We start from the raw sequence: 113,046 nt of genomic DNA, 5'->3' as shown, positions 1-113,046 counted from the left end.
TTCACGCCCAGCAGGTAGAAGCGCTCGCGCAGCTCCTGGGCCTCCTCGGGAGTCAGGTCCCCGGAGCTCCCAAGGTGCTCGTCCCGCCAGGCGATCGCCCGGGTGATGCTGGCGGACGCAGCGGCGGAGATGTTCAGGCTTTGGCTGAAGCCCTTCATGGGCACCCAGAAGGTGCCATCCACGCCGTTGAGCACGTCGTCGCTCACGCCATAGCGCTCGTTGCCGAACACCATGGCGAACTTCGTGTCGAAGCGCAGGCTGTAGAGGTTGGTGGCCCCCTCGCGCAGCGCCGACGCGTAGAGGCTGAAGCCCCGCCCCTTCAGGTGCTCGCGGCACTCCGCGAACGTCTTGTAGAGGTGCACGTCCAACCACTTGTCGCAGCCCTGGGCCACCCGCAGGTTGGGGATGAAGGGCGCTTCCGGGTTGACGACGACGTGCACCTCCTGCACGCCCATGGACTCACAGGTGCGCAGCACCGCGGCCATGTTGAAGTTGTCCTCCAGCCGGTCGAGCACCACCACGAAGTTGCGCGTGCGCTGACTGACGACGCGGTCGATCTTCTCCTTCCGCACGTCGAGCAGGAACTGCTCCGGCTCGACGGCGTCGCGCTCGAACTTCTCGTAGCGGGGGCCTCCACCAGCCATCGGCTCAGCGCCTCCCGCCGGACTTCTTCGCAGGAGCCTTCCGGGCGGCCTTCTTCGCCGGGGCCTTGCGCACCGCCTTCTTCGCCGGAGCCTTCTTCGCGGCGGCCTTCTTCGCCACGGGCTTGCGCGAGGACTTCTTCGCGGCGGCCTTCTTCGCCGGAGCCTTCTTCGCGGCGGCCTTCTTCACCGGGGCCTTCTTCGCCGGAGCCTTCTTCGCGGCGGACTTCTTCGCCGGGGCCTTCTTCGCCGGAGCCTTCTTCGCGGCGGACTTCTTCGCCGGGGCCCTGGCGGGCGTCTTCTTCGCCGGGGCCTCGACGTGGATCTTCCCGGTGCGGCCGGTGAAGAGCACCTCTGCCACCGCGTCCATCAGGGCCGGCATGCCCTCGCCCGTGGCGCAGGACACCGGGAACACGCGGATGCCCTTGCGGCGCAGCGCCTCCGTGAAGGGCCCCAGGCGCTCGCGGGCCTCCGTCAGGTCCAGCTTGTTGGCGGCCACGACCTGCGGCTTGCTGGCCAGCTCCGCGCTGTACTTCTTCAACTCCGCGTTGAGGATGTTGAAGTCGTCCAGCGGCTTGCGGCCCTCGCCCTCGGCGCCCATGTCGATGAGGTGCACCAGCACCTTGCAGCGCTCCACGTGGCGCAGGAACTGGTGGCCCAGGCCCACGCCCTCGCTGGCGCCCTCGATGATGCCGGGGATGTCCGCCATGACGAAGGACAGGTTGTCCTTGTACTGGACCATGCCCAGGTTCGGCACCAGCGTGGTGAACGGGTAGTCCGCCACCTTCGGCCGCGCCCGGCTCACCCGCGAGATGAACGTGCTCTTGCCCGCGTTGGGGAAGCCCAGCAGGCCCACGTCCGCCAGGAGCTTCAGCTCCAGCCGCAGGGTGACCTCCTCCCCCTTCCCGCCGTCCTGCGCGAAGCGCGGCGTCTGGCGCGTGGAGGTGGCGAAGTTCATGTTGCCCAGGCCGCCCCGGCCGCCCTTGGCCGCCACGTACTGCTGGCCCGGGTCGCTCAGGTCCACCAGCAGCTCACCCGTGTGCTCGTTGCGGATCAGCGTGCCCACCGGCACCTGGAGGATCATGTCCTCGGCCCCGTGACCGTTGCAGTCACTGCCCATGCCGTGCTCGCCGTTCTTGGCGCGGTGGTGCTGCTGGTAGCGGTAGTCCAGGAGCGTGGTCAGCTGCGGGTTCGCCACGAACACCACGGAGCCGCCGTTGCCGCCGTCCCCGCCGTTGGGGCCGCCGCGCTCGATGAACTTCTCCCGCCGGAAGGCCACGGCACCGTTCCCGCCGTCTCCCGCCTTCACGTAGATGCGTACTTCGTCGACGAACTTCATGGGGCCAGAGCCCTCCTGGAAAAACACAAAGCGGGCCGTCCTCGCATCCACCCGTCCCCAACGGGAACGGAAGGACCGGGAACGACCCGCTCGGTAAGCCATGCCCCGGGTCGCCCCGGAGCCACTGACTAGGCGCTCGCCTGCTCGGCGGCGGCCGGGTACACGGACACCTTCTTCTTGTCGCGGCCGAGGCGCTCGTACTTCACCACGCCGTCCACGGTCGAGAAGAGGGTGAAGTCGCGACCGAGCTTCACGTTCGTGCCCGGGTGGATGACCGTGCCGACCTGACGGACGAGGATGCTGCCCGCCGTGATGGTCTCACCGCCGTACACCTTGACGCCACGGTACTGCGGGTTGGAATCACGCCCGTTGCGCGAAGAACCCTGACCTTTTTTATGGGCCATGACACCTGCTCCTTGAAGTTCGTGTGGGGAATGACCGGAAAGGCGACTAGCCGGAGATCGAGGTGACCTTCACCTCGGTGTACGGCTGGCGGTGACCCCGACGGCGGGTCCAGCCTTCCTTCTCCTTGCGGAAGTGCAGGACGCGGCGGTGCTTGTCCTGCGCCAGCACCTTGCCCACGACCTTCGCGCCCGCCACCGTCGGCTGGCCCACCTTCGGGCTCTCAGAGCCGCCCAGCAGGAGGACCTCGGTGAACGAGACCTCGGCGCCGATGTCCCCGGCGATCTTCTCGATCCGGACAACGTCGCCCTCGGCGACGCGGTACTGCTTTCCGCCCGTGCGAATGACTGCGTACATCGTCGAACCCCTGTCAGCTTCGGGTTGGTTCAACCCATGGAATCCAACGCGCATTTCGGACGGCGGACCGCCCGGCGCGCTAAAAGACGGCGGGACTTACGGGAAACCCGGGGGGGAGTCAAGGCAGTTGGCGGATCAACCCGCCCCCAGGCTCCCTATTTGCTTTTGAATAGAATCCCCGGAATAAAGTCCACTGGACCGCAAACCGGCGCCCGGTAGGATGCGCGCCGTTTGCTTTCCACCTGTACCTCATCCCTGAGGGGGAGAACCATCATGAAGAAGATCCTGTTCGGTCTGGCGGCCATGGCCTCGCTCACGCTCACCGCTTGCGGCGGCGGCAGCATCTGCGACCAGCTCGAGGACGTCGCCAACAACACCAAGGACCAGGCCGAGGAGTGTGGCATCACGATCGATGGCGACGACGGTGAGATCACCGACGCCGAGCGCGAGCAGTGTGAGAAGAGCACCGAGTCCTGCTCCGACGACGACAAGAAGAAGTTCGAGGAGTTCGCGGACTGCGTGAACGACGTCAAGGGCTGCTCCGACAAGACCGAGGCCGAGCAGAGCGCCTACCAGCTGCGCGTCCTGTCCTGCTACGCCAAGCTGACCAGCATCAGCGCGGCGTGCGGCGCGGCCGCCGGTCAGTAATCGCCTCCCAGGCCGTACGGCCGTGAGTGGCGTCAGGGCCCGGTTCCCTCCCCAGGGAATCGGGCCCTTTCATTTCGGGCGCCGGCCAAGCGCGCGCCCAGCGCCCGGATCACCACCCGGCGGCGCTGCTGGTACTCCCACTCCAGGGGGTCCAGCTCCAGGCCCCGCTCGTAGGCCTCCAGGGCCCGCTGGAGCTGGCCGTCGCGCTCCAGCGCGTTGCCGGTGAGGAAATGCACGCGCGCGGTGCCCACCGCCCGGGGCTGCTCGGCCAGGAAGTCGCGACGCAGTGCGTCCGTCTGGGCCGCGGTGAGCCCCGCCTCCAGGCACCGCGCCACGCCCCGGACGTTGCCCAGCCGGGCGTCGTAGCGCGCCCGCCGCAGCGGCATGCCCAGGGTGTCACCGGCGTCCCGCACGCGGATCAGCATGGACTCCAGCCGCGAGCGCTGCCCGCGCGACAGGGGCCGCGGCCGGAGCGCGGACAGGGCGTTCCACAGCTCGCGCGCCCGCTCCCGCGCGGGCTCCAGCTCCACGTCCGGCGAAAGCCCCAGCACCGCGTAGTGGGTGCCCTCCCCGGCCAGCTGCCCCCGCCACATCGCCAGGACGTGCTCGGCCTCCGCGTCGTCCGGCGGCTCCCGGGGCGCGGGGGGCGGAGAGGCCGGAGCGCTGGCCAGGTGCTGCTCCACGCGGGCCTTCAGCGCGGCGGACGGCGCGACGAACTGCACGCCGAAGCCCGGACGCATGCTCCAGGCCTGGGCCTGTTCGGCGGAGACGTGGCGCACCACCTCGCACGTGACGGACAGCGGCCCCGAGGACAGGGGCAGCACCACCTGGACCTGGGCGAACAGCGGGGGCAGCTCCCCCGTCGCGTGCAGGAACACGCCGCCTCGCGACAGGTCGGACCCCGTGAAGGCCCGGGGCTGCGCGCCCGGCTGCAGCACCACCTGCACGGGCAACGGGAGCGTCTTGCCCCCGGACGCGCCCGGCGGGGCCAGCGGCGGCGTGCGCTGGGGGCCCGTGGACGGGGTCCGCGGGAGAGCACCTCCCTGCGCGGGACGGGGAGCCCCCACGGCCGCGCGCGGCGGGGTCCGCAGGGCGAGGGCCTGCTCCAGCGCGGCGCGCAGGGCGAGCGCGTTGGGGAAGCGCTCCTCCGGCGTCTTCGCCAGCGCGCGCAGCACCACCGCCTCCAGCGCGGCCGGCACCGTGGGGCAGATGGAGCGAGGGGCCGGCGGCTGCCGCGTCTGGTGCGCCACGAGCTGGGCGGTAAGCCCCTCGTCGGGAAAGGGCAGCCGCCCGGTGAGCAGCTGGTAGGCGATGACGCCCACCGCGTACAGGTCCGCGCGGCCGTCCAGGCGCCGGCTCAGGGACTGCTCCGGGGCCATGTACTCCGGCGTCCCCACGATGATGCCCGCCACCGTCTCCGGCATGCTCGCGTCCACCAGCTTCGCGATGCCGAAGTCGAGCACCTTCACGAACGGCATCCCCCGCCCGCGCTTCACCAGGAAGATGTTGTCCGGCTTCAGGTCGCGGTGGACGATGCCCCGCGCGTGCGCCGCATGCAGCGCGTCACACACCTGGGTGAGCATGGGCACCACCGCCCCGGCCGACAGCGGCGTCCCCACCCAGGCCGACAGCGGCGCGCCCTCCAGGAACTCCATGATGAGGTACGGGCGGGGCGCGGAGGCGTTGAGGTCGAAGATGCTGACGATGTTCTCGTGCCCGATGAGGTTCACCGCCCGGGCCTCGGCGTGGAAGCGCTGCACCAGCTCCGGGTAGCGCGTCAGGTGTTCGTGCAGCACCTTCACCGCCACGCGGCTGCCAATGGACACATGCTCCGCCAGGTAGACGGACCCCATCCCGCCCCGGCCCACCCGGCGCACCAGCCGGAAGCTGCCCATCTGGGTGCCCACCAGCGGATCCACCTCCTCCGCCGCGTTCAGGGGAACCGGTGCCTCCACGGCCTTGCCCGCGCCGCCTCCCGCCTGCCGGACGAGCGTGTCGCACGACGTCTCCTCGCCATGTCCCCGCCCGCACGCTGTGCACGTGCGCTCGTTCCTCGCGACTTCGGCCATACCGCGCCCCCCTGGCCAATACCCCGCCCAATCTGCACATCCAGGAAGCCCGGCATCCACTGCCGCCAAGGGTGGGTGTCGCAAAGTGAGGGGGGTCCCCAGCCCCTGGGCCGGGGTGACGGTTGGGCGGAGGACTGCGACGTGTCAGGAAGGTGTCACGCGGATAGGATGCGCGCATGTCCCGCTCGGCCCGACGCATCCCCACCGTGAACCTGTCCCACTACCGCTCCGGCACTCCCGAGGAGCGGGCCCGCTTCGTCCAGGTGTTTGGCGACGCGCTCAAGGAGTTCGGCTTCGTGACCGTCGAAGGTCACGGGGTCGACGACGCGCTCATCCGCCGCACGTACACGGACGTGGAGCGCTTCTTCCAGCTGCCGGAGTCCACCAAGACGCGCTACGCGGTGCCGGAGCGCCCGGGCCAGCGCGGCTTCATGGCGTTCGGCCAGGAGCACGCGAAGAACCGCAAGGTGGGGGACATGAAGGAGTTCTGGCACGTGGGCCGTGAGCTGCCCGTGGGCCACCCCTACCGCGACGACTATGGCGCCAACGTGTGGCCGGAAGAGGTGCCGTCCTTCCGCGACAACACGCTGACGCTCTACCGGGAGCTGGACGACGCGGCGACGGTGATGCTCCAGGCGCTGGCGGACTACCTGGGCATCGCGCGAAACACGTTCAGCGACATGACGGTGGATGGCAACTCCGTGCTGCGGCTCATCCACTACCCGCCCCTGAAGGACCGCTTCATCCCGGGCGGGGTGCGCGCCGCGGAGCACGAGGACATCAACTTCATCACGCTCTTGTGCGAGGGCACGTCCGGCGGCCTGGAGCTGCTCACGCGCGACGGCGAGTGGATCCCCGTGGACACGCTGCGCGGCCAGATTGTCGTGGACTCGGGCGACATGCTCAGCCGCGTGATGAACGGCGTCATTCCGTCCACGACGCACCGGGTGGTGAACCCGCCCAGCACGGAGCAGGACACCGTGCGCTACTCGATGCCCTTCTTCGTGCACCCGTTCAGCGACTGCGTGCTCAAGCCGCTGCCGCAGACGGAGACGCCGGACAACCCCGCGCGCCACCCGCCCATCACCGCGGACGCGTTCCTCAAGCAGCGCCTGCGCGAGCTGGGCTTCCTCAAGTAGCCGCCGGGACGGCGGGGGGCCGGAACCCGACGGTCCACCGCCGGGAGGCTCGCGCGACCCGGAGGCCGGTGCCATCCTCGCGGCACCGTGGCCACCTCCCTCGACCTGTTCGCCATCCAGCCGCGCGTCACGCTCGACGACTACGCCTCGCCGCAGACGTTCGCCGCGCACCACCGGGCGCTCGCCGCCCGCGTGGACGCGCTGCGCCCCCGGGATGCTTCGGGCCAGCCGTTGAACCCCGCGCTCGCGGTCTGGCCGGAGATGGTGGGCGCGGCGCTGGGGCTGATGGGGCACCTGTCGCGCGTGCGCCGCCGCAAGACGACGAACGGCGCGATGACGCGCGTGGCGCTCGCGGAGTGGCGGGGCATGCTCCGCACGTGGAGCGCCTTCCATCCGCCGACGCTGGAGGAGTGCCTCTACGCCACGGTGGCGCCCCGCGTGCACCGGGCCATGTACGAGACCTTCTCCGGCATCGCGCGGGACTTCGGCCTGTGGGTGGTGGCCGGCAGCGCGCTGCTGCCCACGAACCGCCTGGGCCCGGACACGCCCGAGTACGAACCCGCGGGCGCGCGCACCTTCAACACCAGCTACACGTTCTCACCGGACGGGCACTGCGTGGGCGTCACGCGCAAGGTGAACCTGGTGCCCACGCAGGAGGACGTGCTGCACCTGAGCCCGGGCCGCCCAGAGGACCTCCCCGTGCTGGACACCCCGTTCGGAAGGCTGGGCACGCTCGTCTGCTACGACGGCTTCCGCGAACCCCACACCTCTGGCGAGCCGTACTTCGTGCCGTGCGCGCAGTACCTGGATGCGCTGGGCGTGGACGTGCTCGCGCAGCCCTCCGCCAACGCCTGGAGCTGGGACGCGCCCTGGGCCTTCAACGCGCCCGGTGAGACGCAGCTGCGCCGCGAGCAGTGGTTCAACGAGGGCCTCTTCACGCAGCTGCGCACCCTCAAGCGCGTGCGCTACGCGGTGAACCCGCAGCTCACCGGGGGCTTCTTCGACAACACCTTCGAAGCGCCCTCGCTCATCCTGGAGCGCCGGGGGCCGGACGACGTGCACGTGCTCGCCCAGTCAGCGGATCCGCGCGGCGAGGACGTGCTCCACGTCACCGTGCCCCGTTAGTCCCCGAGCTTCTTCTTGAGCAGCTCGTTGACGAGACCGGGGTTGCCCTTGCCCTTCATGGCCTTCATCACCTGGCCCACGAAGAAGCCGTACACGCTCTTCTTGCCGGCCTTGTACTTCTCCACCTCGCCCGCGTTCTTCGCGAGGATGTCGTCCACCACCGCTTCGACGGCGCCCACGTCGCTCACCTGCGCGAGGCCCTTCTCCGCGATGATGTCCGCCGGCGCGCGGCCCGTGCGGAACATCTCCCCGAGCACGTCCTTCGCCGCGTTCGCGGACACCGTGCCCTTCTCCACCGTGGCCAGCAGCTCGCCCAGCTGCGCCGGGGTGAAGCGCAGCGCGGAGAGGGGCGTGCCCTCCTCCTTCAGCAGGCGGCTCAGCTCCCCCAGGAACCAGTTGGAGAGCTTCTTCGCGTCCGGGACGTGCTTCGCGCAGGCCTCGAAGAAGTCCGCCAACGGGCGCTCGGCGGTGAGGATGCGCGCGTCGTAGGCCGGCAGGCCGTACTCACCCATGAAGCGCGTGCGCTTCGCTCGCGGCAGCTCTGGCAGTGACTGCCGCTGCGAGTCCCGCAGCGCGTCCGACACGAGGAGCGGCGGAAGGTCCGGCTCCGGGAAGTAGCGGTAGTCGTGCGCGTCCTCCTTGGAGCGCATCGACCGGGTGACGCCCTTGTTCACGTCCCAGAGGCGCGTCTCCTGGTCCACCTTGCCGCCGGACTCGAGGACGTCCACCTGCCGCGCGGCCTCGTACTCGATGGCCTGCTTGAGGAAGCGGAACGAGTTGAGGTTCTTCAGCTCACAGCGCTGACCGTACGTGGTGGAGCCCTTCGGCATCACCGACACGTTGGCGTCGCAGCGGAAGCTGCCCTCCTCCAGGTTGCCGTCGTTGACGCCCAGGTACACCAGCACGTCGCGCAGCGCCTTGAGGTACTCCACCGCCTCGTCCGCGTCGCGCAGGTCCGGCTCGCTGACGATCTCCATCAGCGGCACGCCCGCGCGGTTCAGGTCCACCAGGCTCTGGCCCGCGGACGCGGAGGCGTCGTGCACGCTCTTGCCCGCATCCTCCTCCAGGTGGATGCGGCGCACGCGCACCGTCTTCTCACCCGAGGGCGTGTCGATGACCAGCTCGCCCCACTCGCAGATGGGCTGGTCGTACTGGGTGATTTGATAGCCCTTGGGCAGGTCCGGGTAGAAGTAGTTCTTCCGGCTCCACACGCTCGTGGACTTCACCGTGCACCCGAGCGCCAGGCCCGTGCGCACCGCGTACTCCACCACGCGCTGGTTGAGCACCGGCAGCACGCCGGGCATGCCCAGGCACACCGGACAGGTGTGGTGGTTGGGCTCGGCGCCAAACGCGGTGGAGCAGCCGCAGAAAATCTTGGACTGCGTGAGCAGCTGCGCGTGGACCTCGAGGCCGATGACCGTCTGGAAGTCGCTCAGGGGCATGGCGGTGTCACCCTTGTGTCGCGCCCGCTAGACGGGGGCGGCGCGGCGGAAGAAGTCGTGCTCGCGCTCGAAGGCGCGGGCGATGCGGAGCAGGCGGGCCTCGTCGAAGGGGCGCCCCAAGAGCTGCATGCCGATGGGCAGCCCCGCCTGCGTGAAGCCGCACGGCACGGACAGGCCCGGCAGGCCCGCCAGGTTGCACGGCAGCGTGTAGACGTCCATCAGGTACATGGACAGCGGGTCGTCCACCTTCGCGCCCAGCTTGAACGCCGGCACCGGCGACGTGGGCGACACGATGGCGTCCACCTGCTGGAACACCTTCGTGAAGTCCTCGCGGATGAGCGTGCGGACCTTCTGCGCGCGCAGGTAGTAGGCGTCGTAGTAGCCGGCGGACAGCGCGTAGGTGCCCAGCATGATGCGGCGCTTCACCTCCGCGCCGAAGCCCTGCCCTCGCGTCTGCGTGTACAGCTCCTTGAGCCCGCGCGCGTCCTTCGCCCGCTGCCCGTAGCGGATGCCGTCGTAGCGCGCCAGGTTGCTGGACGCTTCGGAGGAGGCCAGCAGGTAGTACGTCGCCAGCGCGTACTTCGTGTGCGGCAGCGACACGTCCACCAGCGTCGCGCCCAGCTTCTCCAGCTCCTCCAGCGACGCGCGCAGCGTGCCCGCGACCTCCGGGTCCATGCCCTCCGCGAAGTACTCGCGCGGCACGCCCAGCTTGAGGCCGCGCACGCCGTCCTCCAGCCCCGTGAGGCAGTCCGGCGTCTCCACGTCCGCGGAGGTGGAGTCGAGCGGATCATGCCGCGCGATGAGCTGGAACAGCGCCGCGGTGTCCCCCACCGTGCGCGCCATGGGGCCCGGCTGATCCAACGACGAGGCGAAGGCGATGACGCCGTAGCGAGACACCCGGCCATACGTGGGCTTGAGCCCCACGGTGTTGGTGAGCGCCGCGGGCTGGCGGATGGAGCCGCCCGTGTCGGTGCCCAGCGCGCCGAACACCTCGCGCGCCGCCACCGCCGCCGCCGAGCCACCGGACGAGCCGCCCGGCGTGCGCGTCAGGTCCCACGGGTTGTGGGTGGGGAAGTACGCGCTCGATTCGTTGGACGAGCCCATGGCGAACTCGTCCATGTTCAGCTTGCCCACGAGCGGCAGGCCTGCCTCCTTCAGCAGGCGCACCACGGTGGCGTCGTAGGGCGGGACGAAGCCCTCCAGGACGCGCGAGGCGCAGGTGGTCTCCACGCCTTCCGTGAGGAAGATGTCCTTGAGGCCCACGGGCACGCCGTCGAGCGCGCTCAGCGGACTGCCCGCCTCGCGACGCGCGTCGCTGGCCTCGGCGGCCTTGAGCGCCCCGGGCTCGTCCACGCGCAGGAAGGCGCGCACCTTCGGGTCCACCTGGGCGATGCGCTGGAGGCTCGCGCGGGTGGCCTCCACGGAGGACACCTCACGCGAAGCCAGCTTCGCCGCCAGCTCCAGCATCGACAGGTCGGTGAGCGACGACATGGCGGGCTACTCCAAAATCTTCGGGACCGCGAAGGCGGTGCCCACCTTCGCCGGCGCGTTGGCGAGCCCGGCTTCCGGGGACAGCGACGGACGCAGCACGTCCTCGCGCAACAGCGAGGACGCGAGCGTCGCGTGGGAGGTGGGCTCCACCTGGCTCACGTCGAGCGCTTCCAGCTCCGCCACCGCGTCCAGGACCGCGGACAGCTGGGTGGCGTAGCGCTCCTCCTCCTGCGGCGTCAGCGACAGCCGCGCCAGGGTGGCCACGTGCCGGACCTGCTCGAGCGTGAGGGCCATGGGAAGCCTCCTCCTCTGGACTCCGGTGCTACGGGGACGACACGGACGGCGTGCGCTTGAACAGGTTGAGGATGGCGCCCATCACCTTGCCGCTGCCCTCGTGGCCGTGCTGCTTGATGACCTGCTCCAGCTCGCCCGCGTCCAGCCAGACGCCGTGGCAGTTGAAGCAGCTCTCCAGCTCCACGTTGCCGTCCTTGAGCGTCTGCAGGTCCATGCCGCACTTGGGGCACTTCATGTAGTGCAGCTGCTTGAGCGACTCGCGCTGCTGCGCGGCCATCTCCTTGGACTGCTGGATGGCCAGCTTGCGCTTGGCTTCAATCTCCTCGCGCGCGAAGTAGTCGTCTTCGTTGTGGGAGGGCTTGTCGGGGCTCAGGTCGGACATGTTCTCGGGTTCTCCTTGGCGGCAGGCACCATACCCTCTCGCCGCGCGGACGCGCCCGAAATGTAGGCCCTGTCCCGCCCCCTCGGGGCCCCCCTGGACGCCTGCCGGAAAATTGACCCCGCTCCCTCCCTCCCTATTCTCGCCGGGCGGATTGCTACAGCTCGCTACGCGGCTGGAATCGGGCAGAGGGAACAGGGGTCCATGACAGCGGCAAAGAAGGGTGGCCGGGGGGAGAAGGCGGTGCTCTCCCGGCAGGAGATCGCGACGCGCCGCAAGGCGCTCAACAACAAGAAGATGAAGGCTCCGGGCGCGGCGAGCCCCGCCAAGCGGGCGCTCATCGGCGTCTTCATCCTGGCCGCCTCGTTGCTGGCCTTGCTGGCGGTCGCCACGTTCGACGCGCATGACCGGGTGGGGCCTGGCTTCCACAACGCGGTGGGCCCCATGGGCCACCTCATCGCGGAGGCCCTGCGCGGCGCGCTGGGCGTGTGCGCCTACCTCATCCCCGCGGGTGGCATCTACACCGCCGTGGTGCTCTTCGTGGGCAACCGCGAGCGGCGCCGCCTGCCGCAGATCATCTCCCTGGCGCTGCTCACCTGCAGCGTGTCCGTGCTCGCGCAGCTCATGTTCGCCAAGGACAAGGGCTGGGCCCACCCGCCCGGCGGCGCGCTGGGCGCCAGCCTGGGCGGCCTGATGGAGGGGATGTTCTCCACCGTCGGCACCATCATCCTCGTCACCGCCATCAGCGCGGCGGCGCTCATCGTCGGCACCCAGTACACGTTCTTCAAGCTGTGCTCGCTGGTGTGGGCCGGCCTCACCGTGCTGGGCCGCCGCGTCTCCGAGGCCGCGCACGTCTTCTGGGAGCAGCAGAAGGTCAACTACGCGGCCCGCCAGGAGCGGCTCGCGCAGGAGAAGGAAGAGGAGGCCGCGTTCCTCGCGGAGCTGGAGGCCGAGGAGGAGGAGCTCTCCGAGGCCGAGCGCCTGGCCGCCGAGGCCGAGGCCGCCGAGGCCGAGGCCCTGGCCGAGGAGGCCGTGCGCCTGGCCCGGCAGAACGAGAAGGAGCAGCTCGCCAACGCGAAGAAGGCGCTCAAGGAGCAGAAGGACCGCGAGAAGCTGGAGAAGAAGCTCACCCGCGACGAGCCGCCCGAGGAGCAGGACGACGCCTCCGACGAGCAGCCCGCGCTGCCGCCCGAGCGCGCCGAGCGCCGCTCCCCCGGGGCCGACCCCGCCTGGGCCGCGTCCTTCCTCGCCCCCCAGCCGCAGCTGCCCGCCAACGCGGACGCCGCCGAGCCGCCCCGCCGCGCACGCAAGACGCCGCAGATCGTCACCCCGCCCGCCGCCCCGTCCACGCCCCCGGTGCCCGCCGCGGAGCTCGAGCCCGTCGCCAAGCCCGTGGCCGCGGAGAAGCCCGCCGCCGCCGCGCCGGGCAACGCCCTCATCCCCGCGCCGCCCGCCGCGCTGGCGCGCATGCCGCTCATCGTGGAGCCCAAGGCGCCGCCCAAGCCCTCCGCCGTGAAGCGGCCGCAGGACCAGTTCGAGTTCGTGGGTGACCGCAAGAGCTTCTCCCTGCCGCCGCTGGACGTGCTGGAGGCGGACAAGAAGGAGCGCTCCGCGCTGGACAAGGACGCGTTCCTCGTCACGGCGGAGAAGCTGCGCGCGAAGCTGGCGGACTTCGGCATCGTGGGCGAGGTGGTGGAGATCCGCCCCGGCCCCGTCGTCACCATGTACGAGTTCCTGCCCGGGCCCGGCATCAAGGTCAGCAAGATCGCCGCGCTCCAGGACGACCTGGCCATGGCGATGGAGGCCATGCGCGTGCGCATCGTCGCCCCCATCCCCGGCAAGGGCGTGGTGGGCATCGAAGTCCCCAACCGCGACCGCGAGACGGTGTTCCTCAAGGAGATCGCCGAACAGGACACGTTCCAGAAGAGCAGCAGCAAGCTCACCATGTGCGTGGGCAAGGACATCGAAGGCATGCCGTACGTCTTCGACCTGGTGAAGGCTCCCCACCTGCTCATCGCGGGCACCACCGGCTCCGGCAAGTCCGTGGCGGTGAACTCGATGATCATGAGCATCCTCCTCAAGGCCACGCCCGAGGAGGTCCGCTTCATCATGGTGGACCCGAAGATGCTGGAGCTCTCCGTGTACGAGGGCATCCCGCACCTGCTGCTCCCCGTCGTCACCGACCCCAAGAAGGCCGCGCTCGCGCTGCGCTGGGCGGTGGAGGAGATGGAGCGCCGCTACCAGATGCTGTCCGAGGCGGGCGTGCGCAACATCGCCGGCTTCAACAAGCTGGTGGAGACGCAGGCGTCGGAGGAGAAGCCCGCCGCCGCGCCCGCCGCGAAGAAGAAGACGAAGCCCAAGAAGATGTTCGTCGTGGACGTGGAGGGCAGCACCGTGCCCGCCCCCGCTTCCGCCAGCGACGGGCTGGGCGTGGCCGCGCCGCGAGAGGACGACGAAGACCTGCGCGAGGCCATCGTCTCCGAGTCCGCTCCCAACCTGGAGGCCGACGGCGAGGAGGACGCGGAGTTCGAGGAGGACGGCGACGAGTCCACGCCGGTGGAGGCCGCCTCCCCGGAGAAGAAGGAGCTCAAGAAGCTGCCCTACATCGTGGTCATCATCGACGAGCTCGCGGACCTCATGATGGTCGCGAGCCGCGAGGTGGAGACCTACGTCGCACGCCTCGCGCAGATGGCGCGTGCGGCCGGCATCCACCTGATGGTCGCGACGCAGCGTCCGTCCACGGACGTCGTCACCGGCATCATCAAGGCCAACTTCCCCACGCGCATCAGCTTCATGCTGCGCTCGAAGCCGGACTCGATGACGATCCTCGGGACGGTGGGCGCGGAGGCCCTCCTGGGCATGGGCGACATGCTCATCATGCCGCCCACGAGCGCGCACCTGCAGCGCGTGCACGGCGCCTACGTCTCCGAGCAGGAAATCAAGAAGGCGGTGGACCACCTCAAGGCCCAGGGCAAGCCCGTCTTCGACGAGTCCATCCTCAAGCCGCGCGACGACGAGGGCGAGGGCGGCGGTGGCGAGGAGGACGAGCTGTCCGACGAGCTCTACGACCAGGCGCTCGCGGCGGTCAGCGAGATGCGCTCCGTCTCCATCTCCATGCTCCAGCGCAAGATGCGCATCGGCTACAACCGCGCGGCGCGCATGATCGAGCGCATGGAGCGCGACGGCGTGGTGGGCCCCGCGGACGGCGCCAAGCCCCGCGAGGTCCTGCTGCGCGGCCTGGGCGACATGCCCGGCGCCGGGGCGATGTAGCCCGCCGCCACCGCAAGCCCGGGGGAACGGACACCCGTCCCCCGGGGTTTCCCCTCGGTCATGATCGTCGCCATCACCCGCTTCCGCGCGTCCCCCGAAGAGGCCGACGGCTGGGTCCACCGGCTCCAGGAGCGCTCACGGCGCGTGGACGGCCACGCGGGCTTCCTGGGCCTGGAGGTGCTGCGGTCGTTCGAGCGCTCGCCTGAAATCCTGCTCGTCACGCGCTGGAAGGACCGGGACTCCATGCGGGCCTACTTCCAGTCGGAGGACTTCCAGCGGGCGAAGGGGGCCAGCGCGTCCCAGGAGGACGCCACCTTCACGATGTACGAGGTAGTGGCCACCTGAGCAGTTCCCAATCGGCCCGGGGTCGTCTAAGGGCGGTGCACCATGGCTGAACGTCTTGCCCTATTCGCCACCGCCGCGCGTGGCACCGAGGACCTGCTCGCCGAGGAGCTGAAGGAGCTTGGCGCGAAGCGCATCCGCCAGGACCGAGGCGGCGTGCGCTTCATGGCCGCGCTCGACGAGGCCCTCAACGTCTGCCTCTGGTCCCGCATCGCCATGCGCGTGCTCTACCCGCTGGGCGAGTTCGACGCGCACGGCGCCCAGGGGCTCTACGACGCCGTGGCCAGCGTGCCGTGGGAGGAGCACCTCACGACGAACGTGACGTTCGCGGTGGACGCGAACCTGAAGGACACCGAGCACGCGCACTCCGGCTTCGTGGCCCTGAAGGTGAAGGACGCCATCGTGGACCGCCTGCGCGAAAAGCTGGGCTCGCGGCCGGACGTGGACACGCGCAACCCGGACGTGTCCGTGGTGGCGCACCTGGTGAAGGAGAAGCTGTCCCTCTCCCTGGACCTGTGCGGTGACCCGCTGCACCGGCGCGGCTACCGCGTGCGCCCCACCCCCGCGCCCCTGAAGGAGAACCTGGCCGCGGCCCTCCTGCGCGCGGCGGGCTACACCGGCACGGAGGCGCTGGTGGACCCCATGTGCGGCTCGGGCACCATCGTCATCGAGGGCGGCCTCATCGCGCGCAAGCGGGCCCCCGGCATCAACCGGACCTTCGCGGTGGAGCGCTGGCCGCACCTGGGCACGCGCGCGAAGGAGCTGCTCGCGGACCTGCGCGCGGACGCGCGGCGCAACGAGCGCAAGGTGGAGGTCCCCATCCTCGGCTTCGACAAGAGCGATGAGGCCCTGGAGGCCGCGGATCGCAACGTGAAGGCGGCGCGGCTGGGAGAGGAGATCCAGCTCGCGGAGGGCGACGCGACGAAGCTTCCGCCCCTGCCGGAGGGTGGCGGGCTCATCCTCACCAACCCGCCCTATGGCGACCGGCTCGGCTCCGGCGGCCAGAAGGGCATGAAGACCTTCTACTTCAAGCTGGGTGACTCGCTGCGTGCGCTCCAGGGCTGGCGCGTCTGGGTGCTGTCCGGCAACCCCGCCTTCGAGAGCGCCTTCCACGCGCATCCCATGGCCCGGCGCGACGTGTGGAACGGCCCCATCCCCTGCACGCTCCTGGGCTACCGCGCCCCGACGCCGCGCCCCGGCTCAAAGCCGGTTCTCGGAGCGCCGGGCGAGTCGCTGGAGGTTGCTCCGGTGCGTCCAGAGCATCAGGACGAATAGCCCCGCGGTGAGCAGCACGTACTCGCGGGAGCGCGCGGTGAGGAACGCGGTGGCGATGGCGACCACCGCCGCGGACAGCGAGCCCACGGAGCTCACGCGCCACCGGGCCACCACCAGCCCGTAGATGATGGCCCCGGCGAGCGCCGCCTCGGGCACCAGCACCACCAGCACGCCCAGCGCGGTGGCCACACCCTTGCCGCCCTGGAGCTTGAGCCACACCGGGTACACGTGCCCCAGCACCGCGGCCAGGCCCACCAGCGCGTGCGCCCGCGCGTCCCCGGGCATGAAGTACACGGCCAGTCCTACGGGGAGCACGGCCTTGAGCGCGTCCAGCAGCAGCACCACCGCGCCCAGCTTCTTGCCGGCGACGCGCGTGACGTTGGTGGCGCCGATGTTGCCGCTGCCGCTGGCGCGCACGTCCACCCCGCGTAGCCACCGCGTCAGCAGCACGCCGAAGGGGACGGAGCCGCAGAGGTAGCCCAGCAGGAGGAAGGCGGAGAGCACGGAGGAAAACAGGGTCCTGCCCTCAGGACAGCAGGTGCGGGAAACGGGTGTGCACCACGACGTAGGCGTAATTGACCAGCAACACCAGCGGGAACGCGATGCGCACCCACCGCCACTCGCGCTCGTCCAGCTCCACCTCCGGGATGGGCAGCGCGAAGAGGAAGTGCAGGGCCGTCACCACCGCGGCCAGCGCGAACAGCAGCGCGCACACGGTGCCCAGGGGGTTGGCCTCCCAGGCGCCCGGGATGTTGAAGTGCGCGACGCGGTCCGCCACGCGGGTGAGCCCACAGCCCAGGCAGGGCCAGCCTGTGTGCTCGCGCAGCACACAGCCCCAGAACGGGATGATGCGGGCCACGGGGATGTAGCGGCCCACGAGCAGCCCCCCGAGTCCGACGATGCCGAGCCATTCGAATGTGCCCACCCGGCGGTTGGGAGCGGGAATGGTGACCTTCATGCGCACCTCGCGCCGAGTGTGCGGGACAAGTCGCGAGGATGGAAGGGGTGCCTTGCCGGGCCCCGGAAACCTGGGCTAAGCGAACGGGCATGCACATGCTCCGCACCGCCCTCGTGATGCTGGTCGCCGCTCCCCTCGTGGCCCTCGCGGCGGACAAGACGCCCGCGCCCGCCAAGGCCAAGGCCGAAGCCGCGTCGAGCGACTGCCACCACCCCGCCGACGCGAAGACGCCCGAGGCCGCCAAGGCCGCCAGCACCGGCTGGACGCTCACCCGCGGAGAGCCCCTCAAGGGCGAGCCCACGGTGAAGCTCGCGGAGCTGCTCGCGAAGCCCCAGGCCCACGACGGCAAGGTCGTGCGCGTGGAGGGCCAGGTGCGCAAGGCGTGTGAGAAGAAGGGCTGCTGGCTGGAGCTGGCCCAGGACGCCAAGAGCCCCGGCGTGCGCGTGACGTTCAAGGACTACGGCTTCTTCGTCCCGCTGGACTCCGCGGGCTCGCAGGCGCGCGTGGAGGGCGTGGTGAAGGTCGCGGAGCTGAGCGACGCCCACGCGAAGCACTACGAGGCGGAAGGCGCCATCGTCCCGCGCGGCACCGACGGCAAGCCCCGCGAGGTGCAGCTCGTGGCCTCCGGCGTCGAGCTGCGCCGCTAGTCGCGATGGGTGGACGCAGCTTCAGCATGCGGGGTGTGCAGGGCGCGGCCGACCGGGCCGTGCAGCACGCCCGCGCGTGGCTTCTGGAGACGGAGCCCGGCTCGCGCGTGCACGACGTGCAGTTGGATCCGCGCTTCCAGCACCGGGGCGTGGACCTGCTCTGGGAGCTGCCCTCCGGAGAGGTGCGCGGCATCGAGGTGAAGGGCGACCGGCAGGCCACCCGCCGCCGCTACTTCTTCGAGCTCATCTCCAACCTGGAGAAGGACACCCCGGGCTGCTTCCTCTACAGCGGCGCGGACCTGATGCTGTACGTGTTCCTCACGCAGGGCGAACTGCACGCGCTGCCCCTGCCCCGGGTTCGCGAGTGGTTCCTCCCCCGCGCGAAGGAGTACGCCCTCAAGCACGCCTTCACCCAGACGGGCGCCATCCGCTACACCACCGTGGGCGCCGTGGTGCCCGTGCGCGACGTGGCGGAAGGCGTGCCCGGCGTCATCACGGTGAAGCTCAAGCGCGCGGCGCCGGTGATGCCCGGCACGCCAGACGCGGAGGCCGCATCGACGGCCTCCACGGTCAGCGAGCCCCAGGCGCCCGAGGCCCCGGAATCCCAGGGCCCCCGGCGCACGGGGACCTGACGCTCCGGCCGATTAGCGGCGGCGCTGGGGCTGCGCGTGCTGGTGGCGGTGCGCCCGGTGACCCGGGTGCATCTTGTCGTGCAGGGCCTCCAGCCGCTCCTGCGTGCCCATCAGCTCCAGGAGCGCGGACCGGTCGTTCTGCTGCTTGAAGACGTGCTCCAGGCGGGGCACCAGGTCGAGCGCCAGGTGGATGTCGTTGGCCTTCTCCGCCTCCGCCAGCAGGCCGCGGCCTTCGACGTTCGCGTCGATCCACGCCTGCAGGTGGATGAGGCCGTCCACCGCCAGCAGGCGCGAGATGGGCGCGCGGGCCGTGTCGTGGATGAGGTTCTTGAGGTCCTGGATGGCCGGCTCGCGCTCGCCCTTCGCGGCGCGCACCACCGCCTGGGAGATGCCGCGCCGGTCGGGCAGCAGGAACTCCTCCACGTCGGCGAACGCCGTCGCGTCGTCCAGGTGCCCCTGGGCGGCCAGCGACTCCGCCAGGCTGTCGAACAGCTCCGCGTCCTTCTCCGAGAAGGGCGCCAGCGCCTCCTGGAGGAACGGCTGGGGCAGCGCACCCTTGTCATCCACCGTCAGCTTCGAGCGCAGGGACTTCACGTGCTCGAAGGCGGAGGCCACCGGGGCCTCCTTCGCGCCGTTGAGCTTGTGCACGAGCACCTGCATCAGCGTCGCCAGGCTCTGCGTGAAGTCCTGCGGGGACACGCGGTCCGGCATCCACCGGCGCCACAGCTCCACGGCCGCGGCCACGACGTAGTCCTTGAAGGGGCCGGTGCCCTTCCACTTCGCCGCCCACTGCTGGGCGATGCCGAGCGGATAGGCGGACTCCGCCAGCTTGCGGTAGTCCTCTTCGCCCACGGGGACCCCGTAGTGCCCCAGCGTGCCCAGCAGGGCCTCCGTCGAGTAGTCCTTGAGGCCCGTCTTCTGCCACGACTTTTCCACGCGCTGCGTGCTCACCAGATGCTCTCCGAGGCCATGCGAGTGCCGGCCATCGGCCCCGCTGCCCGTCTTCTAGCGAAAGCGGAGCCCGGCGAATACGGCCTTTGCGGGCCCCGTCAGGCGGCGGACGGCTGGGGCGGCGGGCGGCCCGGCACGACGGGCCACACCGTGGGCTGGCGCCGCCCGTCCTCCACGCGGCGGGCCAGGTACGGCTCGCACCCGCGCTCCTGGAAGGCCCGCTTCCACGCGGCGAAGCTGCCCCCCGCGCGCCAGGCGTCCATGGCGGCGAGCCCCGCCTCCGGGCCGCACTGGGCCAGCATGTACTCCACCCAGGCCCAGCGCGCGGACGTGGGCCGCACCTCCGCCCGCCCGCGAAGGCCCTTGCGCAGCCGCTCCAGCTTGTTCTCCACCTCGCGCAGCCCCGCGAAGGGCGCTCCGTCCAGCGGCGTGTTCCGCTTGGCCACGAAGGGAGCCACACCCAGCGCCACCGGCAGGATGCGCGACAGCTCCGTGGTGAAGCGGATCAGCTCGTCGATGTCCGCGTCGTCCTCATGCGGCAGGCCCACCACGTTGTAGACCTTGAGCTGCTTCATGCCCGCGGTGCGAGCGAACCGCGCTGCGCGGACGATCTGCTCCTCGGAGTGCTTGCGGTCCACCAGGTTCCGCATCTTCTGGGAAGCCCCGTCCGCGGCCACCGTGAGGTTCGTCGCCCCGCCCCGCCGGAGCTGATCCACCAGCTCCTGGGTGAGCCGGTCCGCGCGCAGCGAGGACACCCCCACCTCACGCCCCGAGTCCACGATGGTGCGCAGCAGCTCCACGATGCGCGGATGGTCCGTCACCGCCGCGCCCACCAGCCCCACGCGCTTCGCGTAGTCCGGGATGAGCGACAGCACCCGCTCCGGAGGCACCGTGCGCATGCCGCCATTCGTCGTGCGGCGCATGACGCAGTAGTGGCAGCCGCGCGAGCAGCCACGCTCCGGCTCGATGAGGAACATCGAGCGCAGCTCCGTGTGCGGCGTGATGATCTGCGTGCGCGCCGGCAGCCGGGCGTCCGTCGCCTTCGCCACGTGGTAGCGCGCTCCGCCCCGCCCGGGCACCCGGAAGCCGGGGACCTTCGCCAGGTAATCCAGCAGCGCCTCGCGCTCCATGGAGGCCGCGGCCTCCAGCAGCACGTGGATCAGATCCTCCGCCTCCCCCTGGACGAGCACGTCCACGAAGGGCTCCAGCGGATCCGGGTTGGAGAACGTCAGCGGGCCGCCCGCCACCACCAGCGGATGCCTTGCATCCCGCTCCGAGGCAAGAACCGGCAAACCAGACAACTCCAACATCGTGAACAAACCCGTGAGCTCCAATTCGTAAGCCACGGAGAATGCAAGCATTTCAAAGCCAGACACCGATGCCTGGGATTCCCAGGTAAACAATGGCGTCCGTGTTCTCTTGTATGTCTCGACATCATCGGGAAGGAAGACACGCTCCGCGGTCGCGCCCGCGTGCGCATGCACCTCCCGGTAGATGGCCTGGTAGCCCAGCGAGCTCATGCCCACGTGGTAGGGGCTCGGGTAGCAGAGCGCGACCCGGTAGGGCGCCTCCTTGCGGAGCGTCCCCACTTCGTCCGCGAGAAGCGAGCAGACGTGCTCGATGAGTTCGTATCGGCCCTCCATGGTCCTCCCGACAGTGGAATCCAGACACTAACAACAGCGCGGCCCCGGACCGCCACTCCCGCGTGGGGGAGGGGCTGCCGGGGCCGCGTTGGCCTTCAGGGTCGGTCGGTGCCGACTACTTGAACGACGGGATGGCCTTCGAAGGAACGCAGAACCCGAGCTCAGGGTCGCACGTCACCGCGAAGTCCGGGTTGATGCCAGAGCCCAGACCGCACGTGTCGACGAAGTTCTCCTCCACGTTCGGATCCAGCTCCGGGTCACAAGGCGTCACCGGCCACACCGCGCGCATGACGTACTGCGCGACGCAGCCGTTGCTCGTGTAGGTCACCTCGCCGGTCATCTGCGTGCCCGGCGCGCCAGGGTTCGAGTACACCCGGACGTTGTTGAACTGGTACGTCTTCTGGCTGGGCGAGACCGAGTAGTCCCGCTCGTTCGGCTTGCCCTCGTTGGCCTTGCCCGTGTTCGCGTTGACGCCGGCCGTGTTGAAGTCCGACGCCGCGCAGAAGTCCTCCGCGTCCGTCGTCGTGGACAGGTTGCCCGTCGCCTGAAGCCCGTCGAACGTGTTGGTCGCGTCGAACTGGCCCAGGCCCGCGAGCGTCAGGGGGCGGATCACGAGCTTGGCCGTGTTCGCCTTCGGGTCCGCGAACTTCCACACCCCGAGCTGCTCACCGGTGAGCGGCTCGAACCGGCTGCAGTCCGCGCCCGTGGGGGCGCCGACCGCATCGTACTTGGCGTACCAGTTCGCGAAGGACGCGTCCTGGACGATGCACCCGGCACTCGGCTGCTCGAAGTCGCAAGCGGTCAGGCTGCCCGCGGCTCCCAGCATCACCACCGTCGAAAGAATGCTCTTGCGCATGTTGCTGATCTTCCTCACGTGGTCAGGTGATTAGAACGTGTACCGGACACCGAAGCGGATCTGCCGCGGGGCCTGGTAGCGGTCCGGGTTCTTGTAGTTCTTGTTCACGTCCTCGAACGCCAGGTTGCCCGAGCCGTCCGCGAGCGGAACGCTGCCTTCGCTGTCCGCCGTCGGCAGGTCAGCCGCGGTGCCGGAGGTCTTGGTCTTCGGATCGTAGACCGGGAGGACCTGCGAGAACGTGTAGGAGTCGTCCACGCTCTCCACGCCCTGGAAGTTGAAGAGGTTGAACACGTCCAGGGTGAAGGACACCACGCTGTCCTTGCTCACGCGGTAGTTCACGCCCACGTTGGAGTCAACGCTGTTGATCCACGGGGTGCGACCGCCGGTGCCGCGCGGCAGGATGAACGTCTCATCCTGGCCGTAGCCCGGGTAGGCGCCGAGGTAGTTGATCGGCGTACCGGAGTTGCCGCGGTAGGACAGACCGATGCTCGCCGACAGCGCGTTGGAGATGTTGAACTCCTTGGCGCCGAACACCTTGATGGCGTGCGTGCGGTCGAAGGGCAGCAGACCCGTGCGGTTGTTCAGGAGGGCAATCAGGTCGAAGTCCGCGAGGATGTTCGGATCGAGCTGGTTGTTCTCCGGACGGAACAGACCGGGGTAGTTGCCGTACAGGCGGGACCACGTGTAGCTCGCCTGCGCCAGCCAGCCGTCCGTGAACGTGCGGTTCAGGTAGACGGTGACCGCGTCGTAGTCACGCTGCGGGGTCGGGAACTCCTTGGCGAAGCCGCTGCCGGGGTTGCCAAGGAAGTACGTGTTGCCGTCATCGCGGCTCATGTCCTCGATGACCTTGTTCATGTCGCGGTGCGTGTAGCTCGCGCCCAGGCGGGTGTTCGCCAGGAGCTCGTACTCGCCGCCGACCACGAACTCGTCGGAGGACTGGGGCTCGATGTCCGGATCCACCGGCTCGCTCTGCACCAGACCGCCGCTGTAGAGCTGGTTCGCGTTGGCCGTGTTCTCCGCGCGCGGCGCGATGAACGCGTCGGACGCGCAGTTGCCGCGCTGGCCTTCCAGGGTGGAAGGATCGCAGCCACCGGCCTGCCCCGGCTCCGCCAGGTAGCGACGCGCGCTGAAGCGACGCTCACCCGGGAAGGCGCGGTCCATCATGTTGAGCGGAACCTGCTCGTAGTAACGAGCGAAGTTCACGAACAGCTTCGCGCGGCCGTTGGCGAACGGGTCCAGCACGGCGCCGATACGGGGCGACCACTGGTTGCCGAGCTTCAGGGCCAGGTTGCCGTCGCCGCCGTACATGGACTGCACGTCGTAACGCACGCCCAGGTTCAGGGTGACGCGGTTCGCGATGGACCAGCTGTCCTGGAGGAAACCACCGATGGTGGTGCCGCTCGTGGAGGACTGCTGCAGGGTCTCGAACACCGGGGTGTCCGGAGCCGTCTGGTAGCCGTAGCGGCGGTTGTCCACCCAGATGCGGCGGCCGTTCACCGTACCGCTGCTCTCCTGCAGGAACACGCTACCGGAGTAGGCCTTCTTCTGATCGAAGGTCAGGAACTCCGTGTCCACGCCCGCCTTGAAGACGTGCGTACCGGCCGCGTTGAGCAGGTAGGTCGCCTTGGCGTTGATCTGGTAGCGATCCAGCGTGGCCTCGGACATGAAGCCGGGGCCGCCGACGAGGTAGTTCGTCGCCGGGCAGCGCAGGAGCTGCTCCGCCGTGGTCGTGCCGCAGTACTCTTCCGCGTTCGGGACGCTCTCGAACTGCGTCAGGGGACGCGTGCGGGTGTACTGCGCCAGCGCGTAGCCCGCCAGGCCGTTGGTCGCGCCGATGGCGCTGCCGTCCGCCGGAGGCGTGCCCGCGGTCTGGTGGAACCAACCGAGGTTGGCGTCGACCAGGACCTTCTTCTCCATGAACGCGCCCGCGTACTTGAGGGCGAGTGCCGTGGTGTTCGCGCGGTTCTCGGTCTGGCCGATGTCCTCCGGGCGCACGTTCTGCGCCGCGGGCAGACCACCCGAGCGGGGGCTGATCTGCAGCTTGCCCAGACCACCCGACACGGTCGGGGTGCCGTTCAGGGCGAACGACACGTTGTGGTCCTGGTTGATGAGGTACGTCAGCTTGCCCATGAACTGGATCGTGCGGGAGTCCGCGAAGTACGTCCGCTCGGAACCCGGGATCTGCTGGACGACGCTGAAGCCGTTCGCATCCTTCGCCACCGCGCCGTCATCATCCAGCGTGAAGGCGTTGAGGGCGCGGGTGTGCTCGTAGCGCTGGAACGACGGCGCGAAGCCGGCGAAGAACCAGAGCTTGTCCTTGAGGATGGGACCACCGAGGGTCGCGCCGAAGTCGCCCAGGTTGCTCAGGGCGTTCAGGCCGGTGACCGTCGTGCCGTCCTCGATGACCAGCTTCCGGTTGCCTTCCAGGGCGCCCGGCGTCCAGTTGGCGAACACGGAGCCGTGGAACTCGTTGGAGCCCGACCGGGTCACCGCGTTGATCACACCGCCCGTGGAGCGACCGAACTCCGGCATGTAACCGCCGGTGATGATGTTCACGTCCTGCACGAACTCGATGCTCAGCGGGCTGGCGTTCACGCCGAAGGCCGGGTCGTTCGTGGACAGACCGTCCACCACGTAACCGTTCTCGGGCGAGGTCGTGCCGTTGATGGACACGCCGTACTGGTCGGACTGGGCGCCCGGGGCGAGCTCGGCCAGGGACTCAAAGGAGCGCGTCGCGCCACCCTTGCCCACCGGACGGGCCACCGCGATGCGCTTGATGAACTCCTGATCAACGTTGACGCCCTGGTTCGTCGAACCGACGTCGATCGTCGGCGGCGCGCCAACGATGGTCTCCGTCGACGAGAAGCTCTCGGGGAGCAGCTCCACGTTCACGCGGATGGTGCGGTTGAGCAACAGCTGGATTTCAGGGCGGGCGAAAGGCTTGAACGACTCCTTCTCGAACCGCAACGTATACGTGCCCGGCGGGAGCTGGGGAATACGGTAGTTACCCTGAGCGTCGGTAACTACGGTCTGCTCGCCCTGCAGGTTGGGCGAGGTGGCGGTCACAACGACATCTGCAGCCGGCTTCTTGTCCTCAGTGTTGATGACAGTGCCGATGATGACGCTGGACTGCGCGAAAGCCGCGGATCCGTACAACAGACCCGCAGCAAGGACGACTCCGGTTTCCCGAAGTACTTGTTTCACTTGCATACCAAACCCCTCCAAGGTGGGCTGCAACCGAAAATGACTCCGGAAAATATCCGAGGTCAAGCAGTTGTCAATAGACCGTTGCTTTTTGGTGACCAGTGGGGCATTGGCGCGATCACGATTGCGGCGCCAAACACGGTTGCTTGAACCCGGAACCCTTTTCTGTATGGTGGCCGCCCTTCAATCCGGGCATGGCGGGGACGGGTAGTCCACTGGTGAAGAGGAGTTACGTGCATGTTCGATTCAGTCCTTGACCGCGGGCAAGGACCCAAGTCGCGCTTCGGCGTGGGTGCCGGCGTTTCCACGGTGCTCCACATCGGCCTGCTGGGTCTTGTGGCCTATCTCTCCACGCGCCCGCCTCCTGTGGAGGAGAAGGAGGTCGAGGTCACGCTGAAGGCCACCATGGCGCCTCCGCCTCCTCCGCCTCCTCCGCCTCCTCCGGCGTCGAAGCCGAAGACGGAGAAGAAGGTCACGCCCAAGAAGCCCAAGGACATGATCGTCCAGCCGAAGGAGATCCCGCAGCAGAAGCCGCAGGAGACGGAGACCGCGCCCGAGCCCGAGGAAGAGGCGAGCGAGTCCGAGGTCGAGGGTGGCGTCGAAGGCGGTGTCGCGGGCGGCGTGGTGGGTGGCGTGGTCGGCGGTGTGATTGGCGGCGTGGTGGGCGGTCAGTTGGGTGGAACGGGGACGGACGTGCTGGCGTTCGGCCAAGGCATGACGCGTCCCGAGAAGATCGCGGGTCCCGAAGTCAGCTATACGCGTGAGGCCCTCGAGGCGCGCGTGCAGGGTCTGATGATCGTGAAGTGCGTGATCACGACCGAGGGAAAGGTCGAGCGCTGCCGCACGATCAAGCCGCTCCCTCACATGGAACAGGCCGTGATGGACGTGCTTACCGCCTCACGCTACAAGCCGGTCACGTTCCAGGGCAGGCCGGTCGAAGTTCAGTACACGTTCAACTTCAACCTGAAGCTGCCGCGCTGATCCAGCCAGGCAGCCCCGCTTGAGCAGTCCGCCGAAAATAACCCCGCGCTCGTGAGGAGGAGCGCTCCACAGCCATGCAATTTACCCTTGCTGACATCTGGCACCACACGGGCCTCTTCGCCCGCTTGATCATCTTCACCCTCGCCATCATGTCGGTGGCGTCGCTGGTCGTCATGGCGGAGCGGATCATCGTCTTCCGCAAGACCCGCTCTGACAGCCGCAACTTCGCCGCCAAGATGGGCGCGATCCTGGCGAAGGGCGACCTGACCACCGCCGCGAACACCAACTTGGGCAAGGACGTGGGCCATCTGGGCCGCGTGATCAACTCCGGCCTGACGGCGTACCGGATCAGCCCCGGAAACAAGGACCTGGCGGTGGAGTCCGTGGCCCGCGCGCTGGAGCGCCAGGCGCAGCGCGAGGTGCAGAGCCTCAAGCGCGGCCTGGGCCTGCTGGCCACCGTCGGTTCGACGGCCCCGTTCGTCGGCCTGCTGGGCACCACGATGGGTATCGTGAACGCCTTCCAGCTGATGGCGGCCGCGGGTTCCGGCGGTCTGGCGACCATCTCCGCCGGTATCTCCGAGGCGCTCATCACCACGGCGTTCGGCCTGCTCGTGGCGATCCCCGCCGTGATGGCCTACAACTTCCTGCAGGGCTGGGTGGATGCCCGCTCCGTGGACATCTCCGAGTCCTCCAACGAGTTCCTGGACGTGGTGGCGCGGCACGTGGGCGGCGGTTCGCACGCGGCCTGAGTCGTAGCCCACACCCTGGGACCTCCCCACCCATGAGGGTGGCCCGGCTGAGAAGCCGCGCTGCCCCGGGGTGGGAATCCCTTCCCGGACACAGGTGCACGCATGGGAATGTCAGCAGGCCCCAAAGGGGGCATCAAGAGCGAGATCAACGTCACGCCCCTGGTGGACGTGGTGTTGGTGCTCCTCATCATCTTCATGGTCGTGACGCCCATGCTCCAGCGCGGCAAGTCCGTGGAGCTGCCCAAGGCCACGGAGATCGAAAAGGAAGGCAAGGAAGCCGACCCGCTGATCCTCTCCATCACCCCGGACAAGAAGATGTTCGTGGAGAACGATGAGGTCGACGAGAAGGGGCTCCAGGAGAAGATCGCCGCCGAGCTGGTGAAGGATCCAGGCAAGAAGATCCTCCTGAAGGGTGACAACGCCCTGAACGTGGGCGATGTGCGCAAGGTGCTGGACACGGCCCGCAAGGCGAAGGCGAAGCAGATCGCCCTGGGTGTCGAGGAGAAGAAGTAATGGCCCGAGGACACAAGCAGCGTCAGTGGGTCAAGCCCGCGTCCGCGCCGAACTCGGAGATCAACGTCACGCCCCTGGTGGACGTGGTGCTGGTGCTCCTCATCATCTTCATGGTGGTGACGCCGCTCCTGGAGAAGGACATCCTCGTCCGGGTCCCGGAGACGGAGGTGGAGGAGAACCAGCCGCCGCCCGAGCCCGATGATCAGCAGATCGTCGTGCAGGTGGACAAGGCCGGCGCCTACTCCATCAACACGGAGCAGATCCCCGCGTCCGACTACATCCCCCGCCTCAAGCGGATGTTGAACGCCAAGAAGCCGGACGAGAAGGTCGTCTTCTTCATGGCGGATGACGCGGCGAACTACGGCAAGCTCGTGGTGGCGCTCGACGGCGCCCGTGCCGCGGGAGCGAAGATCTTGGGCATGGCCACCGAGCTTCCCCAGAACGCGGTCATCCAGGGCACGGCGACCACGCCGGACGGCGCGGCGCCCGCGCCCGCCCCCACGCCGGCGCCCTGATCCACTTGCTCAGGCAGCACTGACGCGGGAAACCCCGTCACTGATTCCATCCGAAGCCCGCTGGCGTTCCGACGCCAGCGGGCTTCTTCTTTTTCCAGGCACCGCGTCCCCGAGCGGGACCCGACGTCTGGCGCGGTGGATGGCCGCGGCGGGCCATCCCAGGGGGCAGGGCCTCGGTACGTGCATTGCTCTCCCCTGCCCCGGTACGTGGGTGGGAAGGGGATGACGATGCTGGCGAGGGTGCGGTCAGGGGCGTTGATGGGCATCGACGCGGTGGTGGTGGAGTGCGAGGTCGACATGGCGCTCGGCCTGCCCTACTTCAACGTCGTGGGGTTGCCGGAGGGAGCAGCCCGGGAGTCTAAGGTCCGGGTGGTCTCCGCGCTGAAGAACGCCGGGTTCGACCTTCCGCAGAAGCGGATCACCGTCAACCTGGCTCCCGCGGAGATCCGCAAGGAGGGGGCGGCCTTCGAGCTGCCCATCGCCCTGGGCGTCCTTGCCGCGGCGAGGCTCATGGAGGAGGAGCCGCTGGGGCACTACCTCTTTGGCGGGGAGCTGTCGCTGGACGGCTCCATCAAGCCCATCAAGGGCGTGCTGCCCCTGGCCGTGGCGGCCCGGAATGGCGGCTATCGCGGGATCATGGTGCCGGCCGCGAACGCAGCGGAGGGGGCGCTGGTGGAGGGAATCCAGGTGCTGCCGGTGGCCCACCTGCGCGAGGCGGTAGGGCACCTCACGGGCGAGGCCCCCCTGACGCCGCTGACGCGCACGGGGACACCGCCAGAGTCTTGTCGCTCGGAGGTCGCGGACATGGCCGACGTGCGCGGGCAGCCGGAACTGAAGCTGGCGTTGGAGCTGGCGGCGGCCGGCGGTCACAACCTCTTGATGGCCGGGCCTCCGGGCTCAGGCAAGACGATGCTGGCTCGGCGGCTGCCAGGCATCCTGCCCGAGATGACGTTCGATGAAGCCCTGGAGGTGACGAAGGTCTACTCCATCCAGGGGCTGCTGGGAGACGAGCAGGCGCTGGTGCGGGAGCGGCCGTTCCGCTCGCCCCACCACACGCTGTCCGACGCGGGGCTCGTGGGTGGAGGTCCCATGGCGCGTCCGGGAGAGTTGTCCCTGGCGCACCATGGGGTGCTGTTCCTCGACGAGCTTCCGGAGTTCCGGAAGAACGTCCTGGAGGTGCTGCGACAGCCCCTGGAGGAAGGGGTCATCCACCTGGCGCGGGCAACCCAGCACATCACCTATCCGTGCCGCGTCATGCTGGTCGCGGCGATGAACCCCTGCCCCTGCGGCTACTTCAACGTCCCGGGGCACAAGTGCACCTGCCGCGAGCACCGCGTCTTCGACTATCACACGCGCATCAGCGGGCCGTTGATGGACCGCATCGACATCACCGTGCAGACGCGGCCAGTGGAGTACCACCAGCTCGCGGCGAAGACACCGGAGCTGCCGAGCCGGTACTACCGACAGCGCGTACAGGCCGCGCGTGAACGGCAGCGCGTCCGTTTCCAGGACACGCCAGGCGTGCACTGCAACGCACAGATGCCGTCGCATCTGCTGCGCCGCTTCTGCGCGCTGTCCCCAAAAGCAGAGATGGAATTGAAGAGAGCGGTTCAGCAACATGGTCTGTCCGCTCGAGCGCACGACCGCATCCTCAAGCTGGCGCGGACCCGCGCGGACCTGGAGGACCACGGACGTATCGAGGACGTGGACCTGCTGCTCGCCGTCGATTGCCGGATGCTGGACCGCCGGGGCTGGCTGCACACCAACACCCAGGGCGCAGCGGCATCACCCCTCCCCTCACCTGTCAGGCATCAGTCTTCCGACAACGGCGGGAGCCACGGCTTCCCGCCCTACAACAGCTGACCCTTCCCCGACGGGCAGGGGAGGCACGCCCCGCTCATCCAGGCGGGGAGCGGGGCCGGTGATGATGCGCGCCGACCTGCCGAACGTCAGGTACGAGTAGGCCCAGTTGAGCAGCACGGCCAGCTTGCTTCGGAAGCCGATGAGGAAGGTGATGTGGATGAAGAGCCAGGCCAGCCAGGCGACGAAGCCGGACTGCTTGACGCGGCGGAAGGCCACGCCCACGGCATGGCCTCTGCCAATGACCGCGTAGGTTCCCCGGTCCCAGTAGCGGAAGGGCTGCATGGGCTGGCCCGCGAGCTGACGGCGGAGGTTGAGCACCGCGTGCTTGCCCTCCTGCATCGCCGCGGGCGCCACTCCTGGGACCGCGCTCCCGTCGTCCTGCTTCACGAGCGCCAGGTCGCCCACGACGAAGATGTCGGGATGTCCGGGCACGGTGAGCTCGGGCGTCACCGGGACGCGGCCTGCCCTGTCCAGCGTCACGCCGAGCGAGCGGGCCACGGGCGAGGCCTCCACACCCGCGGCCCAGAGCACCGTACGGGCCGCCAGATGTTCAGGTCCCATGTCGACACCCGCCGTGTCGATGTTCGTCACCCGGGTGCCCGTGCGGACCTCGACGCCGTGCTTCTCCAGCACCCGGCGGGCCTCACCCGAGAGATTCTCGGGGTAGGTGGGAAGCACGCGGTCCATGCCCTCGATGAGGATGACGCGCGCATCCCGGGGGTCGATGTTCTGGAAGTCACCCGACAATGAATTGCGGCTGATCTCCGCCAGGGCTCCCGCCAGCTCCACGCCCGTGGGGCCCGCGCCAATGATGGCGAAGGTGAGCAGCGCGCGGCGGCGCTCGGGGTCCGGTTCGCGCTCGGCCTGCTCGAAGGCGAGCAGCACGCGGCGGCGGATCTCCAGGGCGTCCTCGACGGTCTTCAACCCCATCGAGTGCCGCGACCAGGCCTCGTTGCCGAAGTACGAGTGCGTCGCCCCGGTGGCCACGATGAGGAAGTCGTACGCCAGCTCGCCGTCCGCCAGGAGGACTCGCTTGCGCGCGGTGTCCACGCCGGTCACTTCCGCGAGCAGCACCTGGACGTGATTGCGTCCAAGCATGGCCCGCAGCGGCGCGGCGATGTCACTGGGGCTGAGCGTCGCGGTGGCCACCTGGTACAGCAGGGGCTGGAAGAGGTGGTGGTTGTGACGGTCCACCATCGTGACGCGAACCCCTGCCTTTCGCAGATACCGGGCCGCGTAGAGGCCGCCGAAGCCGCCTCCCAGGATGACCACATGGGGAAGGTTCTCACGGGTCGTATTCACGAGAGGAGATGTCACGCCCACGTGCTCGGGATTCAATGCAAAGCCTTCCATCCCACCAAGCTGGCCTGTCACATCCCCCCGTGTCTGCTTATGCGCGGACGCCCTCCCCTTGCGCCTTCTCAGCACCCGGGAGACAGCCCTGCCGCTCCGCCGCTTCGGACGGACCGGGCGGACCTGGACGCCCTTGCAGGCCCTTCTCCCCGGAAGCCTGCGCGGCATGACCGTTGCTCTGCCTGCCGTCGAGGCATCCAGCCCGCAGGGCGGCGAGGGAGTCAGACGAGATGAGCAGGCTGACGGAGAAGTTGAAGGCAGTGGCGGCGGCGGTGGCGTCCATCGAGAAGCAGTTCGGCCGGGGCGCGGTGATGACGCTCGGCGCGGACGCGCCGGAGCAGAAGGTGGCGGTCATCCCCACGGGCTCGGTGGGATTGGACCGGGCGCTGGGCGTGGGGGGTTATCCGCGAGGACGCGTGGTGGAGCTGTTCGGCAACGAGTCCTCCGGCAAGACGACGCTCACCCTGCATGCCATTGCCCAGGTGCAGGCCGTGGGAGGCGTGGCGGCCTTCATCGACGCGGAGCACGCGCTGGACCTGTCCTACGCGCGCAAGCTGGGGGTGCGCACGGAGGAACTGCTCGTGGCGCAACCGGACACCGGTGAGCAGGCGCTTGAGATCACCGAGCAGCTCGTGCGCTCGGGCGCCGTGGATCTCATCGTGGTGGATTCGGTGGCGGCGCTGGTGCCCCGCGCGGAGATCGAAGGGGAGATGGGGGACGCGCACATGGGCGTCCAGGCGCGGCTGATGAGCCAGGCCCTGCGGAAGCTCACCGGCGCCGTGAGCCGCTCCGGCACCTGCATCATCTTCATCAACCAGATCCGCATGAAGATTGGCGTGATGTTCGGCAACCCGGAGACGACGACGGGTGGCAATGCGCTGAAGTTCTACGCGTCGGTGCGGATGGAGATCCGCCGCACGGGCAACCTCAAGGACGGCGACGCGGTGGTGGGCTCGCGAGCACGCGTCAAGGTGGTGAAGAACAAGCTGGCGCCCCCGTTCCAGGAGGCGGAGTTCGACGTGCTCTACGGCACGGGCATCCACCGCGCCGCCGAGGTGCTGGACCTGGCCGTGAGCGCGGGCGTGGTGGAGAAGTCAGGCAGCCACTTCAGCCTGCGCGGTGAGCGTATCGGCCAGGGCCGCGAGCGGGCGTGCGAGTGGTTGCGAGAGCACCCGGACGTCCTGGAGGCCCTCGCCCGGGACCTGGTGGGAACCGCGGCGCCTTCCGTACCTGCCGCGTCCTCCGAGGCGGCCTAGGGCGCGGCCTGGAGCGCATCCAGCGAGAGGGGGACCTCCCATTGGCGTTGGCCCACGCGCAGCATCAGGTGCCCCTCAGGGCCCTCTTCCAGCAGCTCGCCGAACTGGTACTGCGCATCGCGAGAAAAGCGGGCCTTCGCCCTGCCCTGCTTCACGCGGCAGGTGAGGACTCCCTCCGGCGTGAGCTGGAGCGACCCCAGGTCCAGGGCCTCCGCCGTCCGGTCGCTCAGGCGCAGCGACACACGCTCGTCTGGCGTGACGTCCACGGTGCGCACTTCGTAGGCCGCGTCCTCGACCTGGACGTAGCACCAGTCCGGAGCGATGCGGAGCTGGTAGCGCCCGTCGTCGTCGAGGACCAGCGAGGCGTTGAAGAGCTCGATGATCTTCGGATGCTCGATGGGCTCGTCGTCGTGCCACCAGCGCAACGCCGCATCCAGGCGGATGCCGCTGTCCTCACGGGTGTGCCAACGCTTGCCAGGAGGGGGCTGACCGGTGGGAGGTTGCATGTCGCCCTTGATGTGCGGGTGGGGCCCGGCGGATTCAAGCCGCCGGGCCCTGGAGCCCTACCAGTTCCGCACGAACTCCGTGTAGCCACGAAAGGCCACGGCTCCCCAGAAGTTCACCAGCACGCCAAGCGCCAGCACGGCCACCACCGCGCGGTTGCGCAGCGACCATCCGCCAATGGCGAAGAGCAGCAACAGATAGGGCGTGTAGTCCAGACTGAACCGGAAGCCGAACTGCATGTAACCGGTGTTCTGGTAGAACAGGCCCGGCAGCGCGCACACCGCCACGGTCAGCCACAGGGGCCAGTGCAGTCGGGGACGCGTGCGGGGGACCAGCAGGAACACCAGCAGGGGCAGCGTGAGCAGCAGCGTCAGTCCATGCGGGTCGTACGACAGCCTCGGCGGAGACAGCGACACCTGGGGCAACTTGAGGAACGCGGCCTGGATGTTGCGCGACAGGTACTCGAGGTTGAAGAGCCCGAAGCGGTCGATGTCCGCGTTCACCCGGTTGTTGTAGAAGTACGAGTGGCCGAACTCCCCCGGCTTGCCGAAGCGGTAGACGTTGTAGGCGGCGGCGAGCAGCGCGAGGGGGGCGGCTCCCGCGCCGAAGAGCAAGAGCTTGCGGAAGGCGGGCTTCCACGCGGTCGGAAGGGCCTTGAGCTGGGCCAGCCGGTCCGGTCCGGGGCAGAGCGCCTCCAGGACGAAGAAGAGGCCCGCGAACACCAGCGGCGTGCGGGTGAGCACGGCCATGGAATAGAAGACGCCCGCGAGCACGGGGCGCCGGGCCTTGACGGCGTTGCGCACGTACAGACACGTGAGCGCCACGCCCATCACCTGCGCGCCGAACCAGACCTCGCCACGGATGGCGCAGTAGAAGAACAGCGTGCCGAAGGCGAGCACCAGCGACAGCACCACGTTGTCGTTGCGGTTGCGCTCCGTCTCACCCTCCTGCGCGAGGAAGCGCAGCAGCGAGTAGAAGAGCGCCACCGCGAGCGCGCCCACGAAGACGCCGAACGACGTGTCGTTGAACTGGTAGCCGTGCAGCGCGACGAAGGGGAGCATCACGACCGCGGGGAAGGACGGGAAGCTGACGAACCAGCGGTCATCGCGGAGCAGGCGCCCTTCGCACCGCACCTTGTGCCCATCCACCACCCGCACGCAGGCCCAGTCCTCCAGGTTGGGCAACACCCGCGGATCCACGTCGAGCCGCCCCTCCAGCCAGGACTGCGCCTGGTAGATGAAGTGCGGGGCAGCGCTCTGCCGGAAGAAGCGCTGCGAGCTGAAGCTGGACAGCACCGCGAACGCAATCAGGAACAGCATCACCTCCACCCGGTAGGCCGACAGCCACAGGCGCACCGCGCTGCGCACCGGATGCGCTCCGGCTGGAGGCGTGGGTGGCTGGGTGGATTCCGTCGCAGCCATGGGACTGGAGAGCGGCGCGGCGGACTCGGGCGTGGCCGGGACCGGCTCGCTCGCGGTGGCGGGGGCCGGGGGCACCGTGGACGGCGCTTCCACGGGAGAAGGACGGGGACGCTTTGATTTGGAGCGACTCATGGCGACACGGGGGCGGCGGCGAGCAGGTGCAACCTCAACATCTCCAGCACGTGGGACGCGGCGAACAGGCGGACCCGGTCCCGGTCACCCGCGAGCGAGATCCGCTCGCAGCGCGGCGCCATGCCGGGACCGGCCAGCCCGCAGTACACGGTGCCCACGGGGTCCTCGGGCGTGCCTCCGCCGGGTCCCGCGTAGCCCGTGACGGACAGGCCGAACGTGGCTCCGCAGGCGGCGCGGACTCCCTCCGCCATGGCGAGCGCCGTCTGCGGCGACACGGCGCTGTGCTTCGCGAGGAGGTCCGGGGGAACGCCCACCCAGGCGGACTTCATCTTCTCCGAGTAGGCGACCGCGCCCCCGATGAAGACCTGGCTGGAGCCGGGGACGGCCGTGAGCTCCTGCGCGACGAGCCCTCCCGTGCAGCTCTCCGCCACCGCCAGCGTGTGGCCGGCGCGCGCGAGCAGGTCCAGCAGGACGGGGGCGTACTCGCTGCCATCCGCGCCGTAGACGTGCGTGCCCAGCACCTGCCGGCAGGCGGCCTCCGCGGCGGCGAGCGCGGCGTCGGCCTCCGCCTGCGTGGGGGCTTCGGCCATCAGCTTCAGGTGGTTCTCCGGCGCGTGCGTCCGGAAGCCGAACACCACCCGGGGATGGCTGGGGGCCAGGGGCATCACCCGCTCGTTCAACACGGATTCCGGAAGGCGCACCGTTCGCAGCAGGCGGAAGGCGCGGAACGTGCGGTGGGGTTCGGCGGCGAGCCAGGCGCGCACGCGCGGCAGCACCTCGCCGTCCACCAGGGCGCGGTATTCGCGCGGGACGCCCGGCAGGAAGAACAGGTGGGCGCGGCCGAGCTGCTGGATGACCAGCGGCGCCGAGCCCTGGGGATTGCGCACCGGCTCGGTGCCCGCGGGGATGCGCGCCATGCGCAGGGCGCCCGGGTTGATGGCCATGCCCCGCGCGGCGTAGCGCTCCTTCAGCCAGCCGAGCACCCGTGCGTCCTCTTGCATGGGGACGCCTGCCGCCGCGGCGGCGCACTCCAGCGTGAAGTCGTCCGACGTGGGGCCCAGGCCTCCCGAGACGATGACCACGTCCGCGCGCGCCGAGGCCTCCAGCAGCGCGCCCGTGATGTCCGGCCGCACGTCACCCACCACCGACACCCGTGCGACCTTCACCCCCAGGTCGAAGAGACGGGCTTCCAGGTAGGTGCTGTTGGTGTCCGTGATGAGGCCGGTGACGAGCTCGTCACCGGTGCACAGCAGCTCGACGCGCATGGGCCGGGCATCCTAGCGGCCCCGGGCCGGGAGGGCACGGTCCGCGTCCTGGCTCCCGCGCCTGGCGGCTCAGAGGAACGCGGGACCGTCGTCCGTGGTGGCGTTGGGCTCGGAGTCCTCGTCGTCGTCCTCGTCGAGCCCGGCGGCCACCGCCACCGCGGCGACAGCGCCGACCTTGCGCGACGCCAGCCGGCTGCGCACGGAGACCGCGGACTCCACCAGTCCCATCAGCAGGTACGCGAAGAAGTACGTCACCAGCACCCAGGCCGGGTGGAACTGCCGGGCGATGAACGCGCCTGTGAGCGCCATGACCATGAAGACGAGCGCCGACTTCCGGCTGGGACGCGCGTCCTTGAAGGTGCGGTAGCGCACCGTGGACACCATCAGCAGCGACAGGGCCCCCACCGCGACCGCCACCGGCATGCGCGCGCCGTCACCGAGCGCCTCGCCCTGGCTGGCCACGTGGTGGGAGATGATGAGGGAGACGAGCACGCCGGCCGCCAGCGGGATGGGGAGCCCCACGAAGAAGCCGCCACCCCCGCCGTGCGGGTTGCGCATGGCGAGCACGTTGAAGCGCGCGAGCCGCATGGCGCCGCAGGCCATGAACGCGAAGGAGATGAACAGGCCCCAGAAGCCCATGGGGGCCAGCGCCCACTTGTAGACGAGCAGCGCCGGCGCCGCGCCAAAGGACATGACGTCCGCGAGGCTGTCGAGTTGCATGCCGAAGTCGCTCTGCGTCTTCGTCAGCCGGGCCACCCGTCCGTCGAACCCGTCGAAGAACATGGCGAAGAGGATGGCCAGGGCCGCCTGGTACAGCTGCACCGGTTCTGCATCACCCGAGCACAGGGTGATGGCGTAGAAGCCACAGAAGATGGAGGTGACGGTGAAGAGGTTCGGGAGCACGAACATCAGTTTCCGCAGCTTCATCGTTCCCTCGACTTCCCCAGGTGGTCGGCTGCCCATGTGGCAGAAACGGCGAGGGAACGGACCTTAGCAGGGTTTTATTCGCGCCGGAGTCGGTCCCGGGTCGCATGGGAGGAGAAATGCCGTACGGGCAGTGGGCCCTGTGGGGATTGACCGCGGCGGCTGTCCTGCTGCTGGTGAACGTCGGGTGGGTCCTGCTCGTGCGGCGGTGGTACCGCCTCAAGGGGCCCCTTCCCGAGATACTGCGCGTGCGCTGCGCGGATGGGTGGGAACTGACCGTGCACGCGCGGCGGGCCCCGGTGCGCCGCTTCGCCGAGCCTGTCCTGTTATGCCACGGGCTGGCGGCCAACCGCTTCACCTTCGACTTCGAGCCGCCCTACTCGGTGGCCCACTACCTCACCGAGGCAGGCTTCGACTGCTTCAGCGTGGAGTGGCGCGGCACCGGGCACTCGCAGCGTCCGCCCCGGGGCCGGCGGCCCACGGACTTCACCGTCGACGACCACATCCAGCACGACGGACCGGCCCTGCTGGAGCTGGCGCTGAAGGAGACCGGCGCGAAGCAGGCCTTCTGGCTGGGCCACTCTCTCGGCGGCCTGGTGGGGTATGGCGTGGCGCAGGGCCCCGAGGGCGGGAAGCTGGCGGGCCTGCTCGAGCTGGGGGCGCCGGTGTACCTCAAGTCGGAGCCGTTCCTGCGGACGCTCATCTCGCTGGGGGTGCGGGCCGCGTGGCCCGGGAGCATCCGGCAGTCGTGGGTGAGCGCCAGCGTGGCGCCCTTCCTGGGCTACCTCGCGCTGCCCCTGTCGGACATCGTCGTGAACCCCCGGCACGTCCCGCCGCGCGTGCTGCGACAGCTGTCCGTCAACATGATGGCGGCGATGAGCCGCAAGGTGCTGCTCCAGTTCCAGGACTGGATCTCCCACGACGCGTTCCGCTCCTACGACCGCAAGACGGACTGGCGCGCGGGCATCGCGAAGCTCCAGCTGCCCGTGCTGGTGATGGGCGGCAGCGCGGACCGGCTCGCCACCGCGGCCAACGTGGAGGCGCAGTACGCGCTGCTCACGTCACCAGACCGCACGCTGCACGTCTTCGGCCGGGACCGCGGGGACAAGATGGATTACGGCCACGGCGACCTCATCTTCGGCACCGGCGCCCCGATGGAGGTCTACCCCGTCATCCGCGAGTGGCTCGAACAGCGCGCGACGCCGCTGCCTCCCACGCCCGCTCCTGCTCAGGGCTGAGGGGCGCGGGGGCTGGAGTCGAGCTGGACGCAGGGGGATTGCAGCCCCTGTTTGTTGCTCGCGTCGACGTGGCGGAGGTGGACTCGCGTCGGGCCCTCGCAGTCGGTGGAGACCAGCTCGCCCGTCGCGTTCTTCGCGGTGAGGTCCTCCACGAGCAACTGGCCCTCTTCGATGGCCAGCAGGACGGAGCCGGAGGTGTCGCGCACGTCGACGTTCCTGGACTCCAGGGTGGCCTTCGTATCCACCGCCAACGCGGCAAGCCCGCACCCCGAGAGCCGGGCATTCCGGAGCACCGCATGGGCGCGCTGGGTCGCCAGCACGCAGGAGCCCTTCGCTCGCTCGACGGTCACGGTGTCGACGTCCGCTTCCACCTGGCGCAGGTGGAGCCCGTCTCCCGCGATGCCATCCTCGGTGCTCACGTCCGTGATGACGCCGTCTCGCAGACGCAAGCGCCCCAGCAACGCCACCACGCCGTATTCCCGTGAGCCCTCCAGGCGGAAGCGCCGGACCTCCAGGTCCGAGGCGGTGAGCTGCAGCGCCCCGTAGTTGCCCGCGTCCTTCACGACCACGTCCTCCAGCAGGCCGTTCGTCGCCGTGAGCCCCAGGCCGGCGCGCCCGGCGTGCTCCGAGGTGAAGCCGCGCACCGACAGCCGGGCCCGGTTGGCCGTCACGCCGTACTCATGTCCGTGGACCCGCACGTCCACCAGCGTCAGCGTGCCTTCCACCGTGGAGAACGCCGTGCCCGCGCCCCCGGAGGCCCGCGCCCGTTCGACCACCGCCACGCCGCCCTCCTGGCTCAGCGCCATCCCAGGCCCCTGGAAGGACACCCCCTCCAGGCGGACCGTGGCCCCACCCCGGGCCCGGACCGCGCGCGCGTAGGGGCCCACGAACGTACTGTCCCGGAGGATCAGCGAGGGCGTGGGGGTGTCCCCCGCCGCGGCCTCCACGAGCACGCCGACCGCGACCTGTGCCTGGCTGCCCGCCCCCACCTCGAAGCGCAGGTCCCTGCCTTCGAGCGGCCCTGCCCCCAGGCGGATCGCCCCCTGCGCCTGCCCCCGGAACGTCACGGCCTGGACCCGCACCGGCCCCCGGGCGTCCAGGCCCCAGCCTCCTCCGTCCACCACCAGGGCCTCCAGGGCGGTGTCCCCCCTGGCCTCCACCACGGTGGCGCCAGACCCCGTTACCGCCAGGATCGTGGACGGGCCATTCCCCTGGAGCCGGGTTCCTTCCGGCAGCCGGACGGGGCCTTCGTAACGGCCAGAGGCCAGATGGACGAGCAGCGGGCCGGGACGGTTCAGGGCCTCCGCCAGGGAGCGCAGGGGCCGCGCCCGGGTGCCGTCACCGCCCACCGCCTCCCCGTCCACCCAGAGTTCGCCCGTCGCGTCGGGCCGCAGCGTCGGCCGTGAGCAGGCGCACAGCAGGGCCAGGAGCCAGGGCAGGAGTCGGATGGACATGCGGGCAGGCACTCTAGCCCCTTGATGGCACCCTGCTGGAACTGGATCAGGGGCCATTGCTAAGTGATCGATCTTCCAAAGCCTTTCATGCGAAATCGATCACACGGCGATCACTTCCCCTGATGGAAAAAGTAGGAGTGTGAGGATGTATCAAAAGATGCGATCCTCCCTCTCTCTACAGGGTGTATTTTGAGAGGCCAGTTTTCATCCGGAGGCCGAATTTCCGGCCCGGGAGCGGGTGGCGCATTGACAGTCGAAACCTCGATTTGTTACCTCCGCCATCCGCTCGTTCAACGCCAGACAACGCAGAGGGAGGGGTGTCATGACCAAGGCAGAGCTCGTGGAGGTGGTGGCTGCGCAGTCGAAGCTCACGAAGAAGCAAGCCGCCCAGATCCTCGACAGCGTCTTCACCAACATCGGCAAGGCGGTGAAGAAGGACACCCGCTTCAGCTACCCCGGGTTCGGCACGTGGTCGCTGCGCTCCCGTAAGGCGCGGAAGATCCGCAACCCGCAGACCAACGAGATGATGAAGCTCAAGGCGTCGAAGACGGTCGGTTTCCGCCCCGCCAAGGAGCTGAAGAACTCGCTGTAGTCGCAGGGCCCTGAAGGCCCGTCCCCCTCAGGGGCGCGAACCCGTGGCCGGGTGCCGCCCCTGGGACGAGAGGACGGGGGACTCCGCCGGCATGCGGGCCACGGGACGCTCCTCGGAGGTGTCCGGGGCCGCCTCCGGGGCGACGAGCGCCTCCAGCGGATCCAGTGAGCTGCCGTCGTGCCAGAGCTCGAAGTGGACGTGGACGCCGGTCGCCAGGCCCGTGTCCCCCGCGAGCCCCACGACGTCGCCCCTCGCCAGCACCTCGCCGGTCGTCACCAGGACCTCGGACAGGTGGCTGTAGCGCGTCACCCACTGGCCGTCGTGCTGGACCTCCACCATCTTGCCGTGGTCGCCGTTCCAGCCGGCGCGCAGGACGACGCCCCTCTCCGCGACGCCCACGGGCTGTCCGCGGCGGGCCGCCAGGTCCACGCCCGAATGGCGGCGGAGCTGGCCGGTGATGGGGTGCCAGCGCTCCCCGTAGAGGCTGGTGATGGTGACCGGCTCCACCGGCCAGGCGAGGCGCGGCGGGCCCGAGGGCTCCGGCGGCAGCTCCCAGCGGCGCAGCGTGGACGCGCGCACGATGAGGCGGCCCACGCGCACCACCACGGCCTCCGCGAGCGGGCCCGGCATGTCGCCATAGAGGCGCGCGTCCTGCTCCAGCTCGGCCTCCATCACGCCCCGGGCGCGCGTCAGGTCGCGGGTGTCCGTGTGCTCCACCGGCCGGGCCAGGAAGGCGTCCAGGGCCGCGTTCATCGACTCCCAGTTGCGCACCTGGTCGGCGGGCATGGCGCTGCCCCGCTGGACCTTCTCGCGGTAGGCCTGGGCCTGCTGCGCGAACGCGGTGAGCGCGGCCTCGAGTTCCGCGGAGCGCTCAGGGACCAGCGGGCCCCGGGCGCGCTCCGGTTCGTGCGGGAGGAAGGGCGCCGCGCTGTCGCTGACGAAGCCGCTGTCGCCCGAGGTCGCGTACAGCTCCTCAAAGCTCATCTTGCCCTGGCGCGGAGTCGCGCAGGCGGAGAGGGCCAGCAGGGCGAGGACGGCGGGTCGGCGCACGGCGGGACGAGCCTACCACGCGTCAGCCCGTCCACCTGTTCCAGGCCGTGGATCATTCCCCTGCCGGACAGGTGCGTGCGGTCCGCACCGGGCGTGTCGGACCGCCCCCGGGTCGTGGTGGACCGTTGAGCCACCAACAGGGGGCACCTGGGGGTCCGGAGGCCCTCGTGACGCTGGGGTCAGCTGGCGAGGGCCTGGCGGATCCGTGCCAGGGCGTCGTCGATGTCCGCCTTGGACACGTCCAGGTGGCACACGAGGCGGATGGAGTGCGGGCCGGTGGGGTTGGCCAGCACGCCCTGCTTCAGGAGCAGCGCGGAGGCCTCGGCCGCCGGACGCACGAGGTCCGCGAACACCATGTTCGTCTCCACCCGCGCCAGGTCCACCTTCACGCCCGGAAGCTGGGCCAGGCCCTCCGCCAGCCGGCGCGCGTTGGCGTGGTCCTCGGCCAGGCGCTCCACGTGGTGCTCCAGCGCGTAGAGCGCCGCCGCCGCGAGGATGCCTGCCTGCCGCATGCCGCCGCCCAGCCGCTTGCGCAGCCGCCGCGCCTCGCGGATGACGTCCGCCTTGGCCGCGAGCGCCGAGCCCACCGGCGCCCCCAGCCCCTTGGAGAAGCACACCGACGTGGAGTCCGTCAGCGACGCCCACGCCGACGCCGGCTTCCCCGCCGCCACCTGCGCGTTGAACAACCGCGCGCCGTCCAGGTGCACCGCGAGCCCGGCCTTGCGCCCCGCCTCCACCACCGCGCGGAAGCGGTCCACCGGCCACACCGTGCCGCCGCCCCGGTTGTGCGTGTTCTCCAGCGAGAGGAGCCGCGTGCGCGGGTTGTGGACGTTGTCCTCGCGCACCGCCGCCGCGACGGTCTCCGGCTTCAAGAGGCCGCGCTCGCCCGGCAGGGGCGCGGGCTGCACGCCCCAGAGCGCCGGCACCGCGCCGCCTTCGTAGTGGAGGATGTGGCTGCCCTCCTCTGTCAGCACCTCGTCACCCGAGCGGCAGTGCGCGCCGATGGCGATCTGGTTCGCCTGCGTGCCGGAGGGGACGAAGACGGCGGCCTCCAGCCCGAGCCGCTCCGCCACGCGCTCCTCCAGGCGGCGCACCGTGGGGTCCTCACCGTAGACGTCGTCGCCCACCTCCGCGTCGGCGATGAGCCTGCGCATGGCGGGCGTGGGCTTCGTCACGGTGTCGGAGCGGAAGTCGATGGGCTTCATGGTTCTCCTCGCTGCGGGGAAAATGGGTGCCCCGCCATGGCGCTTGGGCGGGGCCGCCCCGTGACATACAACGCCCGCGTGGCCCGGCGAGAGACAGTGGCGGAGAAGCGGCAGCGAGCAGTGTCGGTCCTGGACGGTCTGGAAGCAGCCATGCCGGACGCCCGCATCGAGCTGGACTACCGCACGCCGCTGGAGCTGCTGGTCGCCGTCATCCTGTCCGCGCAGTGCACCGACAAGCGCGTCAACCTGGTGACCCCCGCCCTGTTCGCCCGCTTCCCGGACGCCCAGGCCTACGCGCGCGTCGAGCCCACCGACGTGGAGCCCTTCATCCGCACCTGCGGGCTGTACCGCGCGAAGGCGAAGAACATCGTCGCCACGGCGCGCGCGCTGGTCGCGGAGCACGGCGGGCAGGTGCCGCTGGTGCGCGACACGCTGGCGGAGCTGCCGGGCGTGGGGCTGAAGACGGCGGGCGTGGTGTGCATCCACCTGGGCGGCGACGCGGCCTTCCCGGTGGACACACACGTGAAGCGGCTGGCGTACCGGCTGGGCTTCACCACCCACGAGGATCCGGACAAGGTGGAGAAGGACCTGCAGGCCCTGCTGCCTCGCGAGCGGTGGACGCTGGGGCATCAGCTGCTGGTGTGGCACGGGCGGCGCACGTGCTTCGCGCGCTCGCCCGCTTGCGGCTCCTGCGCGGTGGCGGACCGCTGCCCGAAGAAGGGCGTGCGCGCCACCGCGAAGGCTTAAGCGGACGCCGGAGCGCCCTGCTCCTTCGAGGCCTTGAGCTTCTTCATGCGCTTGCGGATGAACTCGCGCTTGAGCGTGGAGACGTGGTCCACGAAGACGGTGCCGTCCAGGTGGTCCGTCTCGTGCTGCACGGCGATGGCGAGGAGACCGTCACAGCGCAGCGTCTGCTCCTGGCCGTCCTCGTCCAGGTAGCGCACGGTGGCGACGGCGGCGCGGTCCACGTCCTCGGCCTCACCGGGGATGGAGAGGCAGCCTTCCGTGTAGGTCGTCTCCCCTTCGAGCGCGACGAACTCCGGGTTGATCATCGCCAGGGGCTTGGACTCCGGCTGCTGCGGCCGGGTGTCCAGGACGATGATGCGCTGGAGGATGCCCACCTGCGGGGCGGCGAGCCCCACGCCCTCCGCGGCGTACATCGTCTCGAACATGTCCTTGATGAGCGCGCGGACCTTGTCGTCCACCTTCACCACGGGCTTGGCCTTCTGCTTCAGGATGGGGTCGGGCCAGATGAGAATCTCGCGAACCATGGGGGGAATTCTTAACCCCACCGGACCACGACGGGCAACCGTTCCACCGGGCATCAGTCGAGCAGATTACGGGCGTACTCGCCCCGCAGTCGGTCATCCCCCAGGGCCCGCGCGGCCTCCGTCAGCACCGCGCGGATCTGCTGCGCCCGGTGCTGGAGCGCGGGGTCCGGGTGGCCCGCGAAGCGCAGCGGGTGGAACTCGGCGGCAAGCAGCGCGTAGGCCCGCTTGACCTCCTCGCTGCCGGCCGAGCGTGCGAGCCCCAGCACGGTGAAGTAGTCCGCGTCCTGGATCTCCTCGAACTTGGCTTCCAGGCGGTGCACGTCCAGCTCCGGCGGCAGGTCGCCCTGGGCGTCTTCCGAGGGCGGGTGCAGGGCGATGAGCCCCAGCGCCCGCGCCACCGCGAGCGTCTTGAGCGCGCCGTCCTGCGGCAGCCCCGCACCCAGGAGCAGCGACTCCAGCGTGCGCTCTCCGTCCACGGCCTGCAGGAGCTGGAGCTCTCGGGAGGAGAGGCCGAAGTCCGTGGGGGCCATGTGCGCGTCGCCTCGGGAGACCGTGGCTCGCAGGGAGCCGGCGGCGTCGAGGAGCGATTCGGCGGTGAGCGTGTTGCGCAGCCCTTCCGCGAGCAGGTGCAGCGGCGGGCGCGTGGCGGCGGCGAGCGCGACCTCGTGGGGCGCGGGCTCCGGCACCAGGCGGTAGAGCGTTGACGGTTCAGCGAGCGCGTCCAGGAAGACCTGTTCGGTGTAGCGCTGCACCAGCGGAACGGATTCGGCTTCGCGCACGTAGCCGCGGCCGCGCAGGGCTTCCAGGAGCGTGCCGGTGGTGGCGCTGCGCACGAGCCGCAGCTCGGCTTCCTGGCGCGCATCGATGAGGCCGTCGGCGCGGGCGCGGTCGATGAGGGACTCGCCCTGCGCGGAGGACGCGGCGCCGACCAGGGCTCCGTCGCGCAGCCAGAGGACGCGCAAGGCGTTCATCACCTTGAGCTCCAGGCGCACTTCCATGCGCGCGTCACACAGCCGCAGGACGAGCCGTGCGAGGCCCTCTTGCGTGAGGCTGCCGCTGCGGGCCACCGCCATCTCCGGACGGCCGGGCGATTCGAGCGGGATGAGGGTGGCGCGCGCCTGGGCCACGGCTTCTTCCGCGTCCCGCTGCGCTCGGGCTTCGAGTTGTTCGCGCTCGCGTTCGGCCTGGAGGCGCTGTTCGACGGCTTCGGCTTCGAGCCGGGTACGGGCTTCGCGCTCGCGGGTGAGCTCCTCGCGGAGCTGGTCTAGCTGGGACTGCAGGGTGTCTCGGGCCTGCGTGAGGTCCGTGGCTTCGGCCCGGGCGCGGGCTTCGGCTTCGACGCGGGCGTGGGTCTCCGCGGCGAGGCGGGCTTCGGCGGCGGTGCGGGCCTGGGCCTCGGTTTCGATGCGGGCTTCGAGATCCTGGCGGGCGCGGGCCTCGGAGTCGAGGCGGACTTCCAGCACGGTGCGCAGGCGTCCTTCGGACGTGGCCTTGGCGGTGGATTCGGCGGACTTCTGCTCGGCCTGGAGGGCGCGGGACTCCGCGGCGGTGCGGGCCTGGAGCTGCTGCTCGGCGGTCGCCTCCGCTTCGGCGCGGGCCTGTTCGGCCTGGGCCATGCGGGCCTGGGCCTGCGTCAGCTCCTGCGCGAGCTGTTGGATGCGCGCCTCGGCTTCGGTGCGGGCCTGGGCGAGGGCCTCGGCTTCGGCCTGGGCCTGCTTGAGCTGGCCGGCGGTCTTCGCCGCCTCGGCCTGGACCTGCGTGAATTGATCCGCGCGGTCGCCCGAGTCGGACTGGAGTTGCTGGAGCTGATCCACGCGAGCCTGGGCTTCGGCCCGTGCCTGCTTCAGCTGCTCGGCGGTCTGCTTCGCTTCGGCCTGTACCTGCGCCAGTTGCTCCGCGCGGGCCTCTGCCTCGGCCTGGACCTGCTTGAGTTTTTCCTCGCGGGCCTCTGCCTCGGCCTGGACCTGCTTGAGCTTTTCCTCGCGCGCCTCTGCTTCGGCCTCCAGATGATTGAGCTTTGCCTCGCGGGCCTCTGCCTCGGCCTCAAGCTGGTTGAGCTTTTCCTCGCGGGCTTCTGCTTCGGCCTGCGCCTTCGTCAGCTGCTCGGCGTGCGTCTCCGCTTCCGACTGAGACTGGGTGAGCAGTTCCTCGCGGGCCGCTGCTTCGGCCTGCGCCTTCGTCAGCTGCTCGGCGAGCTTCTTCGCCTCGGCTTGCGCCTGGGTGAGCAGTTCCTCGCGGGCTTCTGCTTCGGCCTGCGCCTGCTTCAACTGCTCGGTGAGCTTCTTTGCCTCGGCCTCGGCGTGCTTCAGCTGCTCGGTGTGCGTCTCCGCATCGGCCTGGACCTGGCTGAATTGATCCGCGCGCGTCTCCGCTTCGGCCCTCGCCTGCTTCAGCTGCTCGGCGTTGGCGTCGCGGGCTTGTTCGGCTTCCGTGGCTCGCGCTTCGGCGCGCTTCACGGCCTCCGACAGCTCCTTCACGCGGGCCTCGGTCCGCGCCAGGGCCTGCGTCAGTTGATCCACCCGGGCTTCCGCCTGGAGCAGGGCTTCGGCGGGCTGCGCGGCCTTGGCTTCGGCTCGCTGGCGGGCCTGCTTGAGCTGCTCCATCCGCGCGTTGGCCTGGCTCAGGGTCTCCGCGAACCGCGTCTCGTTCTGCTTTGTCGCCGCTTCGGCGTCTTCCGCTCGGGCTTGCGCTTCGGCCAGGGCCTCCTCGGCCTTCGCGGCCCGGGCTTCCGCCTCCGCCAGGCGTTCGGCGTTTCGTTCCGCGGTGGCTTCGGCGGCGGCGCGGGCCTCTTCGGCCTGGCTCACCGCCTGGGTGGACTGTTTTGCCTTGGCCTCTCCCTGGAGCAGCACCTGCGCCAGCTGCTGCGCCCGGGCCTCCACCTGCGCCAGGGCCTGGGCGGACTGCTTCGCCTTCGCCTCGGATTGCGCCAGCGCCTGCGTGGCCTGCTGCACCCGCGCCTCCGCCTGGGCCAGCGCCTGCGCGGACTGCTTCGACCTCGCTTCGGACTCGGCCAGCGACTGGGCCAACTGGTGCGCTCGCACCTCCACCAGGGACAGCGCCTGCGCGGAGTGCTTCACCTTCGCTTCGGCGGCGGTCCGGGCCTTCGCCTCCGCTTCGGCGCGAGCCTCCGCTTCGGCACGCCGGGCCTCCAGCGCGGCGGCCTCACCGTCGCGGCTCTCCGTCCGCTCGGATCCGGCTTCCTCTCGCTGACTCGCGTCCTCGCGGGCCCTGGCTTCGGCTTCCGCTCGGGCTTCGGCCGCGAGCCGGGCTTCGATCTCGGCCTCCAGCCGCGCTTCCACGTCCGCGCGCGCGGCCTGCTCCAGCTCGGCGCGGGCCTCGGCCTCTTCGCGCGTCTGGGCTTCCTGGCGGGCCCGGAGCTCGGCCTCCTCGCGCGCCTGGGCCTCCGTGGCGATCCGCTTCTCGAGCTCGGCGAGCTCGAGCCTCACCATCTCCGCGAGGGCTTCGGCTTCGCGGCGGGCGCGTTCCTCGGCATCCGCCCGGGACTCGGCATCCACGCGGCTTCCGGCCTCGGAGGCGAGCCGGGCTTCGACCTCCGCGAGGGCCTGCGTCGCCGACACGGCCCGGACCTCCGAGTCCGCGTGGGCCTCCGACGCCTGCTTCAACAGGGACTCGGCGCGCGCGCGAGCGTGGACCTCCGCTTCGGCCCGCACCTCCACGGCGCTCCGGGCCTCGACCTCCGCGTTCGCTTCGAGGAGGGCGTCTTCCCGTGCTCGCGCTTCGCCCGCCACGCGCTCTTCCAGCTCGACGCGGAGCGACTGCTCCGACTCGGCCAGGGCTTCCGCGTCCGCGGCGCGGGCCTCCGCCTCCTCGATGGCGGCGTAGGCCAGCGCGAGTTCCTCACGCAGGGATTCAAGCTCCGCGGCCAGATCCGATGAGGGCTCGGCCGCGTCCTTGCTCGCCGGAGCGGGGGCCTCCTGCTCCTGGGTGCGCGTCTTGTTCGCCCGTTGCAGGCCTCCTGGCACCAGCATCGGCGACGACGGTGCCTGGACCTCCAGCCGAGCCTTGGACTCCAACGTGGCACCTTCGCCCGGGCGCGCGGAGGGATCGGCACCTGTGTCGCGCGCGTCGTTCAGCCGCGACGAGGAACCGCTGGCGCCTGTCGCATCGCCAGCGCCGGCCGTGTCGCCCGCGTGCGCAGGGATATTCGCACCTGTGTCGCGTGCGTCGCTCAGCCGCGACGAGGAAACGCTGGCGCCTGCTACATCGCCGGCCCCGGTCGGGTTCCCCGGACGCGCAGCGGTGCCGCCGGCTCCGCTGATCACGACACCGGATCCGGACTCCGTGCCAGGGCGCGTGGCGGTGCCGCTCGTTACCGCCGCATTGCCTGCTCCGGACTTGTCACGCAGGCCCGCGGGGCTGCCTGCCGCATCGCTCGGGCCCGCGACAACGCCCACACCGACCTTGCTCGACGAGCGCAGCGGAACTCGGGCCGCGACACGCAGTGGCCTCTCGGTCGGCGCACGGGGCTCCGCACTGTCCGGGGTTCCGCCATCGCGCGAAGCCTTTGTCTCGTCCGGACGTGACGCCTTCGCGGCATCCACCGGACGCGCGCCGTCACCGCTCGCACGTGCCGCTTCACCGCCCGCGGGGTCCGACCACTGGAGGGGCTTGGAACCCTCGTCCTTCGCGTCCTCGACGGTCTCGGAATCGAACCAGTCCGAGCCCACCGGCTTCGCGTCGGTTTCGGAGGACTCCTCGTCCCGCTCGCGCGCCTCCGCGGAGGCCTTGAGCTCCTGCTCCAGCACGTCCCAGTTCGACAGGCCCGCCGCCGCCAGCTCCTCCTCGGTCGGCTCCGAAGAAGACGCGGCGTCTTCCGAATCCGACTCAGCAGCCGCGGCGGCAGCCCGCTCCTCCGCCGCCACGTCGGCCGCGACTGAACCGAAGTCCGTCTCGTCGGAGTCATCCACGCCGCCCCGCGAAGGACTTGCCTCCAGCTCCGGATCCGGCTCCAGCTCCTTCCAGGCCAGCGGCGCCGAGCCCTCGGGCTCCGCTTCCTTCGCGGCCCCACCGTCCTCGTCCGATTCGACGTCGAAGAAGCCCTCGTCCCCCAGCTTCGGCGCGGCCTTCACCGGCTTGAGCCCCGGCGGAGTGAGCCGCTCCTCACGGAAGGCGAGCTGCCCCTCCGGCGGCGTCCCTTCCTCGCCGGCCCCTTCCTCGTTCGGGAACGGGAAGCGCAGCGTGGTGCGCGCTTCCGGCGAACGGCCCTCGGCCGCGTTCGGCGGCTCCGCGTCCCACTCGTCGCCAATGTTCGCGTCCGGATCCTGCTCGCCCCACGCCTCCCCGGTGTCACCCTCCCCCGCCGCCCACTCCGACTTCGTGCCCACCGAGAGCGCCGAGTCGATGGACGCCATCGCCTCCGACTCCACCTCCAGGTGCGCCTCTTCCAGCGCGGCGTTCATCGCCAGGTGGGTGCTGCGCTCGCGCTGCTGGTGCACGGCGTGCGCGCTGCGCTCCTCGCGCGTCATCGCCGCCACTTCCCAGTCCGTCTGGTTCAGCGGCGCCAGGTCCCCGAACAGCGCGTTGGCCAGCGCCGGGTCCCCCCCCACCGCGTGCGGCGCCGTCGCGTGCCACGCCTCGTCCGAGCCCGGGCCGCTCCCCTTCGCCGGCTCCTGGAGCGTCCGGTTCTCCACCACGCGCCAGCCGTCCGCCTCCGCCGGTGCGCGGATCAACGTGTCCACCAGCGTCACGAAGCTGGGGCCGTCCAGGGGCAGCGGCGCCACCGGCGCGCTGAAGCCCTCGATGGCCTCGCTCAGCAACAGCACCCGGGCCTTGTGGCCCTCCGGGTGCTGCACCAGCTCCTCCAGCACCACGCGCCCTCGGCCGCTCTCCACGCCCGGCGCGAGCACGATGAGCTCCGGCAGGTGATGCCCGAAGGCGATGAGCGCGTCCGCGGCGGAGGTGGCGAGGATGACCTCGTGCCCTTCGCGGGACAGCAGTCGCCGGACGGCGGCGATGGTGGCGATGTCGTCGTGTACGAGGAGGACCGAGGCGCCCATGGGGGAGCCGGGGAGTCTACAGCATGGCCCCGGGATCCACGTCGATGACGACCTTCACCCCGTTGGGCACATCCGGCAACGCCGCCTCCAGGCGGGCGAGCAATGGGGCGAGCGCAGAATGCGTCGGCGCCTTCAGGAGCAGCTGCCAGCGCGTCTTGCCCCGGATTCGGGCAATCGGCGCCAGGGCGGGCCCCAAAAGGCGCACCCCCGCCGAGGCCGGCGGCATGTGCCGCCCGACCAGGTTTCCCAGGAAGCGCGCCACGCCCGCCGTCTGCTCGGGGTGCTCGCCCTCCAGCCGGACGGCCGCCATGCGCGCGAAGGGCGGATAGGCCAGCGCCTTGCGCCACTCCAGCTCCTGCTTGGAGAACCCGTCGAAGTCGTGCGCCAGCACCCGCTTCACCGGCTCCGCGTCCGGGTTGTAGGTCTGCACCAGCACCCGGCCCGGGTCCTTGCCGCGCCCCGCGCGCCCCGCCACCTGGGTCAACAGGTGGAAGGTCCGCTCGGCGGCTCGGAAATCGGGAATCGCCAGGGACGTGTCCGCCATCACCACGCACACCAGCGTCACGCCCGGGAAGTCGTGCCCCTTGGCCACCATCTGCGTGCCCACCAGCACGTCCAGCTCCCGCCGCGCGAACGAGGCCAGCAGCTCCGTCAGCTTCTCCGCGCTCGTCGCGGAGTCACGGTCCAACCGCGCCACGCGGGCGTGCGGCATCTTCTCCAGGACCTCCGCCTCCACGCGCTCCGTGCCGATGCCCAGCTTGAGCAACGGGCCCGTGCACTCGCGGCAGGCGTTCGGCACCGGGAACGCCACGCCGCAGTAATGGCACACCACCCGGTTCTGGGAGCGGTGGTGCGTCATGCACACGTCGCAGTCGTGGCACTTGAGCGACAGGCCGCACACCTCGCACAAGAGGATGGTGCTGTGGCCGCGGCGGTTGAGGAACAGGATGACCTGCTGCCCCTTGGCCACCGTCTCCTCCATGGCCTGGAGCATCTGCGGGCTCAGGATGGGCGCCTCTTCCGTCACCTGCCCCTCGCGCGGACGCTCCACGCGCAGGTCCACCAGGTTGATGGTGGGCATGGGCCGGTCATCCACGCGGTTCTTCAGCTCGACGAGCTTGTAGCGGCCGGAGCGCGTGTTCTGGAGCGTCTCCAGGGACGGCGTGGCCGAGCCCAGCACCACCACCGCGCCGGCCTGCTTGCCGCGCACCACCGCCAGGTCGCGCGCCTGGTAGCGCAGCTTCTCGTCCTGCTTGAAGGACGGGTCGTGCTCCTCGTCCACGACGATGAGCCCCAGGTGCTCCACCGGCGCGAACACCGCCGAGCGCACGCCCACGGCGATCTTCACCGTGCCCTTGCGCAGGGCCTGCCAGTGGAACAGCCGCTCGCGGTCCTTCAGCCCCGAGTGCAGCACCGCCACGTCGCCGCCGAAGCGGCTGCGGAAGCGCCCCACCAGCTGCGGCGTCAGCGCGATTTCGGGCACCAGCACCAGGCTGCCCAGGCCGCGCGCGAGCGTGTGCTCCACCGCGCGCAGGTACACCTCCGTCTTGCCGCTGCCGGTGACGCCGTGCAGGAGGTACGGCTGGAAGCCGCCCGCGTCGACGGCGCCCTGGAGCTCCTTCACCGCCAGGGCCTGCTCCGGGGTGAGCCGGTCCGGGCGGTTCTGCACCAGCCCCTCGCGCACGCCGGCCTGGAGCGTCACCTCCACCCACTTCACGAACTTGCGCGTCGCCAGCTTCTTCAGCGTCTCGCGAGCGCCGGGGATGGCGTGCGTCACCTCGTCCAGCGGCGCGCGGCCCCCCACCGCCAGGAGGTACTGGAGCACGGCGGCCTGCGCCGGGGCGCGGGCCAGCTGAGGGGGCACCTCCGTGACGAGCGCCTCCACGAAGAACTGGATGTCCGGCTTCGCTTCCTTCTCATCCACCGCGGTGGAGAGGCCCGGCGGCAGCGCGCCGCGGATGACCTCGCCCAGCGGATAGCGGTAGTGCTCGGCGGTGAAGCGCAGGAGCGCGATGAGGTCCTTGGGCAGGGACGGCGAGTCCTCCAGCACGCGCTGGATGGGCTTGAGCCGCACGCCGCCCTCCACCGGCGCGTTCGCGGGCCCCAGGTAGAAGCCCAGCGCCATGCCCCGGCCGAAGGGCACCAGCACGCGCTGCCCCGGGGCGAGCTTGTCCCCGAGTGCCTCCGGCACCAGGTAGGTGAACTCCCCGCGCACGGGACGGCCCACGGCGACGGACGCAAGTTGGGCAGGGGTGGCGCTCACGACGGGGCGCACTGTAGCGGTGTGCTCCCGCTGCGACAGTTCCCGTCCCACTTCCGTACGCCGCGTCCGCAGGGGAATGGAACCGCGAGAGGAGGTCTCTGCCGGTCCCTGCGGAAAACCACCCAGCGCGAAGTGCTCTTGCTCCATGACCGCCCTCTTGCCGCCAGTGCCCCACCCCGCCCGTCCTGCACCCGGGATCCACTGTGCCCCGAGCGTCTGACATCCCCGGGCCCCGGAAGCACGAAGGGCCCCTCCCGTCCCTGGAAAACCAGGGTGCGGAAGAGGCCCGGGTGACTGTGAACGGCGCGGAAGGAAGGAAGCGTGCGGGCGGCTACTTGCCGAAGGCCTTCTTCACGGACGGGCGGTTGGACACGCGGTCCCACCAGGCCATCACGTTCTTGTGCGGGGCGACGAGGTCCTTCTCGCCCATCATGAAGAGGTACTCCATGTACGGCGCCCAGACGACCTCCGCGAGCGTGAAGTCATTGCCCGCGAGGAACGGCCGGTTCGCCAGCGCCGCGTCGATGACCTCCAGCGGACGCTTCACGCCCTCGCGGCCCAGGGCGATGTTCTGCTCGTTGTTGGTGCCCCGGAAGCGCTCCATGACGATCTTCATGGCCGGGCCGGAGAAGTAGGACTGCTCCACGCCCATGAACTGCTCCATCAGCGCGTAGGCCTTGGGGTCCGCGGGCGTCAGCGACGTGCCCGGCAGGGTGCGGTCCAGGAAGCGGCTGATGGCGCGCGACTCGTACATGATGAAGCCGTCGTCCAGCTCCAGCGCGGGCACCACACCGAAGGGCTGGCGGGCCAGGTGCGCGGGCGTCTTCTGCTCGCCCTTCTGCAGGTCGATGTTGATGAACTCGACCTCGCGGCCCTTCTCCGCCAGGACGGTGAGGACCTTGCGGGTGCACGTGCTCATCGGGTTGCCATAGAGCTTCATGTGAATCGCCTCCGCCACGGGGCCGGGGAAATCCCGGCCCTGGAACGGGCGGGACTTTCACCGTGAGTCCCGCCCATCGCAAGCGATTCGGCTGACGCGCTACGGCGTGAAGAGCTTGTCCGACACGGCCGAGCGGTTGTCCGCCTTGAGGGCGGTGAAGCGCAGCACGCGCTGGCCCGCCTTCCACACCTCCACCGTGCGGGGCATCCAGTCCCCGGTGGAGGGCGAGGCGTAGTCCACGAAGCGCACGTCCCAGGCCGCCCCGGACGCGTCCGAGTAGCGCAGGCGCGCGGGCCGGAAGGCGTCCTTGTAGACCCAGAACTGGGGCTTGCCCTCCGCGGGGTCACCCAGGACGTAGGCCACCTCGCCGCCGAAGCGCGCGAGCGACGTGACCTTCGTGTTGACGCCCAGGCCCTGGAGGTACGCCTCCTGGGCCAGCTTGGTGTCCTGCACGCTGCCCGCGTCCTGCGCGAGGATGGCGCACACCTGGGCCACGAGCACGGAGATGGCGGGCACCTCCTTGCCCTCCACGCGCTTCCTGCCGGAGACCTGCACGGTGGCGGCCTTGAGGCTGCTGTCCGGCGAGCTCGCGTCGAAGCGGCAGCGGCCCGGAATCTTCACCGACAGCACGCCGTCCCCCTGGAGCTCCGGGCGGTCGGTGGGGACGTTGAGGGCGGCCCCCGCTTCCGCCACGCCCGTGGAGGAGAAGATGACGGAGCCTTCCACGCGGAAGGCGGACAGGTGCTTCTCCTCCCGCGCGGTGGCCATGCGCCGGAGGATGGAGCCACCGGGCAGCACGTAGGCGCCGGCGACGAGGGAGACAAGGACTGCGGATACGGCGATGAGACGCTTCACGGCTTCTCCGTCTTGACGACCTCGCGCAGGTACTCCAGGAGTCCTCCGCGCAGGTCGGGGCGCTTGAGCGCATAGGCGATGTTCGCCTTGAGGTAACCCACCTTGTCACCGGCGTCGTAGCGCTGGCCCTGGAACTTGTAGCCCAGCAGACCTTCGGTCTTCTGGAGCGTGGCCAGGCCGTCCGTGAGCTGGATTTCGCCGCCCACGCCCGTGGTCTGCTTCTCCAGGATGGGGAAGATGGACGGGGGCAGCACGTAGCGTCCAATCACGGCCAGGTTCGACGGGGCGGTGCCCTTCTTGGGCTTCTCCACCACGTGGTCGATTTGAATGACGCCGTTGCCCAGGTCCTTGCCGGCGGCGATGCCGTACAGGTGCGTCTCGCTGTCGGGGACCTCCATCAGCGCGATGACGGCCTTCTGGTGCTGCTGGTAGATGCGCGCCAGCTGGCCGATGCCGGGCTCCTCCGGCGAGTCGATCATGTCGTCGCCCAAGAGGACGCCGAAGGGCTCGTTGCCGATGACGCTCCTGGCGCACAGCACCGCGTGGCCCAGGCCCAGCGGCTCCTTCTGGCGCACGCTGATGATGCGGACCAGGTTCGCGATGGCGCGCAGCTTGTCGGCCTCCGCCGTCTTGCCGCGGGCGCGCATCGTCGTCTCCAGCTCGAAGCCGATGTCGAAGTGGTCCTCGATGGCGGACTTGCCGCGGCCGTTGATGACGACCACGTCCTCGATGCCCGCGGCGACGGCCTCCTCCACGATGTACTGGAGGGTGGGCGTGTCGACGATGGGCAGCATCTCCTTGGGCACGGCCTTGGTGGCCGGGAGGAAACGCGTGCCCAGGCCGGCGGCGGGAATGACGCACTTGCGGATGAGCTTCGCTGCCTTCGTGTCAGGAGAGGACATGGGGCGGGGAATCTATTGGTGGCCCAGAACCCCAGCAAGCCGGATAGATTCCCCGGCGCCATGCCGCTCCGTGCCATCGTTGCCGCCCTGTCCTTGACGCTGTCCGTGGTCCCCTTCGCCGCCCGGGCCGCCACCAACGAACCCGCCGAGGAGCTGCGCAACATCGCGAGTGCCCGGACCCTGGGCATGGGCAGCGCCTTCCGGGCCACGGGCCTGGGTGCGGATGCACTCCTGGGCAATCCCGCGGCGATGGCGCTGTACCCGGCCTACCGCATCGAGGGCACGGGCGCGTACGACCCGCGCAACAAGGAGGGCTACCTGGGCGTCAGCCTGGCGGACTCCAGCAGCGGCCGGCTGGCGCTGGGCGTGGACTACCACTGGCTGTCGCTGGGGCGCGGCGGAGGACGGACGTCCGCGAACCTGAGCACGCTGGGCGCGGCGCTGCCGCTGAGCCAGTCGCTGCTCATCGGCCTGTCGGGGCACTACCTGCGGCTGAATGGCCAGTCGCGCTTCGCCAACTCCATCACGCTGGACGCGGGCATCCTGGTGCGGATGAGCGAGCAGCTGACGCTGGGCGTGTCGGGGCACAACCTCATCGACACGGAGAACGTGGAGCAGACGCGCTACTTCTCCGCGCACACGGCCTACGTGGGGCCGGCGCTGGTGGTGGCGTTCGACATGCGCGCGGACTTCGAGACGCGCGACTCGGCGGTGTTCACGTACAACACCGGCGTGGAGTACGTGCTCGACCAGACGGTTCCCCTGCGCGTGGGCTACACGTACGACGGCTTCCAGCGGTTGTCGCGCCTAACGGTGGGCACGGGCTACATGTCGCCCGGCGGCGGCGGCGTGGACCTGTCGTACCAGCACGACCTGGGCGGGCTGAACGGGCGCGTGCTGGCGCTCACGCTGCGCATCCTCGCGAACTGAAGCGTCCGGCGGCTCAGCGCCCCGAGCGGCCCGCTTCGGCGGCGTCCCGCAGGGCGAGGTAGCGCTCGGAGGCGGCGAAGCGGACCAGCTCCTCCAGCTCCGAGTCATGGGGGCGGCGGGCCCGGAGCGCGGTGAGCGCGGGCCCGGGGCCTCCGCAGGCGACGAGCCCCGCGCGGTTGGCGGAGTCGCGCGCGGCGGCGACCAGCAGGCTCGCGTCGAAGTCGCGGGTGCCGGGCTCCATCAGGAGGGCGGCGCGCTCCAGGCCCCTGGGGGACAGGGATTCGCGCACCACGCGGGCGTCGTCGCCGGCGTCCTTCGGGTTCTTGAGGACGGAGGACAAGAGCGCGAGCGCGCGCAGCAGGTGGTCCTTGCGCAGCGCGCGCAGGGCGAGCAGGTCCGGCGACAGCGAGAACAGCGCGCGGCCGGCGTGGAAGCGCAGCTCGGCGTTGGTGGGGGGCTGCTGCACGAGGAGCCGGCCCACGACGAGGCGCGGGGCGGAGGTGTGCAGCGGGGTGATGTTGGCGGTGTCGTCGTCGCCCGCGACGAGCTCTGGCAGGGGCACGCCCAGCAGGCGCGCGGTGGTGTGCAGCGCGTCCAGGATGGCGGTGGCGCCCGGGCCCGCGGACGCGCGCAGGGGCTCCGAGGTGCTGGCGATGCGCGCGGGTGACGGGAACAGCCGGCACAGCGCGATGCCCACGCACGCGAGCAGCTCCCCGGACGGGGTGCGCAGGCCCGGGTGGCGCAGGCCGGCGCGCTCCTGGTTGGAGAGGGGGCCGCGCTGCACGCGGGGCGCGGGGACGTCGCGGCCTTCCAGGGCGTCCGCGAGCTCGCGCATGAGCGCGGCGCGGGTGACGTCGCCGCGCTGGTCGAAGTGGTCCACGAGGCCGCGGTAGGGCTTCGGGTCGAGCGGACGCTCGCGCACGAGCTTGAAGACGATGGGCTCCGCGGAGGTGGCGTCGGCGGGAGGCGCGGCGTCCAGGACGGCGGCGGGTGTTTCGCGGGTCTCGGTGGAGCCGGCGGTGGGGCGGCCCCCGGCCTGGGGGCGCGTGGGGGCCGGGCCGGCGACGGTGCCCTCGGGACGGCCGGCGCGGTGGATGCGGCGCACGGGGTCCATGCGGCCCGGAGGCGCTTCCCACGCGATGACGCTCGTGGCCTCTACGGGCCCGTCGCCGAGTTCCATCGCGTCCTCATCTTCGTCCTCGCTCGGTATCTGGCTGAGGAGGGGGATGTCGGGAGGGGCTTCGGGAGCGCCGCGGCCCCTGGCCGGAGGGGCGACGGGACGCGAGGCTCCGGCCATGGCACGGGGCGCGGGGGCCGGGGGCTCCACGCCGCTGGCGGACAGCGGGGCACGGGGCGGTGCGGGAGGTTCCACGCCGCTGGCGGACAGCGGGAGCCGGGGCGCGTGGCCAGCGCGCGGGGCGCGTTCCACGCGGGAGGGGGCTTCGCGGATCTGCGTGCCCGCGTTCTTGGAGGCGCGGGCGGCCGGGGAGGCGTTGTCCTCGGGGGCGGTGGCGGCCTTGCGCGATACGGCGGCTTCGAGCTCCGCGTCCAGAGGGAGCGGTGCGCCGAAGGCCGTGGTGCTTTCGCGGGGCGGTGCGGCGGGCGCGCGCTGCTTGCGGTCGGGTGCGGAGGCTCCGTCGTCCGAAGTGAGTGCTGGCTCGCTCGCGGCACCGCGAGGGGGCTTCATGGCCCGGGCCATGCCGCTGGGAGCGGGGACGGATTCCGCGAGTGAGGCGGGGCCTTCCGCTGGCGCCTTCGTGGACGCTGAGCGACGGGGTGGCTCTGCTTCCGGCGAGGTGTTCGCGACCGATGCGTGACGGCCGGACGGGGCCTTGGGCTGGCGGGTGGCGTCCGTGTTTGGTGCCGTGGCGCCTGCGGCGGCGTGACGGCCGGACGGGGCCTTCGGTTGGCGTGAAGCTTCCGTGTTCGGTGCCGTGGCGCCCATGGGTGCGTGACGGCCAGACGAGGCCTTCGGCGAGTGAGCAGCCTCCGTGTTTGGTGCCGTGGTGCCCACGGGAGCATGGCGTCCCGAGGGGGCCTTCGGCTTGGACACAGCGGCTGATGCCTTGGCCTTTCGGGCAGTGCCGTCCTTCGCCCGGGGCGAACGCTTCGCCGGTGCATCGTCGGCCGAGACCTCCTCCGCCTTGAGCAACGATGGGACATCCGTGTTGGACGTCACCTCGTCCGACAGGTCCTTGCGCTTCGAGGGCACGAGCACCGACGGCGGCGCCACGAGCACCGACGGCGGCGGCACCCCGACGGTCTGCGGCGGCGCCGTGCGCGCGGGCTCGGGTGGAGGCGGACGGGCGCGCTGCTCGCGAGACTTTCGCAGGCTCTCGGCGCGGCGCGCGTAGAGACGGGCCTTCTCCGTGTTGTGCAGCACCTCGCGGCAGAAGAGCGCGAGCCGCTCCCACGTGTGCTGGCGCTCCTCGTCGTCCTCCGTCGCGGTGGCCGCGTTCTCCAGCGCCCAGGCGGCCTCGCCAAACTGCTCGCGCTCCGTGCAGCGGTCCGCGAGCAGCAGCCAGGCCTCCTTGTGCCCCGGCTCGAAGCGCACGGCCTGGCGCAGCTCCGCCAGGGCCGCGCCCGCGTCGCCCATCGCCTCCAGCGTGGCGACCCGCTCCAGGTGCGCCTTGCGCGCGGCCGGTCCCCGAGGCTCACGGGCCAGCTGCGCGTGCAGCAACTGGCTCAGCGCGGGCAGGTCCCCCAGGCGGCGCGCGAGCGCCAGCAGGTGCTCCCGGGGCTGCTCGTTGTCGGGGCTCTCCGCGAGCACCTCGGCCCAGGCCCACTGCGCGATGCGCAGGTCACCCAGTGACTCCTCCGCGGTCTTCGCGAGCACCCGCAGCGCCTCCAGGCGATCCGGCGCGCGGCGCGGCGCGGCGGCACAGGCGGCGCGCAGCCGCTCCACCTGGGCGAAGCGCTCCTCGTCGGAGACACTGCGCACGAGCCCCGCGAGCACGGGCAGCATTCCGGGCACGAGCGCATCCGCCGCCTCGAAGTCCTCGCGCGCCTTGGCGGGGACGCCCATGTTCAGCTGCCGCTCGCCGCGCGTCAGCAGGGCCACGGCCCGGGCCCGGGAGGTCCTCGCCCGCGCGATCGCGTCATCGAGCGCACGGCGCACGAGCGAGGCGTCCTCGCGCTGGGACAGGAGGCGGACCTGCTCACGCAACGCGGTGCGCTCGCCGGTCAGCTCGACGATCTCCCGGTACATGCGCGCGGCGCCCGCGGAGTCCTGGAGCTCGTTCTCCATCACCTCCGCGAGCCGGGTGAGCGCTTCAGCGCGCTCCGGGGCGTCCTTCGCGCGGTCCGCGCGCTTGAGGTACAGCTGCGCCAGCTCGCGCCACGCACGGCGCGCGATGAGCTGGGCCTCCTGCCGCTGCGACCCGGCCCGTTCCGAGCCCTCGTCCGAGCCGCGCGCGGAGGAAGCCGCGTCCGGAGCGGGGCTCGTGCCGGGCTCGGTGGGCTTCACCGAGGGGAGGCGCGTGGAGTCGCGCTTGGGAGCAGCGGGAGTTGCCTGCGCCGGTGCGCTGGGTGTGGATGAATCCGGCTGCGGGAAGACCACTTCCGACGTCGATTCCTCTTCGTCGAACGCGGGCTTCGCGGTGGCGGGGACCAGCACGGAGGCCCTTCGCGGGGCGGCTGGCTTCTCGGCACGGGACTGCGTTGACGCGGCAGCGCCCTTCTCCGCTTCGACACGCTCGGGCGGGATGAGCTCCGAGGTCGATTCTTCCTCGTCGAACGCCATTGCTGGCGCGCCTGGAACCAGGACCGCGCTGGAAGAACTCCGCTCCGCCGACGCGCGTGCATCCGGGGTCTTCGCGGAAGCGTCGGCCGGACGCGGGAGGATGACTTCCGACGTCGCTTCGTCCGCGTCGAAGCCCTTCGAGGGACCACCCGGCACCAGCACCGCATCCGGCTGGCGTGGAGGCGTCTTCTTCGGCGTCGATGCGTTCTCGCTGGATGGCTTTGCTTGCGTCCCGGCCGGTTCGGGCCGACGCGGGGGGAGGTTCTCCGTCGCCACCGCGTTCTCGTTGGAGGCCTTCGCCGGCGCTTCAGCTGCCGATCCGGCCGGGCGCGGAAGGAGCATCTCCGACGTTGATTCGTCTTCGTCGAAAGCCTTGGAGGGCGCTCCCGGGACCAGCACCGATACGAGCGGACGCGGTGGCATCCGCTCTGGTGCGGACTCGTCGTGCCCCGCGGTCTTCGAGGCTGCCCCCGCCACGACGGCGGGTGCTTCGTCGGATGGCTTCCGCGCCGCCGTCGCGGGCTTTTCTTCGAGGGCCTGTGCGGTCTCGGCTGGAGATGCCTCTTCGAGCCTCTTGCCGAAGACCTGCGTCGACTCGAACACCGGAGAGGCGTTCGGCGCGGCGACAGGCGGCTTTTCGGACGTGGAGGCCGCATCGACGGGCGACGTGTTCGACGCCGCGACGCCACGCACTTCGGCCGTCGGCGTCACGGCCATTTCTTCAGGCGCCCGTGTCGCCGACGACGCACTCGGTGCGGCGATGGATTTCTCGTCGGGCGTTTGCGTTGCATCCGACGACGTCGTTTCGGACGCTACCGCCGTGTTCGCGGGCGGTGACGACACGTTCGACGTCGCAGCCACGTGCTCGGGAGCCTGTGCCGCGTTGGCTGGCGATACGACATGCGCAGGCGCCTGTGCCGCATCCACTGGCGACGACGCGCTCGATGCGGCTTCAACAGGTTCGAACCCCCGTGGCGCATCCGCGGCCGACGCCACGTTCGGCACCGCGACGCTGTGGTCAGGTGCCTGTGGCACCTCGACAGAAGACGATGCGCGCGATGCTGTTTCGGCGCTCGCAGGAGTCCGCGTCTCGTCCGCCAACAGCAATGCGCTCAACGCCGCGAGGACGTGTTCGGGCACGTCCGCGGAAGGCGATACACCCAATGCCGCGATGACTTGCTCAGGCACATCGACAGCATTCGCGGACGCCGAATCGCTCGACACCGCAATGCCACTCGCAGGCACATCGACAGCATTCGCGGACGCCGAACCGCTCGACACCGCAATGCCACTCGCAGGCACATCGGCAGCATTCGCGGACGACGAGGCGCTCGACACCGCGACACCATTCGCAGGCAAGTCCGCACCGCTCGCGGGCGACGAATCGCTCGACACCGCGACGCCACTCGCAGGCATATCTGCGGCATTAGCGGACGACGAATCGCTCGATACCGGGACGCCGCGCTCTGACAAGTCCGCACTGTTCGCGGACGAATCGCTCGAGACCGCGACGCCGCGCTGAGACGCCTGGGGCGCATCTACCGACGATGAATCGCTCGACATCGCGACGCCGCGCTCAGGCAAGTCCGCAACGCTCGTGGACGACGGACCGCTCGACACCGAGACGCCGCGCTCACGCAAGTCCGCACCGCCCGCAGACGAATCGCTCGACACCGCGACGCCGCGCTCACGCAAGTCCGCACCGCCCGCGGACGAATCGCTCGACACCGCGACGCCGCGCTCAGGCAAGTCCGCAACGCTCGTGGACGACGGACCGCTCGACACCGCCGCGCCGCGCGACGGCGCATGGGTCGCCTCTGCGGACGACGCTGTGCTCGATGCGCCCACAACGCGCGCAGGTGCCTGCACCGCATCCGACGCCGCTGCCCCAGTCGACGCCACGACCGCACTCGACGGTGCCTGAGCCGGATCCGACGCCGCAGTGACGCTGTCGGACTCCGGCGCCACGGCCACGGACGACGACGCGTTCAAGGCTGCGGCGTTCTCCGCATCGGTCATCGACGCCGCATCACCGGACGGCGGGACGTTCGACGTACCAACCAACGCCGACACCCCATCCCCCAGCGGCGACTCATCCGATGCCTCTGCGCCCCTGTCACTCAGCGACGGCGCTACCTCGGCAGGACGCGCCGTATCCGGTGCCTTCTCGCCGGCCCCCTGCGCCACGGACTCCGGCTTCTCAGCGGGGCCTTCAACCTCAAGCCCCCGTGCTTCGGAAGCCCCGGCACCCGAGCCGAACCCACTCCGTTCCGTCCCCCTCGCGTACGGCACGGGCTCCGGAACCGACCTCGCCCCCTGCGGCGGCGTCACCACCCGGGCCTTGCCCGGTCCTTCATCCTCCCAGGGGAACTCCGGTCCTCGCGACGCCGTCCGTCCCAGCCCGGCCCACTCGCCCAGGGGGACCTGCACCGTGTCGGCTCGCGGAGCCCTTGCTGGCGGCGCCTGCACCACCGGCATCTCCACCACCGTGTTGCCCAGCTCCGGATCCGACAGCGCCAGCGCGGACACCTCCACGGTCTTCGTCCGGGACTCGTCGTCCTCCGCGGGCGGCCGCCGCGACGGCGCTTCCTTCGCCTTCGCCACCCTCTCGCGCAGCACGTCCAGCACGAAGCGGGCCCTGGCGTCGTCGGGCGCGTCCATCAACAGGCCGTTGAGCACCGCCGCGGCGCGCGCCTCCTGCCCCGTGCGCCGCAACACCCGCGACAGCTGCCGGCGGACCTCACGGCGCACCTCGCCCCGCTCCGTCACCATCGCCGCGTCCAGCAGGGTGATGACGGCGCGCTCCGTGCCCGCACGCAGCGCGCAGCGGACCAGCACCGCCGCGAGCCGGGGCGTCATCGGCAGGGAACGGCTGGCGGACACCAGGCCGGAATACGCCCGCGCCGCCTGCCCCTCCCGGAGCAACCGAGCGGCATCCCGGCAGACCTGGGCCACCGCGCCTCGCACGTCCTCGCCTCGCGACCCCGTCCCCGGTCCGCGAGGAAAGGGCTCCGGCGTCCCTGGGCCCTTGCCGTGTCTCCCGCCACCCATGAAGCCCCCAGTCTACACACGATGCGCGCGACGGGGGCACCCTGTCCGCTCCCACGAAGGGCCCCGGGGTTTCCAGGTGCTCAGGGGGCGGCCGCCGCCCCGATGGCCCCCTCCGGAATGCCCACCCCCGCCGCGTCGAAGAAGGCCCGCAGGTCCTCCGGCACCGGCGCCTCCAGCCGCAGCGGCCGGCCCGTGCGCGGATGGCCCAGCTCCAGCACGTGCGCGTGCAGCAGGCAGCGCGGCGCCATCAGCCTCCCCGCGCTCCCCGCGCCGCCGTAGCGCGCGTCCCCCAGGATGGGGGTGCCCAGCGCCGTCAGGTGCGCCCGGAGCTGGTGCGTGCGGCCCGTCCGCGGCAGCAGCTCCACCAGGCAGAACGCGTCGCCCGCGAACAGCGTCCGGTAGTCCGTCCACGCGGGCACGCCATTGGCCGCGCGGGTCGCCCGCCAGCGCCCCGGCCGAGACGGGTCCTTCGACAGGGGCAGGTCCACCGTGCCGCCCGCCGGAAGCCCCGGCCCCGTCGCCGCGAGGTACCGCTTGCGCGCGGTGCCCTCCCGGAACGCCTCCGCCAGCGCGGACGTGGCCGCGGCCGTCTTGCCGAACACCGTCACCCCGGAGGTCTCCCGGTCCAGCCGGTGCACCAGGCCCGCCTGCCGTCCCAGGTGCTCGCTCACCACGTCCACGAGGCTTCCGCCCACGCGCCCTTCCGTGGGCTGCGCGTTCAGGCCCGCGGGCTTGTCCACCGCGATGACGTCCGCGTCCTCGAACAGCACGCGCAAGGGGGCCGCCGGCTTCGCGGCCTCCAGGGGACTCTGCCCCGCCTCCTCCAGCACCACCGTCACCACCTGCGCGGGCTGCAGCCGCGCCGCCCCGTCCCGCGCGCGGCGCCCCGCCACGTACACGGCGCCCACGTCCACCAGCCGCCGCACGTCCGCCACCGGCAGCCCCAGCTCCGCCGCCACCGCCTCCACCAGCACACGCCCCGCGTGCGCCCCCTCCGCCCGGAACGTCCGGCGCTTCATCGCCCGCCCTCACGGTCCGTCCCCGCGAGGCCCCCGGACCCGGAGCCCCTCCCCGAGCGCCGTATCGCGCCCGGGCCACCTGCCCCCGCGCCCTCCCCTTCCGTGGGGGACTCCAGGGGAGCATGCGGCCGGGCAGCGGAGGTGGAGGACATGGCGCGACACTCTATGCGCGCGGTCCCCACCCTGACGCGGGCTTCCTGTTACCTTCCGCCCCGCCATGGACCGCCCCCTGCTCTCCGTCCGGTCGCGGCTGGATGACTTCCTCGCCGAACTGGCCACCCTCCAGTACCGCTACGGCGCCGGACTCTCCCCGGACCTCCCCGTCGCGCGCCTGTACGCCTCCTTCCCGGAGCTGTCCTCACCGGAGACCTTCGCCGCCGCCAACGAGGCCCTCTCCCGCGCTCGCGGCAAGGACGACCCCGTCGCCGTCCGCCGCATCACGCTCGTGCGCGAGCTCATCGCCACCCAGGTGGAGGAGTCCCTGGCCCTCGCCGCGGCGGACGCCGTCGTCGCGCTGGAGGCCCGCTCCCACATCCCCGCCGACGACACGACGCTGTCGCTGGCCCAGGCCCTGTCGCAGCTGCCGCGCGAATCCAGCCGCTCCCGCCGCGCCCTCCTGGAGCGCGGCGCCGGCAACTTCCTCTGGGACCACCGGGGCCCGTACGGAGACCGGCGCGACGCCGCCCTCCAGGCCGCGGAGGTGCTGGGCTTCCCGGACTACCCCTCGCTGCGCCAGGACGTCACCGGCATCGACGCGGGCAAGCTCGCCGTGGCCGCCGAGGAGACCCTCAAGGCCACCGAGGACGCCTACCGCGACGTGCTGGCCTACGTGCTGCGCAAGCTGGAGCCCACCCTGCGCCCGCTGCCCGGCGGCGAGGCGCGGCGCCACGACGTGCAGCACGCCCTGCGCGCCCCGTGGCTGGACGCCCACTTCCGCCGCGAGGACACCGTCCCCGCCGTGATGCGCTGGCTGTCCGACTGGGGCCAGCACCCGGAGGCCGGCGGCCGCATCCGCCTGGACGACGAGGCCCGCCCCGGCAAGGCCTCACGCCCCTTCGTCGCCGCCGTGCGCGTGCCCCAGGAAATCCGCCTGGTCCTCCAGCCGCGCAGCGGGATGGACGCGCTGGGCGACCTGCTCCACGAACTGGGCCACGCGTGGCACCTGGCCCACGTGGACGAGGACGCCCCCATGGAGCTGCGCCGGCTGGGCGACGCGTCCGTCACGGAGGCCTACGCCGCCACCTTCGAGCGGCTGCTCCTGTCCCCGCCCTGGCTCAAGCGCTACCTGGGCCTGCCGTCCGGCACGACGAAGGACGTCGTGCGCATGGGCGCCTTCCAGGCCCTGGCCGTGCTGCGCCGCCACTGCGCGAAGCTGTCCTACGAGCTGTCGCTCAGCACCAAGGGCGCCTCCGCCGACCGCGCGGACGAGTATGCCGACGGCCAGCGCCGCGCCCTCTTCGCGCAGCCGCACCCGGGCTTCTTCCTGCATGACGTGGATTCGCAGCTCTACGTCACCCGCTACCTGCGGGCCTGGGCCCTGGAGACCCGGCTCACCGCGCACCTGCTGGAGCGGTTCAACGAGGACTTCTGGCGCAACCCCGCCGCCTTCACCTGGCTCAAGGGGCTCTTCGCGCGGGGCGGCGCCGCCGACGCGGAGGGACTGGCCACGGAGGTCTCGGGCACGCCGTTGGCGTTGCCCGAGGCGGGAGCGCGCCTCGTGGCCATCCTCAACCAGTAGGGAAACCGCCCCTACTTCTTCTTGGCGCGCAGCGCGCGGACGATCTTGTCCTTCGCCGCGTTGGCCGGGGCCTCGCGGGTGCGGACCGCGGCGGGCGCCTTGGCGTCGTTGGCCGCCGTGCGCGTCTGGCCGGTGCGCGCGCGCATGGCCTTCATCAGCTGCATCTCGATGACGAGCAGCTCGTCCGCGAGCTCCGCGTTGGCACCCGCGGCGCGGGGCAGCGGCGCGCTCTTGCTGGGGGCGCCCGCGCCGTGGCGCATGCGCAGGGCCTTCTCCTCCTCGGCCGTCAGCGTGGTGGACTTCTCCAGCGCCGCCTTGACCTCTTTCGCGGTCAACGTGCTACTTCCGACCTTGCGCTCCATCTCCGCTCCCTTCGTTGTGCACGCCTGAACACCCGAGCATGTCAGATGCGTCTGGGCCGCAACCGACGAGGATTGTAGAGGCTGCAAGAGGGCCGTCAAAATTTCTTCCAACAGGCCGCTGCCTGTCTGTAGCGACCCGCCCCACCCGCTACAGCTACAGGCGCATCCCCAGGCCCAGGAACGTGGAGCGAAGGTGCTGCCGCTGCCCGGAAAAGGGATCCCCCCTGGCGGAGAAGTTCTGGTAGCGCGCCTCGGCGGAGAGGAAGAGGTTCTTCCCCAGCTCCAGGCCCACGCCACCGCAGAACTCGAAGCCCACCTGGAGCACGCGGCTGCCCAGCGCGTCCGGGGCCACGGGCTGGGGCCGTGAGTGGGGCACCAGCAGGCTGGCCCCCACGCCCAGGAAGGGCCGCACCCGGGTGTCCCCCAGGGGCACCACGCGCACGGACATGGGCGTCACCTCCGTCAGGTGCCGGCTGGACGCCAGGTGTCCGCCCACCTCCAGCACCGCCCCCGGCTTGCGGTACGCCCAGCCCAGGCCCGCGCTGTAGCCCACGGTGCGCCCCACCTCCGCGTCGCCCTTGAGCATGTAGGCCCCCAGCGGCGCGACGGTGATGCCCAGGTTGCGGGCCGGTTCGGCGAGGGCCGGGGTCGCCAGGAGCGCGAGCCCGGCGCACGCCAGGGGGAGGGGGGAGCGGAACATGGCGCTCCCCCAGAGCAAGGCCAGGGCCAGGGGGGTTCCCCAGCCGCATCAAGCACTTACGGGGAGGCCCCGGGGGCAACGGCGGCCCGCGCAGGACACGGCCGTCACAGCCTCCAGGGGCCGGCGCACCTCCGAGCTTCCTGGCCGTGAAGCCGTGGGGCTTCCAACGGTCAGGAGGCGTGGGACGGACTTCAGTTGGCCTCGCCCTCGTCTTCCGGGTCGGGGGCGCCGGGCGTGGCGCCCGGGGTGGCGGGCGAGTCCCCCGGCTTGGTGCGCGGGATGCCGAAGTGGTCCAGCGCGTCCGCGATGCCCTGGGGCTTGTCCGCGTCCGGCAGGAAGTCCTGGGGCGGCTGGAGCTGGGGGTCCTTGCCAATCTCCGTCAGGCTGGACTCCAGCGTCATGCGCAGCTCCGCGGCCTCCGGGGTCTTCTCCTGGGGCACGCCGATGCGCCCGTCCAGCCGGGCCTTGAGGACGACGGACGTGGCCGCGTCCACCAGCACCTCGCCCTCCAGCGAGCGGGGCAGCCGGTGCGCGAAGAAGTTGGCGCGGCGCTTCGTCGTCTCGTCCGCGTTCTTGGGGGAGAAGGCGGCGGGCATCTTCTTCGGCGTGCCGCCCTCCTGGGGGGCGCCCAGGGAGACGTTGTACTTCCACGCGGTGCGCCCCTCGTGGGTGACGGTGCCCGCGGGGGTGAGCTTGATGCGGCCCTGGAAGAGGCTGTCGAAGTCGCGGATGGCGCCCGTCAGCTCCGTGCGGGTGCGCTCGGCCATGCCGCGGTCGCGCAGGCGCTGGCGGTACGGGCCGTAGCGGTTGCGAGCGAAGACCTGGCCCTTCACGCGCATCACCTCCAGGCCCTGGTCCCGCGAGTTCTCCAGGATGCCGTGGAAGTCGCCGTTGACGCCGCCGGGGCCCGCGCGGAAGGAGCGCGTCTCCGTGAGCTTCACGGGGTTGTTGCCGCTGGGGCCGGCCCACTCGTAGCTGAGGGTGGACTGGAAGAAGTGCGGGCCCAGTCGCTCGGTCACCTCCGCGGCGTCCATGCCCAGGATGCGGCGGGAGACCTGGGGGTTGTCCGCGACGTCTTCCGGCGGCAGCTTCTCCTTCGCCGAGGCCACCACCTTCGGCGGGTCCTCCGCCGAGAAGATGCGGGCCTTGGCCGCCTTGTCGACGGGGTCGGAGCAGCCGGTGGCTGCCAGGACCAGGGCGAGGGCGGCGGACTTCGTCAGACTTCCCACGGAACCTCCACGACCAGGACGGCGGGGGCGGCAAGTTACGTGGGGGGGACAGGAGCGGCAAGCGGTGGCTTGCGTGCGGCCGTGCAAGGGATAGAACGCCCAACCCATGCAGAACCTGCGAGACAAGTTGTTGAAAGCGGGCCTCGTCTCCGAGGAGCAGGCCAAGAAGTCCGACTCCACGCCCTCGGCGCCACGGCGCCAGGAGGACAACCGGGGGAGCGCTCCACGCGCGCCTGCCCGGCCAGGACGTGATGAGAATCGGACAGCCGGAGGCCCGCCGCGCCGTGACGACCGCGGAGCACCGCCGCGCCGTGAGGGCGGTGGCGGTCCGCCGCGCGGCGCCGGAGGTCCCCCGCGCCACGGTGCCGGAGGTCCCCCGCGTCAGGGCGGAGGCTTCCGGGGTCCCCAGGGCGGGTTCGGCGCGGCCTCGCGTCCGGGCGCGCCCGCGGAGAAGCCCATCCCGAAGCTGCCGCCCATGCCGGGCTCCAAGGCCTACCAGCGCGCCGAGTCCAAGAAGCAGGTGGAGCTGGACCGCGCCCTGCGCGAGCTGGTGCTGGGCGCCCAGGTGCCGCAGGAGCCGGGTGAGACGACCTTCTACTTCATGACGCGCAAGGGAAAGCTGCGCCGCATGGAGCTGAGCCCCGCCCAGGCCAAGCAGTTGGAGGACGGCGAGCTGGGCGTGGTGGAGCGCCCGGAGCCCGCGCAGATCGAGCACTCGCTGGTGCCCGCCGCCGCGGCCGAGCAGATGTACGCGCTGTCCGCCAAGGCCGTGCGCTTCTTCAACCGCAAGGAGAACCCCGTCGGCTTCATGAACGACGAGGAGCTCAAGGCGCAGCAGGCCGCCGAGGCCTCCGGCACCGCGGTCGAGACGCCCGACGAGCCCGAGGCCTCCGAGGAAGCTGGCGAGTCCGGGGAAGCCGAGGCGTCCGCCGAGGCCCCTGCCTCCGAGCCTTCGTCCGAGCCTTCGGGCGAAGGCGGCACCCAGTCCTGACGTTCCTTCCCGTGCCCTCCCCTCCTTCCCGTCCGGGAGCGAGGGGAGGCGCGGCTTCCACCGGCGTCCGCGTCAGCCGAACGCGTCGATGCCGGTGATGGCCTTGCCCAGCACCAGCGTGTGCACCTCGTGGGTGCCCTCGTAGGTGAAGACACTCTCCAGATTCAGCATGTGGCGCACGGGCGGATAGTCGTCCGTGATGCCGTTGGCGCCGTAGATGCTGCGGGCCACGCGGGCGATGTCGAGCGCGCTCTTCACGTTGTTGCGCTTGGCCAGGCTGACCATCACGGGGTTGCTCTTGCCCTCGTCCTTGAGGCGCGCGAGCCGCAGGCTCAAGAGCTGCGCCTTGACGATCTCCTGGAGCATGTCCGCCAGCTTCTCCTGCGTGAGCTGGTAGCCGGCGATGGACTTGCCGTCGAACTGCGTGCGGGACAGCGCGTATTCGCGCGCGCCCTCGAAGCAGGCGATGGCCGCGCCCGTCACCGCGAACGCGATGCCGGCTCGCGCGTTGTTGAGACACGACAGCGGCCCCTTGAGGCCCACGACGCCGGGCAGCACGTTGCGGTCCGGCACGCGCACGTCCTGGAAGGACAGCTCGCTGGTGCGCGACGCGCGCAGGGAGAACTTGCCGGGGATCTCCCGCGCGCTGAAGCCGGGCATCCCCTTCTCCACCAGGAAGCCGCGCACGGACTCCGGGCCGCCGTCCTCCGTCTTCGCCCACACCACCGCGACATCCGCGATGGAGCCGTTGGTGATCCAGGCCTTGGTGCCGTTGAGCACCCAGGTGTCCCCGTCCTTCCGCGCGCGGGCGCGCATGCCGCCGGGGTTGGAGCCGAAGTCGGGCTCGGTGAGGCCGAAGCAGCCGATGAGCTGTCCCTTCGCCATGCCCGGCAGGAAGCGCGTCTTCTGCTCCTCGCTGCCGAAGGCGTGGATGGGGAACATGCACAGCGAGCCCTGCACGGACGCGAAGCTGCGCAGGCCGGAGTCACCGCGCTCCAGCTCCTGCAGCACCAGGCCGTAGCTGACGGTGTTCATGCCCGCGCAGCCGTAGCCCTGGAGGTTCGCGCCCAGCACGCCCAGCTCCGCCAGGCCCGGGATGAGGTGCGCGGGGAAGGTGCCGTCGCGGAAGTGCTTTCCGATGATGGGCAGCACCTCCGCGTCCACGAAGCGGGCCACCGCGTCGCGGGCGGCCTTCTCCTCGGCGGACAGCAGGTCGTCGATGCGGAACAGGTCGGTGATGTCGGCGCGGGGCATGGCGGCGAGCTTGACGTCGCCATGCGGGAGCCGTCAAACCAACGGCGCCTCAGTGCTTCGCGGGGGCGAGCGCTTCCACGTCCGCGTCGCGCAGGAAGTTGACCAGCGGACCGTCGATCTTCCGCTGACCGTCCACCCCCACGGTGGGCTTGAGGAAGAAGAGGTTGTTCCAGTTGAAGTCATACAGCGCCTGCTCGGCAGCGTCGTTCCAGGTCCCGTCCATGCGGCCGTCGTAGTACCCGAGCTTGTGCAGCACGCGCTTCACGACCTTCGTGGTCTCCTTGTCCAGCGGGATGAGGTCCGACGCGTACGGCGCGGCGACGCCCGCCTGGTAGCGGTTCATCTCCACGTCCAGCTCCCGCAGCGCGTTCCGGCTGCTGTGCACGACGGCGTCCGCGAGCACCTTCGTGTAGAAGACCGCGTCGTTCTCCGAGCTCCAGACGCGGATGACGCCGGAGCGCTCGCCGTTGTTGTCGCCGCCCACCTTGGCCCCCGCCTTGAGCGACGCGAGCAGCCGCTGCGGCAGGCTCCCCGTGGCCTGCTGGAAGCCCGTCGCCATGGCGGCGCAGATGGTGGCGGTGGTCTGGTTGTTGGCCTGCACCACGAAGGTGGCGCCCTTCACCGCGCAGCGCTGTGAGGCGCTCTCCGCGCCGGTCTGCTGGCCCACCGTGATGGTGCCATCGGGGTTGAGCTTCACCGCGGCGAGCTGCCGGTAGTCCGCGTACGGATCCACGGTGAACACGTAGTCGATGGCGGCCTGGGCCGTGTCGCCCGCGTCGGTGCGGGCGATGACCGCCTCGGCGTCATCCACCGACGGGTAGAACATGGAGGCTACCGCCACGTCCGGACGGCCGTAGGGCACCAGACCGCTGATGCCCGCGGGGAAGGAGATGCTGGCCACGCCGCAGGACTTCTCCACCGCGTCGCACGCGACGATGGCGCGCGTGCCCAGGATGCGCGGGTTGATGCCGTTGGGCGCCGCGGCGATGGCGGACGTGGACGCGAACATCATGCAGCAGAGGGCCAGCAGGCCACGCTTGAAGGTCTTCATGTGCAGGGGACTCCGATGCCGTCTTTGATGTCTTGAAGAGTCCCCGGCAGCGCAAATGATGCATTTCGTCGCGCACCGTCCGCGCGGATGACGCGCGGGGCTCTATGCTCACCGGCCATGGCAAGCGAGACGACGAAGACCGTGGTGGTGACGGGCGCCAGCCGGGGCATTGGCCGCGCGGTGTCCCTGGCGTTCGCGCGCGAGGGCTATGACGTCTGGGCGCTGGCGCGCTCGGCGGAGTCGCTGGAGGCGCTGCGCAAGGAAGGCGGAGAGCGCATCCGCACGCTCACGGTGGACGTGGCGGATGAGTCCGCGCTGCTCGCCGCGTGCAAGACCGTCCTGGCGGCGGGCACGCCCCGGGTGCTGGTGAACAACGCGGGCATCACCGTGTCCGCGCCGCTGACAAAGACGTCCACGGCGGACCTGGCGAAGGTGATGGCGGTGAACGTGACGGCGCCCTTCCTCCTGTGCCGCGAGCTGATGCCCGCCATGGCCTCCGCGGGCGGCGGGAGGGTCATCAACATCGGCTCCATCACGGCGACGCGCGGGGCGAAGTACACGTCCGCGTACTGCGCGTCGAAGCACGCGCTGCTGGGGCTGACGCGCGCGCTGTCGGTGGAGTACGCGCGCAAGAACGTCACCGTGAATATCGTGAACCCGGGCTGGGTGGAGACGGACATGTTCGCGGGCGCGACGGCCGCCATCACCAAGACGACGGGCCGCAGCGAGGAGCAGGCCCGCGAGGCCCTGGCCGGGATGAGCGCCATGGGCCGCATCATCCAGCCGGAGGAGGTGGCCGCGATGTGCCTCTTCCTCGCGTCGGAGGCGGCGGCGCCCATCACCGGCGCGGCCTACGCCATCGACGGTGGCGAGGCGGCGTAGCGCGCGCCCGGCCTCACCGCGCGAGCCGTCACAGGCGGTACTGCGCCACGATGTTGCTGACCTCGTGGGACGCGGTGGTGAGGCGCGCGGCGGCCACGGCGCTCGTGGCCACGCGCTCCACCGTCTCGTCCGCCAGCCGCGTCAGGTCGCTGAGCGCGGCGAACAGCTCCGCGATGCCCGCGTCCTGCTGGCTCACCATGTCCGCGATGCTCTTCACGGACACGCTGTTGTTCTGGATGACCGCGGCCAGCGCGCGCAGGCTCTCACCCGCCGCGCGCGCCTGGTCCAGGCCGCCCTCCACCTCGCGCGTGCCGCCCTCGCTCGTCTGCACCGCCTCGGAGATGGCGCGGCCGATGTCGCCCAGGATGGACTGCACGCGCGCCGTGGCCGTCGCGGACTGGTCCGCCAACGACCGCATCTGCCGGGCCACCACCGCGAACGCCCGGCCCGCCTCGCCGCTGCGCGCGGCCTCGATGGCCGCGTTCAGCGCCAGCACGTTGGACTGGTCCGCCAGGTCCTTCACCGTGCCGGTGATGTCGCCCACCTGCCGCGTGCGCTGCCGCAGCTCCGACACCGTGTTGGAGATGCGCTCCACCTGCGAACGGATGTGCGTGAGCCCACCCACGCTGCCCGCCACCGCGGACTCGCCCGCCTGCCCCACCGCGCCCGCCTTCTCCGCCTCGCGCAGCACGCCCGTCGCCCGCTGCGCCGCCGCGCGCGAGCTCTCCTGAAGCTGCCGCGCGGCGATCTGCGTCTGGTGCAGCGCCGCCGCCTGCCGCGTCACCGCGAGGTTCTGGTCCGACGCGGAGTTCGCCAGCTCCAGCGCCGTCGCCTCCAGCTCCTGCGCGGAGTTCTTCAGCGCCAGCAGCACCGCGCGCAGCCGCGCCATCATCTCCCGGAAGGACGTGGCCAGTTGGCCAATCTCATCGTGCGAGTGGATGTCCAGCGTGCCGCTGAAGTCGCCCTCGGCCACCACCCGCGCCGCCGCCGCCGTCAGCGCGCCCAGCGGCGCCATCATGCGCCGCACCAGCAGGAAGACACCCCCGCCCGCCAGCAGCGCCACGAGCAGCCCCAGCCCCAGCACCGCCATCAGCGTGCTCCGCATGCGCGCCCACTCCGCCTGGGCGCCGCGCGCCATCACCAGCTCCAGCCCCTCCCCCACCTGCACCCGCGCCACGTGCAGCGACGCGCCGCCCACGTCCACCTCGGCGCCGTCCGCCTCATGGCTCGCCCCCAGCAGCGCGGGCGCCTGGACCGCGTGCAGCCACTGCGCCACCAACCGGGGTCCCACGTGCAGCAGCGACTCCAGGTGCTCGCTCCCCTCGCCCAGCCGCTTCAGCTCCTCCGAGCCCAGCTCCGCCCCCAGCACCAGGGAGCCCACCGGCGCGCCGTTGGCCTGGAGCGGCTGCGCCACCGCGAGCAGCGGCGCGCCCGTGGCCGGCAGCAGCACCTGCCCCTGCTGGCGCACCACCTTCGGAAGGCCCGGCAGGTCCTCCTCGCCCGTGGACGCGATCACCGTCCCGTCCACGCCCACCAGCATCAGCAGGTCCACGCCCAGCACCGCGCGCTGTTCGTTCAGCAGGGCGGCCGCCTCCGCGCGCCCCCGGGAGAAGGCCCGCGCGAACGCGGGGTTGGCCACCGCCACGTGCCCCAGCTCCGCCAGGACCCGCAGCTCCTGCTCCTTCAGCGCCTGCCAGCGGGTCGCATCCCGCGTCAGGGCGGAGGCCATCTCGGACTCCACGCGCGAGCGCAGGGACAGCCCCATCAACGTCACGGTGAGCAGCGTGAGGGCGATAACGACGGCGGTGAGGGCCGCGGTCAGGCGTGCGGCAAGACTGAGCGTCATACGCAACGGGTGCTCGGACGAGGGGAGGGGGACGCGAGGGGGGAGTCCCCAGATTAACCTGGAATAAACGAAGGATTGAAGTCCCTGTGTCGGGTGACTCCCCCTCCGTCCGGCCGGACCCATCGCGTCGGGTCGGCGGTCAGGGCCGACCTGTGGGGTTCAGGGCCCCGCACTCCCAGCGTGTGACGCGCGGGCGGGCGCTCAGACCGCCACGCGCAGCACCACGGCGGTGATGTTGTCGCGGCCCCCGGCCTCGTACGCGGCGGAGACGAGCGCGTCGCACGCGGCCTGGGCGGAGGGCGCGCGCAGCTGCTCCTTGAGCAACTCCGGGCCCAGCGGCTCATACAGCCCGTCCGAGCACAGCAGGAAGATGTCCCCGGGCTGAGTCTCCAGCCGCTGCAGGGTGGGCTCCGCGTTCTCCGTGCCCAAGGCGCGGGTGATGAGATGGCGCAGGTTGGCCGGGTTGCCGGGCGGCTCACGCCCGGCCGCGCGCAGCTCCTCGATGAGCGAGTGGTCGCGCGTGAGCGACTCCAGGCGGCCCTCGCGCAGGCGGTACAGGCGGCTGTCGCCCACGTGGGCCACCGCGGCCCAGCGCTCCCCCACCGCGAGCGCCACCACCGTGGAGGCCATCTCCTTGAGCTTGCCCACGCGGCGCACGCGCAGGGTGCGCTGGGCGAGCGCGGTGCACGCGGCCAGGTAGTTCTCCTCGCGGCTCCGGGCGGGGTCCACCGCGTCCGGCCAGGTGCCGTCGCGGTCCCGGTCCAGCCGGTCGCTGAAGCCCGCGAAGGTGTCCACCACGCACTGGCTGGCGACCTCCCCGCCCTCCTGCCCGCCCAACCCGTCCGCCACCACGAAAAGCCCTCGTTCGGGCAGCACGCAGTACGCGTCCTCGTTGTGCGGCCTGCGCCCGATGTGGGTCTGCCCCGCGCTCTCGAATCTCATCACCACCGCCTCCTGGCCAGGCTCCCAGACAGCAAACGGGAGGCCAGCGCCCCGGTCTCTTCATCCCCGGGACGCCCCCACGGGGTTGTCGCCCTTGAAGAACGTCCGGGTTCGAGTTCCCTCCGCGCACCCTCGCTCCCCTGTCCGCCGAGCGACGTTGCGGCCATCCCCGCTTCGCCCCGCCACGACTTTTCAACGGGCGGTACACCCTGGAGGCCAGGGCCGGCGGCGCGATGCGGACGTGGGGCAAGAAAGGAGGTCATGGGCGCCGGTAGGATATCGGGCCTCGCGTCCAATAGGGATCGCGCGAGTCCCCCTAGCAACTCCCGCCGGGACCGGCGGACAATGCAGGAGCCGCCCGCCTTGCGGGCCATCACCCGAGGAGAACCATGACCTCCATCCGCCGCGTGGGTTCTGGCATCTCGACGTCCCGGGCCTGGGGCATCGCCACCGAGCTGGAGGTGACCGCCCCGGTGAAGCAGCAGCCCATGACGCCGGTGGAGCCGGTGCGGCGGGGCTTCTCCGACGAGAGCGACTTCAAGGCGGACGCCGACGGCGACCTGGCGGGGGCGCTGCTCGAGGACCTGGGGCTGACGCCGGACACGTCCTCGGAGACGCGGGGGCGCGCGGCGGGCCTGGAGGCCCCGGAGCCCCGGGCCGCGCTCCTGGAGAACGCGCAGCTGCGCACCTTCGCGGGCGAGAGCACCTTCGAGGACGCCGCGCCCGCCTACGCGCAGCTGCTGGGCGCGCCGCAGACGTCGATTCCGCTCATGCAGGCGCGCCACTTCCAGCAGGCGGAGCGCCGCGCGGAGGCCCCGCCGGCGGATCCGTCCATGGACCCGTCCGACATCCTGTCGCCCGACGCGGCCGCGTGGGAGCTCCAGAACCTGGACACCATGCCCTCCACCGTCTCCGCGCAGGAGGCGGAAGACCTGCTGTTCCTCCTGGAGTCCGGCGACCTGTCCAGCCTGAGCGACGAGGAGCTGCGCGCGCTGAGCGACGACATGGGCGCGGAGGACGCGGAGGCGTCCGACGATGCGGCCGGCCTGGAGGCGTCCGGGACGCCGGACGACCCGGACGGGTTCCTGGCCACCATGGAGGACGGCGGACCGGACGGGGTCCAGGAAGCGCCGCCGCTGCTCGCGTCGACGGGTGACTTCCTCGCGGACGCGGACGACTTCACGATGGAGGCCGTGCAGGCCGAGGCCGCCTACGCCGCCGCGTACGCGGAGGCCCGCGCGACGGGCGGCGCTCCCGGCGTGGAAGCCCCGGCCGCGCGGCGCGAGGCGCCCGCTTCCGAGCCGGAGCCAAGCGTCTTGGTGGCCCCCCACGTGGAGGCCGCGCCCGCGGACGAGGTCATGGACATCGACGACGTGCAGGACGCCGACCTCGTGGAGGCCGACGCGGCCCACACGCCGCCGCCTCCGCCGCTCGAGTCCTGAGCCCGGGCCCCGGGGTTCGGTGACGCTCAGGGCGCGGGCGTGTCCTTGAGCGCGGCGTCGAGCTGCTTCTGCGCCTCCATGACGTCCTTCTCCAGCTCGTTCGTGTAGCGGTCGCGCTCCGGGCTCCTCCACTCCGCGTCGGAGAACTGCTGGAGCGAGTACTCGCGCGTGGTGTGCACGGGCCCGCGCAGCGTGACCATCAGCTCGCGGTCCGGGTCGCCCATCTCCTTGAGCAGGAAGCCCTCCACGTCGCGCAGGGTCAGCGGGAACGTGGGCGCCTCGTCGCGGATGAGCTTGCCGAAGACGTTGAGCTTCACCTCCTGCGCGCCCTCCGCCAGCTCCTCGTTGAACGACACCGACGCGAACGGCACGCCGCCCTCGTCGTCCAGCCGGCCGGACACCACGTACCGCCCCGCCTTGCGGACCTGGACGGACAGGTACAGGTCCAGCGACCCCGCCTCCACCGCCTCGCGCACCCGGCGGGTGAACGTGGCCGGCGGCGCGGGCGTGTAGACCACGTCGAAGAACGCCGAGTCCTCCAGCGACCCCGAGCGCACGCGCACGTCCACGCGCAGCGTGCCGGAGAACATCGCGAAGCCCTGCTTCGACGGCTGGAAGCGCCCGGTGATCATCCCGTCACCCGCCACCGTGTCACCGCCCTGCCCCGCGTCCGTGAAGACCACCGGCACGCCCGGCACACCGCCAGCGCCCACCAGGTGGTCCGCCTCGTGCGCCAGCGCGGACACCACCTCGCACGGGCGCGGCGTGCGGCGCGAGTCCTCGCACGCCACGCCGAGGAGCACCGCTTCGTCACCGACGACGAACACCTTGTCCTGCTTGAGCCGCAGCTGCACGTCGGAGGTGCCGTCCTCCGCGGCCTTCGGGCTCAGGGGCCGCGTGCGCTCCGGCTCCGCCAGCTCCATCTGATCCGGATGCTCGCGGCTGGGCCGCGACTCCGGCGGATAGCGCGTGGCCGCCACGTAGGACTCCAACGAGCGCTTCGCGCGCTCCAGCCGCTTCTGCCACAGCTCGCGGCGGGCCTCGCGCTCGCGGGCCTCCGGGCTGAGCAGTGACGGCGCGGCGGGCTCGGCCGCCATGGCCGCGCCGCGCTCCGCCGGTGCCCGCGCCACCTCACGGGGGTCGGACACCGGGGAGGAGGCGGGCTCGGGTGCGCCCTCCGGCGCTTCGGCCCCTTCGCTTCCCTGCCACCAGAAGAACGCCACGCCCACGAGCACCAGGGGCACGAGGGCAAGCAACCACCGGCCGTGGCGCAGCCGGGAGGCGGAAGAGACGGGACCGTCGTCGCGTGTCATGAGCGGACTTCGCCGGAGGGGGCGGGGGAAGCCGTCAGTCTAGTACGCGTACGTGGCGACGTCCTCGCGCACCTTGGAGACGATGCCGCCCCAGTTGCCGTTGGCGTAGTGGTTGTACGCCTCGCCGTCATCGCGCAGGGACACGGTGTGGAAGCTCCACTTCGCCCGGCCGTCGCTGCACGCCGACGTGCCCGTGTTGAGCGTGCCGCCGCAGAACCAGTCGCCCGGGTTGCAGTAGGACCCGTTGCCGCTGCCGGACACACCGCCCGTGGAGTGGTAGGCCACCGCCTCGTCGTCCTGGCCCGGGAGGATGCCGGAGTACAGCGTGCCCTTGGAGCCGGCGAACATGTAGAACCACACGTTGCGCGTGGTGTTGTGGTTGTACATGGCGCGCGCCGTGGTGGTGACCAGGTCGCTCACCAGCGGCTCGCTCACCGCCCAGTCGCCGTGGTCCGCCAGCTCGCTGCCGCCGCCCGCGCCGGACGCCACGTCCACCCACTTGATGTTCCAGCCCGTCTGCGAGGAGCCGTCCGTGTTGCCGCACTCGCCGTTGGCGTTGGGCGTGGCGTTCTTCTTCTGCCGCGCGCTCCCGCCGTACAGCGACAGCGCGTAGCCGATCTGCAGGTCACCGGCGCTGTGCGCGGCGATGTAGCACCAGTTCGTGCCCGTGCAGAAGCAGTCCAGCGCGTTGCGGATCCGGTAGTTCTCCGCGCCCACGCGCTGCGTGCCGTTCCAGTTGACCGCCTTCTTGTTCACGCCCGCCGCGGTGGTGGACGGCCCCCAGTAGCTGAAGTCGTTGTAGTTGCCCGCCTGCGTCGTGTTGCCGTTCCTGCCGTGGATCCACAGCGTGTAGTTCGTCGCGGCGGCCTCGGTACCCACCAACAGCGTCGCGGCGGTCACGGCCGCGCCAATCAGCATCTTCATCGGGGTGTGTCTCCTGGCCTCTCGGGGGGATGAGAGGGCTTCCGCACGGCCCCAGGCCGGGCGAGGGGACAACCACTCTAGGGCTTGTTTCAGATGAACGCGATAAGCCGAAAGTCCAGGTGTCAGTGGAAATCCTGACGCAGCGCGCTGGCCGCCGACGTCACGTCAGCGCGTCCAGACCGCCCTCTCGTACGAAGCGTTCCAGGCGCTCCAGTGCTTCCGGCAGGTTGGCGCGTCCCAACCCCAACCGGAAGTGATTGCCCGGAAAGCCATACACGTCACCCGGCAACAGCAAGACACCCTCGCGGGTAATCAGTGACTCAGTGAAACGAGCCACCGGAATGTTTCGCAACAGACGGGGGAAGGCCACGCTGCCGGCGCGCGGGCGCACCCAGTGGAAGGTGTCCGCGTGGCGCGCGAAGAAGGCGTCCAGCAGCGCGAGGTTCGCGGTGAGCAGGCCGCGGCTGCGCTCCAGCACGCGCTCGCGGGCGCGCAGGGCGATGAGGGACAACAGCTCGCTGGGGGCGCTGTTGCAGAGCGAGGTGTAGTCCTTGAAGGCGCGGCAGCGCGCCAGCAGCGCCACGTCCCGGGTCGCGAGCCAGCCCACGCGCAGCCCCGCCAGGCCGAACGCCTTGGACATCACGCCCAGGCTCACGCCCTTGGGGAAGCACGACGCGGCGGGCGGCAGCGTGTCGTTCGCGTCGTACTCCAGCAGGCGGTACACCTCGTCGGAGAAGAGGTGGATGCCGCGCGCCTCGCACAGCGCGCACAGCTTCTGGAAGGTGGCGCGGTCCGGCAGCGAGCCCGTGGGGTTGTGCGGGAAGTTCACGACGACCATGCGCGTGTCGGGGCGCAGCGCCGCGGTGAGCGCGTCCAGGTCCAGCGCCCAGCCGTCCTCCTCGCGCAGCGGAAGCAGCGTCACGTCCGCGCCGGTGGCGCGCCCCACCTCGTACAGCGACTGGTAGCCCGGCCAGGTGACGACGGCGTGCGTGCCGGGGCCCAGCAGGACGTTCATCGTGACGAACAGGGCCTCCTGCGCGCCCGCGAAGGTGAGGACGTCCTCGGAGGACAGGCCCGGGTACATCCCGGCGATGGCCTGGCGCAGCGCGGGCAGGCCGGGCGTCTCCGTGTAGCCCAGCGTCAACCCGTCCCAGCGGGCGCGGTCCTCCGGCGACGCGAGCGCCAGCAGGTCCGCCATGCGCCAGCCCTCCACGTCGGAGGCGCACAGCAGGTAGGGCGCGGCGAACTCCCAGCGCGCGAAGTACCGCTCCAGGTCGAAGTCGGGGATGCGCATCACGTCCTCCATGCCGCCTGCCTGCCCACCGGGGGGTGGAGCGGGCCACCACACCTTGCCGGACAGGCGAGCGGACGGGCGCGCCGCCGGGAGCAGCCGGTGACGCATGCATAGCTTGAGTCACGTCCCGTTGAAGCGCTTTCCACTTCCCTTGAGGGAGCCCGCATGGCCTCGACGAAAATCCCGCTCACGCTCCTGGACCCGGATGGAGGGTGGGTGAACGCCCCCGTCCACGTCTCGGAGCTCGATGGACTGCCCGTCCTCTTGCATTTCTGGACCATGGACTGCGCGGACTGTGCCGCGCAGTTCGAAGCCGTGAACCAGTGGATCGTCGACTACGGGCCCAAGGGCCTGAAGGTCATTGGCGTGGACGTCACCCACTCCGAGACGGAGCTGCGGGACACCAACAAGGTGGAGGGCTTCGCGCGCGAGCACGGCCTGCGCTACCCCATCGCCATGGATGACGGCTCCATGGCCAAGGCCTACGGCGTGGACAAGCACCCCGCCTTCCTCCTCTTCGGCACGGATGGGCGGCTGAAGAACCGCATTGGCGGCAAGGACGCCCTGCGCCGCATGCGCGCGGAGCTCAAGAAGCTGCCCGGCCAGGAGCCGCCCGCGCTCCACGGCGAGGTGTCCCGCGAGCAGGAAGACCAGGTCGCGGCCTCCAATCCCTAGCGCCCGGCCCCACACCCCTTCCCTGGAGAGTCGCACCATGGCTGACCGACGACACACCGAGCGAAAGGGCTTCTCCCTGGGCGCGCTTGCCGCCGGGGTGGGGGCCGCCGTGGGGTTGACGCGCGCGCTCCGGCCGCGCTTCAGCTTCAAGGACAAGACGGTCGTCATCACCGGCGGCTCCCGGGGCCTGGGGCTGGTGATGGCGCGCATGCTGCTGAAGGAGGGCGCGCGCGTGGCCATCTGCGGCCGGGACGTCGAATCGCTCCAGCGCGCCCACGCGGACCTGGAGCGCATCGGCGGGCACGTGCTCTCCCTGCGCTGCGACGTGCGCGACCAGGTGCAGGTGGACGCGATGGTGGGCGCCGTCCACGAGCAGTGGGGCGCGGTGGACGTGCTCATCAACAACGCGGGCGTCATCATGGTGGGCCCGCTGGAGTCCATGACGCTGGAGGACTTCGAGGAGGCGGTGGACGTCCACCTGTGGGGGCCGCTGTACACGACGCTCGCGGTGGTGCCGGCCATGAAGGCGCGCGGCGAGGGCCGCATCCTCAACGTGTCCTCCATGGGCGGCAAGCTGAGCATCCCGCACCTGGTGCCGTACTCCGTGAGCAAGTTCGCGCTGGTGGGCCTGTCGGACGGGCTGCGCACGGAGCTGGCCCAGGACGGCATCCGCGTGACGACGGTGTGCCCGTCGCTCATCCGCACGGGCAGCCCGCGCAACGCGACCTTCAAGGGCGACCACGAGAAGGAGTACGCGTGGTTCCACGTGAGCAATTCGATGATGGGCGTGTCGATGAGCGCCGAGCGCGTGGCGCGAAAAATCATCGAGGCATGCCGCAGGGGTGACGCGGAGGCGCTGGTGGGCATGCCCGCGAAGCTGGGCGCGGTGGGCCGCGCCCTGGCGCCCAACCTCACCGCGGCCGTGCTGGACGCCATCAACCGGCGGCTGCCCCAGGACAGCACCCCGGAGCGCTACAAGGGCAGCCAGAGCGAGACGCCCCTCACCCGCTCCTGGCTCACGGAGATGAGCCGCCGCGCGGCGGAGCGCAACAACGAGAACGAGGTGTCCCTGCACTGACCTGCCAGGGACACCCGGTGGACGGCGGCTTCAGGCCTTGCCGTCCATCTCCGCCAGCTCCATGCGCCAGTGGCCGCGGTGCTCGTACGCCTGCGCCAGCTGGTCGTTGAGCGCGCCGAGCATCTTCACGTTCCCGTCCTGCTCGTAGCCCTTGAGGGCCTCCGCGCAGGCGGGCACGCGCGACAGGAACGTCTTGAGCGCGTCCAGGCCCAATTCCTTCACATACATCCCGTACCCCAGCTTCTCCAGATAGAGGGCGTTGAGCACCTGCTCGAACTGGCCTCCCACGGGGATGCTGAGCAGCGGCTTGTGCAGGTAGACGGCCTCGCTCATCAGCGTGAAGCCGCCGCCCGCCACCACCGCGCGCGCGGTGCGCAGGTCGTCGATGAAGCCCGCCTCGCTGAAGGGCCGGTAGGTGAGGTTGCCGTCCACCAGGTCCTCCTTCAGGTCGCGGCGCAGGCCATACACGCGGCACGGCACGCCGGACTGCTTGAGGATTTCGGGCAGGTGCGTGTTCGTCGTCGCCGTCTGGTACACGAGCAGGTGCTCACCGGCCTCCGGCTTCGCCGCCAGGATTTCCGGCCGCAGGATGGACGGCGCCAGCGTGGTGCGGCGCTTGCGCACCGGCGGGTAGAAGAACGTCGTGGTGAGGTAGTGGAAGGCCCCGGGCAGCTTCGCCTTCACGATGGCGCGCGAGGCCTCGAAGCTCTCCTCGTGGCCCGCGAGCAGCGCCGGGTCGTGCTGACAGCGGTTGATGATCTGCATGTTGTCCACGCTGATGACGGGCAACCGGTGGTTCTTCGCGAACAGGTAGCTGAACGTCTCGAAGTCGCTCACCACCACGTCCGGCTTGAAGCCCTCCACCAGGTCGAAGTACTGGCGCACGTTCTGCGGCCAGCCCGTCACGGCGCCCTTCAGGTTCTGCAGCACCGTCTGCCACTTCTTCACCGAGTTGCCTTCGTAGGCGATGGTGAGCCCCCAGATGCCGTGCACGTTCTGGAAGCGCTGGGCCAGGTAGTGCTGCGCCCGGCCGGACACCACGATGTGGACCTCGTGCTCCTTCGTCAGCGCCTCCAGCAGCACGCGTGAACGCGTGGCGTGGCCCATCCCTTCGCCGACGACCCCATACAGGATTCGCATGGTCCGGAAGCATACGCCCGGGACACCCTCCCCTGTCCCTTCCGGCCCGGGACGGTGCTACGCCTCCCGGTCCATGACCTCCCTGCCCACGCCCCGGGGTGCCTCCGTCCTGCGCGCCGCGGCGCTCGGGGGCGTGGCGGGCCTCATGCTGGGCGGACTGGGGCTGCTGGGCCTGGGCGTGAAGGCCGTGTTCGTCCCCGCGGACTGCACCGGCCTGTCCGCGCAGGAATGCCAGCTCAACCGGGAGACGGACCGCGACCTGGGCCGCCTACAGACGCTCTCCGGCGGTGCGCTCGTCGCCCTGGGCGCGGCCCTCTTCGCCCTCACCCGCCCGCGCCCACCCTCCGAGCCCCCTTCCGAGCCTCATGACCCCAGCGCTTGAGAGCCCAAGGATTTCGCCGCGCCGCGCAAGCAGCCGGGCGCCTTTTTCCTGTAGGTCATTTTCGCGCGCGGGGTAGGTCAACTAATTACCACTGGCCCGGCCATTAGGTTTGAGGGTAGGAGACGGCCCATGCAGCTCGAATCATTGAAGATGTTCTGTGACGTGGTCGAGACGGGCTCGTTCTCGCGCGCGGCGCAGCTCAATCACGTGACCCAGTCCGCGGTGAGCCAGCAGATCCGCGCGCTGGAGAACCGCTATGAGCAGAAGCTGCTCTCGCGCAGCGCGCGGCAGGTGACGCCCACGCCGGCGGGCGAGCGCCTGTTCCGGGGCTGCAAGGAGATCCTGGCGCGCTTCGCGGAGGTGGAGCAGGAGATCCGCGAGCAGGCCACGGAGGTCCAGGGCGCGACCACCGTGTCCACCATCTACTCGGTGGGTCTGCACGAGCTGAACGCGGTGCAGAAGCAGCTGCTCAAGACGCACCCCAAGGTCAACATGCGCCTGAACTACCGGCGCAATGATCAGGTCTACGACGACGTGATCCTGGGCGCGGCGGAGATTGGCATCGTGGCCTATCCGCAGCCGCGCGCGGGCGTGGACATCCTGCCGTTCCGCGACGACAAGCTGGCGGTGGTCTGCGCGCCCAACCACGCGTTCGCCAGCAAGGCGAAGGTGAGCATCACCGCGCTGTCGGGCGTGCCCTTCATCGCCTTCGACCGGGAGGCCCCCACGCGCAAGGCGCTGGACCGCCTGTTCCGCGAGAAGAACATCGACATCAATCCCGTGATGGAGATGGACAACGTGGAGACCATCAAGCGCGCGGTGGAGATGGGCCTGGGCGTGGCCATCCTCCCGCTCGCCACGGCCCACGCGGAGATCAAGAACAGCTCGCTGGTGGCGAAGCCCTTCGCCGAAGGGCCCGTGTCGCGCCCCATCGGCCTGCTCATCCGCAAGGGCAAGTACCTGGACCGCGCGTCCGCCGCGGTGCTGGAGGCCTTCAAGCAGGCCGCCCTGATTCCGCACGAGGACTGACGGCTCAGTAGAGCTTGCGCAGCCGGGCCGCGAAGAAGCCGTCGTAGCCCTCCGGCCCGGGCAGCGTGCGCAGCCAGGCCTGGGCGAGCGGCAGCTTGAGGCCGGGCAGCACGGGCGGCTCGGCCGTCCACTCCGGGTGGCTGCGCAGGAACATGTCCACCTGGTCCTGCCCCTCCTGCGGCTCCGGCGTGCAGACGGCGTAGACGAGCAGGCCCCCGGGCGGCACCGCCTCCTGGCAGTTCTCCAGGATGCGCCGCTGGAGCGTGGCCAGCCGGGCCACGTCCTCCTCCTTGCGGCGATAACGCAGCTCCGGGTGCCGGCGCAGCGTGCCCAGCCCAGAGCACGGCGCATCCACCACCACCGCGTGGAACTCGCCCCAGCTCTCCGGGAACGGCTCGGACGCGTCGTGCGCGTAGGCCTTCAGGCGGCCGGACAGCCCCAGCCGCTGGGCCTCCGCCTCGATCTTCCGCAGCTTGTTGGCGTGCAGGTCCACCGCGACGACGTCGTGCGTCTCCGCCTGGTGGCAGGCCTTGCCGCCCGGCGCCGCGCACGCGTCCAGCACGCGCGCGGACTCCGGGATGGCGCCGTAGACGCCCACGAGCTGCGCGGCCTCGTCCTGCACCTGCCACAGCCCCTCGGAGTAGCCGTACACGTCCTCCACGCGGCCCACGGGCGGCAGGATGATGCCCACGGGCGACGCGTCCGTGGCGCGCGCGTCCACGCCCACGTCCCGGAGCTGCGCGAGCAGCGCGTCGCGCGTCACCTTGGAGCTGTTGGCGCGCACGACGACGGCGGGCGGGAGGTTGTTGGCGACGAGCATTCCTTCCGCGCGCTCGCGGCCGAACTGGCGGATCCACCGCTCCACCAGCCAGCGCGGGTGGCTCTCGCGCACGGACAGGTACTCCACCGGGTCCGTCTGGGCGGGGAGCGGCGGCGAGGGCAGCTCCGACAGCTTGCGCAGGATGGCGTTGGTGAAGCCCGCCGCGCGCCCGAGCCCCACGTCCTTGAGGGCCTGGACGGTTTCGGCCACCGCGGCGCGCGCGGGCACGCGGGTGTGGAAGAGCTGGTAGGCGCCCACGCGCAGGGCGGCCAGGACCTTGTCCTCCAGCGCGTCCAGCTTGCGGTCCGCGAAGCGGGTGATGGCGTAGTCCAGCGCGAGCTGCCGGCGGGTGGTGCCGTAGGTCAGCTCGGTGACGAGCGCCGCGTCGCGGGGGTCCTTCGGCGGCGACTCCGACAGCACCGTGTCCAGCACCACGTTGAGGTAGGCATCCGTGGCGCGCACGCGCGACAGGATGTTGATGGCGAGGATACGGGCGTTCATCCTTCTTCCAGCCGGGTCATCAGGTCCACCAGTTGCGTGTCCGTCAGCCGCGTCGCGGGCAGATGGGACAGGGTGAGGCTCTGGAGGCTGTCCTCCAGCAGCTCGCGGTGGCCGCTCTCCGCCGGCTCACCACGCTGGACCTGCTGATACTTCGCGCGGGCCCAGGTGGCCAGCTCCGCTTCACTGAGCCGTCCGGCCAGCCGGTCCGCGATCTTCTGGCGCACCAGCGCCCGCGTGAGCAGGTCCGACGCGGGCGTGGCCCCGGCCTTCGCCGCGCGGCCCAGCGTCTTGCCCGCCTTGCCCTCCCCCTTCACGACGGTGGGCGTGGACTTGCGGCCCAGCGTCTTCAGCGGGCCTCCGGCCTCCACCGTGCGCCGGAGCGAGCGCGCGGGCGCGGCCAGCGGTGTGGGCTCCGGCGGGTCGGCCTTCTTGAGCGGGTGCACGCGGCCCACCAGCTTGGGCTTGGGGCGGGAGCCCTCGTCGTCTTCCGCGGAGGCGCCCTTCTTGCGGCGGCCCAGCGTCTTCACCGGCCCGGGGATGGCGGGGTGGAAGATGCCGCTCGCGAAGGTCTCCAGGGCCTGGATGTACGGGTCGAAGCCGTGCAGCCCCAGCACCTGCATGGCGCACGCCTCGGCCACCACGGACTCGCGCGCGGGCGGCTTGAGCAGCACCTCGATGGCGGGCAGCCCCACCGCCTCCAGCGCCTCCTTCAGCGCGTAGGACGTGAAGTAGCCCGCCGGGTTGATGAGGATGCCCTCCACGTTCTTGCGCTCGGCGTGGAGCGTGTCGATGAGGACGCCTTCGTGGTTGGACTGGACGATGGTCAGCTCCAGCCCCAGGTCCTTCGCCTTCGCGCGCAGGGCCGCGTCCAGGTCCGGCAGGCGGCCCCCCGCGACGTCCTCCCGCGCCCCCAGGAGGTTGAGGTTCGGCCCGTGCAACACCAGCAGCTTCATGCCCATCCGTGAGACTCCATCGCGCAAGGATTCCACATGGCGCTCGGGGGCGCGCTCACGACGTGAACGGCTGACTGCCCGGCTGCAATCTGTTTCCGGAGAGGAAGTCCGCCGCGCGCATCACCCGCTTGCCCTCCGGCTGGACCTCCAGGAAGACAACCGAGCCCTCGCCGCAGGCGACCTCGATGCCCTCCGGCCCCGCGGACAGCACCGTCCCGGGCTCACCCTTCCCCGCCGCCGGCTGCATCCGGTGCACCTTGAAGACCTTGCCACCCAGCAGCGTGTACGCGCCGGGCCACGGCGTGAAGGCGCGCAGGCGCCGGTCCAGCTCCACCGCCGGCTTCGTGAAGTCCAGCTTCCCGTTCTCCTTGTCGATGATGGGCGCCAGGACCATGCCTTCCGACGGCTGGGGCCGGGGCGTCAGCTCGCCGTTGAGGTAGCGCGGCAGGGACTCGCGCAGGACGTCGCCGCCCAGCGCGGACAGCTTCGCGTGCAGCGTGGCGCTCGTCTCGTCCGGCGCGATGGGCAGCCGCTTCATCGCCAGCACGGGGCCGGTGTCCAGCCCCTCGTCCATCACCATCAGGGACACGCCCGTCTCGCTGTCGCCGTGCGCGATGGCCCACTGGATGGGCGCGGCGCCCCGGAAGCGCGGCAGCAGCGAGGCGTGCACGTTCACGCAGCCCTTCACCGGAAGCGCCAGCAGGTCCTTGGGCAGGATCTTCCCGTACGCCGTCACCACGCAGACGTCGGGGGCGTACTGGCGCAGCTCCTCGGAGAACGGCGGCGTGCGCAGCTTCTGCGGCTGGAGCACGGGGATGCCCTTCTGAAGCGCGCGCTCCTTCACGGGCGGCGCGGTGACGGCGTTGCCCCGGCCCTTGGGCTTGTCCGGCTGGGTGACGACGGCCACGACGTCGCCCACGTCGAAGCAGGCCTCCAGCGAGGCCACGGCGAACTCGGGCGTGCCCATGAAGACGATGCGGGGTCGGCTGCTCATGTGAGGGAAATCTCTTGGGAGAAAGGGATGGGGGTCAGGCCACGGACTTGAACGTGGCGGGCGGCGCGGACGGGTCCACCGCCTGGCGCTTGCGCGTGCGCAGCGCCTCCAGCGTGGCCAGGGCCTCGCGGGACTCGGGCGTGGTGGCCACGTCCTTGAGGACGTCCAGGGCCTTCTCCAGCGCGAGCGCCTCGTCCGCCTCGCGCTGTCGGATGCGGTCCACCGCTTCGCTGAAGCGCGCGAAGAAGGCGCGCAGCTCGTCCTTGCGCCGCAGCGGGCGCAGGCGCGGGTAGCGGCCCGCCGCCAGCGCCGCGACGTAGAGGCTCATCACGTGGACGGGGCCCGCCACACGGTGCGTGAAGAGGAGCCCGAACAACCCGAGCGCGATGCCCAGGCCCACCGTGGCGACGCCGGTGAGCCACCAGAGCGTCTCCTCGCCTGACAGGCCGCCTTCGGCCGCCATGCGCTGCACCTGGTGGGCGAGCACGCCGAACAGCAGCATGCTCCCGGCGCCCATCCCCGTGAGCAGCAGGATGTATTTGAGCTGGAATTCCCGGTCGAGCAGGTACGTCCGGCGCATGATGGTCGGACGCGACGCGTTACGACTGTCTTCAGCAGGGGCCATGTCGTTGACCAGCGTACCCCAGGAGGTGGGGGAGGTTTGCGTCCTTCGTCAGGACAGGTCTACACCCGACGAAAGCCTGTCGTTCGGACGCAAAGGAGCCCCATGTCCCGCTCATTCGTCGCCCTGTCCCTGGCGGTGTCCTGCCTCGCCCTCGGAGGCTGCAAGAAGGAGGACCCCAAGACGCCGGAGTACTGGCAGTCCAGCCTGGAGGGGGCCAAGCGGCCCGACGACCGGGTGCGAGTGATTGAGTCGATGCGCACGTCGGGCAACGTCAACGAGCAGTTCCTGCCCTTCCTGCACGCGCGGCTGTCCTCGGAGCGCCGGCCGGAGGTGAAGGCGGCGGTGGCCCGGGCGCTGGGGGACCTGCACCACCCGACGTCGCTGGAGCCGCTGACGGCGGCGCTGGACCCCGGGGCGTCGGACACGTCCGAGCAGCAGGTGAACAAGGCGGTGGTGGGCGCGCTGGGGCGGATTGGAGACGCGCGCGCGGTGCCGTCGCTGGTGCCCCTCCTGCGCAGCAAGGACAACTACACGCGCATCGAGGCCATCCAGGTGCTGGGCGCGATGAAGGCGAAGCCGGCGGTGGAGCCGCTCATCCAGCTGGCCACGGACGAGGCCACGGAGCCGTTCCTCAACAAGAAGGCCATCGAGGCGCTGGGGCAGATTGGAGACCCTCGCGCGGTGCCGGCGCTGATGCGCACGCTGACGAAGGAGCGCCGGGGCGTGTCGTTCTACGTGGAGAGCAGCTTCGCGCTGTTCCAGCTGGGCGCGCCCGCGGCGGACGCGCTGTTGCCGGTGCTGGAGGGCAAGGACGCGGAGCTGCTCACGTGGGCGAAGGCGCAGGGCGTGAACCCGGCCAGCTATCCGATGAAGGCCGCGCAGGTGCTGGGCGACCTGCGGGAGAAGCGCGCGGTGCCGTCGCTCTTGAAGCAGCTGTCGTTCACGCACTCGGATCCGCAGATCCAAGCGCTGGTGCGGATGCAGGCGGCGGACGCGCTCGGGCGGATGCGGGCGCCGGAGGCGGTGAAGCCGCTCTCGGGGCTCGTGGGTGAGCAGGATCCCACGGTGCGGGATGCGTACGTGCGGGCGCTGACGCTGGTGGGCAGCCGGGACGCGCTCCCCGCGCTGGAGAAGGCGGCGGGCACCGGGGACTGGTACGCGCGGGAGATCGCGGTGAAGGGCATCGCGCTGCTGGGGGATGCGCGCGAGCAGCCGGTGCTGGCGAAGCTGGCGGCGGCGGAGCCGGCGCGCACGGCGGCGGACTGCAAGGAGACGGGCGAGGACGGCTGCAACGACCCGGCGGCGCTGGGCAAGAAGCGCGCGGACCAGGTGCAGGGGTATGGGGCGGTGCTGGAGGCGGCGCAGGCGTGCAACGGCGACGCGGGCTGCTGGTCGCAGCGGCTGCCCAAGGCGGACGCGGTGCTGTTGCAGCGCGCGGCGCTGGAGCTGGGGCGGCTGGGGGCCGCGGACCAGGGCCCGACGCTGGCCACCCGGCTCGCCGAGCGCGACACCGAGGCGCGCGCCACGGTCATCCAGGCGGTGGACTGGCTGGCGGACGCCCCCGGCGCGGCGAAGAAACTGCGCGAGGCGTCCCTGCCCGCGATGAAGAAGCAGTTGGAGGACGAGAAGGGCAACTCCAACTTCGTGCGCGTGAACGAAGACCTGCGCCGGCTGCTGGTCAAGCTGGAGCGGGCGTAGCGAGTCTCCAGGAAGCGTGAGGCGCGGAGGGCACGCGCTGGTGCCCTTCCGCGCAGGCAGCACCGGTCACGGTCGCACGGGCCTACCGTGCGACCGAAGCATCGCGGTGCTGGGACCCGCGCTCGTCGCGGTCGCGCGAGGCCTCGCCTCCGAGGGGGCAGTCACGCGGGAACAGGCGTGGCGCCATCCTCCGAGGCGCGCAGCGCGGGCGGCATGCGCTCCAAGGCGTGGTGGAGCACGCCCAGCTGGCGCACCAGCCGCGTCACCTGCGTGCGCGCCAGCGCGTCCGTGCCCTCCAGTCCCGGCACCTCGCGCTTGAGTGCGGACGGCACGCGCCGCGCCACCAGCGCCGCGGACAGCTCCCCCAGCGCGTCCGACGCGTAGCGCACCACCGGCTCCAGGTCCGACTCCGGATGCCAGGCGCGGCTCGCCGCCAGCGCCGTCACCGCCGCGGTGAAGCGCCTCGCGTAGGTGATCAACGCCATCCCCGGCTCCAGCTCCTTCGCCGGCCCCTTCCACTCGCTCAGCATCCGCTGGAACGACGCCTCCGCGGACAAGAGCGCCACGCCCACCTTGCGCCGGGCCTCCCGCAGCGCGGCCTCCGTGGGCACCGGCGTCCGCGCCACCGCGCGCAGGTAGTCCTGGTCCGCCTTCAGCACGCGGGCCACCTCCTCGGCGAAGCGCGCGTGCTCGGGGCTCGGCCAGAGCAGCCGGATGCCCACCAGCGCCAGCACGCCGCCCATCAGCGTGTTGAGGATGCGCACCCCCGCGAGCCCCCAGTCCCCGGTCTGCAGCTCCGCGAGCAGCACCAGCGCCGGCGCCAGCAGCACCTGGTAGACCGTGAAGTTCAGCGGCCGCACGCTCACCGACACGCAGACCAGCACCCCGATGGCCGCGAGCATCATCCAGTGCGCGGGCAGCACGTGCACCAGCCCCATGGCCAGCACGCTGCCCACGAACGTCCCCGCCACGCGCTGCAGCCCCTTCTCCGTCGTGAGCCCCGCGTACGGCTGCAACACGACAATCACCGTGATGGTCACCCAGTACCAGTGGTTGAGCCCCAGCCCCTCCGCCAGCGCCGTCGCCACCGTCGCGGTGAGCCCCAGCCGCAGCGCGTGCCGGAAGACCACCGACTCCGGCGTCAGGTGGTCGCGCAGCACCTTCCACCACGCGCGCCCCCGGCCCGGCTCCACCCCCAACAGCTTCGTGTCCCGCTCCGGCAGGGGCTCGCCGCCCTCCAGCCGGGACGCCACGTCCAGCGCCACCGCGCTGTACTCCCGCAGCCGTCCCAGCAGCCCCGCGACGTGCGAGTACTGCGAGCGCGCCGGCTCCGGCAGCCCTCCGTCCGCATGGAGCACCCGCATCACCCGCTCCGCGTCCCACGACGTCGGCACCGGCACCGAGCCCCGCGCCAGCGCCCCCACCACGCCCCGCAGGTCCACCGCCAGCGCCCCCAACGCGTGCTGCGCCTCGATGCGGGCCGCGCGGCACGCCCCCTGGCGCGGCGCCTCGTCCAGCGCCTCCGACATCGCCGTGAGCAAGAGCGACAGCGCGTCCGCGTCCTCCAGCAGCACCAGCAGGTGCTCGCCCCGGCCGCTCTCCTCCTGGCGCCCCTGGCGCGTGGCGCCCAGCGTCGCGCGCGCCGTCTCCAGCGCCTGCCGGATGCGCGCGGCCCGCCGCACCGCCTCCCACGTCCCCAGCCGCGAGGGCCCCTCCATGGGCCAGCCCGCCACCGCGTCCGCGACGTCCGCCAGCTCCTCGTAGCAGGCCGCGATGGCCAGCCGCGCCGGGCGGTACGGCCTGAGCGGCCACAGCACCAGCGCCAGGAACATGGACCACAGGCCGCCCGCGACGAAGTACGCCGCCTGCACCAGCGCCGCCTCCGGCCCGCGCTGCGGCAGGGCCAGCGACACCACGAACAGGTTCGCCAGCAGCATGCCCACGATGCCCGGCGTGTCGCCGTAGCTGCGCGCGAAGCCGCACGCCGTCACCCAGAAGAACGTCAGCGCCACGTCCACCCAGAGGGGACTGGGCAGCGCGATGATGAGCCCCACCAGGGCGCCCAGCACCGTCATGGCCCCCATGGCCCGCGCGCGCGTGCGGTACGGCCCGCCCTTGTCCACCAGCGCGACGAAGAGCCCCGCCATGCCCGCCCACGCCGCGGCCGGCCTGCCCAGGAGCGCGGAGACGATGAGCGGCACGCCCAGCGCCAGCGACGTGCGCAGCCCCGCGGCCACCGCGGGTCGGCCCGGCTGGAAGCGGAAGAGGCCCGCGACGTGGCGGGGCAGGTGTCCCCGGGCCGCACGCCCCCGGGGCGCCACCCAGCCCTCCGCCACCGGCTCGCCTCCGTCCCCGCGCATCCCCACGCCTTCCTCCCGTGAACGTCTCCCAGAGGAAGAAGATGGGGCGCGCGAGCGCCGGAATCCGCCCCTGCCGGCCCACAGGCAGGGCGAGCAGGCGGCCAGGGCACCAGCGACCGGCGGTGGGTGGACGGCCGTGCACAGGCAGGGTGAAAATGAACGGAAATACAACCCGGCGCACCTGCCTACCTACCGGTCGGGATGTGCTTCCGGGGCGGATGTAGGACGGAAACTTCATCAGTGAATTCATGAGGATGACCCCACTCATGACCGTGTAAGCAGCCACCCACACGCAACATCCGGACGGCTGACACGAGAATCAATTTGTCCGCTTCACCTTGCCCCGAAAGCCTCCCCCCCATGGCCCTGCGCACCGACCTCTCCAAGCCCGTTGTCGCCACCCAGAACCGCACGGACACGAAGCCCGTGAACACCGTGAAGCCCCAGGGCCCGGTGGGCATGAGCTCGCAGTCCAGCTTCAGCGCGGGCGCGCCCTCCAAGGCGAAGGCCACGGTGGCGCTGAACGGCGTGGGCCAGAAGCTGACGCCGGGCCCGGTGGACCTCTCCAGCCCCCAGGCGCAGCAGGCCGTGCAGCAGACGGTGGCGTACGTGAACCAGAAGAACCCGCAGCTGACGGGCATCACGGGCGGCACGTCGTTCGCGCCGCGCTCGGTGGAGCGCGACCAGCTGGGCATGACGCACGTGCGCATGGACCGCATGCACGAGGGCGTGAAGGTCGCGGGTGAGCAGGTCATCGGCCACCTGGACGCGAAGGGCCAGTTCGACAGCCTGACGGGCGACGTGTCCAACATCCCCGCGGGCCTGGGCAAGGCGCCCACGAAGCTCAACGCGAAGGACGCGCTGGCGGTGGCGCAGAAGGACTTCAACGGCGACACGTCCCGCGCCCCCACGGCGGAGAAGGTCATCGTGAAGGGCAAGGACGGCCAGTACCACGCCGCCTTCCACGTGACGCTCACCGACACGTCCGTGTCCAACGGCAAGGACCCGCGCTCGATGAACTACTTCATCGACGCGAACACCGGCGAGTCCCTCAAGCAGTACAACACCATCAGCCACCTGGACCGCACGACCAACGCCAGGCGCGCCGGCGGCACCTCCGGCACGCCGACGACGCCCACCCCGCCGACGACGCCCACCACGCCGGGCACCGGCCGCGTGGCGGACGACCAGACGATGTACAGCGGCAAGGTCGACATCCAGACGACGAAGAACAAGGACGGCACGTACTCGCTGGAGGACAAGACGCGCGGCAAGGGCATCGTGACGTACGACGCGAAGAACAAGGCGGAGGCGTCCGGCACCACGGGCTTCGTCGACAAGAACGACGTCTGGGGCGAGAAGACCGACCCGTCGCGCGCCGCCACCGCGGTGGACGCGCACTACGGCGCGGAGATGACCTACGACTTCTACAAGGACATCCTCGGCCGCGACTCCATCGACGGCAAGGGTGAGAAGCTCGTCTCCTACGTGCACACCGACGTGAACCTGGTGAACGCGTTCTGGGACGGCGAGAAGATGCAGTACGGCGACGGCGACGGGAAGGACTCCGGCCCGCTCACCACGCTGGACATCGCCGGCCACGAAATCAGCCACGGCCTCACCGAGCGCACCGCGGGCCTGGAGTACGAGGGCGAGTCCGGCGGCCTCAACGAGTCCTTCAGCGACATCATGGGCACCGGCGTGGAGTGGTACGCCAGCCAGAAGAACAGCGCGGTGAAGTTCGACTGGGCGGTGGGCGAGGACGCGTGGACGCCCAAGAACGGCGACAACACGGACGCCCTCCGCTACATGAACGACCCGACGTCGGATGGCTACTCCATCGACAACTACAAGAACTACCCGAAGCAGACGGAGGTCCACGGCTCCAGCGGCATCGCCAACAACGCCTTCTACCTGCTCACCGAGGGCGGCAAGAACAAGACGTCCGGCATCGAGGTGAAGGACGGCATCGGCATGGAGAAGAGCCTGAAGATCTTCGGCCGCGCGCTCACCACGTACATGACGCCGCAGACGAACTTCTCCCAGGCCCGCGCCGCCACCATCAAGGCCGCCACGGACCTGTACGGCAAGGACTCCACCGAGGCGAAGAAGGTCGCCGAGGCCTGGACCGCCGTCGGCGTGACCAAGTAGTCCGCTGAAGCCTTCAGGCCCGGATGGGAGCCTTCGCGCTCCCGTCCGGGCCTTCTTCGTTTCACTGCTTCGCCAGGGCCTCCTTCTGTTCGGCCTGGGTGTCACGCACGTGCTCCCCGGCGACGTCCACGGTCACCTGGTGGAGCATGCCGGTGAACTCGAAGGGCGCGGCGTAGCGCTGGCTCACGGCCGATTGCTCGTCCCGGCCGCACGTGAGCCCCTCCCCCAGGCTGAGGATGACCGGCATGGTGTCGTCAATGGTGCTCTGCGCCACCAGGTCCCCGTTGATGTAGAGCCTGCCGCGCCCCGGGGTGCCCTTCCCCGTGGCCGGCTGTGCCGCGCCGGTGGGCTCGAACTCGAACTTCAGCTCCGAGCGCCCCTCCGGCACGTCCACCGCCGACTCGATGTGGAACTCCCGCTCGCCGACGTAGTTGTAGACGTAGTGCAGCTTGCGGTCCTGGATGAAGAGCGTGTAGCCGCCGGTGAGGCCGCCGTGGCACAGCAGCACGCCCTCCGTGTCGGGCTTCACCTCCGCGTCGGCGGTGATGGTGTGCGGCCGGTTGAGCACGTGCACCGCCGCGGTCTCCGGCGCGGGTGACGTGTGCGGCCGGTACACGTAGCGCGTGCGGTCCCTCGTGAGCTGCGGGCGCTCCATGGCGAACACGGTGAGCGTGGGCGACGCCAGCGGGAACACCTGGTAGCGCCCGGCCTCCGCGTACCAGAGGGCGATCATCTCGATGAGCTTGCCCCGGTGCTCCTCCGCCACGTTCTTCGTCTCGGAGCAGTCTTCCGCCACGTGGTACAGCTCCCAGCCGTGCGCATCCAGCTCGCGCAGCCGGGCCTCGTCGAGCAGCGACTGGCCGAACGCCTCTCCGGCCTCCGTGAAGGACGGGCCGGGGAACGGGCACACCGCGCGCCAGCCGTCGTGGTAGATGGCGCGCGAGCTGAACATCTCGAAGTACTGCGTGCGGTGGCGGCTTTCGACGCTCCCGTCGTTGAACGTGTGCCGGAAGCTGACGCCTTCAATGGGTGACTGGGTGACGCCGCGGATCTCCAGGGGCGGCTCCAGGCCCAGGCAGTCCAGCACCGTGGGCACCATGTCGATGGCGTGCGCGTACTGCGTGCGCACCTCGCCCTTCGCCTGGATGCCCCGGGGCCAGTGGACGAGGAACGGGTCGGTGGTGCCGCCGCGGTACGTCTCCCGCTTCCAGCGGCGGAACGGCGTGTCCCCCGCCCAGGCCCAGCCCCACGGGTAGTGGTTGAAGTACTTCGGCCCGCCCAGGTCGTCCATCGCCGCCAGGTTCTGCTCCAGCGACTCCGGCGCGTTGTTGAAGAACTTCAGCTCGTTCACGGAGCCGTGCGGCCCGCCCTCCGCGCTGGCCCCGTTGTCGGACAGCACCATGATGAGCGTGTTGTCCAGTTCGCCCGTGTCCTCCAGGAACTGGAGCAGCCGCCCGATGTGGTGGTCCGTGTGCTCCAGGAAGCCCGCGAACACCTCCATCATCCGCGCGTAGAGGCGCTTCTCCTCCGGCGGCAGCGAGTCCCAGTCCTGCACGTCCGGGTCGTGCCGGGACAGCTGGGTGCCCTTCGGGAGCACGCCCAGCTCCAGCTGCTTCTGGAACACGCGCTGGCGGTAGGCGTCCCAGCCGTCGTCGAACTGACCCGCGTAGCCGTCCGCCCACTCGCGGGGGACGTGGTGGGGGGCGTGCATGGCGCCCGTGGCGAAGTAGAGGAAGAAGGGCTTGTCGGGCGCGACCTGCTTGGTGTCCGCGATGCAGTCGATGGCCCGGTCCACCAGGTCCGGGGTGAGGTGGTAGCCCTGCTCGGGCGTGCCGGGCGGCCGGATGGTGTGGTTGTCGTGGATGAGGTCCGGGTAGTACTGGTGCGTGTCCCCGCCCAGGAAGCCATAGAAGCGCTCGAAGCCGCGGCCCAGCGGCCAGCGCGAGTACGGCCCGGCGGCGCTCATCTGCTCCGCGGGGGTCAGGTGCCACTTGCCCAGCGCATAGGTGTTGTAGCCCGCACCCAGCAGCATCTCGGAGAGGAAGCCGTTCTCGAAGGGGATGGTGCCGTTGTAGCCGGGGTAGCCCAGCGACGTTTCGGTGATGGTGCCCATCCCGTTGGAGTGGTGGTTGCGGCCGGTGAGGACACACGAGCGCGTGGGCGAGCACAGCGCGGTGGTGTGCATGTTGTTGTAGAGCAGCCCGCCCTTCGCCAGCCGGTCCAGGTTCGGCGTGCGGATGGGCGAGCCGTAGCACCCCAGGTGTCCGAAGCCCGTGTCATCCAGGATGATGAACAGGACGTTGGGCGCGCCCGGCTTCGAGCGCAGGGGGGAAGGCCACGCGGGAGACGACTGCTCCCACGTGCGGCCGATGACGCCAGGGAAGGGACTGCCGGGCTTGTATTCCTTGAGGGACATGAGCGAGCGCGCCTCCACGCGGAGCGAAGTGTTCTCTTGCGTGAGGTGCATCGCCCGGGAGGACAATGAACCTGCCCTCCGGACGGAGCCGGGCGCTCACAGGCCCCGGCCGCCTCCCTCTTCACACCCCGCTCACGTCACCGGGAACGGGTTGCGCTCGTGGAACTGGCGCTGGTGGAAGTACGGGTACGGCCAGGGCACCGTGCTGGCGGCGTCCAGCGTGGCCACCTGCGCGGGCGTGAGGTTCCAGCCGACGGCGCCCAGGTTCTGGCGCAGCTGCTCCTCCGTGCGCGCGCCGATGATGACGTTGGACACCGTGGGCCGCTGGAGCACCCAGTTGAGCGCCACCTGCGGCACCGTCTTCCCGGTCTCCTGCGCCACGGCGTCCAGCGCGTCCACGACCTTGAAGAGGTACTCCTCCGGCACCTGCGGGCCGCCGGCCGCGGTGGCGGGGTTGTTCAGGCGGCTCAACTCCGGCTTCGGCGCGCCCCGGCGCAGCTTGCCCGTCAGCCGTCCCCAGCCCAGCGGGCTCCACACCACCGCGCCCACCTTCTGGTCCTGCGCGAGCGGCATCAGCTCCCACTCGTAGTCGCGGCCCACGAGCGAGTAGTAGGCCTGGTGGGCCACGTAGCGCGCCAGGTTGTAGCGCTCCGACACGGCCAGCGACTTCATCAGGTGCCAGCCGGAGAAGTTGGAGCAGCCGATGTAGCGGATCTTCCCCGCGCGCACGAAGCCGTCCAGCGTGTTGAGCACCTCCTCCACCGGCGTCACCGCGTCGAAGGCGTGGAGCTGGAACAGGTCGATGTAGTCCGTCTTCAGCCGGCGCAGCGCGGCCTCCACGGCGCGCGTGAGGTGGAAGCGCGAGGAGCCCACGTCGTTGGGCCCCGGGCCCGCGCGGAACGTGGCCTTGGTGGAGATGATGGCCTTGTCGCGCCGCCCCTCCAGCGCCTTGCCGAGGATCTCCTCCGCGAGCCCGGCGGAGTACCCGTCCGCGGAGTCGAACATGTTCACGCCCGCGTCCAGCGCGATGTCCACCAGCCGCGTGGCCTCCTTCACGTCGCTGGAGCCGAAGCCCTTGAAGAACTCCCCCGAGCCGCCGAACGTGCCCGTGCCCAGACTGAGGACGGGGACCTTGAAGCCAGAACCACCCAGCTGCCTGTATTCCATGACGTTCACCTCGTGACGAACCGGAGGAAGCAAAGGCGGCCCAGGTAACGGCCCGTGGCGCGGCGCGCAACCGTCGTTTCGCGACGTGCGTCGTGCTTGAAGCGGGACGGACGCGCGCCCATCATGCGCGCGCCTCCCCGGACGGGAAGGCAGGGGTCCAGGTCCCACGTGAGCACGTCCGCGCCACCCGCATCCGGCCGTCCCCCCGTCCTGCGGGCGCTGCGCTATCTGCGCCGCTACCGCCTGGAGGCGTTGGGGGCCCTGCTGTCGCTGCTGCTCGTCTCCGTGGCGAACCTGGGCGCGCCGCAGATGATCCGCATCGCCATCGACCAGGGGCTCGCGCGCGGAGAGGCGCGGCCCGTGTGGCTGGCGGTGGGAGGGCTGGTCGCCATCGCGCTGGGGCGCGGCCTGTTCAACTTCCTGCAGGGCTACCTGGCGGAGCGCGCCTCGCAGGGCGTGGCGTTCGACCTGCGCGACGCGCTCTTCGCGCGCATCCAGCGGCTGTCCTTCAGCTACTACGACCAGGCGCAGACGGGGCAGCTGCTCACGCGGCTGACCAGCGACGTGGAGGCGGTGCGCACCTTCGTGGGCAGCGGCGTCGTGCAGTTCGCCGCCGCGGCGGCGATGCTGGTGGGCTGCGCGGGGCTGCTGCTGTACCTGGATCCGGTGCTGGCGCTGGCGGCGCTGAGCTCCGTGCCGCCCATCCTGTGGGTGCTGCGCCGGTTCATGGGGCGGATGCGGCCGCTGTTCGGCCAGCTGCAGGCGCTGCTGGGCGTGCTCAACACCACGCTGCAGGAGGACCTGCGCGGGCTGCGCGTGGTGCGAGCCTTCTCCGGCGAGGCGCGGGAGCTGGAGCGCTACGGGAAGACCAACGCGGCGCTGAAGGAGAAGAACCTGCGGGTGGTGGACGCGCTGGCGGGCAACTTCCCCTTCGTCACCTTCTGCGCCAACCTGGGCACGCTGATGGTGGTGGGCGTGGGCGGCTGGCGCATCTTCCACCAGAAGCTGACGCTGGGAGAGCTGGTGGCCTTCAACAGCTACCTGGCCTTCCTGCTGATGCCCCTGATGACGCTGGGCTTCTTCGCGGCCAGCATGTCGCGAGCGGGCGCGTCCGCGCAGCGCGTCTTCGAATTGCTGGACACGGCGGTGGAGGTGGCGGACCGCCCGGGCGCATTTCCGCTGCCCCCGTTGCAGGGCCGCATCGAGCTGCGCGACGTGCGCTTCCGCTACGCGGGCAGTGACCGTGAAATCCTGCGCGGCGTGAGCGTGACGCTGGAGCCCGGGCAGCTGGTGGCGGTGCTGGGCACCACCGGCTCCGGCAAGAGCACGCTCATCAACCTGCTGCCGCGCTTCTACGACGTCACCGGGGGCGCGGTGCTGCTGGACGGGCATGACGTGCGGGACGTGACGCTCGCCAGCCTGCGCTCGCAGCTGGGCGTGGTGCTCCAGGACGCGCTGCTGTTCTCCGGCACGGTGCGGGACAACATCGCCTACGGGCGCCCGGAGGCCACGCAGGCCCAGGTGGAGGCCGCGGCCGAGGCGGCCCAGGCGGCGGAGTTCATCCGCGAGCTGCCCCAGGGCTACGACACGGTGGTGGGTGAGCGCGGCGTGGGGCTCTCCGGCGGACAGCGGCAGCGGCTGGCCATCGCGCGGGCGCTGCTCACCGACCCGCGCCTGCTCATCCTGGATGACAGCACGTCCGCGGTGGACGCGCGCACGGAGACCGCCATCCAGGGCGCGCTGGACGCGCTGATGCGGGACAAGCGCAGGACGGCGCTGGTCATCGCCCAGCGCATCAGCACCGTGCGGGACGCGGACCTCATCCTGGTGCTGGACGAGGGGCGCATCGCCGCCAAGGGGCGCCACGAGGAGCTGCGGGCCACCAGCGAGCTTTACAACGACATCCTCGGCTCGCAGCTGCTACCCCCGCGCGAAGGGGAGGTGGCATGAGGCGGCCGGGAAGCATCGAGGCCATGGCGGAGCTGGAGGCCGGCCGTGCGAAGCAGCGCGGCAAGGTGCTGCGCAGGCTCCTGGGAGAGCTGCGCCCGCACGCGCGCATGCTCGCCACGGCGTGGGGCTTCATCCTGGTGGGCGCGGCGTGCCAGGCCCTGGGGCCGTACCTGATGAGCCGCGCCATCGACCGCGACATCGGCGCGGGGGACGGTTGGGGGCTCCTGAAGACGCTGGGGCTGCTGCTCGGCGTCTACGTCGTGGGCACGCTGTCGCAGCAGGCGCAGACGTGGCGGGTGGGCTACGCGGGGCAGTACGTGCTGTCGGACCTGCGCCAGCGCCTCTTCGAGCGGCTCCAGCGGCTGCCGCTGTCGTGGTTCGACCGCCGCCCGCTGGGCGACCTGATGAGCCGCCTGCTCAGCGACGTGGACACGCTCAACCAGCTCTTCGCGCAGGGGCTGACGCAGCTGCTGGGGTCGATGCTGGGGCTGGTGGGCGTGCTCGTCGCGATGTTCGCGCTCAACGCGCGGCTGGCGCTGGCGTGCTTCTCGCTCATCCCCGCCATCGTGCTCACCACCTGGTTCTTCGCGTCGCGGGCGCGCAACGCCTACCGCAAGACGCGGCAGACGGTGGGCGACGTGACGGCGAACCTCCAGGAGGAGATTGGCGGCGTGCGGCAGGCGCAGGCGTTCAACCGCACGGAGAAGAACATCGAGCGCTTCCGCGACCGCAACGCGGCCAACCGCGACGCGAACGTGGCGGCGGTGGGCATCACGTCCGCGTTCTCGCCGGCCATCGACCTGCTCTCCACGCTGTCCACCGCGCTGGTGATTGGCTACGGCGGCGCGCTGGCGCTGGACGGGCACCTCACGGTGGGCGGCGTGGCGGCGTTCCTCATCTACGTGCAGCAGTTCTTCCGGCCGGTGCAACTGGCCGCGTCCGTGGCCGCGCTGATGCAGTCCGCGCTGGCGGGGGCGGAGCGCATCTACACCATCCTCGACGAGGCGACGGAGCCGCCGGACGTGCCCGGGGCGGTGGAGCTGGGACCGCTGAAGGGCGAGGTGGCGTTCGAGGGAGTGTCCTTCGGGTACGACCCCGCGCGGCCCGTGCTGCGCGACGTGTCCTTCCACCTGAAGCCCGGTCAGACATTGGCGCTGGTGGGACGCACGGGCGCGGGCAAGACGACGGTGGCCAGCCTGGTGCCGCGCTTCTACGACGCGACGGGGGGCGCGGTGCTGCTGGACGGACATGACGTGCGCCAGGTGTCGCGCGGCAGCCTGCGCCGGCAGATGGCCATGGTGCTCCAGGAGCCGTTCCTCTTCAGCGGGAAGGTGGCGGACAACATCGCCTACGGGAAGCAGGACGCCACCCGCGAGGAGGTGGAGGCGGCGGCGAAGGCGGTGCACGCGCACGACTTCATCACCCGGCTGCCGCAGGGCTACGACACGGTGCTGGGCGAAGGGGGCGCGACGCTCAGCCAGGGGCAGCGGCAGCTGCTCGCGTTCGCGCGAGCGGTCATCGCCAATCCGCGGGTGCTCATCCTCGACGAGGCGACGGCGAACATCGACACGCGCACGGAGGCGCTCATCCAGCAGGCGCTGGGGCAGCTGCTGTCGGGCCGCACGAGCATCGTCATCGCGCACCGGCTCAACACCATCCGCCACGCGGACCTCATCCTGGTGCTGGAGCACGGCGCCGTCGTCGAACGCGGCAACCACGCGGAGCTGCTCGCGAAGGGCGGGCTCTACGCGGAGCTGTACCACCAGCAGTTCCGGGACACGCCGGAGACGACGGCCAAGGCCCTGGGCTGAAGGAGCGCCGCCGGAGTGGCGCCTGCCTGCATCCCGCTTGCACGGCCGGCGGCCCTTCGTTACCCAGCGGCCGAGGGTGCGGCCCCGGCGGCGTGCGCTTCGCGTTGGCAGTCCCCATCTCCAGCATTCATCGCGACGGGCCCCGGCGCGCACCCTCTTCACTTTTCAAGGAGCAGGCATGGCAGGCAGTCGAGGGACAGCGTTGGTGACGGGCACGTCCGCGGGAATTGGCGCGGTGTATGCGCGGCGGCTGGCGGCGCTCGGGTATGACCTCGTCCTCGTCGCGCGGCGGGAGGAGCGGCTGAAGGCGCTGTCGGCGGAGCTGACGGCGGTGCATGGCGTCCGCGCGGAGGTGCTGCGGGCGGACCTCACGGTGCACGCGGACCTCCAGCGGGTGGCCGGGCGCGCGGCGGGCGACGACCTCACCCTGCTCATCAACAACGCGGGCGTGGGCGGCTACGGCCCGTTCGCGCAGGTGGAGCCCGCGGCCCTGGAGGGGCTGGCGAACCTGCACATGATGGCGCCCATGCTGGCCACGCGCGCGGCGCTGCCCGGCATGCTGGCGCGCGGGAAGGGCGCGGTCATCAACGTCGCCTCCCTGCTCGCCTTCTCCGGCGCGTTGCCGCCGGGCCCCCTGCCCCACCGGGCCACCTACGCGGGCGCGAAGGCATTCCTCGTCCACTTCACCCGCACGCTCGCGGGCGAACTGCGCGGCACGCCCGTGAAGGCCCAGGTCGTCTGCCCGGGCATGACCTTCACCGAATTCAACGGCGGCTATCCCGGCACCATGTCGCCGGAGGACGTGGTCACCGCGTCGCTCGTCGCGCTGGAGCGTGGCGAGACGGTCTGCGTCCCCGGGCTGGAGGCCGCGGAGGCCCTCGCGGCCCTGGAGAAGGCCGAGGTCGGCCTGCTGCGTGGAGCCACCCACACCCTGGCCGGACGCTACCGGGCGTCCTGACCTCGCGGGGGAAACGCATTTCCTGCACATGCATCCATTGGGGCATTCACCTGCACGGAGGAAGCACTCATGAGCGGAACCTCGACGCGACCCGCGGAGAAGAGCGGCACCTTCAAGCTGGGCGGGGACCTGCCCGTCCACCGGCTGGGCTATGGCGCCATGCAGCTCACCGGCCCCGGCATCTGGGGCCCGCCCAAGGACCGGGCGGAGGCGGTGCGCGTGTTGCGCCGCGCGCTGGAGCTGGGCGTGGACTTCATCGACACGGCGGACTCCTACGGCCCCTACGTCAGCGAGGAGATCATCGCGGAGGCCCTGCACCCCTACGCCAAGGGCGTGGTGGTGGCGACCAAGGCGGGCCTGGTGCGCACGGGCCCCAATGAGTGGCACCCGGTGGGCGCGCCCAAGTACCTGCGCCAGGAGCTGGAGATGTCGCTGCGCCGGCTGAAGCTGGAGCGCATCGACCTGTACCAGTTGCACCGCATCGACCCGAAGGTCCCGGTGGAGGAGTCGCTGGGCGAGCTGAAGGCGCTGCAGAAGGAAGGGAAGATCCGCCACATCGGCCTGTCGGAGGTGTCGGTGGAGGAAATCCAGCGGGCGCGCAAGGTGGTGGACATCGTGTCGGTGCAGAACCGCTACAACCTGACCGACCGCGTGCACGAGAAGGTGCTGGACTACTGCGAGAAGGAGAACCTGGGCTTCATCCCGTGGTTCCCGCTGGCGACGGGCGGCCTGGCGAAGCCGGGGAGCACGCTCGACTCCGTGGCGAAGAAGCACGACGCGACGCCCGCGCAGATCGCCCTCTCCTGGCTGCTGGCGCGCTCGCCGGTGATGCTGCCCATCCCCGGCACGTCCTCCGTGAAGCACCTGGAGGAGAACCTCGCGGGCGCGGAGGTCAAGCTCACGAAGGACGAACTGGCCGCCGTGGATGCGCAGGCGACGGGCCGCTGAGGCGACACCCTCGCTTCGCTTGAAGCACCCCACCGGCCCGCGGGCGGACGGGGTGCTCGCGGTCCATCAGGTGGCGAGCGTCCGCCGGCCACGAATCTTCGTGAAGGCGTGCGAGCTCAGATAGGCATAGCTCTGGGGCGCCCGTAGCTCCGGAGAGATGTCTCCCAGCGGGAAGGGCTTCGCGAAGACGTGCACCTTTCCCACCTGGATCGCGACGCCTCCGTCACATCGCGAGAAGTACCGGTCGTAGTCCTCCTTCAGGATGGCCCCCACCCGCGAGTAGCGGCGCCAGAGCTGTTCGGGAGGAGCCTCGTCGATGCCCTGGATGTCGAAGAAGCCGACGACCTGCTTCACCGGGCTGGAGGAGTAGACGACGACGTGCGAGACCTCCCGCCGGAAGGCACGCTTTCGGAACTCGACGCGCTTGAGCCCTTCCAGAATGGGCGTCGCATACCGGGGCTGGATGGGCAGCAGGACTACAGCCCGAGCCGTTGGCGAAGCCATTCACGACCTCCCTGCTGCACGGTGGTGATGGACTGCGGAGGGCCGTTGAGCACTCCATGACGACAGAGGTCACCGAGAGGAATCGGCGTCTTCAGGATGGCCGCTTGTCGGAAGAGGATGGCGAGCACCTCGCCATTCGAGCACAGCGCCTGCATGTCGCGAAGGGAGAAGACCGTCCGTTTCCCCACCGTGGCAGCGAGTTCATCGACATCGGTGGACACCAGCGTCTGCTCGGCGACGCCTACGACCGTCACGGCCTTCTGGGAATGGCTCAGGTAGAAGAGCAGGGACGCACCGGGCTCTATCTGCCGGGTCAACGCCCGGCACAGGTACGCCTTCCGCAGGCCATTGCCGAAGGGATGGAGGCCTGGTTCCAGCGACAATTGCGAGTCCGCGTCCGGGAAGAGCAGGTGATGAAACCGGGGCTCGATGGGGATGATGAAGGACGGCACGTCAAACTTCATCGCGGGCGGCCCATGGCGCACATGGAAGTCGAGCGGCGTCAGGACTTCGGTCGTGTCCACTGTCTTCATCCGTTTCACGAGGACGAGTTCGCCTGATTCGGTACGCCCCTCCACCTGGAAGCCGAAGTCCTCGAACACGGCAATCAGCGCGCCCTGGCGCTCATAAGCCGTCACGTAGACGAACGCGTGACCGTTCTTCGCAACGTGCTCGAAAACACTCTTGAGCAGAAGCTCGCCCAGGCGTCGTCCCTGATGCTCGGGCGCGACCTTGAACGTACAGAGCTTCAGCGTGCGCCCTTTCAGCGTCATGACGCCCTCTTCCTCCTTGATGAGGCACAGCGCCGCCAGATGACGGCCGTGCCCCCGCACCACCCAGCACCGGCGGTGCTCCATCTGGCACTTGCGGAACCACTCCGAGAACGGCGGGTAGTCCGCCCGGAGGCTGTCGAAGAATGGGGCTTCCGCATCCATGTCATGGGCGAACGTGAACTCCACCGCGGGGGGAGGCCGGGCGAACTGGTCCCGCAGGCTCTGCAACATCGCGAGGGCTTCGCTGACCGTGGCGACGCGCTCCTTCAACCCGACGCGCTTCGCCTTCCGGTGGATGCGCAGGTCTTCCGTTACCAGGACGCCCACGGCATTGGAGCGCACGGCCGCGAGCAATTGGTGGTCCACCCAATCGTTGGAGTGGAGTTCCGGGCTGCCCAGGACCTCGTCCCAGCTGCTGGGGACAGGAGGCGGCGCGGGCAGCGGGAGGTACTTGCCGAGCAGCAACTCGCGAAGCTCGCGGCGACCTTCGTCGCGATCCCGCTCGACATCCATTTTCATGGCCGGATGAATGAAGAGCTGATGGCCAGCCTCTTCAATGGCTCTCACCAACCGGGTCGCGGGCTCCATCAACTCCTCGACCTGACCGGGCGAGGTGGGCTCCAGCGGAATCAAGACATTCGTATCGATCAAGAGCTTCGTGACATCCCCCTCACTGCTGTCATGAGGCGTGAAGGCTACTCACAGGTCTGACACCCGTCACTTCCGCTTCACGTAGCGCAGGAGGAGCGTCACCAACTCCTCCTGGAGCCGCCCCTGGGTCAGGGACTCGGGCGCGGGCGGTCCACTCGCTCTCAAATCATACAGTGACACGGCTCACGTGCACGCCAGAGCCCGGGCCCCGGATGCACAGGGCAAACCCTCTCGCCTGTTCAACGCGTTCCGGGGGCATCACCTGCCCCGGCCCTCCTCGGGGGAAATCCCTTTCACGCACCGGGTGTAACCGCCGCCAGCGCCCCTGCGTAGTGCGAGCAACATTGTCGGGCGTCGCGATTCCGCGAGGCCCCTGGAGGCTTTCGCCATGTCCATCCGCTCCTTCCGTGGAAGCGTCGCCTGTGCCGCGCTCGGTCTGCTCACGCTGTCCGCCTGCGGCTCCGACGACGCCGAGCAGTCCTCCCGGCGCTTCCGCGTGCGCATCGAGAACGTGGCCCCCTTCCAGCAGCTCAAGTCCGGCCGGTTCGACACGAAGGTGAGCGGCACGTCACCGGGCCCGCTGGCCCCGGGCGACACCTACGAGTTCAGCTTCACCGCGGGCCTCAACCACCGGCTCTCCTTCGCCACCATGTTCGGCCAGTCCAATGACTGGTTCTTCGGCACCGAGCCCCAGGGCATCCCGCTCTACTCCTCCGACGGACAGCCGCTGACAGGGGACATCACCTCGCACGTGGTCCTCTGGGACGCGGGCACGGAGGTGGACGAGGAGCCCGCCGTGGGCGCGCACACCGGCCCGAAGCAGAGCGCGTCCACGGATGGCCCGGGCAGCAAGGACTCCAACGCCATGGTGCGGCGCGTGGGCACGCGGCCCGTGCTCAGCAGCGGCCAGACGTTCGCCATGCCGGACCTCACGTCGATGATCCGCGTGCAGCTGGCCCACGACGCGGCCACGCACCGCTTCACCGTGCGCATCGAGAACGTCTCCGACGACCGCGTCACCCTCAACACCTCCGAGGGCATCAAGCCCGTGCGCATCTCGCCGGGAGTGTGGACCGTGACGGCGGGCAGCGAGCCCCTCTTCACCGAGGGCCAGCCCGACCGGGGCCAGGGGCTGGAGGCCATCGCGGAGGGCGGCGACGTCATCGCGCTGCACACCTGGCTCACGCCGCTGAACGGCGTGGCCACGCCCCTGTCCCCGGGCGTCTTCGCCGTGCACAACACCACCGCGCCGCTGTTCACGGAAGGCGCCCAGGACCGGGGACAGGGCCTGGAGGCCCTCGCGGAGATGGGCGACACCTCGCGCCTGGCCAGCGCCCTCTCCACGACTCCGCCCATGGGTGTGAGCGCGTCAGGCACCTTCAACACGCCGGTGGACGCGGCCGCGCCCGGGCCCCTGCTGCCGGGCCACGCCTACGAGTTCACCGTGACCGCCCGCCCGTCGGAGCGGCTGTCCTTCGCGACGATGTTCGGCCAGTCCAACGACTGGGTCTTCGGCACCGACGAGCAGGGCATCGCCCTCTTCGACAGCGCCAACACCCCGCTGGCGGGCGACATCACGTCCAGGGTGTACCTGTGGGACGTGGGCACGGAGCTGGACGAGGAGCCCGCCGTGGGCCCGCACCAGGGTCCCCCCGAGTGGAGCCTGGACACGGACAGGACCGTGCGCCGGGTGCCCGCGTCGCGCTACGCCACGCCGCTGTCCCAGCACCTGCGCGTCACCGTCTCCGAGGCGAACTAGACACGCCGGACGCGGGGGGCGGGGCTTCAGACCGCCTCGCGCTCCAGGGTGTCCTCGTCGTCGGAGTCCACCGCGGGCCCGTCCTGGAAGGCGCTGGGCAGCAGGCTGAAGGGCAGCACCTTCGCCAGCGCCGCCAGGAGCAGGATGCCGCCCGGCGCGGCGAAGATGGCCAGCGCGGGGATGGCCTTCGCCACGTCGATGAGCTGGGCGCGCATGCGCTGGCGCTCGTCGGCGGTGAGCTTCTGGCGCCGCGCCGCCTTGGTGAGCAGCACCGCCAGGTCACCCGTCTCGCGCGCCTCCTGCATGAGCCGGTGGAAGTTCTTCTCCAGCGTCTCCTGCATGCCGCCCATGAGCTCCTCGCCCATGGCGCCCGCCGCGTCCGACACGGTGAAGACATCCACCAGCGAGCGGTGCCGCGCGTAGAACTCCGCCATCTCCAATTCCAGACGCCGCAGCTCCGCCTGGGGCACGTGCAGCGCGCCCGCCAGCGTGTCGATGAAGGCCCGCTCCCGCCGCGTGCGACGGCCGTCCACCAGCGCCGCCAGCAGCGCCTGCTCCAGGAGCAGGTGGCGCATGTCCACGCTGCGCACGCGGCGCACCACGTCCCGCACGTCGCGCTTTCGCTCGAAGGACTGGCGCACCGCGGCCTTCACCTCGCCCTCCAGCGCGTGCGGCAGCTTCAGGCCCTCCACCTGCCGGAGGATGGCGCGGCGCGCGGGCTGGCTGGGCTCCCGGTCCACGCACGCGAGCGCGGTGAGCACGTCCACCAGCAGCGCCTTCTGCCGCGCCGCGAAGTCCCGCCGCCGCTCCGCCCCCGCGCGCGACAGCCGCCCGCTGGCGAACAGGTCGATGGCCTGCCGGCAGAACAGCTGCGCGTCCGCGTACTGCGCGCCGTTGTGCAGCACCAGGCCGTACACGGGGTCGCCCGCCAGCGACGGCGCCCGCTTGTCGAGCGCGTCCTCCACCCGGCCCACCATCCGCCGGGGCACCGGCAGCCCCGCGGCGAGCCGCGCGTCCAGCGCCACCGCCAGGTCCAGCTCGCCCGCCAGCACCGCGAAGAGCACCAGCAGCTGCTCCACCCGGGGGCCCTCCGGCGCGTCCATCACCCGAGCCAGGTCCAGCGCCATGCGCGCCAGCGTGCGCACCACGGCGTGGAACAGCTCGTCCTCCACGGCGCGCGCCGGGAGGTCCGCGGGCTCACCGCCATCCACCGGCGACGGCAGCGGCACGGGGGTGCCGTAGACGAGCCCCGAGGCCCGCAGCGTGCGGCGCAGGAAGGCGCGGCCCCGGGCGCGGCCGGAGGAGGCCTCCTGGAGCGGGGGCGACGGGACGGGCGTGGGGGCCTGGGCATGCGCGGCGACCACGTCCGCCAGGAGCGTGGCCAACCAGGTCCCCCTTCCAAAAACCAGCACCGACACCGGTACACCCCTCGAACGCGCGCGGCCGGTTCCCGCCGACAAGCGCACGAAGCGGGGAATAACCCAGTCGCTTCCGGGATGCCACCCGGCCCCAGGCCAGCGGTGGCGTTGCGCAACGGATGCTGATGGCTCGTGGAAAAACAGCGCGCCCGTCCACCCGGGGCGGACGAGCGCGCGGGGACGACCCACCGGGAAGGCCTTACAGCGCGGTGGCCTTGCCGGGCTCCAGGGAGACCACCTTGGCGGTGGACCGGGTCTTCTTCAGCTCCGTGGTGAGCGCGTCCGGGGTCCCGGCCAGGGCGGGGAAGGTGCCGTAGTGCATGGGCACCACGGACTTCACCTTCAGCAGCTTCACGGCGGCGGCGGCCTGCGCGGGGTCCATGGTGAAGTGGCCGCCGATGGGGAGCATGGCCACGGTGGGCTTGAACTGCTCCGCGATGAGGGCCATGGACTGGAAGGCCCCGGTGTCACCGGCGTGGTAGAGCGTGGGGCCGTTGGCGATTTCGATGACGAAGCCCAGGGGCGCGCCGGCGTACTGCGACGCGGCCTTCGGGTCCGCCTGGTAGCTGCTGGAGTGCACCGCCTCCACCAGGTGGATGGTGGCGTCCTTCACCGTGAACGTCCCGCCCACGTTGGCGCCCATGGCCTGCGCCTCCGGCAGGCCCAGCAGCGACACCAGCTCGAAGCAGCCGTACACCTTGGCGTTGGTCTTCTGGGCCAGGGCCTTCGTCTCGCCCACGTGGTCGAAGTGGCCGTGGGTCACGAGGATGGCGTCCACCGCCTCCGGCCAGGTGGCGCCCTGCGGGGCCTTGGGGTTGGTGAGCCACGGGTCGATGGCGATGGTCGCGCCGCCCGGCGTCTTCACCACGAAGGCGGCGTGGCCCCACCACGTCACCTCCGTCTTGCCCGTCGTGGCCGCCGGCTTGCCGGCCGCGGGGGCCTTGGCCGCCGCCTTCGCGTCGGCCTTGGGGGACGCCGGCGTGGCCTGCGCGAAGGCCGCGCCCGCGACGCCCAGCACCGCGCCCACCACCACTGCCTTCAGATTGTTGCCCATCGTTGTCCGCTCCAGGAGGGAGGAAAAAGACGACATGCCACCGTGCCGCCCAGGGGCGCCGCACGGCCGGGGCGCGACATACCACCCCGCCAGGGAGGCGGAAGGGGGCTGGCGTGTCCGGCTGCCATGGGAAGGACACATGCCTTCATCCACCCACGGCGGGGGATTGTGGCCCCGAGGAGGAAGCAGCGCGCTACGCTCGATGGCCACGTGGACCATCGATTCCAAGTCAGCCTCCGTGGGGTCATCGACCTCCTGTCCCACCACCTGTACAGCTCGCCCGGGGTCTACGTGCGGGAGCTGCTCCAGAACGCCACGGACGCCATCCGCGCCCGCCAGCAGCTGGAGCCCCAGGCGACGGGCGCCGTGGGGCTGGAGCTGCGGGAGAAGCAGGACGGCGGGCCGCCCACCCTGCTCTTCACCGACGAGGGCGTGGGGCTGACGGAGGAGGAGATCCACCGCTTCCTGGCCACGATTGGAGAATCCTCCAAGCGCGAGCAGCTGGAGGCGCGCCGCAACGACTTCATCGGCCAGTTCGGCATCGGCCTCCTGTCGTGCTTCATGGTGTGCGACGAGCTGCTGGTGGTGACGCGCTCGGCGAAGGGGGACGGGCGGACGCTGGAGTGGCGGGGCCGGCACGACGGCACCTACGACGTCCGCGTTTCCGAGCACCCGCTGGACGCCCCCGGCACGCACGTCTACCTGGTGGCCCGGCCGGACATGGTGGAGTGGTTCACCCCGGAGCGCGTGCGGCAGCTGGCGAAGCACTACGGCGGCCTCCTGCCCTTCCCCGTGCGGCTCACGGTGGACGGGAAGACGGAGACGCTCAACCCGGACGGCCCGCCCTGGCGCCGCCTCTACGAGACGCCCGGGGACCGGCGGCGGGCGCTGCTCGCGTACGGGCGCGAGGTGTTCGGCACGGACTTCCTGGATGTGATTCCGCTGCGCTCGGAGGCAGGGGACGTGGACGGCGTGGCGTATGTGTTGCCGGCGTCGCCGCACTTCAATGCCAGACAGAAGCACCGCGTGTACCTGAAGCAGATGCTCCTGTCGGAGAGCGCGGAGAACCTGCTGCCGGAGTGGGCGTTCTTCGTGAAGTGCGTGGTGAACGCGAACGGGCTGAGGCCCACCGCGAGCCGCGAGTCCTTCTACGAGGACGCGGTGCTGGCGAAGGCGCGCGAGGCGCTGGGGCAGTCCCTGCGCCAGTACCTCATGGACCTGGCGCGCGAGGAGCCCAAGGCGCTGCAGCGGCTGATTGCGTTGCATGGGCTGTCGGTGAAGGGGCTGGCGCTGGACGACGATGACTTCTACCGGCTGGTCATCCACTGGCTGCCCTTCGAGACGTCGCTCGGGGTGATGACGCTGGCGGACTACCGGCGGTCGTGGCCGGTAGTGCGCTACACGCCGACGCTGGACGCGTTCCGGCAGGTGGCGCGGGTGGCCGGGGCGCAGGGGCTGTGCGTGCTGAACGCGGCGTACACGCACGACACGGCGCTCCTGGAGAAGCTGCCGCACGTGGTGCCGGAGGCGCAGGTGGCGCCGTTCTCGGCGGCGGACCTGCCCCAGAGCTTCGAGGAGCTGACGCTGGACGAGCGCGAAGCCGTCTACCCGCTGCTGCGTCTGGCGGAAGGCGTGCTGGCGCCGTTCCGCTGCGCCGTGGAGGTGAAGAAGTTCTTCCCGGCGGAGGTGCCCACGCTCTACAGCTCGGATGCGGAAGGGGCGTTCCGGCGGGACGCGGAGCGGGCACGGGAGGAGTCGGACGACCTGTACGCGGGCGTGCTGGACGGGGTGATGGCGGGCACGGGCGGCCAGGAGCGGGCGCTGCTCTGCCTCAACCTGCACAACCCGGTGGTGCGGAGGCTGGCGGCGGTGGAGTCGCGCGAGCTGCTGAAGCTGTCGGTGGAGATGCTCTACGTGCAGGCGCTGCTGTTGGGACAGCACCCGCTGAACGCGCAGGAGATGGCGCTGCTCAACCACGGGCTGCTGGGGCTCATCTCGGCGAGGCTGGATGAGGGCGGCGGGGGTGGTTCGTCGGGCGGTGGCTCGCGGGGGATGCACTGATGGGGGACTGGCGTCAGCAGGTGGAGGCGTTGCGCGCGCAGGCGGGCGAGCTGCCCGAGGGCGACGCGAAGGTGCGCGCGCTGGAGGAGGCGGTGCGGCTGGTGGACGTGCACGGCGACGTGCCGCTGGGGTACGAGCTGCGGGACGCGCTCATCGACGCGGCGACGTTCGGGGGCTATCCGGACAAGGCGCTGGTGGCGTTCGCGTGGTGCCGGGGGCAGCAGAAGAAGGACCCGCAGCGGTTCGACCCGGAGGACATGCTCTGGAAGCAGAAGTGGGTGGTGGGGCGGCTGGACGAGTTCCCGCACATCAGCCGCAAGCAGATTTCCGACGCGCTGGATGACGTGGACCAGAGCTTCTCGAAGCTGGACGCGGGCAGGCGGGCGGCGCTGAAGCTGCGCTACCAGATGGCCCGGGACATGGGGGACACGGCGGAGGCGGAGCGCCTGTGGGAGGCGTGGCTGGTCGCGCCACGCGACCACCTGACGGACTGCCGCGTCTGCGAGCTGGACGACGAGCTGGACCACCACGTGGACAAGGGCGAGTGGGAGCAGGCCATCCAGAAGGCGAAGCCCATCCTGGACGGGCGTCAGTCCTGCGCGGAGATCCCGCACCTGACGCTGGGCACGCTGCTGTATCCGCTCTTCAAGCTGGAGCGGATGAAGGAAGCCAGGGATTGCCACCTGCGCGGCTACGCGATGGTGGCGAAGAACCGCGAGTTCCTCTCCACGGTGGGAGAGCACCTGGAGTTCCTGGCGCTGACCGGCAACCTGTCGCGAGGACTGACCCTGCTGGAGAAGCACCTGGGCTGGGCGCTGGAGCACGCCAGCCACCGGGACCGGTTCACCTTCTACGCGGCGTCGTCCTTCCTGCTGGGCCAGGTGGTGGCGGACAGCCGGGACGAAGTGAGTCTGCGACTGCCCCGAGCGTTCCCGCTGCACGCGGTGGACGGGGGCTACGGGACCGGAGCGCTGAAGGACTGGCTGGATTCCCAGGCGCGCGACATCGCGGCACGGTTCGACGCGAGGAACGGGACGAAGCGGTTCACGGGACTGCTGGCGCGCAATGAGGTGCTGGCGAAGGAAGCGCGGCTGTTCCCGCTGGATTGATCCTGCGGGACAACTTCCAGACGCAACGAATTGCATCCAAGCAAGCTGTCTACTTGACAACGATTGAGAGGATCATGTTTAGGACTTCGGGAATAGGAGAAGTCCGACATGAAGGTGTGCGTTGGGGGAAGTCGTTTCTGGGGGATTCTGGGCCTGCTGGCGATGGCAGGGTGTAGCGAGAGCGGGACGCCGCGTGAAACCGCACCCGCTGCATCGCCTCCTGTCCTGACCGAGCACCGGCCCCAGGGGAATGGGACGGGGCTCATGGCTTTGGGTGAGGATTGCACCCAGGGCTCGCACTCGGATTGCGCCTCTGGGCTGTGCCTGCACGCCGCACCGGGCGGCGCCGCCCGCGCGGAAGCGGGCTACTTCTGCAGCCGCACCTGCCAGAAGCCCACGGACTGCCCCACCGACTGGCGTTGCCAGCAACTGCTGCCCACCACCCCGGAGCGCCTGTGCGTGCCGCCTTCCACCTGGAAGGCCGCCGCCGCTGCTCCTCGGGCTCCCGAAATCAACCGCTGACTTCCACCTGGCTTCTCTCAGGAATTCCTCAATTCATGTCACCCTCCTTCAAGCCTCTGGCCCTGCTGGCCGCGGTGCTGGTGTGTCTGCCCGGCGTCGCTCTTGCCCAGGACTCGTGCGTCAACAACCTCATCACCCATTGCGAGGATGGCAAGCAGGTGCAGTGCACCTGTGACGGCTCCATCCGCTGCAATGACTATACGGATTGCTCGAACGACCCGTTCTGCAACCCCGTCAACCCCGCCCCGGGCGCCCCCAACAATGGCGCTACCTGCTGCCGCAGCACCTGGGCTTGCGCCGCCCCGCCCCAGCCCTGTGAGGACGGCCTCTGCAGGTGCGGCCCCGAAGGCGAGCGCCTGCCGACGGCGGGAGACCCCGTCAACGCCGCCACGGGTGAGAGCATCCTCGTGGAGACCGACGTGCAGCTGGGCAGCGCCACCGGCGCCCTGACGCTGCGCCGCT

At 70.8% G+C, this 113,046-nt stretch carries 92 protein-coding genes (1 of these 92 only partly in view); 39 read left to right on the top strand and 53 right to left on the bottom strand.

The genetic code is table 11. The features are described 5' to 3' along the window. The 4 genes from AABA78_RS24760 to rplU all read right to left on the bottom strand — a co-directional run. A protein-coding gene (locus AABA78_RS24760; protein ID WP_338266391.1) for a TrmH family RNA methyltransferase crosses the window boundary here: on the bottom strand, nucleotides 1–644 show its 5' portion. 37 nt of this gene lie to the left of the window's left edge; the window shows 644 of its 681 coding nt (coding positions 1–644); its start codon is at nucleotides 642–644; the stop codon falls past the left edge of the window. 4 nt (nucleotides 645–648) lie between these two features. Continuing rightward, nucleotides 649–1,980: a GTPase ObgE gene (gene obgE / locus AABA78_RS24755; RefSeq protein WP_338266389.1), complete on the bottom strand. Its 1,332-nt coding sequence runs from the start codon at nucleotides 1,978–1,980 to the stop codon at nucleotides 649–651. Nucleotides 1,981–2,108: 128 nt separating this feature from the next. Next, the gene (rpmA, locus tag AABA78_RS24750) at nucleotides 2,109–2,384 is read right to left on the bottom strand and encodes a 50S ribosomal protein L27 (protein ID WP_014394223.1); all 276 of its coding nucleotides are present in this window, start codon (nucleotides 2,382–2,384) and stop codon (nucleotides 2,109–2,111) included. Nucleotides 2,385–2,430: 46 nt separating this feature from the next. Further along, nucleotides 2,431–2,739 carry a 50S ribosomal protein L21 gene (gene rplU, locus AABA78_RS24745; RefSeq protein ID WP_014394222.1) on the bottom strand — a complete coding sequence of 103 codons (309 nt, stop codon included), beginning with the start codon at nucleotides 2,737–2,739 and terminating at the stop codon, nucleotides 2,431–2,433. 273 nt (nucleotides 2,740–3,012) lie between these two features. On the opposite strand from rplU, the gene AABA78_RS24740 reads away from it, so the two are divergent. Then, nucleotides 3,013–3,387 carry a hypothetical protein gene (locus AABA78_RS24740; RefSeq protein WP_338266385.1) on the top strand — a complete coding sequence of 125 codons (375 nt, stop codon included), beginning with the start codon at nucleotides 3,013–3,015 and terminating at the stop codon, nucleotides 3,385–3,387. 32 nt (nucleotides 3,388–3,419) lie between these two features. Here AABA78_RS24740 and AABA78_RS24735 read toward each other — a convergent pair whose 3' ends face one another. Beyond that, on the bottom strand, nucleotides 3,420–5,456 hold the full coding sequence (locus AABA78_RS24735) for a serine/threonine-protein kinase (protein WP_338266382.1): 2,037 nt from the start codon (nucleotides 5,454–5,456) through the stop codon (nucleotides 3,420–3,422). A 176-nt stretch (nucleotides 5,457–5,632) separates the two neighbouring features. Here AABA78_RS24735 and AABA78_RS24730 point away from each other — a divergent pair, with 176 nt between their 5' ends. After that, nucleotides 5,633–6,595 carry an isopenicillin N synthase family dioxygenase gene (locus AABA78_RS24730; protein ID WP_171421509.1) on the top strand — a complete coding sequence of 321 codons (963 nt, stop codon included), beginning with the start codon at nucleotides 5,633–5,635 and terminating at the stop codon, nucleotides 6,593–6,595. Nucleotides 6,596–6,682: 87 nt separating this feature from the next. Then, on the top strand, nucleotides 6,683–7,720 hold the full coding sequence (locus AABA78_RS24725; protein WP_338266380.1) for a carbon-nitrogen hydrolase family protein: 1,038 nt from the start codon (nucleotides 6,683–6,685) through the stop codon (nucleotides 7,718–7,720). Here the strand turns inward: AABA78_RS24725 and gatB are convergent. Genes gatB through AABA78_RS24705 form a run of 4 tightly spaced genes read right to left on the bottom strand, consistent with a single transcriptional unit; the run spans nucleotide 7,717 to nucleotide 11,329 of the window. Beyond that, nucleotides 7,717–9,162 carry an Asp-tRNA(Asn)/Glu-tRNA(Gln) amidotransferase subunit GatB gene (gatB, locus tag AABA78_RS24720; protein WP_338266379.1) on the bottom strand — a complete coding sequence of 482 codons (1,446 nt, stop codon included), beginning with the start codon at nucleotides 9,160–9,162 and terminating at the stop codon, nucleotides 7,717–7,719. The two genes, AABA78_RS24725 and gatB, sit on opposite strands and share 4 nt — an antisense overlap. Before the next feature lie 27 nt (nucleotides 9,163–9,189). After that, nucleotides 9,190–10,653 carry an Asp-tRNA(Asn)/Glu-tRNA(Gln) amidotransferase subunit GatA gene (gene gatA, locus AABA78_RS24715; protein WP_338266378.1) on the bottom strand — a complete coding sequence of 488 codons (1,464 nt, stop codon included), beginning with the start codon at nucleotides 10,651–10,653 and terminating at the stop codon, nucleotides 9,190–9,192. A gap of 6 nt (nucleotides 10,654–10,659) precedes the next feature. Next, nucleotides 10,660–10,947 (bottom strand): Asp-tRNA(Asn)/Glu-tRNA(Gln) amidotransferase subunit GatC, encoded by a 288-nt coding sequence (gatC, locus tag AABA78_RS24710; protein ID WP_338266376.1) that lies wholly within the window; start codon nucleotides 10,945–10,947, stop codon nucleotides 10,660–10,662. Between the two features lie 28 nt (nucleotides 10,948–10,975). Then, nucleotides 10,976–11,329 (bottom strand): TFIIB-type zinc ribbon-containing protein, encoded by a 354-nt coding sequence (locus AABA78_RS24705; protein ID WP_338266374.1) that lies wholly within the window; start codon nucleotides 11,327–11,329, stop codon nucleotides 10,976–10,978. Between the two features lie 201 nt (nucleotides 11,330–11,530). On the opposite strand from AABA78_RS24705, the gene AABA78_RS24700 reads away from it, so the two are divergent. Genes AABA78_RS24700 through AABA78_RS24690 form a run of 3 tightly spaced genes read left to right on the top strand, consistent with a single transcriptional unit; the run spans nucleotide 11,531 to nucleotide 16,213 of the window. Continuing rightward, a complete protein-coding gene (locus AABA78_RS24700; RefSeq protein ID WP_338266371.1) occupies nucleotides 11,531–14,596 on the top strand; it encodes an FtsK/SpoIIIE family DNA translocase in 3,066 nt (1,021 codons plus the stop codon). Nucleotides 14,597–14,656: 60 nt separating this feature from the next. Then, entirely contained in the window at nucleotides 14,657–14,941 is a 285-nt protein-coding gene (locus tag AABA78_RS24695) for an antibiotic biosynthesis monooxygenase family protein (protein ID WP_338266369.1), read from the top strand. 42 nt (nucleotides 14,942–14,983) lie between these two features. After that, the gene (locus tag AABA78_RS24690; protein ID WP_338266367.1) at nucleotides 14,984–16,213 is read left to right on the top strand and encodes a THUMP domain-containing class I SAM-dependent RNA methyltransferase; all 1,230 of its coding nucleotides are present in this window, start codon (nucleotides 14,984–14,986) and stop codon (nucleotides 16,211–16,213) included. Here the strand turns inward: AABA78_RS24690 and plsY are convergent. Both plsY and AABA78_RS24680 read right to left on the bottom strand, forming a co-directional pair. After that, a complete protein-coding gene (plsY, locus tag AABA78_RS24685; RefSeq protein ID WP_338266366.1) occupies nucleotides 16,139–16,717 on the bottom strand; it encodes a glycerol-3-phosphate 1-O-acyltransferase PlsY in 579 nt (192 codons plus the stop codon). The two genes, AABA78_RS24690 and plsY, sit on opposite strands and share 75 nt — an antisense overlap. A gap of 22 nt (nucleotides 16,718–16,739) precedes the next feature. Then, complete coding sequence (locus AABA78_RS24680) at nucleotides 16,740–17,171, bottom strand: DUF2752 domain-containing protein (RefSeq protein WP_338266363.1); 432 nt, start codon at nucleotides 17,169–17,171, stop codon at nucleotides 16,740–16,742. 89 nt (nucleotides 17,172–17,260) lie between these two features. On the opposite strand from AABA78_RS24680, the gene AABA78_RS24675 reads away from it, so the two are divergent. Next, entirely contained in the window at nucleotides 17,261–17,818 is a 558-nt protein-coding gene (locus AABA78_RS24675; RefSeq protein WP_171436860.1) for a DUF4920 domain-containing protein, read from the top strand. Between the two features lie 26 nt (nucleotides 17,819–17,844). Further along, complete coding sequence (locus AABA78_RS24670; protein ID WP_338266361.1) at nucleotides 17,845–18,450, top strand: hypothetical protein; 606 nt, start codon at nucleotides 17,845–17,847, stop codon at nucleotides 18,448–18,450. A 12-nt stretch (nucleotides 18,451–18,462) separates the two neighbouring features. On the opposite strand, the gene AABA78_RS24665 is transcribed toward AABA78_RS24670, so the two are convergent. The 4 genes from AABA78_RS24665 to AABA78_RS24650 all read right to left on the bottom strand — a co-directional run bounded on the left by AABA78_RS24665 (nucleotide 18,463) and on the right by AABA78_RS24650 (nucleotide 25,110). Further along, the gene (locus AABA78_RS24665; protein WP_338266359.1) at nucleotides 18,463–19,401 is read right to left on the bottom strand and encodes a hypothetical protein; all 939 of its coding nucleotides are present in this window, start codon (nucleotides 19,399–19,401) and stop codon (nucleotides 18,463–18,465) included. 98 nt (nucleotides 19,402–19,499) lie between these two features. Beyond that, a complete protein-coding gene (locus AABA78_RS24660) occupies nucleotides 19,500–21,044 on the bottom strand; it encodes a radical SAM protein (RefSeq protein ID WP_338266358.1) in 1,545 nt (514 codons plus the stop codon). Nucleotides 21,045–21,159: 115 nt separating this feature from the next. Next, nucleotides 21,160–21,900, bottom strand: coding sequence for a hypothetical protein (locus tag AABA78_RS24655; protein ID WP_338266357.1), 741 nt, complete (start codon nucleotides 21,898–21,900; stop codon nucleotides 21,160–21,162). A gap of 30 nt (nucleotides 21,901–21,930) precedes the next feature. Continuing rightward, on the bottom strand, nucleotides 21,931–25,110 hold the full coding sequence (locus tag AABA78_RS24650; RefSeq protein WP_338266356.1) for a TonB-dependent receptor domain-containing protein: 3,180 nt from the start codon (nucleotides 25,108–25,110) through the stop codon (nucleotides 21,931–21,933). 231 nt (nucleotides 25,111–25,341) lie between these two features. Here AABA78_RS24650 and AABA78_RS24645 point away from each other — a divergent pair, with 231 nt between their 5' ends. The 5 genes from AABA78_RS24645 to AABA78_RS24625 all read left to right on the top strand — a co-directional run bounded on the left by AABA78_RS24645 (nucleotide 25,342) and on the right by AABA78_RS24625 (nucleotide 29,725). Continuing rightward, on the top strand, nucleotides 25,342–26,085 hold the full coding sequence (locus AABA78_RS24645) for an energy transducer TonB (RefSeq protein WP_171415770.1): 744 nt from the start codon (nucleotides 25,342–25,344) through the stop codon (nucleotides 26,083–26,085). A gap of 74 nt (nucleotides 26,086–26,159) precedes the next feature. Next, nucleotides 26,160–26,834 carry a MotA/TolQ/ExbB proton channel family protein gene (locus tag AABA78_RS24640; RefSeq protein WP_120523782.1) on the top strand — a complete coding sequence of 225 codons (675 nt, stop codon included), beginning with the start codon at nucleotides 26,160–26,162 and terminating at the stop codon, nucleotides 26,832–26,834. 102 nt (nucleotides 26,835–26,936) lie between these two features. Then, complete coding sequence (locus AABA78_RS24635) at nucleotides 26,937–27,347, top strand: ExbD/TolR family protein (protein WP_120523783.1); 411 nt, start codon at nucleotides 26,937–26,939, stop codon at nucleotides 27,345–27,347. Further along, entirely contained in the window at nucleotides 27,347–27,862 is a 516-nt protein-coding gene (locus AABA78_RS24630) for an ExbD/TolR family protein (protein WP_338266351.1), read from the top strand. Before AABA78_RS24635 ends, AABA78_RS24630 begins: the two co-directional genes overlap by 1 nt. A 228-nt stretch (nucleotides 27,863–28,090) precedes the next feature. Further along, a complete protein-coding gene (locus AABA78_RS24625; RefSeq protein ID WP_338267201.1) occupies nucleotides 28,091–29,725 on the top strand; it encodes a YifB family Mg chelatase-like AAA ATPase in 1,635 nt (544 codons plus the stop codon). Here the strand turns inward: AABA78_RS24625 and AABA78_RS24620 are convergent. Beyond that, nucleotides 29,660–31,027 (bottom strand): NAD(P)/FAD-dependent oxidoreductase, encoded by a 1,368-nt coding sequence (locus AABA78_RS24620; RefSeq protein WP_338266350.1) that lies wholly within the window; start codon nucleotides 31,025–31,027, stop codon nucleotides 29,660–29,662. The two genes, AABA78_RS24625 and AABA78_RS24620, sit on opposite strands and share 66 nt — an antisense overlap. A 281-nt stretch (nucleotides 31,028–31,308) precedes the next feature. Between AABA78_RS24620 and recA the strand changes: the two genes are divergently transcribed. Then, a complete protein-coding gene (gene recA, locus AABA78_RS24615; RefSeq protein ID WP_338266347.1) occupies nucleotides 31,309–32,334 on the top strand; it encodes a recombinase RecA in 1,026 nt (341 codons plus the stop codon). Here the strand turns inward: recA and AABA78_RS24610 are convergent. The 4 genes from AABA78_RS24610 to pssA form a co-directional block, all read right to left on the bottom strand. Further along, nucleotides 32,331–32,840, bottom strand: a complete 510-nt coding sequence (locus tag AABA78_RS24610) for a DUF1285 domain-containing protein (RefSeq protein WP_338266346.1) — start codon at nucleotides 32,838–32,840, stop codon at nucleotides 32,331–32,333. The genes recA and AABA78_RS24610 overlap by 4 nt on opposite strands. A gap of 57 nt (nucleotides 32,841–32,897) precedes the next feature. Then, nucleotides 32,898–34,391 carry a hypothetical protein gene (locus AABA78_RS24605; RefSeq protein WP_338266344.1) on the bottom strand — a complete coding sequence of 498 codons (1,494 nt, stop codon included), beginning with the start codon at nucleotides 34,389–34,391 and terminating at the stop codon, nucleotides 32,898–32,900. Continuing rightward, complete coding sequence (locus AABA78_RS24600; RefSeq protein WP_338266343.1) at nucleotides 34,388–35,656, bottom strand: CinA family nicotinamide mononucleotide deamidase-related protein; 1,269 nt, start codon at nucleotides 35,654–35,656, stop codon at nucleotides 34,388–34,390. The genes AABA78_RS24605 and AABA78_RS24600 overlap by 4 nt, the downstream gene beginning before the upstream one ends. 69 nt (nucleotides 35,657–35,725) lie before the next feature. Continuing rightward, entirely contained in the window at nucleotides 35,726–36,583 is an 858-nt protein-coding gene (gene pssA, locus AABA78_RS24595) for a CDP-diacylglycerol--serine O-phosphatidyltransferase (protein WP_338266341.1), read from the bottom strand. Between the two features lie 116 nt (nucleotides 36,584–36,699). On the opposite strand from pssA, the gene AABA78_RS24590 reads away from it, so the two are divergent. After that, nucleotides 36,700–37,818 carry an alpha/beta fold hydrolase gene (locus AABA78_RS24590; protein WP_338267200.1) on the top strand — a complete coding sequence of 373 codons (1,119 nt, stop codon included), beginning with the start codon at nucleotides 36,700–36,702 and terminating at the stop codon, nucleotides 37,816–37,818. Here the strand turns inward: AABA78_RS24590 and AABA78_RS24585 are convergent. Beyond that, a complete protein-coding gene (locus AABA78_RS24585; protein ID WP_338266339.1) occupies nucleotides 37,809–39,272 on the bottom strand; it encodes a hypothetical protein in 1,464 nt (487 codons plus the stop codon). The genes AABA78_RS24590 and AABA78_RS24585 overlap by 10 nt on opposite strands. A gap of 322 nt (nucleotides 39,273–39,594) precedes the next feature. Between AABA78_RS24585 and AABA78_RS24580 the strand changes: the two genes are divergently transcribed. Continuing rightward, a complete protein-coding gene (locus tag AABA78_RS24580; RefSeq protein WP_014394187.1) occupies nucleotides 39,595–39,864 on the top strand; it encodes an HU family DNA-binding protein in 270 nt (89 codons plus the stop codon). A 27-nt stretch (nucleotides 39,865–39,891) separates the two neighbouring features. Here the strand turns inward: AABA78_RS24580 and AABA78_RS24575 are convergent, their stop codons facing one another. Then, entirely contained in the window at nucleotides 39,892–40,914 is a 1,023-nt protein-coding gene (locus AABA78_RS24575) for a M23 family metallopeptidase (RefSeq protein ID WP_338266333.1), read from the bottom strand. A 179-nt stretch (nucleotides 40,915–41,093) separates the two neighbouring features. After that, nucleotides 41,094–42,119, bottom strand: coding sequence for a low-specificity L-threonine aldolase (gene ltaE / locus AABA78_RS24570; protein ID WP_338266332.1), 1,026 nt, complete (start codon nucleotides 42,117–42,119; stop codon nucleotides 41,094–41,096). 36 nt (nucleotides 42,120–42,155) lie between these two features. Here ltaE and nth point away from each other — a divergent pair, with 36 nt between their 5' ends. Next, on the top strand, nucleotides 42,156–42,866 hold the full coding sequence (gene nth, locus AABA78_RS24565; protein WP_338266330.1) for an endonuclease III: 711 nt from the start codon (nucleotides 42,156–42,158) through the stop codon (nucleotides 42,864–42,866). Here the strand turns inward: nth and def are convergent. The 6 genes from def to galU all read right to left on the bottom strand — a co-directional run bounded on the left by def (nucleotide 42,863) and on the right by galU (nucleotide 54,367). Beyond that, nucleotides 42,863–43,390, bottom strand: a complete 528-nt coding sequence (def, locus tag AABA78_RS24560) for a peptide deformylase (protein WP_338266328.1) — start codon at nucleotides 43,388–43,390, stop codon at nucleotides 42,863–42,865. The two genes, nth and def, sit on opposite strands and share 4 nt — an antisense overlap. 53 nt (nucleotides 43,391–43,443) lie before the next feature. Further along, entirely contained in the window at nucleotides 43,444–49,407 is a 5,964-nt protein-coding gene (locus AABA78_RS24555; RefSeq protein WP_338266325.1) for a response regulator receiver protein, read from the bottom strand. Between the two features lie 16 nt (nucleotides 49,408–49,423). Next, a complete protein-coding gene (priA, locus tag AABA78_RS24550; RefSeq protein WP_338266324.1) occupies nucleotides 49,424–51,817 on the bottom strand; it encodes a replication restart helicase PriA in 2,394 nt (797 codons plus the stop codon). A gap of 184 nt (nucleotides 51,818–52,001) precedes the next feature. Continuing rightward, entirely contained in the window at nucleotides 52,002–52,610 is a 609-nt protein-coding gene (locus tag AABA78_RS24545) for a glutathione S-transferase family protein (RefSeq protein WP_338266323.1), read from the bottom strand. A 99-nt stretch (nucleotides 52,611–52,709) separates the two neighbouring features. Continuing rightward, on the bottom strand, nucleotides 52,710–53,465 hold the full coding sequence (locus AABA78_RS24540; RefSeq protein ID WP_338266321.1) for a hypothetical protein: 756 nt from the start codon (nucleotides 53,463–53,465) through the stop codon (nucleotides 52,710–52,712). After that, nucleotides 53,462–54,367, bottom strand: a complete 906-nt coding sequence (gene galU / locus AABA78_RS24535; RefSeq protein ID WP_171417595.1) for a UTP--glucose-1-phosphate uridylyltransferase GalU — start codon at nucleotides 54,365–54,367, stop codon at nucleotides 53,462–53,464. Before galU ends, AABA78_RS24540 begins: the two co-directional genes overlap by 4 nt. 60 nt (nucleotides 54,368–54,427) lie before the next feature. On the opposite strand from galU, the gene AABA78_RS24530 reads away from it, so the two are divergent. Further along, nucleotides 54,428–55,297 (top strand): hypothetical protein, encoded by an 870-nt coding sequence (locus tag AABA78_RS24530; RefSeq protein ID WP_338266319.1) that lies wholly within the window; start codon nucleotides 54,428–54,430, stop codon nucleotides 55,295–55,297. 13 nt (nucleotides 55,298–55,310) lie between these two features. Here AABA78_RS24530 and AABA78_RS24525 read toward each other — a convergent pair whose 3' ends face one another. Next, the gene (locus AABA78_RS24525; protein ID WP_338266318.1) at nucleotides 55,311–58,913 is read right to left on the bottom strand and encodes a hypothetical protein; all 3,603 of its coding nucleotides are present in this window, start codon (nucleotides 58,911–58,913) and stop codon (nucleotides 55,311–55,313) included. A gap of 88 nt (nucleotides 58,914–59,001) precedes the next feature. On the opposite strand from AABA78_RS24525, the gene AABA78_RS24520 reads away from it, so the two are divergent. After that, nucleotides 59,002–60,561, top strand: a complete 1,560-nt coding sequence (locus AABA78_RS24520; protein WP_338266317.1) for a hypothetical protein — start codon at nucleotides 59,002–59,004, stop codon at nucleotides 60,559–60,561. A 75-nt stretch (nucleotides 60,562–60,636) separates the two neighbouring features. Further along, nucleotides 60,637–60,963, top strand: coding sequence for a hypothetical protein (locus AABA78_RS24515; protein WP_338266315.1), 327 nt, complete (start codon nucleotides 60,637–60,639; stop codon nucleotides 60,961–60,963). A gap of 1,207 nt (nucleotides 60,964–62,170) precedes the next feature. Here AABA78_RS24515 and AABA78_RS24510 read toward each other — a convergent pair. Beyond that, nucleotides 62,171–63,109: an RluA family pseudouridine synthase gene (locus tag AABA78_RS24510; protein ID WP_338266314.1), complete on the bottom strand. Its 939-nt coding sequence runs from the start codon at nucleotides 63,107–63,109 to the stop codon at nucleotides 62,171–62,173. A 217-nt stretch (nucleotides 63,110–63,326) separates the two neighbouring features. Here AABA78_RS24510 and AABA78_RS24505 point away from each other — a divergent pair, with 217 nt between their 5' ends. Then, on the top strand, nucleotides 63,327–64,847 hold the full coding sequence (locus AABA78_RS24505) for a peptidase M3 (RefSeq protein ID WP_338266310.1): 1,521 nt from the start codon (nucleotides 63,327–63,329) through the stop codon (nucleotides 64,845–64,847). An 11-nt stretch (nucleotides 64,848–64,858) separates the two neighbouring features. On the opposite strand, the gene AABA78_RS24500 is transcribed toward AABA78_RS24505, so the two are convergent. From AABA78_RS24500 to AABA78_RS24490, 3 genes are all read right to left on the bottom strand, one after another. After that, nucleotides 64,859–65,209, bottom strand: coding sequence for a hypothetical protein (locus AABA78_RS24500; protein ID WP_171422093.1), 351 nt, complete (start codon nucleotides 65,207–65,209; stop codon nucleotides 64,859–64,861). Between the two features lie 154 nt (nucleotides 65,210–65,363). After that, nucleotides 65,364–65,909, bottom strand: a complete 546-nt coding sequence (locus AABA78_RS24495) for a hypothetical protein (RefSeq protein ID WP_338266307.1) — start codon at nucleotides 65,907–65,909, stop codon at nucleotides 65,364–65,366. A 191-nt stretch (nucleotides 65,910–66,100) separates the two neighbouring features. Beyond that, nucleotides 66,101–67,138, bottom strand: a complete 1,038-nt coding sequence (locus tag AABA78_RS24490; protein ID WP_338266305.1) for a hypothetical protein — start codon at nucleotides 67,136–67,138, stop codon at nucleotides 66,101–66,103. Between the two features lie 475 nt (nucleotides 67,139–67,613). Between AABA78_RS24490 and AABA78_RS24485 the strand changes: the two genes are divergently transcribed. Beyond that, nucleotides 67,614–68,129: a DUF2058 family protein gene (locus AABA78_RS24485; RefSeq protein WP_338266304.1), complete on the top strand. Its 516-nt coding sequence runs from the start codon at nucleotides 67,614–67,616 to the stop codon at nucleotides 68,127–68,129. A gap of 72 nt (nucleotides 68,130–68,201) precedes the next feature. Here the strand turns inward: AABA78_RS24485 and AABA78_RS24480 are convergent, their stop codons facing one another. After that, complete coding sequence (locus AABA78_RS24480) at nucleotides 68,202–69,383, bottom strand: acyl-CoA dehydrogenase family protein (protein ID WP_171437152.1); 1,182 nt, start codon at nucleotides 69,381–69,383, stop codon at nucleotides 68,202–68,204. Between the two features lie 49 nt (nucleotides 69,384–69,432). Continuing rightward, nucleotides 69,433–70,434, bottom strand: coding sequence for a DUF1028 domain-containing protein (locus AABA78_RS24475; protein ID WP_338266300.1), 1,002 nt, complete (start codon nucleotides 70,432–70,434; stop codon nucleotides 69,433–69,435). Nucleotides 70,435–70,551: 117 nt separating this feature from the next. Between AABA78_RS24475 and AABA78_RS24470 the strand changes: the two genes are divergently transcribed. Continuing rightward, the gene (locus AABA78_RS24470; protein WP_338266298.1) at nucleotides 70,552–71,316 is read left to right on the top strand and encodes an SDR family NAD(P)-dependent oxidoreductase; all 765 of its coding nucleotides are present in this window, start codon (nucleotides 70,552–70,554) and stop codon (nucleotides 71,314–71,316) included. A 28-nt stretch (nucleotides 71,317–71,344) separates the two neighbouring features. On the opposite strand, the gene AABA78_RS24465 is transcribed toward AABA78_RS24470, so the two are convergent. Continuing rightward, on the bottom strand, nucleotides 71,345–73,162 hold the full coding sequence (locus AABA78_RS24465; protein ID WP_338266296.1) for a methyl-accepting chemotaxis protein: 1,818 nt from the start codon (nucleotides 73,160–73,162) through the stop codon (nucleotides 71,345–71,347). A gap of 201 nt (nucleotides 73,163–73,363) precedes the next feature. Further along, a complete protein-coding gene (locus AABA78_RS24460) occupies nucleotides 73,364–74,104 on the bottom strand; it encodes a PP2C family protein-serine/threonine phosphatase (protein WP_338266295.1) in 741 nt (246 codons plus the stop codon). A 389-nt stretch (nucleotides 74,105–74,493) separates the two neighbouring features. Between AABA78_RS24460 and AABA78_RS24455 the strand changes: the two genes are divergently transcribed. Then, nucleotides 74,494–75,546 carry a hypothetical protein gene (locus tag AABA78_RS24455; RefSeq protein WP_338266294.1) on the top strand — a complete coding sequence of 351 codons (1,053 nt, stop codon included), beginning with the start codon at nucleotides 74,494–74,496 and terminating at the stop codon, nucleotides 75,544–75,546. 26 nt (nucleotides 75,547–75,572) lie between these two features. On the opposite strand, the gene AABA78_RS24450 is transcribed toward AABA78_RS24455, so the two are convergent. From AABA78_RS24450 to AABA78_RS24440, 3 genes are all read right to left on the bottom strand, one after another. Beyond that, a complete protein-coding gene (locus AABA78_RS24450) occupies nucleotides 75,573–76,859 on the bottom strand; it encodes a hypothetical protein (RefSeq protein ID WP_338266293.1) in 1,287 nt (428 codons plus the stop codon). A gap of 39 nt (nucleotides 76,860–76,898) precedes the next feature. Continuing rightward, on the bottom strand, nucleotides 76,899–77,783 hold the full coding sequence (locus AABA78_RS24445; protein ID WP_338266292.1) for a hypothetical protein: 885 nt from the start codon (nucleotides 77,781–77,783) through the stop codon (nucleotides 76,899–76,901). Nucleotides 77,784–77,943: 160 nt separating this feature from the next. Further along, a complete protein-coding gene (locus tag AABA78_RS24440) occupies nucleotides 77,944–79,077 on the bottom strand; it encodes an aminotransferase class I/II-fold pyridoxal phosphate-dependent enzyme (protein ID WP_338267198.1) in 1,134 nt (377 codons plus the stop codon). A gap of 165 nt (nucleotides 79,078–79,242) precedes the next feature. Between AABA78_RS24440 and AABA78_RS24435 the strand changes: the two genes are divergently transcribed. Together AABA78_RS24435 and AABA78_RS24430 are read left to right on the top strand one after the other, a co-directional pair. Further along, nucleotides 79,243–79,752, top strand: coding sequence for a peroxiredoxin family protein (locus AABA78_RS24435; protein ID WP_338266291.1), 510 nt, complete (start codon nucleotides 79,243–79,245; stop codon nucleotides 79,750–79,752). 37 nt (nucleotides 79,753–79,789) lie between these two features. Beyond that, the gene (locus tag AABA78_RS24430) at nucleotides 79,790–80,830 is read left to right on the top strand and encodes an SDR family NAD(P)-dependent oxidoreductase (RefSeq protein WP_338266290.1); all 1,041 of its coding nucleotides are present in this window, start codon (nucleotides 79,790–79,792) and stop codon (nucleotides 80,828–80,830) included. 30 nt (nucleotides 80,831–80,860) lie between these two features. Here AABA78_RS24430 and AABA78_RS24425 read toward each other — a convergent pair whose 3' ends face one another. After that, nucleotides 80,861–81,970, bottom strand: coding sequence for an MJ1255/VC2487 family glycosyltransferase (locus AABA78_RS24425; RefSeq protein WP_171421120.1), 1,110 nt, complete (start codon nucleotides 81,968–81,970; stop codon nucleotides 80,861–80,863). 73 nt (nucleotides 81,971–82,043) lie between these two features. Here AABA78_RS24425 and AABA78_RS24420 point away from each other — a divergent pair, with 73 nt between their 5' ends. Together AABA78_RS24420 and AABA78_RS24415 are read left to right on the top strand one after the other, a co-directional pair. Next, nucleotides 82,044–82,352 (top strand): hypothetical protein, encoded by a 309-nt coding sequence (locus AABA78_RS24420; protein ID WP_338266288.1) that lies wholly within the window; start codon nucleotides 82,044–82,046, stop codon nucleotides 82,350–82,352. A 129-nt stretch (nucleotides 82,353–82,481) separates the two neighbouring features. Then, nucleotides 82,482–83,381, top strand: a complete 900-nt coding sequence (locus AABA78_RS24415; protein ID WP_338266287.1) for a LysR family transcriptional regulator — start codon at nucleotides 82,482–82,484, stop codon at nucleotides 83,379–83,381. Between the two features lie 4 nt (nucleotides 83,382–83,385). On the opposite strand, the gene rsmB is transcribed toward AABA78_RS24415, so the two are convergent. Genes rsmB through AABA78_RS24395 form a run of 4 tightly spaced genes read right to left on the bottom strand, consistent with a single transcriptional unit; the run spans nucleotide 83,386 to nucleotide 87,274 of the window. Next, on the bottom strand, nucleotides 83,386–84,702 hold the full coding sequence (rsmB, locus tag AABA78_RS24410) for a 16S rRNA (cytosine(967)-C(5))-methyltransferase RsmB (protein WP_338266286.1): 1,317 nt from the start codon (nucleotides 84,700–84,702) through the stop codon (nucleotides 83,386–83,388). After that, the gene (locus AABA78_RS24405; RefSeq protein WP_338266285.1) at nucleotides 84,699–85,661 is read right to left on the bottom strand and encodes a type II 3-dehydroquinate dehydratase; all 963 of its coding nucleotides are present in this window, start codon (nucleotides 85,659–85,661) and stop codon (nucleotides 84,699–84,701) included. The genes rsmB and AABA78_RS24405 overlap by 4 nt, the downstream gene beginning before the upstream one ends. 49 nt (nucleotides 85,662–85,710) lie before the next feature. Then, nucleotides 85,711–86,649, bottom strand: coding sequence for a methionyl-tRNA formyltransferase (gene fmt, locus AABA78_RS24400; RefSeq protein WP_338266284.1), 939 nt, complete (start codon nucleotides 86,647–86,649; stop codon nucleotides 85,711–85,713). A gap of 34 nt (nucleotides 86,650–86,683) precedes the next feature. Next, entirely contained in the window at nucleotides 86,684–87,274 is a 591-nt protein-coding gene (locus AABA78_RS24395; RefSeq protein WP_171413835.1) for a signal protein, read from the bottom strand. Between the two features lie 102 nt (nucleotides 87,275–87,376). Between AABA78_RS24395 and AABA78_RS24390 the strand changes: the two genes are divergently transcribed. Beyond that, nucleotides 87,377–88,972, top strand: coding sequence for a HEAT repeat domain-containing protein (locus AABA78_RS24390; RefSeq protein ID WP_338266283.1), 1,596 nt, complete (start codon nucleotides 87,377–87,379; stop codon nucleotides 88,970–88,972). A gap of 161 nt (nucleotides 88,973–89,133) precedes the next feature. On the opposite strand, the gene AABA78_RS24385 is transcribed toward AABA78_RS24390, so the two are convergent. Then, entirely contained in the window at nucleotides 89,134–91,332 is a 2,199-nt protein-coding gene (locus AABA78_RS24385; RefSeq protein ID WP_338266282.1) for an FUSC family protein, read from the bottom strand. Nucleotides 91,333–91,692: 360 nt separating this feature from the next. Between AABA78_RS24385 and AABA78_RS24380 the strand changes: the two genes are divergently transcribed. Further along, nucleotides 91,693–93,483: a M4 family metallopeptidase gene (locus AABA78_RS24380; RefSeq protein ID WP_338266281.1), complete on the top strand. Its 1,791-nt coding sequence runs from the start codon at nucleotides 91,693–91,695 to the stop codon at nucleotides 93,481–93,483. Nucleotides 93,484–93,544: 61 nt separating this feature from the next. Here the strand turns inward: AABA78_RS24380 and AABA78_RS24375 are convergent, their stop codons facing one another. Together AABA78_RS24375 and AABA78_RS24370 are read right to left on the bottom strand one after the other, a co-directional pair. Then, nucleotides 93,545–95,899 (bottom strand): arylsulfatase, encoded by a 2,355-nt coding sequence (locus tag AABA78_RS24375; protein WP_338266279.1) that lies wholly within the window; start codon nucleotides 95,897–95,899, stop codon nucleotides 93,545–93,547. A 132-nt stretch (nucleotides 95,900–96,031) separates the two neighbouring features. Continuing rightward, nucleotides 96,032–97,066 carry an aldo/keto reductase gene (locus AABA78_RS24370; protein ID WP_338266277.1) on the bottom strand — a complete coding sequence of 345 codons (1,035 nt, stop codon included), beginning with the start codon at nucleotides 97,064–97,066 and terminating at the stop codon, nucleotides 96,032–96,034. A gap of 168 nt (nucleotides 97,067–97,234) precedes the next feature. Here AABA78_RS24370 and AABA78_RS24365 point away from each other — a divergent pair, with 168 nt between their 5' ends. The 4 genes from AABA78_RS24365 (at nucleotide 97,235) to AABA78_RS24350 (ending at nucleotide 102,733) form a co-directional block, all read left to right on the top strand. After that, entirely contained in the window at nucleotides 97,235–99,016 is a 1,782-nt protein-coding gene (locus AABA78_RS24365; RefSeq protein ID WP_338266275.1) for an ABC transporter ATP-binding protein, read from the top strand. Continuing rightward, a complete protein-coding gene (locus tag AABA78_RS24360) occupies nucleotides 99,013–100,827 on the top strand; it encodes an ABC transporter ATP-binding protein (RefSeq protein ID WP_338266273.1) in 1,815 nt (604 codons plus the stop codon). The genes AABA78_RS24365 and AABA78_RS24360 overlap by 4 nt, the downstream gene beginning before the upstream one ends. Before the next feature lie 178 nt (nucleotides 100,828–101,005). Continuing rightward, on the top strand, nucleotides 101,006–101,785 hold the full coding sequence (locus AABA78_RS24355) for an SDR family NAD(P)-dependent oxidoreductase (protein ID WP_338266271.1): 780 nt from the start codon (nucleotides 101,006–101,008) through the stop codon (nucleotides 101,783–101,785). A 69-nt stretch (nucleotides 101,786–101,854) separates the two neighbouring features. After that, nucleotides 101,855–102,733, top strand: coding sequence for an aldo/keto reductase (locus tag AABA78_RS24350; RefSeq protein ID WP_338266269.1), 879 nt, complete (start codon nucleotides 101,855–101,857; stop codon nucleotides 102,731–102,733). A gap of 66 nt (nucleotides 102,734–102,799) precedes the next feature. Here AABA78_RS24350 and AABA78_RS24345 read toward each other — a convergent pair whose 3' ends face one another. Then, nucleotides 102,800–103,237 carry an ASCH domain-containing protein gene (locus AABA78_RS24345; RefSeq protein ID WP_338266268.1) on the bottom strand — a complete coding sequence of 146 codons (438 nt, stop codon included), beginning with the start codon at nucleotides 103,235–103,237 and terminating at the stop codon, nucleotides 102,800–102,802. Next, nucleotides 103,210–104,661 carry a GNAT family N-acetyltransferase gene (locus AABA78_RS24340; RefSeq protein ID WP_338266266.1) on the bottom strand — a complete coding sequence of 484 codons (1,452 nt, stop codon included), beginning with the start codon at nucleotides 104,659–104,661 and terminating at the stop codon, nucleotides 103,210–103,212. Before AABA78_RS24340 ends, AABA78_RS24345 begins: the two co-directional genes overlap by 28 nt. Before the next feature lie 388 nt (nucleotides 104,662–105,049). Between AABA78_RS24340 and AABA78_RS24335 the strand changes: the two genes are divergently transcribed. Continuing rightward, nucleotides 105,050–106,420 (top strand): spondin domain-containing protein, encoded by a 1,371-nt coding sequence (locus AABA78_RS24335; protein WP_338266264.1) that lies wholly within the window; start codon nucleotides 105,050–105,052, stop codon nucleotides 106,418–106,420. Between the two features lie 26 nt (nucleotides 106,421–106,446). On the opposite strand, the gene AABA78_RS24330 is transcribed toward AABA78_RS24335, so the two are convergent. Next, a complete protein-coding gene (locus tag AABA78_RS24330) occupies nucleotides 106,447–107,805 on the bottom strand; it encodes a TerB family tellurite resistance protein (protein WP_338266262.1) in 1,359 nt (452 codons plus the stop codon). Nucleotides 107,806–108,037: 232 nt separating this feature from the next. Continuing rightward, complete coding sequence (locus tag AABA78_RS24325; RefSeq protein WP_338266261.1) at nucleotides 108,038–108,892, bottom strand: metal-dependent hydrolase; 855 nt, start codon at nucleotides 108,890–108,892, stop codon at nucleotides 108,038–108,040. Between the two features lie 210 nt (nucleotides 108,893–109,102). Between AABA78_RS24325 and AABA78_RS24320 the strand changes: the two genes are divergently transcribed. From AABA78_RS24320 to AABA78_RS24305, 4 genes are all read left to right on the top strand, one after another. Continuing rightward, a complete protein-coding gene (locus AABA78_RS24320) occupies nucleotides 109,103–110,953 on the top strand; it encodes an HSP90 family protein (RefSeq protein ID WP_338266260.1) in 1,851 nt (616 codons plus the stop codon). Next, nucleotides 110,950–112,062, top strand: a complete 1,113-nt coding sequence (locus tag AABA78_RS24315) for a hypothetical protein (RefSeq protein ID WP_338267196.1) — start codon at nucleotides 110,950–110,952, stop codon at nucleotides 112,060–112,062. Before AABA78_RS24320 ends, AABA78_RS24315 begins: the two co-directional genes overlap by 4 nt. A 264-nt stretch (nucleotides 112,063–112,326) precedes the next feature. Continuing rightward, nucleotides 112,327–112,584, top strand: coding sequence for a hypothetical protein (locus tag AABA78_RS24310; RefSeq protein WP_338266259.1), 258 nt, complete (start codon nucleotides 112,327–112,329; stop codon nucleotides 112,582–112,584). A gap of 35 nt (nucleotides 112,585–112,619) precedes the next feature. Beyond that, nucleotides 112,620–113,046 (top strand): hypothetical protein (locus tag AABA78_RS24305; RefSeq protein ID WP_338266257.1); only part of this gene is annotated, 427 nt, incomplete at its 3' end.

It is taken from the genome of Corallococcus caeni, assembly GCF_036245865.1.
Lineage (GTDB): Bacteria > Myxococcota > Myxococcia > Myxococcales > Myxococcaceae > Corallococcus > Corallococcus caeni.
Note: the sequence above shows the minus strand (reverse complement) of the source record. Positions and strands in the feature narration are given on the sequence as shown.

What these genes read in the sequence shown, in the direction of transcription:
- gatA (WP_338266378.1), bottom strand. Translation starts at nt 10,653, where the DNA reads ATGTCGTCGCTCACCGACCTGTCGATGCTGGAGCTGGCGGCGAAGCTG.
- galU (WP_171417595.1), bottom strand. Translation starts at nt 54,367, where the DNA reads ATGTCCTCTCCTGACACGAAGGCAGCGAAGCTCATCCGCAAGTGCGTC.
- AABA78_RS24545 (WP_338266323.1), bottom strand. Translation starts at nt 52,610, where the DNA reads ATGAAGCTCTATGGCAACCCGATGAGCACGTGCACCCGCAAGGTCCTC.
- pssA (WP_338266341.1), bottom strand. Translation starts at nt 36,583, where the DNA reads ATGAAGCTGCGGAAACTGATGTTCGTGCTCCCGAACCTCTTCACCGTC.
- AABA78_RS24640 (WP_120523782.1), top strand. Translation starts at nt 26,160, where the DNA reads ATGCAATTTACCCTTGCTGACATCTGGCACCACACGGGCCTCTTCGCC.
- AABA78_RS24675 (WP_171436860.1), top strand. Translation starts at nt 17,261, where the DNA reads ATGCACATGCTCCGCACCGCCCTCGTGATGCTGGTCGCCGCTCCCCTC.
- AABA78_RS24505 (WP_338266310.1), top strand. Translation starts at nt 63,327, where the DNA reads ATGGACCGCCCCCTGCTCTCCGTCCGGTCGCGGCTGGATGACTTCCTC.
- AABA78_RS24500 (WP_171422093.1), bottom strand. Translation starts at nt 65,209, where the DNA reads ATGGAGCGCAAGGTCGGAAGTAGCACGTTGACCGCGAAAGAGGTCAAG.
- AABA78_RS24360 (WP_338266273.1), top strand. Translation starts at nt 99,013, where the DNA reads ATGAGGCGGCCGGGAAGCATCGAGGCCATGGCGGAGCTGGAGGCCGGC.
- AABA78_RS24335 (WP_338266264.1), top strand. Translation starts at nt 105,050, where the DNA reads ATGTCCATCCGCTCCTTCCGTGGAAGCGTCGCCTGTGCCGCGCTCGGT.
- AABA78_RS24690 (WP_338266367.1), top strand. Translation starts at nt 14,984, where the DNA reads ATGGCTGAACGTCTTGCCCTATTCGCCACCGCCGCGCGTGGCACCGAG.
- AABA78_RS24670 (WP_338266361.1), top strand. Translation starts at nt 17,845, where the DNA reads ATGCGGGGTGTGCAGGGCGCGGCCGACCGGGCCGTGCAGCACGCCCGC.
- AABA78_RS24430 (WP_338266290.1), top strand. Translation starts at nt 79,790, where the DNA reads ATGGCTGACCGACGACACACCGAGCGAAAGGGCTTCTCCCTGGGCGCG.
- AABA78_RS24645 (WP_171415770.1), top strand. Translation starts at nt 25,342, where the DNA reads ATGTTCGATTCAGTCCTTGACCGCGGGCAAGGACCCAAGTCGCGCTTC.
- AABA78_RS24385 (WP_338266282.1), bottom strand. Translation starts at nt 91,332, where the DNA reads ATGCGCGGGGACGGAGGCGAGCCGGTGGCGGAGGGCTGGGTGGCGCCC.
- AABA78_RS24680 (WP_338266363.1), bottom strand. Translation starts at nt 17,171, where the DNA reads ATGAAGGTCACCATTCCCGCTCCCAACCGCCGGGTGGGCACATTCGAA.
- AABA78_RS24740 (WP_338266385.1), top strand. Translation starts at nt 3,013, where the DNA reads ATGAAGAAGATCCTGTTCGGTCTGGCGGCCATGGCCTCGCTCACGCTC.
- AABA78_RS24395 (WP_171413835.1), bottom strand. Translation starts at nt 87,274, where the DNA reads ATGGCCCCTGCTGAAGACAGTCGTAACGCGTCGCGTCCGACCATCATG.
- AABA78_RS24415 (WP_338266287.1), top strand. Translation starts at nt 82,482, where the DNA reads ATGCAGCTCGAATCATTGAAGATGTTCTGTGACGTGGTCGAGACGGGC.
- AABA78_RS24735 (WP_338266382.1), bottom strand. Translation starts at nt 5,456, where the DNA reads ATGGCCGAAGTCGCGAGGAACGAGCGCACGTGCACAGCGTGCGGGCGG.
- AABA78_RS24380 (WP_338266281.1), top strand. Translation starts at nt 91,693, where the DNA reads ATGGCCCTGCGCACCGACCTCTCCAAGCCCGTTGTCGCCACCCAGAAC.
- def (WP_338266328.1), bottom strand. Translation starts at nt 43,390, where the DNA reads ATGGTTCGCGAGATTCTCATCTGGCCCGACCCCATCCTGAAGCAGAAG.
- AABA78_RS24630 (WP_338266351.1), top strand. Translation starts at nt 27,347, where the DNA reads ATGGCCCGAGGACACAAGCAGCGTCAGTGGGTCAAGCCCGCGTCCGCG.
- AABA78_RS24660 (WP_338266358.1), bottom strand. Translation starts at nt 21,044, where the DNA reads ATGGAGGGCCGATACGAACTCATCGAGCACGTCTGCTCGCTTCTCGCG.
- rsmB (WP_338266286.1), bottom strand. Translation starts at nt 84,702, where the DNA reads ATGAACGCCCGTATCCTCGCCATCAACATCCTGTCGCGCGTGCGCGCC.
- AABA78_RS24580 (WP_014394187.1), top strand. Translation starts at nt 39,595, where the DNA reads ATGACCAAGGCAGAGCTCGTGGAGGTGGTGGCTGCGCAGTCGAAGCTC.
- AABA78_RS24705 (WP_338266374.1), bottom strand. Translation starts at nt 11,329, where the DNA reads ATGTCCGACCTGAGCCCCGACAAGCCCTCCCACAACGAAGACGACTAC.
- rplU (WP_014394222.1), bottom strand. Translation starts at nt 2,739, where the DNA reads ATGTACGCAGTCATTCGCACGGGCGGAAAGCAGTACCGCGTCGCCGAG.
- AABA78_RS24610 (WP_338266346.1), bottom strand. Translation starts at nt 32,840, where the DNA reads ATGCAACCTCCCACCGGTCAGCCCCCTCCTGGCAAGCGTTGGCACACC.
- AABA78_RS24530 (WP_338266319.1), top strand. Translation starts at nt 54,428, where the DNA reads ATGCCGCTCCGTGCCATCGTTGCCGCCCTGTCCTTGACGCTGTCCGTG.
- AABA78_RS24450 (WP_338266293.1), bottom strand. Translation starts at nt 76,859, where the DNA reads ATGACACGCGACGACGGTCCCGTCTCTTCCGCCTCCCGGCTGCGCCAC.
- AABA78_RS24495 (WP_338266307.1), bottom strand. Translation starts at nt 65,909, where the DNA reads ATGTTCCGCTCCCCCCTCCCCCTGGCGTGCGCCGGGCTCGCGCTCCTG.
- AABA78_RS24655 (WP_338266357.1), bottom strand. Translation starts at nt 21,900, where the DNA reads ATGCGCAAGAGCATTCTTTCGACGGTGGTGATGCTGGGAGCCGCGGGC.
- AABA78_RS24445 (WP_338266292.1), bottom strand. Translation starts at nt 77,783, where the DNA reads ATGAAGATGCTGATTGGCGCGGCCGTGACCGCCGCGACGCTGTTGGTG.
- AABA78_RS24475 (WP_338266300.1), bottom strand. Translation starts at nt 70,434, where the DNA reads ATGAAGACCTTCAAGCGTGGCCTGCTGGCCCTCTGCTGCATGATGTTC.
- recA (WP_338266347.1), top strand. Translation starts at nt 31,309, where the DNA reads ATGAGCAGGCTGACGGAGAAGTTGAAGGCAGTGGCGGCGGCGGTGGCG.
- gatB (WP_338266379.1), bottom strand. Translation starts at nt 9,162, where the DNA reads ATGCCCCTGAGCGACTTCCAGACGGTCATCGGCCTCGAGGTCCACGCG.
- AABA78_RS24455 (WP_338266294.1), top strand. Translation starts at nt 74,494, where the DNA reads ATGACCTCCATCCGCCGCGTGGGTTCTGGCATCTCGACGTCCCGGGCC.
- AABA78_RS24585 (WP_338266339.1), bottom strand. Translation starts at nt 39,272, where the DNA reads ATGTCCATCCGACTCCTGCCCTGGCTCCTGGCCCTGCTGTGCGCCTGC.
- AABA78_RS24600 (WP_338266343.1), bottom strand. Translation starts at nt 35,656, where the DNA reads ATGCGCGTCGAGCTGCTGTGCACCGGTGACGAGCTCGTCACCGGCCTC.
- AABA78_RS24350 (WP_338266269.1), top strand. Translation starts at nt 101,855, where the DNA reads ATGAGCGGAACCTCGACGCGACCCGCGGAGAAGAGCGGCACCTTCAAG.
- AABA78_RS24480 (WP_171437152.1), bottom strand. Translation starts at nt 69,383, where the DNA reads ATGCCCCGCGCCGACATCACCGACCTGTTCCGCATCGACGACCTGCTG.
- AABA78_RS24695 (WP_338266369.1), top strand. Translation starts at nt 14,657, where the DNA reads ATGATCGTCGCCATCACCCGCTTCCGCGCGTCCCCCGAAGAGGCCGAC.
- priA (WP_338266324.1), bottom strand. Translation starts at nt 51,817, where the DNA reads ATGGAGCAAGAGCACTTCGCGCTGGGTGGTTTTCCGCAGGGACCGGCA.
- gatC (WP_338266376.1), bottom strand. Translation starts at nt 10,947, where the DNA reads ATGGCCCTCACGCTCGAGCAGGTCCGGCACGTGGCCACCCTGGCGCGG.
- AABA78_RS24605 (WP_338266344.1), bottom strand. Translation starts at nt 34,391, where the DNA reads ATGAGTCGCTCCAAATCAAAGCGTCCCCGTCCTTCTCCCGTGGAAGCG.
- AABA78_RS24325 (WP_338266261.1), bottom strand. Translation starts at nt 108,892, where the DNA reads ATGGGCAACAATCTGAAGGCAGTGGTGGTGGGCGCGGTGCTGGGCGTC.
- obgE (WP_338266389.1), bottom strand. Translation starts at nt 1,980, where the DNA reads ATGAAGTTCGTCGACGAAGTACGCATCTACGTGAAGGCGGGAGACGGC.
- AABA78_RS24375 (WP_338266279.1), bottom strand. Translation starts at nt 95,899, where the DNA reads ATGTCCCTCAAGGAATACAAGCCCGGCAGTCCCTTCCCTGGCGTCATC.
- AABA78_RS24650 (WP_338266356.1), bottom strand. Translation starts at nt 25,110, where the DNA reads ATGCAAGTGAAACAAGTACTTCGGGAAACCGGAGTCGTCCTTGCTGCG.
- AABA78_RS24460 (WP_338266295.1), bottom strand. Translation starts at nt 74,104, where the DNA reads ATGAGATTCGAGAGCGCGGGGCAGACCCACATCGGGCGCAGGCCGCAC.
- AABA78_RS24420 (WP_338266288.1), top strand. Translation starts at nt 82,044, where the DNA reads ATGACCTCCCTGCCCACGCCCCGGGGTGCCTCCGTCCTGCGCGCCGCG.
- AABA78_RS24520 (WP_338266317.1), top strand. Translation starts at nt 59,002, where the DNA reads ATGAGCTCCGAGGTCGATTCTTCCTCGTCGAACGCCATTGCTGGCGCG.
- AABA78_RS24465 (WP_338266296.1), bottom strand. Translation starts at nt 73,162, where the DNA reads ATGACGCTCAGTCTTGCCGCACGCCTGACCGCGGCCCTCACCGCCGTC.
- nth (WP_338266330.1), top strand. Translation starts at nt 42,156, where the DNA reads ATGGCGCTTGGGCGGGGCCGCCCCGTGACATACAACGCCCGCGTGGCC.
- AABA78_RS24590 (WP_338267200.1), top strand. Translation starts at nt 36,700, where the DNA reads ATGCCGTACGGGCAGTGGGCCCTGTGGGGATTGACCGCGGCGGCTGTC.
- AABA78_RS24635 (WP_120523783.1), top strand. Translation starts at nt 26,937, where the DNA reads ATGGGAATGTCAGCAGGCCCCAAAGGGGGCATCAAGAGCGAGATCAAC.
- AABA78_RS24355 (WP_338266271.1), top strand. Translation starts at nt 101,006, where the DNA reads ATGGCAGGCAGTCGAGGGACAGCGTTGGTGACGGGCACGTCCGCGGGA.
- AABA78_RS24440 (WP_338267198.1), bottom strand. Translation starts at nt 79,077, where the DNA reads ATGCGCATCCCCGACTTCGACCTGGAGCGGTACTTCGCGCGCTGGGAG.
- fmt (WP_338266284.1), bottom strand. Translation starts at nt 86,649, where the DNA reads ATGAGCAGCCGACCCCGCATCGTCTTCATGGGCACGCCCGAGTTCGCC.
- AABA78_RS24510 (WP_338266314.1), bottom strand. Translation starts at nt 63,109, where the DNA reads ATGAAGCGCCGGACGTTCCGGGCGGAGGGGGCGCACGCGGGGCGTGTG.
- AABA78_RS24345 (WP_338266268.1), bottom strand. Translation starts at nt 103,237, where the DNA reads ATGGCTTCGCCAACGGCTCGGGCTGTAGTCCTGCTGCCCATCCAGCCC.
- AABA78_RS24390 (WP_338266283.1), top strand. Translation starts at nt 87,377, where the DNA reads ATGTCCCGCTCATTCGTCGCCCTGTCCCTGGCGGTGTCCTGCCTCGCC.
- AABA78_RS24370 (WP_338266277.1), bottom strand. Translation starts at nt 97,066, where the DNA reads ATGGAATACAGGCAGCTGGGTGGTTCTGGCTTCAAGGTCCCCGTCCTC.
- AABA78_RS24625 (WP_338267201.1), top strand. Translation starts at nt 28,091, where the DNA reads ATGCTGGCGAGGGTGCGGTCAGGGGCGTTGATGGGCATCGACGCGGTG.
- AABA78_RS24700 (WP_338266371.1), top strand. Translation starts at nt 11,531, where the DNA reads ATGACAGCGGCAAAGAAGGGTGGCCGGGGGGAGAAGGCGGTGCTCTCC.
- AABA78_RS24485 (WP_338266304.1), top strand. Translation starts at nt 67,614, where the DNA reads ATGCCGGGCTCCAAGGCCTACCAGCGCGCCGAGTCCAAGAAGCAGGTG.
- rpmA (WP_014394223.1), bottom strand. Translation starts at nt 2,384, where the DNA reads ATGGCCCATAAAAAAGGTCAGGGTTCTTCGCGCAACGGGCGTGATTCC.
- AABA78_RS24405 (WP_338266285.1), bottom strand. Translation starts at nt 85,661, where the DNA reads ATGGGCATGAAGCTGCTGGTGTTGCACGGGCCGAACCTCAACCTCCTG.
- AABA78_RS24425 (WP_171421120.1), bottom strand. Translation starts at nt 81,970, where the DNA reads ATGCGAATCCTGTATGGGGTCGTCGGCGAAGGGATGGGCCACGCCACG.
- AABA78_RS24435 (WP_338266291.1), top strand. Translation starts at nt 79,243, where the DNA reads ATGGCCTCGACGAAAATCCCGCTCACGCTCCTGGACCCGGATGGAGGG.
- AABA78_RS24470 (WP_338266298.1), top strand. Translation starts at nt 70,552, where the DNA reads ATGGCAAGCGAGACGACGAAGACCGTGGTGGTGACGGGCGCCAGCCGG.
- AABA78_RS24730 (WP_171421509.1), top strand. Translation starts at nt 5,633, where the DNA reads ATGTCCCGCTCGGCCCGACGCATCCCCACCGTGAACCTGTCCCACTAC.
- ltaE (WP_338266332.1), bottom strand. Translation starts at nt 42,119, where the DNA reads ATGAAGCCCATCGACTTCCGCTCCGACACCGTGACGAAGCCCACGCCC.
- AABA78_RS24310 (WP_338266259.1), top strand. Translation starts at nt 112,327, where the DNA reads ATGGCTTTGGGTGAGGATTGCACCCAGGGCTCGCACTCGGATTGCGCC.
- AABA78_RS24555 (WP_338266325.1), bottom strand. Translation starts at nt 49,407, where the DNA reads ATGGGCGCCTCGGTCCTCCTCGTACACGACGACATCGCCACCATCGCC.